This is a genomic window from Nonomuraea sp. NPDC004354 (assembly GCF_053602555.1).
In genome coordinates this window covers 417793-530171 of record NZ_JBSGDV010000003.1, presented here as the reverse complement: position 1 = coordinate 530171, position 112379 = coordinate 417793, and the positions used below count along the sequence as shown (strand labels likewise).

At 71.1% G+C, this 112379-nt stretch carries 102 protein-coding genes, 1 other RNA gene and 3 pseudogenes (1 of these 106 running past the window's edge); 56 read left to right on the top strand and 50 right to left on the bottom strand.

What is annotated here, in order from left to right:
* Positions 1-55 precede the first annotated feature (55 nt).
* Positions 56-453: RNase P RNA component class A (rnpB, locus tag ACWENQ_RS13195), an RNA gene on the top strand.
* A 54-nt stretch (positions 454-507) separates the two neighbouring features.
* On the opposite strand, the gene ACWENQ_RS13190 is transcribed toward rnpB, so the two are convergent.
* The 3 genes from ACWENQ_RS13190 to ACWENQ_RS13180 are packed head-to-tail and all read right to left on the bottom strand — an operon-like array spanning position 508 to position 1840.
* The gene (locus tag ACWENQ_RS13190; RefSeq protein WP_449924937.1) at positions 508-1110 is read right to left on the bottom strand and encodes a site-specific integrase; all 603 of its coding nucleotides are present in this window, start codon (positions 1108-1110) and stop codon (positions 508-510) included.
* 14 nt (positions 1111-1124) lie between these two features.
* A complete protein-coding gene (locus ACWENQ_RS13185) occupies positions 1125-1661 on the bottom strand; it encodes a tyrosine-type recombinase/integrase (protein WP_452414258.1) in 537 nt (178 codons plus the stop codon).
* The gene (locus ACWENQ_RS13180; RefSeq protein ID WP_449924561.1) at positions 1658-1840 is read right to left on the bottom strand and encodes a helix-turn-helix transcriptional regulator; all 183 of its coding nucleotides are present in this window, start codon (positions 1838-1840) and stop codon (positions 1658-1660) included. The genes ACWENQ_RS13185 and ACWENQ_RS13180 overlap by 4 nt, the downstream gene beginning before the upstream one ends.
* A gap of 115 nt (positions 1841-1955) precedes the next feature.
* On the opposite strand from ACWENQ_RS13180, the gene ACWENQ_RS13175 reads away from it, so the two are divergent.
* The 3 genes from ACWENQ_RS13175 to ACWENQ_RS13165 are packed head-to-tail and all read left to right on the top strand — an operon-like array spanning position 1956 to position 4345.
* Positions 1956-2843 carry a hypothetical protein gene (locus ACWENQ_RS13175; RefSeq protein ID WP_452414257.1) on the top strand — a complete coding sequence of 296 codons (888 nt, stop codon included), beginning with the start codon at positions 1956-1958 and terminating at the stop codon, positions 2841-2843.
* A 10-nt stretch (positions 2844-2853) separates the two neighbouring features.
* Positions 2854-3384: a GNAT family N-acetyltransferase gene (locus ACWENQ_RS13170; RefSeq protein WP_452414255.1), complete on the top strand. Its 531-nt coding sequence runs from the start codon at positions 2854-2856 to the stop codon at positions 3382-3384.
* Between the two features lie 16 nt (positions 3385-3400).
* A complete protein-coding gene (locus ACWENQ_RS13165) occupies positions 3401-4345 on the top strand; it encodes a toll/interleukin-1 receptor domain-containing protein (protein WP_452414254.1) in 945 nt (314 codons plus the stop codon).
* A 718-nt stretch (positions 4346-5063) separates the two neighbouring features.
* Here the strand turns inward: ACWENQ_RS13165 and ACWENQ_RS13160 are convergent.
* From ACWENQ_RS13160 to ACWENQ_RS13145, 4 genes are all read right to left on the bottom strand, one after another.
* Positions 5064-5204 (bottom strand): hypothetical protein, encoded by a 141-nt coding sequence (locus tag ACWENQ_RS13160; RefSeq protein ID WP_449924550.1) that lies wholly within the window; start codon positions 5202-5204, stop codon positions 5064-5066.
* 145 nt (positions 5205-5349) lie between these two features.
* Entirely contained in the window at positions 5350-5751 is a 402-nt protein-coding gene (locus ACWENQ_RS13155) for a carboxymuconolactone decarboxylase family protein (protein ID WP_449924547.1), read from the bottom strand.
* 7 nt (positions 5752-5758) lie between these two features.
* A complete protein-coding gene (locus ACWENQ_RS13150; protein WP_452414253.1) occupies positions 5759-6088 on the bottom strand; it encodes a cytochrome P450 in 330 nt (109 codons plus the stop codon).
* Positions 6089-6184: 96 nt separating this feature from the next.
* On the bottom strand, positions 6185-6463 hold the full coding sequence (locus tag ACWENQ_RS13145; protein WP_452414252.1) for a hypothetical protein: 279 nt from the start codon (positions 6461-6463) through the stop codon (positions 6185-6187).
* 53 nt (positions 6464-6516) lie between these two features.
* Here ACWENQ_RS13145 and ACWENQ_RS13140 point away from each other — a divergent pair, with 53 nt between their 5' ends.
* Complete coding sequence (locus tag ACWENQ_RS13140) at positions 6517-6900, top strand: hypothetical protein (protein WP_452414251.1); 384 nt, start codon at positions 6517-6519, stop codon at positions 6898-6900.
* A 152-nt stretch (positions 6901-7052) separates the two neighbouring features.
* Here the strand turns inward: ACWENQ_RS13140 and ACWENQ_RS13135 are convergent, their stop codons facing one another.
* Positions 7053-7586 carry a hypothetical protein gene (locus ACWENQ_RS13135; protein WP_452414250.1) on the bottom strand — a complete coding sequence of 178 codons (534 nt, stop codon included), beginning with the start codon at positions 7584-7586 and terminating at the stop codon, positions 7053-7055.
* A gap of 432 nt (positions 7587-8018) precedes the next feature.
* On the opposite strand from ACWENQ_RS13135, the gene ACWENQ_RS13130 reads away from it, so the two are divergent.
* A complete protein-coding gene (locus tag ACWENQ_RS13130; protein ID WP_452414249.1) occupies positions 8019-8762 on the top strand; it encodes a GNAT family N-acetyltransferase in 744 nt (247 codons plus the stop codon).
* 81 nt (positions 8763-8843) lie between these two features.
* On the opposite strand, the gene ACWENQ_RS13125 is transcribed toward ACWENQ_RS13130, so the two are convergent.
* The 4 genes from ACWENQ_RS13125 to ACWENQ_RS13110 form a co-directional block, all read right to left on the bottom strand.
* Complete coding sequence (locus ACWENQ_RS13125; protein ID WP_452414248.1) at positions 8844-9851, bottom strand: NAD-dependent epimerase/dehydratase family protein; 1008 nt, start codon at positions 9849-9851, stop codon at positions 8844-8846.
* A gap of 63 nt (positions 9852-9914) precedes the next feature.
* On the bottom strand, positions 9915-12086 hold the full coding sequence (locus ACWENQ_RS13120) for a bifunctional SulP family inorganic anion transporter/carbonic anhydrase (RefSeq protein WP_449924534.1): 2172 nt from the start codon (positions 12084-12086) through the stop codon (positions 9915-9917).
* 100 nt (positions 12087-12186) lie between these two features.
* Positions 12187-13656, bottom strand: a complete 1470-nt coding sequence (locus ACWENQ_RS13115) for a hypothetical protein (protein ID WP_452414246.1) — start codon at positions 13654-13656, stop codon at positions 12187-12189.
* Between the two features lie 183 nt (positions 13657-13839).
* Positions 13840-14403, bottom strand: coding sequence for a YbhB/YbcL family Raf kinase inhibitor-like protein (locus ACWENQ_RS13110; RefSeq protein WP_452414245.1), 564 nt, complete (start codon positions 14401-14403; stop codon positions 13840-13842).
* Between the two features lie 240 nt (positions 14404-14643).
* Between ACWENQ_RS13110 and ACWENQ_RS13105 the strand changes: the two genes are divergently transcribed.
* Both ACWENQ_RS13105 and ACWENQ_RS13100 read left to right on the top strand, forming a co-directional pair.
* Positions 14644-15174, top strand: coding sequence for a PH domain-containing protein (locus ACWENQ_RS13105; RefSeq protein WP_354904562.1), 531 nt, complete (start codon positions 14644-14646; stop codon positions 15172-15174).
* Positions 15171-16679 (top strand): PH domain-containing protein, encoded by a 1509-nt coding sequence (locus tag ACWENQ_RS13100; protein WP_452414243.1) that lies wholly within the window; start codon positions 15171-15173, stop codon positions 16677-16679. The genes ACWENQ_RS13105 and ACWENQ_RS13100 overlap by 4 nt, the downstream gene beginning before the upstream one ends.
* A gap of 372 nt (positions 16680-17051) precedes the next feature.
* On the opposite strand, the gene sepH is transcribed toward ACWENQ_RS13100, so the two are convergent.
* Positions 17052-19997 (bottom strand): septation protein SepH, encoded by a 2946-nt coding sequence (gene sepH / locus ACWENQ_RS13095; protein WP_452414241.1) that lies wholly within the window; start codon positions 19995-19997, stop codon positions 17052-17054.
* A 165-nt stretch (positions 19998-20162) separates the two neighbouring features.
* Positions 20163-21149, bottom strand: coding sequence for a S8 family serine peptidase (locus ACWENQ_RS13090; RefSeq protein WP_449924520.1), 987 nt, complete (start codon positions 21147-21149; stop codon positions 20163-20165).
* Between the two features lie 91 nt (positions 21150-21240).
* On the opposite strand from ACWENQ_RS13090, the gene ACWENQ_RS13085 reads away from it, so the two are divergent.
* On the top strand, positions 21241-22038 hold the full coding sequence (locus ACWENQ_RS13085) for a hypothetical protein (protein WP_452414240.1): 798 nt from the start codon (positions 21241-21243) through the stop codon (positions 22036-22038).
* Here ACWENQ_RS13085 and ACWENQ_RS13080 read toward each other — a convergent pair.
* From ACWENQ_RS13080 to ACWENQ_RS13065, 4 genes are all read right to left on the bottom strand, one after another.
* Entirely contained in the window at positions 22035-22193 is a 159-nt protein-coding gene (locus tag ACWENQ_RS13080) for a hypothetical protein (RefSeq protein WP_452414239.1), read from the bottom strand. The two genes, ACWENQ_RS13085 and ACWENQ_RS13080, sit on opposite strands and share 4 nt — an antisense overlap.
* Positions 22194-22264: 71 nt before the next feature.
* Positions 22265-23557 (bottom strand): D-arabinono-1,4-lactone oxidase, encoded by a 1293-nt coding sequence (locus tag ACWENQ_RS13075; RefSeq protein WP_452414237.1) that lies wholly within the window; start codon positions 23555-23557, stop codon positions 22265-22267.
* A gap of 43 nt (positions 23558-23600) precedes the next feature.
* Entirely contained in the window at positions 23601-24320 is a 720-nt protein-coding gene (locus ACWENQ_RS13070; protein ID WP_354904546.1) for a polysaccharide deacetylase family protein, read from the bottom strand.
* Between the two features lie 55 nt (positions 24321-24375).
* Positions 24376-25599 (bottom strand): MFS transporter, encoded by a 1224-nt coding sequence (locus ACWENQ_RS13065; protein ID WP_452414236.1) that lies wholly within the window; start codon positions 25597-25599, stop codon positions 24376-24378.
* A 101-nt stretch (positions 25600-25700) separates the two neighbouring features.
* Here ACWENQ_RS13065 and ACWENQ_RS13060 point away from each other — a divergent pair, with 101 nt between their 5' ends.
* Positions 25701-26798 (top strand): lytic murein transglycosylase, encoded by a 1098-nt coding sequence (locus ACWENQ_RS13060; RefSeq protein WP_452414234.1) that lies wholly within the window; start codon positions 25701-25703, stop codon positions 26796-26798.
* Between the two features lie 31 nt (positions 26799-26829).
* Here the strand turns inward: ACWENQ_RS13060 and ACWENQ_RS13055 are convergent, their stop codons facing one another.
* Complete coding sequence (locus ACWENQ_RS13055; protein WP_449924501.1) at positions 26830-27777, bottom strand: ferrochelatase; 948 nt, start codon at positions 27775-27777, stop codon at positions 26830-26832.
* A 39-nt stretch (positions 27778-27816) separates the two neighbouring features.
* On the opposite strand from ACWENQ_RS13055, the gene ACWENQ_RS13050 reads away from it, so the two are divergent.
* Positions 27817-29796: a prolyl oligopeptidase family serine peptidase gene (locus tag ACWENQ_RS13050; RefSeq protein WP_452414233.1), complete on the top strand. Its 1980-nt coding sequence runs from the start codon at positions 27817-27819 to the stop codon at positions 29794-29796.
* The gene (locus ACWENQ_RS13045) at positions 29797-30600 is read left to right on the top strand and encodes an inositol monophosphatase family protein (protein ID WP_452414231.1); all 804 of its coding nucleotides are present in this window, start codon (positions 29797-29799) and stop codon (positions 30598-30600) included.
* A gap of 78 nt (positions 30601-30678) precedes the next feature.
* On the opposite strand, the gene ACWENQ_RS13040 is transcribed toward ACWENQ_RS13045, so the two are convergent.
* On the bottom strand, positions 30679-30843 hold the full coding sequence (locus ACWENQ_RS13040; protein WP_354904533.1) for a hypothetical protein: 165 nt from the start codon (positions 30841-30843) through the stop codon (positions 30679-30681).
* A 228-nt stretch (positions 30844-31071) separates the two neighbouring features.
* On the opposite strand from ACWENQ_RS13040, the gene ACWENQ_RS13035 reads away from it, so the two are divergent.
* The 4 genes from ACWENQ_RS13035 (at position 31072) to ACWENQ_RS13020 (ending at position 34540) form a co-directional block, all read left to right on the top strand.
* On the top strand, positions 31072-31725 hold the full coding sequence (locus ACWENQ_RS13035) for a response regulator transcription factor (RefSeq protein ID WP_354904531.1): 654 nt from the start codon (positions 31072-31074) through the stop codon (positions 31723-31725).
* Complete coding sequence (locus tag ACWENQ_RS13030; RefSeq protein WP_452414229.1) at positions 31722-33071, top strand: sensor histidine kinase; 1350 nt, start codon at positions 31722-31724, stop codon at positions 33069-33071. The genes ACWENQ_RS13035 and ACWENQ_RS13030 overlap by 4 nt, the downstream gene beginning before the upstream one ends.
* Positions 33072-33355: 284 nt before the next feature.
* Positions 33356-33655 (top strand): DUF4193 domain-containing protein, encoded by a 300-nt coding sequence (locus ACWENQ_RS13025; protein WP_354904527.1) that lies wholly within the window; start codon positions 33356-33358, stop codon positions 33653-33655.
* A 51-nt stretch (positions 33656-33706) separates the two neighbouring features.
* Complete coding sequence (locus tag ACWENQ_RS13020; RefSeq protein WP_449924488.1) at positions 33707-34540, top strand: hypothetical protein; 834 nt, start codon at positions 33707-33709, stop codon at positions 34538-34540.
* A 51-nt stretch (positions 34541-34591) separates the two neighbouring features.
* Here the strand turns inward: ACWENQ_RS13020 and ACWENQ_RS13015 are convergent, their stop codons facing one another.
* On the bottom strand, positions 34592-35188 hold the full coding sequence (locus tag ACWENQ_RS13015; protein WP_449924485.1) for a TetR/AcrR family transcriptional regulator: 597 nt from the start codon (positions 35186-35188) through the stop codon (positions 34592-34594).
* Between the two features lie 3 nt (positions 35189-35191).
* Positions 35192-36421, bottom strand: coding sequence for a phenylacetate--CoA ligase PaaK (gene paaK, locus ACWENQ_RS13010; RefSeq protein WP_449924484.1), 1230 nt, complete (start codon positions 36419-36421; stop codon positions 35192-35194).
* A 118-nt stretch (positions 36422-36539) separates the two neighbouring features.
* Between paaK and paaN the strand changes: the two genes are divergently transcribed.
* From paaN to ACWENQ_RS12995, 3 genes are all read left to right on the top strand, one after another.
* On the top strand, positions 36540-38186 hold the full coding sequence (gene paaN / locus ACWENQ_RS13005) for a phenylacetic acid degradation protein PaaN (RefSeq protein ID WP_452414228.1): 1647 nt from the start codon (positions 36540-36542) through the stop codon (positions 38184-38186).
* A 14-nt stretch (positions 38187-38200) separates the two neighbouring features.
* Positions 38201-39034, top strand: coding sequence for a 3-hydroxyacyl-CoA dehydrogenase family protein (locus tag ACWENQ_RS13000; RefSeq protein ID WP_452414226.1), 834 nt, complete (start codon positions 38201-38203; stop codon positions 39032-39034).
* Positions 39035-39103: 69 nt separating this feature from the next.
* Positions 39104-40489, top strand: a complete 1386-nt coding sequence (locus ACWENQ_RS12995) for an alpha,alpha-trehalose-phosphate synthase (UDP-forming) (protein WP_354904514.1) — start codon at positions 39104-39106, stop codon at positions 40487-40489.
* Here ACWENQ_RS12995 and ACWENQ_RS12990 read toward each other — a convergent pair.
* Positions 40470-40751 (bottom strand): DUF4235 domain-containing protein, encoded by a 282-nt coding sequence (locus tag ACWENQ_RS12990; RefSeq protein ID WP_449924475.1) that lies wholly within the window; start codon positions 40749-40751, stop codon positions 40470-40472. The two genes, ACWENQ_RS12995 and ACWENQ_RS12990, sit on opposite strands and share 20 nt — an antisense overlap.
* 69 nt (positions 40752-40820) lie before the next feature.
* On the opposite strand from ACWENQ_RS12990, the gene valS reads away from it, so the two are divergent.
* The 6 genes from valS to ACWENQ_RS12960 all read left to right on the top strand — a co-directional run bounded on the left by valS (position 40821) and on the right by ACWENQ_RS12960 (position 46772).
* On the top strand, positions 40821-43277 hold the full coding sequence (gene valS, locus ACWENQ_RS12985) for a valine--tRNA ligase (RefSeq protein WP_452414224.1): 2457 nt from the start codon (positions 40821-40823) through the stop codon (positions 43275-43277).
* 94 nt (positions 43278-43371) lie between these two features.
* Positions 43372-44523, top strand: a complete 1152-nt coding sequence (locus tag ACWENQ_RS12980) for an AI-2E family transporter (protein WP_452414223.1) — start codon at positions 43372-43374, stop codon at positions 44521-44523.
* A 46-nt stretch (positions 44524-44569) separates the two neighbouring features.
* Positions 44570-45007 (top strand): dUTP diphosphatase, encoded by a 438-nt coding sequence (dut, locus tag ACWENQ_RS12975; protein ID WP_449924466.1) that lies wholly within the window; start codon positions 44570-44572, stop codon positions 45005-45007.
* Positions 45008-45020: 13 nt separating this feature from the next.
* On the top strand, positions 45021-45680 hold the full coding sequence (locus ACWENQ_RS12970) for a DUF3710 domain-containing protein (RefSeq protein ID WP_449924464.1): 660 nt from the start codon (positions 45021-45023) through the stop codon (positions 45678-45680).
* 27 nt (positions 45681-45707) lie between these two features.
* Positions 45708-46097: an OB-fold nucleic acid binding domain-containing protein gene (locus tag ACWENQ_RS12965; RefSeq protein ID WP_354904501.1), complete on the top strand. Its 390-nt coding sequence runs from the start codon at positions 45708-45710 to the stop codon at positions 46095-46097.
* An 18-nt stretch (positions 46098-46115) separates the two neighbouring features.
* Entirely contained in the window at positions 46116-46772 is a 657-nt protein-coding gene (locus tag ACWENQ_RS12960) for a DUF3159 domain-containing protein (RefSeq protein WP_452414221.1), read from the top strand.
* Positions 46773-46962: 190 nt separating this feature from the next.
* On the opposite strand, the gene ACWENQ_RS12955 is transcribed toward ACWENQ_RS12960, so the two are convergent.
* Positions 46963-47325, bottom strand: coding sequence for a DoxX family protein (locus ACWENQ_RS12955; RefSeq protein ID WP_354904496.1), 363 nt, complete (start codon positions 47323-47325; stop codon positions 46963-46965).
* A gap of 153 nt (positions 47326-47478) precedes the next feature.
* On the opposite strand from ACWENQ_RS12955, the gene ACWENQ_RS12950 reads away from it, so the two are divergent.
* Complete coding sequence (locus tag ACWENQ_RS12950) at positions 47479-48366, top strand: LysR family transcriptional regulator (protein WP_452414219.1); 888 nt, start codon at positions 47479-47481, stop codon at positions 48364-48366.
* A 415-nt stretch (positions 48367-48781) separates the two neighbouring features.
* Positions 48782-49435 (top strand): annotated as a pseudogene (locus tag ACWENQ_RS12945) (serine/threonine-protein kinase); the annotation flags it as partial.
* Between the two features lie 176 nt (positions 49436-49611).
* Here ACWENQ_RS12945 and ACWENQ_RS12940 read toward each other — a convergent pair.
* On the bottom strand, positions 49612-50001 hold the full coding sequence (locus ACWENQ_RS12940; protein ID WP_452414533.1) for a hypothetical protein: 390 nt from the start codon (positions 49999-50001) through the stop codon (positions 49612-49614).
* 640 nt (positions 50002-50641) lie between these two features.
* Between ACWENQ_RS12940 and ACWENQ_RS12935 the strand changes: the two genes are divergently transcribed.
* A complete protein-coding gene (locus ACWENQ_RS12935) occupies positions 50642-51388 on the top strand; it encodes a hypothetical protein (RefSeq protein ID WP_452414531.1) in 747 nt (248 codons plus the stop codon).
* Here the strand turns inward: ACWENQ_RS12935 and ACWENQ_RS12930 are convergent, their stop codons facing one another.
* Positions 51389-52048 carry a potassium channel family protein gene (locus tag ACWENQ_RS12930; RefSeq protein ID WP_354904480.1) on the bottom strand — a complete coding sequence of 220 codons (660 nt, stop codon included), beginning with the start codon at positions 52046-52048 and terminating at the stop codon, positions 51389-51391.
* Positions 52048-52713 (bottom strand): potassium channel family protein, encoded by a 666-nt coding sequence (locus ACWENQ_RS12925; protein WP_452414218.1) that lies wholly within the window; start codon positions 52711-52713, stop codon positions 52048-52050. The genes ACWENQ_RS12930 and ACWENQ_RS12925 overlap by 1 nt, the downstream gene beginning before the upstream one ends.
* An 89-nt stretch (positions 52714-52802) precedes the next feature.
* Between ACWENQ_RS12925 and ACWENQ_RS12920 the strand changes: the two genes are divergently transcribed.
* From ACWENQ_RS12920 to ACWENQ_RS12910, 3 genes and pseudogenes are all read left to right on the top strand, one after another.
* Entirely contained in the window at positions 52803-54845 is a 2043-nt protein-coding gene (locus ACWENQ_RS12920; protein WP_449924446.1) for an APC family permease, read from the top strand.
* A 7-nt stretch (positions 54846-54852) separates the two neighbouring features.
* Positions 54853-56091, top strand: a complete 1239-nt coding sequence (locus tag ACWENQ_RS12915; RefSeq protein WP_449924443.1) for a class I SAM-dependent RNA methyltransferase — start codon at positions 54853-54855, stop codon at positions 56089-56091.
* A gap of 243 nt (positions 56092-56334) precedes the next feature.
* A pseudogene (locus ACWENQ_RS12910) lies at positions 56335-56508 on the top strand (WhiB family transcriptional regulator); the annotation flags it as partial.
* A gap of 39 nt (positions 56509-56547) precedes the next feature.
* Here ACWENQ_RS12910 and ACWENQ_RS12905 read toward each other — a convergent pair.
* The 3 genes and pseudogenes from ACWENQ_RS12905 to ACWENQ_RS12895 all read right to left on the bottom strand — a co-directional run.
* Positions 56548-57252 carry an endonuclease domain-containing protein gene (locus ACWENQ_RS12905; RefSeq protein ID WP_449924440.1) on the bottom strand — a complete coding sequence of 235 codons (705 nt, stop codon included), beginning with the start codon at positions 57250-57252 and terminating at the stop codon, positions 56548-56550.
* 275 nt (positions 57253-57527) lie between these two features.
* Positions 57528-57851 carry a hypothetical protein gene (locus ACWENQ_RS12900; protein ID WP_452414530.1) on the bottom strand — a complete coding sequence of 108 codons (324 nt, stop codon included), beginning with the start codon at positions 57849-57851 and terminating at the stop codon, positions 57528-57530.
* Between the two features lie 24 nt (positions 57852-57875).
* A pseudogene (locus ACWENQ_RS12895) lies at positions 57876-58007 on the bottom strand (hypothetical protein); the annotation flags it as partial.
* A 314-nt stretch (positions 58008-58321) separates the two neighbouring features.
* Between ACWENQ_RS12895 and ACWENQ_RS12890 the strand changes: the two are divergent.
* A complete protein-coding gene (locus ACWENQ_RS12890) occupies positions 58322-58858 on the top strand; it encodes a hypothetical protein (RefSeq protein WP_452414217.1) in 537 nt (178 codons plus the stop codon).
* Between the two features lie 148 nt (positions 58859-59006).
* Here ACWENQ_RS12890 and ACWENQ_RS12885 read toward each other — a convergent pair whose 3' ends face one another.
* From ACWENQ_RS12885 to ACWENQ_RS12865, 5 genes are all read right to left on the bottom strand, one after another.
* On the bottom strand, positions 59007-60053 hold the full coding sequence (locus ACWENQ_RS12885; RefSeq protein ID WP_449924434.1) for a protein-L-isoaspartate O-methyltransferase family protein: 1047 nt from the start codon (positions 60051-60053) through the stop codon (positions 59007-59009).
* On the bottom strand, positions 60050-60529 hold the full coding sequence (locus ACWENQ_RS12880) for a lasso peptide biosynthesis B2 protein (RefSeq protein WP_452414215.1): 480 nt from the start codon (positions 60527-60529) through the stop codon (positions 60050-60052). The genes ACWENQ_RS12885 and ACWENQ_RS12880 overlap by 4 nt, the downstream gene beginning before the upstream one ends.
* Positions 60520-60816, bottom strand: a complete 297-nt coding sequence (locus ACWENQ_RS12875) for a PqqD family peptide modification chaperone (RefSeq protein WP_449924429.1) — start codon at positions 60814-60816, stop codon at positions 60520-60522. The genes ACWENQ_RS12880 and ACWENQ_RS12875 overlap by 10 nt, the downstream gene beginning before the upstream one ends.
* Positions 60813-62612 (bottom strand): albusnodin/ikarugamycin family macrolactam cyclase, encoded by a 1800-nt coding sequence (locus ACWENQ_RS12870; protein ID WP_449924426.1) that lies wholly within the window; start codon positions 62610-62612, stop codon positions 60813-60815. The genes ACWENQ_RS12875 and ACWENQ_RS12870 overlap by 4 nt, the downstream gene beginning before the upstream one ends.
* 74 nt (positions 62613-62686) lie before the next feature.
* Complete coding sequence (locus tag ACWENQ_RS12865; protein ID WP_449924424.1) at positions 62687-62806, bottom strand: lasso RiPP family leader peptide-containing protein; 120 nt, start codon at positions 62804-62806, stop codon at positions 62687-62689.
* A gap of 347 nt (positions 62807-63153) precedes the next feature.
* Here ACWENQ_RS12865 and ACWENQ_RS12860 point away from each other — a divergent pair, with 347 nt between their 5' ends.
* Both ACWENQ_RS12860 and ACWENQ_RS12855 read left to right on the top strand, forming a co-directional pair.
* Positions 63154-64506 carry a helix-turn-helix domain-containing protein gene (locus ACWENQ_RS12860; RefSeq protein ID WP_449924422.1) on the top strand — a complete coding sequence of 451 codons (1353 nt, stop codon included), beginning with the start codon at positions 63154-63156 and terminating at the stop codon, positions 64504-64506.
* Positions 64507-64805: 299 nt separating this feature from the next.
* Positions 64806-65105: a hypothetical protein gene (locus tag ACWENQ_RS12855; RefSeq protein WP_449924419.1), complete on the top strand. Its 300-nt coding sequence runs from the start codon at positions 64806-64808 to the stop codon at positions 65103-65105.
* A gap of 71 nt (positions 65106-65176) precedes the next feature.
* Here ACWENQ_RS12855 and ACWENQ_RS12850 read toward each other — a convergent pair whose 3' ends face one another.
* Positions 65177-67240 carry a phosphocholine-specific phospholipase C gene (locus tag ACWENQ_RS12850; RefSeq protein ID WP_452414214.1) on the bottom strand — a complete coding sequence of 688 codons (2064 nt, stop codon included), beginning with the start codon at positions 67238-67240 and terminating at the stop codon, positions 65177-65179.
* Positions 67241-67372: 132 nt separating this feature from the next.
* Positions 67373-68389 carry a hypothetical protein gene (locus tag ACWENQ_RS12845; RefSeq protein WP_452414212.1) on the bottom strand — a complete coding sequence of 339 codons (1017 nt, stop codon included), beginning with the start codon at positions 68387-68389 and terminating at the stop codon, positions 67373-67375.
* Positions 68390-68467: 78 nt separating this feature from the next.
* Between ACWENQ_RS12845 and ACWENQ_RS12840 the strand changes: the two genes are divergently transcribed.
* The 5 genes from ACWENQ_RS12840 (at position 68468) to ACWENQ_RS12820 (ending at position 75581) form a co-directional block, all read left to right on the top strand.
* Positions 68468-69373: an LLM class F420-dependent oxidoreductase gene (locus ACWENQ_RS12840; protein WP_449924411.1), complete on the top strand. Its 906-nt coding sequence runs from the start codon at positions 68468-68470 to the stop codon at positions 69371-69373.
* An 85-nt stretch (positions 69374-69458) separates the two neighbouring features.
* Complete coding sequence (locus ACWENQ_RS12835) at positions 69459-70862, top strand: 3' terminal RNA ribose 2'-O-methyltransferase Hen1 (RefSeq protein WP_452414210.1); 1404 nt, start codon at positions 69459-69461, stop codon at positions 70860-70862.
* The gene (locus ACWENQ_RS12830) at positions 70852-73350 is read left to right on the top strand and encodes a polynucleotide kinase-phosphatase (RefSeq protein WP_452414209.1); all 2499 of its coding nucleotides are present in this window, start codon (positions 70852-70854) and stop codon (positions 73348-73350) included. The genes ACWENQ_RS12835 and ACWENQ_RS12830 overlap by 11 nt, the downstream gene beginning before the upstream one ends.
* Before the next feature lie 80 nt (positions 73351-73430).
* A complete protein-coding gene (locus tag ACWENQ_RS12825; protein ID WP_449924402.1) occupies positions 73431-74834 on the top strand; it encodes a sugar porter family MFS transporter in 1404 nt (467 codons plus the stop codon).
* A gap of 171 nt (positions 74835-75005) precedes the next feature.
* Positions 75006-75581 carry a histidine phosphatase family protein gene (locus ACWENQ_RS12820; protein ID WP_449924399.1) on the top strand — a complete coding sequence of 192 codons (576 nt, stop codon included), beginning with the start codon at positions 75006-75008 and terminating at the stop codon, positions 75579-75581.
* Between the two features lie 16 nt (positions 75582-75597).
* Here the strand turns inward: ACWENQ_RS12820 and ACWENQ_RS12815 are convergent, their stop codons facing one another.
* A complete protein-coding gene (locus tag ACWENQ_RS12815; RefSeq protein ID WP_452414207.1) occupies positions 75598-75813 on the bottom strand; it encodes a hypothetical protein in 216 nt (71 codons plus the stop codon).
* A gap of 366 nt (positions 75814-76179) precedes the next feature.
* Entirely contained in the window at positions 76180-76527 is a 348-nt protein-coding gene (locus tag ACWENQ_RS12810; protein ID WP_449924394.1) for a hypothetical protein, read from the bottom strand.
* A 730-nt stretch (positions 76528-77257) separates the two neighbouring features.
* Here ACWENQ_RS12810 and ACWENQ_RS12805 point away from each other — a divergent pair.
* Together ACWENQ_RS12805 and ACWENQ_RS12800 are read left to right on the top strand one after the other, a co-directional pair.
* Positions 77258-78232 carry a GlxA family transcriptional regulator gene (locus ACWENQ_RS12805; RefSeq protein ID WP_452414206.1) on the top strand — a complete coding sequence of 325 codons (975 nt, stop codon included), beginning with the start codon at positions 77258-77260 and terminating at the stop codon, positions 78230-78232.
* A 2-nt stretch (positions 78233-78234) separates the two neighbouring features.
* Positions 78235-78858 carry a DJ-1/PfpI family protein gene (locus tag ACWENQ_RS12800; protein ID WP_449924385.1) on the top strand — a complete coding sequence of 208 codons (624 nt, stop codon included), beginning with the start codon at positions 78235-78237 and terminating at the stop codon, positions 78856-78858.
* 247 nt (positions 78859-79105) lie between these two features.
* Here ACWENQ_RS12800 and ACWENQ_RS12795 read toward each other — a convergent pair whose 3' ends face one another.
* From ACWENQ_RS12795 to ACWENQ_RS12785, 3 genes are all read right to left on the bottom strand, one after another.
* The gene (locus tag ACWENQ_RS12795; RefSeq protein ID WP_452414204.1) at positions 79106-80302 is read right to left on the bottom strand and encodes a cytochrome P450; all 1197 of its coding nucleotides are present in this window, start codon (positions 80300-80302) and stop codon (positions 79106-79108) included.
* A gap of 192 nt (positions 80303-80494) precedes the next feature.
* Positions 80495-81094 carry a DUF1707 domain-containing protein gene (locus tag ACWENQ_RS12790; RefSeq protein WP_452414202.1) on the bottom strand — a complete coding sequence of 200 codons (600 nt, stop codon included), beginning with the start codon at positions 81092-81094 and terminating at the stop codon, positions 80495-80497.
* 279 nt (positions 81095-81373) lie between these two features.
* Complete coding sequence (locus tag ACWENQ_RS12785; RefSeq protein WP_449924378.1) at positions 81374-82108, bottom strand: PadR family transcriptional regulator; 735 nt, start codon at positions 82106-82108, stop codon at positions 81374-81376.
* Between the two features lie 400 nt (positions 82109-82508).
* Between ACWENQ_RS12785 and ACWENQ_RS12780 the strand changes: the two genes are divergently transcribed.
* Both ACWENQ_RS12780 and acnA read left to right on the top strand, forming a co-directional pair.
* On the top strand, positions 82509-83234 hold the full coding sequence (locus tag ACWENQ_RS12780; RefSeq protein WP_449924375.1) for a metal-dependent hydrolase: 726 nt from the start codon (positions 82509-82511) through the stop codon (positions 83232-83234).
* 146 nt (positions 83235-83380) lie between these two features.
* Positions 83381-86158 carry an aconitate hydratase AcnA gene (acnA, locus tag ACWENQ_RS12775; RefSeq protein ID WP_452414527.1) on the top strand — a complete coding sequence of 926 codons (2778 nt, stop codon included), beginning with the start codon at positions 83381-83383 and terminating at the stop codon, positions 86156-86158.
* 440 nt (positions 86159-86598) lie between these two features.
* Here the strand turns inward: acnA and ACWENQ_RS12770 are convergent, their stop codons facing one another.
* Positions 86599-87312, bottom strand: coding sequence for a neutral zinc metallopeptidase (locus ACWENQ_RS12770; RefSeq protein WP_452414200.1), 714 nt, complete (start codon positions 87310-87312; stop codon positions 86599-86601).
* 410 nt (positions 87313-87722) lie between these two features.
* Between ACWENQ_RS12770 and ACWENQ_RS12765 the strand changes: the two genes are divergently transcribed.
* From ACWENQ_RS12765 to ACWENQ_RS12745, 5 genes are all read left to right on the top strand, one after another.
* Positions 87723-88448, top strand: coding sequence for a TSUP family transporter (locus ACWENQ_RS12765; protein ID WP_449924369.1), 726 nt, complete (start codon positions 87723-87725; stop codon positions 88446-88448).
* 177 nt (positions 88449-88625) lie between these two features.
* The gene (locus ACWENQ_RS12760; protein ID WP_354904423.1) at positions 88626-89753 is read left to right on the top strand and encodes a sugar ABC transporter substrate-binding protein; all 1128 of its coding nucleotides are present in this window, start codon (positions 88626-88628) and stop codon (positions 89751-89753) included.
* A gap of 71 nt (positions 89754-89824) precedes the next feature.
* Positions 89825-90589: an ATP-binding cassette domain-containing protein gene (locus ACWENQ_RS12755; RefSeq protein ID WP_354904420.1), complete on the top strand. Its 765-nt coding sequence runs from the start codon at positions 89825-89827 to the stop codon at positions 90587-90589.
* Complete coding sequence (locus ACWENQ_RS12750; protein ID WP_452414199.1) at positions 90586-91860, top strand: sugar ABC transporter permease; 1275 nt, start codon at positions 90586-90588, stop codon at positions 91858-91860. Before ACWENQ_RS12755 ends, ACWENQ_RS12750 begins: the two co-directional genes overlap by 4 nt.
* A 35-nt stretch (positions 91861-91895) precedes the next feature.
* On the top strand, positions 91896-93113 hold the full coding sequence (locus tag ACWENQ_RS12745) for an ROK family transcriptional regulator (RefSeq protein ID WP_449924361.1): 1218 nt from the start codon (positions 91896-91898) through the stop codon (positions 93111-93113).
* 112 nt (positions 93114-93225) lie between these two features.
* Here the strand turns inward: ACWENQ_RS12745 and ACWENQ_RS12740 are convergent, their stop codons facing one another.
* Positions 93226-93996 (bottom strand): neutral zinc metallopeptidase, encoded by a 771-nt coding sequence (locus ACWENQ_RS12740; RefSeq protein ID WP_354904413.1) that lies wholly within the window; start codon positions 93994-93996, stop codon positions 93226-93228.
* Between the two features lie 69 nt (positions 93997-94065).
* Positions 94066-94872 carry a neutral zinc metallopeptidase gene (locus tag ACWENQ_RS12735; RefSeq protein WP_449924357.1) on the bottom strand — a complete coding sequence of 269 codons (807 nt, stop codon included), beginning with the start codon at positions 94870-94872 and terminating at the stop codon, positions 94066-94068.
* 154 nt (positions 94873-95026) lie between these two features.
* Here ACWENQ_RS12735 and dxs point away from each other — a divergent pair, with 154 nt between their 5' ends.
* Positions 95027-96916 (top strand): 1-deoxy-D-xylulose-5-phosphate synthase, encoded by a 1890-nt coding sequence (gene dxs, locus ACWENQ_RS12730; RefSeq protein ID WP_449924354.1) that lies wholly within the window; start codon positions 95027-95029, stop codon positions 96914-96916.
* Here the strand turns inward: dxs and ACWENQ_RS12725 are convergent.
* Positions 96858-97499: a DedA family protein gene (locus ACWENQ_RS12725; protein ID WP_452414197.1), complete on the bottom strand. Its 642-nt coding sequence runs from the start codon at positions 97497-97499 to the stop codon at positions 96858-96860. The genes dxs and ACWENQ_RS12725 overlap by 59 nt on opposite strands.
* Positions 97500-97704: 205 nt before the next feature.
* On the opposite strand from ACWENQ_RS12725, the gene ACWENQ_RS12720 reads away from it, so the two are divergent.
* The 3 genes from ACWENQ_RS12720 to ACWENQ_RS12710 all read left to right on the top strand — a co-directional run bounded on the left by ACWENQ_RS12720 (position 97705) and on the right by ACWENQ_RS12710 (position 103721).
* Positions 97705-99174: an amino acid permease gene (locus tag ACWENQ_RS12720; RefSeq protein WP_452414195.1), complete on the top strand. Its 1470-nt coding sequence runs from the start codon at positions 97705-97707 to the stop codon at positions 99172-99174.
* Between the two features lie 129 nt (positions 99175-99303).
* The gene (locus ACWENQ_RS12715) at positions 99304-102915 is read left to right on the top strand and encodes an NPCBM/NEW2 domain-containing protein (protein WP_452414194.1); all 3612 of its coding nucleotides are present in this window, start codon (positions 99304-99306) and stop codon (positions 102913-102915) included.
* A gap of 101 nt (positions 102916-103016) precedes the next feature.
* Positions 103017-103721, top strand: coding sequence for a hypothetical protein (locus ACWENQ_RS12710; protein ID WP_452414192.1), 705 nt, complete (start codon positions 103017-103019; stop codon positions 103719-103721).
* A 24-nt stretch (positions 103722-103745) separates the two neighbouring features.
* Here the strand turns inward: ACWENQ_RS12710 and ACWENQ_RS12705 are convergent, their stop codons facing one another.
* The 4 genes from ACWENQ_RS12705 to ACWENQ_RS12690 are packed head-to-tail and all read right to left on the bottom strand — an operon-like array spanning position 103746 to position 108094.
* Positions 103746-105806, bottom strand: coding sequence for a 3-hydroxyacyl-CoA dehydrogenase NAD-binding domain-containing protein (locus ACWENQ_RS12705; protein WP_452414190.1), 2061 nt, complete (start codon positions 105804-105806; stop codon positions 103746-103748).
* Positions 105803-107026 carry a thiolase family protein gene (locus tag ACWENQ_RS12700; RefSeq protein WP_452414188.1) on the bottom strand — a complete coding sequence of 408 codons (1224 nt, stop codon included), beginning with the start codon at positions 107024-107026 and terminating at the stop codon, positions 105803-105805. Before ACWENQ_RS12700 ends, ACWENQ_RS12705 begins: the two co-directional genes overlap by 4 nt.
* A gap of 1 nt (position 107027) precedes the next feature.
* A complete protein-coding gene (locus tag ACWENQ_RS12695; protein ID WP_452414186.1) occupies positions 107028-107744 on the bottom strand; it encodes a hypothetical protein in 717 nt (238 codons plus the stop codon).
* A 35-nt stretch (positions 107745-107779) separates the two neighbouring features.
* Positions 107780-108094, bottom strand: a complete 315-nt coding sequence (locus ACWENQ_RS12690; protein ID WP_354904395.1) for an ArsR/SmtB family transcription factor — start codon at positions 108092-108094, stop codon at positions 107780-107782.
* Between the two features lie 157 nt (positions 108095-108251).
* Here ACWENQ_RS12690 and ACWENQ_RS12685 point away from each other — a divergent pair, with 157 nt between their 5' ends.
* From ACWENQ_RS12685 to ACWENQ_RS12670, 4 genes are all read left to right on the top strand, one after another.
* Positions 108252-109637, top strand: coding sequence for an FAD-dependent monooxygenase (locus tag ACWENQ_RS12685; RefSeq protein WP_452414184.1), 1386 nt, complete (start codon positions 108252-108254; stop codon positions 109635-109637).
* Between the two features lie 72 nt (positions 109638-109709).
* Positions 109710-110630, top strand: a complete 921-nt coding sequence (locus tag ACWENQ_RS12680) for a hypothetical protein (RefSeq protein ID WP_452414182.1) — start codon at positions 109710-109712, stop codon at positions 110628-110630.
* Positions 110631-110743: 113 nt separating this feature from the next.
* Positions 110744-111736, top strand: coding sequence for a LacI family DNA-binding transcriptional regulator (locus ACWENQ_RS12675; protein ID WP_452414181.1), 993 nt, complete (start codon positions 110744-110746; stop codon positions 111734-111736).
* Positions 111733-112379, top strand: partial view of a sugar phosphate isomerase/epimerase family protein gene (locus tag ACWENQ_RS12670; RefSeq protein WP_452414179.1) — the 5' portion only. 142 nt of this gene lie beyond the right edge of the window; the window shows 647 of its 789 coding nt (coding positions 1-647); it begins with the start codon at positions 111733-111735; the stop codon falls past the right edge of the window. Before ACWENQ_RS12675 ends, ACWENQ_RS12670 begins: the two co-directional genes overlap by 4 nt.

Genomic DNA, 112379 nt, shown 5'->3' with positions numbered 1-112379 from the left:
GGGACTCTTGCGGATGGATTGGAGGTGGCTGGGAGTTTGATAACCTCCCTGCAGACGAGCCGGCCGGGCGACCGCGTCGAGCCCCTTCGCGGGGCTCGCCGAGGAAGGTCCGGGCTCCGCAGGGCAGGGTGGTCGGTAACCCCGACCCGGGGTGACCCGCGGGACAGTGCCACAGAGAGCAGACCGCCTCCCGGACATCCGGGAGGTAAGGGTGAAAGGGTGGTGTAAGAGACCACCAGCGCTCGCGGTGACGTGAGCGGCTAGGTAAACCCCACCCGGAGCAAGGTCAAGAAGGGACGCCCCAGCAGGAGCGTCCCGCGCGCGGCGTTCGAGGACTGCCCGTCCGAGTCGCGCGGGTAGACCGCTTGAGACCGCCGGCAACGGCGGTCCTAGATGGATGGTCGCCCCTTCGTTCGCGAAGGACAGAACCCGGCCTACAGGCCGGCTCGTCTCTCTCCGCTTCTCTGACCAGGGGCGGAGCTGTGTCTAGACCCTGCCAGTGCACATTCAGTGCACACGGAACGCAGACCGGAAGGCCATGTCCAGCGCCGTCCGGGCCCGCCCGGAAGCTTCCGGAACGAGATGGCCGTAGAGATCCACAGTCGTTGTGATCGACTCGTGGCCGAGCCACTTGGAGACCTCGGAGATCGGAACGCCAGCGGCGAGGGCAGTGCTCGCGTAGGTGTGGCGGAGGTCATGAAACGTGGTGTCGGGCATCAGGCCCGCCAACTTGATCGCGGGCTTCCAGATCTTGGCATTGAAGTAGTCGCGGCGAATCAGGTTGTCCCGCAGCGCAGTACGAAACACGATGTCGGACGGGTCGTATGTCGCGATGTGCTTGGCTAGTGCCTCGGCCACGAAGTCGGGCATGGGCACGTCTCGAACCGACGCCGGGCTCTTCGGAGTGCCCAGCACGGCGCGACTCTTGATCACGACGACCTGTTGATCGACTCGGATCATGCCCGCCTCGAAGTCGATCCGATCCTTGGCCAGCCCGAACGCCTCGCCCTGACGGAGACCGGCACCGGCGCCGACAAGAACCAGGGCGGCGTACTCCTTGGCCATGGCCTCATAGAGGGAGACCACCTGATCAGGGGAGAGGAGGTGGATCGTGGTCTTGCTGGCTACGGCAAGCGGATGTCAATGCAGGGAGACTTGCGGATCAGCTCATCTCGTACGGCTCCGCGCATGATGCTCGCGAAAATCGTGTAAATGGTCTCGATCGTCCGAGGAGCGAGACCGGTCTGTTGGAGGACCTTCACCCAGTGCTGAACGGCGGTCGGGCGAATCGAGACCAGCCCGAGTGCGCCGAAGGTCGGGTAGATGTGGTTGCGAAGCGCATGCTCGTAACGCTCGATGGTCCCGGCCTTATGCAGCCGCGCAGCCATCCAGTTGGGGGCGTACTGATCGAATCGAGTCTGGCCGAGCCGGGGATCGATCCAGTCACCCCGCGACTGGTCCGCCTTCCTGGTCGCCTCGAAGCGGTCAGCATCGGCCTTGCGCTCGAAGCTCCGGGCGCGTTGCTCGCCACCCTCATCTCGATAGCGAACCAGCCATCGGTCACCCTTGCCATGCTCCTTGGTCGGCACTTTGCGATGTTCTGAACACCTCGGCTCGCCGGGCTCGGGCCGAGACTTGTGCCATCGGTCAGTGACCGTCATGACTGCTCCCGGACCCAGGCGAGCACGTCAGCGGGGAGATAGCGGAGATGCTTGCCGATACGGCGGCCAGGGGGCCCGAGCCCGCGTGTGCGCCATTGGTAGAGCGTGCCGAGGGGGACACCTAAGAACTCGGCGACCTCCCTCGAAGTCCACAGGCGATCTTCAGTGTGTACGGCCATGCGGATACCTCTTTCTGCCTGGATCAGGCCGTGCAGGCGATCTCTTCTCGGGCCACGTGGGCGTACTCGCGAGCCTTGGCCGCAGCAGATCCACGAGGATGTTCACGAACTGGCGATGGCCTATCCACAGCGCCCGCTTTCCGAGATCCTCGGCGACCTGGTCAGCGTCCAAGACGTGATCTTCACTCTGTTGGAGCAGCGTCAGCGTCCCGACCAGGCCAAGCACCTCTACTTCCTGGCAGGGGTGAACGGCGGGCTGCTGGCCAAGGCATCACACGACCTTGCCGACCCACACGCGGCCATGACCCAGGCGCGGACGGCGTTCATGTGCGCCGACCACTCCGATCACGACGGTTTGCGAGCCTGGATTCGCGGCCTACAGTCGTTCGTGGCGTACTGGGCCAAGCGGCACAACGAGGCGATCCGGTACGCGCAGCAGGGCACGGAGTTCGCGGCACGCTCGCGGAACACCTCGATGGTCTGGCTCGCGATGAACGAGGCCCGGAGTTGGGCCGCGCTCGGCAACCCGATCAACACCACGGCAGCTATCCAACGGGCCGAGGACGCTTGGGACCAGGTCCAGCCGGACGAGATGGACGAGCTCGGAGGCATCGCCACTTTCAGCCGGGCGCGTCAGCTCTACTACGCGGCCGATGCTCTCGCCTGGCTTCCATCAGAGGCCGAGCAAGCCGAGAGCTACTCGACTCAGGCCGTAGCCGAATACAGCGACGCCAGCCGACCTGAGTGGGCGTTCGGCGACCAGGCCGGTTCGCATTCCGACCTTGCCATCGCACGCATCCAACGTGGTGAGGTCGAAGGAGCCGCCGAGGCCCTCACACCAGTCCTGGATCTTCCACCTGAGCAGCGCATCAATGGCATCATCAAGTCCGTTGAGCACGTCCACCAGGTGCTGTCCAAGGCGCCGGCCAGCGGCGAAGCTCGGGAGTTGCAAGAGCGCATCGAGTTCTTCACGCGCTCCCCGATGAAGGCTCTGCCGATGTAGCCTCCGGATCATGCATCCGGTTCGCTTGGTCGGCAAGAAGGTCATCCTCCGCGAGTTCCGCCCTGACGACGTTGACGGCGCGTTCCGCATCGTTGGCGATCCTCGCGTGACTGACTGGCTCTCATTCGATACCCGCACCCGTGATCAGGCTGCTGACATGGTGGCGGGTATCGTCACGCGTGCCAAGGAAGAGCCACGCACTGAGTACTATCTCGCGGTCACCAAGCACGACGCGGAAGAGTTGATCGGCTTTGCGCGCCTCGGGCTAAGCGGTGTCCAAGCGGCAAAGCTCGGCTTCGCCATCGTGGCTGAGGAATGGGGCTGTGGCTTTGCCACAGACGCAGCACGAACTTTGATCGCCTTCGGTTTTGAAAGCCTTAACTTGCATCGGATCAGCGCAGCAATCGGTCCCAAAAACTCGACGTCGATGCTTCTTGTCACGAAACTCGGTTTCGTACCCGAGGGGCGAATTCGTGATCACGTATTTACCAATGGCCAGTGGCGGGACAGCATCCTCTACAGCATGCTTAACCCGCTATAGAAGAAGGTGAGGCCTTATGGCATCAAACCCGAAGCCTTCATACGATGAGCCTCAGCGAGAGTTTGCTCTAGAGCTGTTCATCTCTCACGCTTCCGAGGATAAAGAGCTCCTTGTTCGCCCCCTTGCCGAATTCCTGCGACGCTTAGGCGTTAGTGTTTGGTATGACGAGTTTACCCTCAAGTTGGGGGACAGTCTATATGACTCCATCAATCGAGGAATCGCCACTTCGAAATATGGTTTGGTGGTAATCAGTCCCCACTTCCTTGAGAAGGGGTGGACGGATTTCGAGTTAAAAGGATTGAATGTTCGTCAAGTAAGTGAGCGTAGCAAGGTAATCCTGCCTCTTTGGCATGGGGTTACAGGAGATCAGATCAGGGCCAAGTCTCCCACGCTTGCTGATACGGTGGCGATCACAACCGGCGGCAAGTCGATTCAGGATATCGCCGAATCTATTATCGTCGCAATTCGGCCAGACCTCGAAAATCGTCTTTCTCTGTATCGGGCCTTGAGGCGCTCGGAGGGTGAGAGGATTAATGTTCCATTGAGTGCCCTCGCCCCCGCTCCGCTGCCCAAAATAATCACTACCGAGGGAGATGTTATAGTTCGCTGTGCTCTGGTGGTTAATGCGCTTAGTGATGCGGCTAGAGAGTTGGTCGAGGACCTGCCAACTTTCATTGGTGATCTTTATAGGGATGCTAATCCGGAAACGGAGCTGCGAATCTGGGAGGCAATTGCTGCAGCATACTTGCAGGTGGCCAACTGGGCTCGTTTGGATAGCGCCCAGCGTAACTCCTTGGCTCGCATGCTACTACAGGAATCCATGGGGCTTTCCTCGGAAGAAAGTCGTTCTCCGCTTTCGGTAAGAGTGATTTCTTTCGCGCTGGATAGACTTGGATTCTATATGGATATGCAGCGTCGTGGCACTGTCCAGCTGGATTCTAGGCCTCAATCGGAAGAATAATGTTCGGCGGACCTCTGTAGGCTCAAAACGGAGAAATCGCGCATGCGATATCTCTGGGACATCTCCCGCTGTGAGTACTTTCTTTACTGCTTCAAGGGCGCGCTACCGCGCGCCGCCGAGCTGATCGCCATGTGTGGGTAGGCGCGTCCTCGTGCGAACGGGCTGACCATCGGAGCGCACGCGCGCCATGCGGAAGACCGGGCAAGCGCGGCAGCTGTGGCCAAGTGGGGCGCGGTCGCCGGCCCCCGCTTACGCCTTGACGGCGACGCGGCGCCGGCACCGCGCGAGGCCGCACCCGCGCATCGGTCCACACGGGCCGCGCGCCGTAACGCCGTTCGGTGGCTGGGCGCTGTACGCCGGGGGCCGACCCGCTCCGGGCTCGCCGCCTCACCGAATTGTTGCGGAGCCGGATCAGATGGGGAAGATCTCCCAGGGGATCAGGGCCACGCTCCGCGCGGTGAGGCCAGCGGCCTCACCGATGATCAAGTTTAACGATCCCCTGGAAGATCTTCCCCATCAGATCCTGCGCCACCGCAACAATTCGTCAACCCGGCGCACCCTCCACGGGATCGACCCTGCGTAGGTGCCCCTGGAAGAGTGCACAATCCGTGCACATCGCATCCGAAGATCTTGTGAATCACTGACAAGCAACGGCAGCGTCTTGCCTGGTCAACACCCCGGTCCGGCGCAAACCAGCAGGTCACGATCACGGCGAATTTCAACCCGGCCTACAGGCCCGCTCGTCACACACCCCTCTGACCGGGGCGTCGTAGGCCTGCGCGGTGGCCCGCAGGCAGGAGGGGAACAGGCAGGAGGAGAACAGGTAGGAGGGGAACAGGTAGGAGGGGGAATCGGTCACGGTGGACGATGGCGGCGCGCGCCGGCGGCCCGCGATGAGCGGGCCGCCGCCTTCCCGCCGCGTCATCCCGGCGCGTCACCGCGTTGGGTCTCCCCGTCGGGTCTCGGGGATCACCCCGTCGGGGCCCCGTTGGCCCTGGGCGGGCTTACGGCCCGGCCGGGGGGACGGGCAGCAGGCCGCGCTCGGCGAAGACCTGCTTGGCGATCGAGGTGGCGACCAGCGCCCGCGGCATCCCGCAGTAGACGGCCGCCTGCAGCAGGGCCTCGGTGATCTGGTCCGGGGTCAGTCCCGCGTTGAGCGCGATCCTGAGGTGCATCTTGAGCTGCGGCTCGCAGTTCCCCAGCGTGGTGAGGATGCCCAGGATGACGAGCTGGCGGTCGCGCGGCGGCAGCGCGGGCCGGTCGTAGATCTCGCCGAAGGCCCAGGAGATCACCTGGTCGGCGAGGTCAGGCGAGATGTCGTCGAGGGCGGCGGTGAGGTGCGCGCGGGCGGTGCCGTCCAGGCGGTCCAGGATGGCTTCGCCGTGCTTGCGGCGTTCTGTCGTCATGTCTTCCTCACCAGCGGACGTGGAGGCTGTCGGGGTGCCGGTAGCGCCAGCCGTGGAAGGCGGGCGGCCGGTCCGCGTCGGCCCGCAGGCCGGGCAGGCGTTCCAGCAGTACCTCCAGGCTGATGCGGACGATCTCGGGCACGAAGTCGATGGCCAGGCAGCGGTGCCGGGCGTAGCCCAGCGAGACGTGCGGGTGCAGCGGCCGGTAGAGGTCGAAGCGGTCGGGGTCGTCGAACACGCTCTCGTCGCGGTTGGCGGAGGCGACGATGGCCGCGACCGGCGCGCCCGCCGGCAGCGTCACCCCGGCCAGCGTGACCTCGCCGGGCGCCGAGCGCATGAGTTTTGCAAGGGGACGGTGACCGTCCGTGATGACGGAACGTCCCCGTGACCTGGCTCGTGTGTCAGGGCGGACGGCATGCGCCGAGCAGAGACCTCAGGCGGTGAGACCCACCTCCTCCCGGCCGAACTCGATCACGATGTACCTGCCGTTGGCGTAGCTGACCACAGGGCGCTGGAGCAGGTCACCAATCCTGCGGGCGACCCCCTGGAACAGCTCCACCAGCTCCGGAGTGTCGGCGCTCACCCGGAACCGGCCGCCGGCGGCGAGCTGCTCGGCGACGAGGGGCACGAAGTTCGCCTCGGCGCGGACCTTCTCCTCCGCGCTGAGAGGGGTGCGCCGGGGCGCGGGCTGCGTGCCGGGAGGGTGGGCCATCACTGATCTCTGATCAGGCAGGGCAGGCATACGCTGCGCGGCATACTGGGGCTGTGCATCCGGACGAGGCAGAGGTCTTGGCCAAGACCAACTGGAGGCTCATGCGTGAGGCGCTGGGCCATCTCAGCCTGTCAGCCTCGGAGCAGATCGAATGGATTGAAGCGGTGGGGTGTTGCTCGGATGAGCTCGCCCTTGATTTTGATGCCGCCTCCCTACCGTCGTGGTTGTCGCGGGAGGCCGGATGGGTCAGCGACGAGCTGGCCGAGCGCTTCGATGCAATCGACCGGCGTCTATCCGATCTATCAGATGAGGGGCCACATCCTTGGAGTGCTGAGGGGTTGCGGAGCCATCCGACCTGGGAGCGGGTACGGAGTCTGGCCCGAGACTCCCTGGATCGCATGCCTCCCGAACCGTGGATCAGCAGCTCAGCCACATGATCGCCGTGCCATTAGCGTGCCATTAACCCCGGTGTCGAGGGGTCAGCCACGGTCACTCACGACCGGCCGGGGAGTGGCGCTGACCAGGTAACCCAGGGTCCAGAGCACGTCATAGCCGCAATTCCCAAGCTGACGGCGTGGGTCCGATCGCGTCAGGCTTCAGGCCTCAGAAGGTGCTGGAAGGCTCCATCTGTATTTTTCAGCACGGCCGGGTCGTGTAGTGGCGCTGGCCATATCTGAAGGTAGTGATCATCTACCCAGCAGCGCTCTTCCTCGATTCCTCTGATGTGATACCGCAAGCGGTACGTACCGGGGCCAGAAAGCAGCAGGGAAAGGTCGTGTGCCTTTTCATCGTCCCAGTCCATGAGCCATCCCACCAGGAAGACTTCGCCCGACGGGGCCTCAAAACTGATCTCCACGATGTCCTCATAGCCATCGAGGTCAGCACCTGGATCCCGGTCGGCTGCGGTCACCGTAAACGGAATCTCCCCCCACTGCGTGGCGATGTTCAGACTCACGAGGCCTCTCTCCTCTAATTTCATGAGCCCAATGGAGTGAGCCCGTGAGTCGTTTGACCCGTCTGTGGCTTTATAGTCCCCTCGATCCATGAGATAGACCTGACCACAGTCCTCCACCTCCACGTCCATCCGCCTCGTACGCACGACAGAAGATCCGTCTCTACTCATGGGCGGGAAGCATAGAGTCCGTCCACGACAATTTCAGCTGCCGGAGCAGCGCAACCAGCCTGCCCATGAGCGATGGACAACAGCAGCTTCCGTGCCAGATGCGTGCCAGAAACGAGCGGGTGTCTCACGGGGACTCACGGTCAATCGGTCTTCCCTGACCTGCGTCTCGGTATCCCAGCTCAGCACAGCAAGATCAGTAGCCGGTTCCCAAGCTGATGATGCGGCTACGCCAGGTCACGCCTGGCCATGGTGAGTCTCCTCGGTGATGTTTCCAATCCAGGAACGTAGCTGATGGAGAACCCGTGATCGCGGGCCTCTCAGGATGCCACAAGGGCGCCGAGGGGCGGCATGTCACCCAGATCCCGGAGGCGGCCGTCGGGCCGGCCGATCCGGTCGCCGTAGGTCAGTGCACGCTCTTGTAGGGTCCCTTCCATGACCATCACCGACCTGGCCGAGCTCCGCCTGGCCACCACGAACGCCACGGCGTTGTGGAAGGCGCTGGCCGGCGCGCGTGGCCACGACGTGGTCGAGCGGCCCGGCTTCGTCGCCGTGGCCGGCGACGAGCGGGCGGGGTTGCGGATCATCCTGCAGTCCTCCTCGCCCGACGCGTCCGACGTCGCCGAGCTGACCGCGCTGGCCGAGGGCTGGACCCGCGGCCCCGCGCTGGTCGAGGACTCCTACGGCGTCGTCGACATGACCGCGATCGGGCTGACCCCGCGCCGGATGCCCGTCATGATCCGCAGACCCGGTACGGCCCTGCCGCCCCCGGCCGTCGAGATCGTCAGGGTGGAGCGTGCGGAGCAGCTGGAGACGGCCGAGCGGATCGTCGTCGAGGGCTTCCCGCTGTCCCGTTTCCAGCCGCACCTCGCCGGCCAGGCCTTCCCGGCGGCGCTGCTGGGCCACGAGGGCGTCGATCTTTTCGTCGCGGAGAAGGACGGCGAGCCCGCGGGGGCGTGCGTGACGGTCGCCGACGGCACGGTGGGCGGGCTGTACTGGGTGACCACCCTGCCCGGCTTCCGCTCGCTCGGCATCGGGCGGGCGCTGATGCACGCGGTGCTCGGCGGCCTGCTGAAGGACCTGCCGGTCACGCTGACGGCGGCCAGCGCGGGCAAGCCGCTCTACGACTCGCTCGGCTTCACCACCGTCACGCAGTCGACCTGGTGGTCGTCCCCTTGACCCGCACCCGCTGACCAGCCCCGCGACCGCCCGGCCGGGCCGGGATGTCCCCCGGCCCGGGGCGCGGCGTGCGGTCGTCCGCTAGCGTGCCGCCCAGGCGGCCAGGATCGCCGCCTCCTTCTCGGGCGCGATGCCGTGGACGTTCCTCCGGCCGAACACCCGCTCGGCGACCGGGATCTCCCGCAGCCACTCCCAGGTGTCGCGGACCGTCTCGGCCACGCTACGGCAGCGCAGCCCCGCCGCCTCCGCCTTCGCCGTGGAGATCGTCCAGAAGTTGGCCGTCTCGGGAGTGCGCGGCGCCCAGAGCGGCAGCTCCATCCAGGCACCGGCCTCGTGGTCGAGGAGGAACTGGTCGTCCACCCACACGAACTCCGCGTCGGAGCCGGTGGCCTGCCTGCACAGCTCCAGCCACTCGCCGTAGGTGGTGTTGCCCGCCGGCCCGGTGACCATGAAGCGGTCGCGGACGCCCTTCTCCGCCTGGTCGAGGGTGAAGATCGCGATGTCGCGGGCGTCGATGAGCTGCATGGCCACCGAGGGGTCGCCGGGAGCCAGCACCTGGCCCCCGCGCTCGATCCTGGTCAGCCACCACGGCAGCCGGGCGACGTTCTCGTGCGGGCCGAGGATGAGCCCGGGCTGGATGATCAGTGTGTTGCCGTCGAAGCCCTGCTCGACCGCGCGCTCGCAGCCCGCCTTGAGCACGCCGTAGTCGCCGTCGTCGGGACCGGCGTCGGGCGCGCAGTCCAACAGCCCTGACTCGTCGGTCGCCGGCTCGGCCGGGAAGCCGCGCACGGCCGACACCGTCGAGACGAAGGCGTAGGTGCCGGCGTGGCCGGACAGCAGCCGCGCCGACTGCCCGGCCACGCGCGGCACGAACGCCGAGGTGTCCACGACGATGTCCCACTGCCGCCCGTCCACCAGGCGTTCGAGGTCCGCCGCCGACTCCCTGTCGCCGCGGACGGCCTCCACGCCAGGCACGTCAGGGTAGCTCTGCCCCCTGTTGAAGGTCGTGACCTCGTGACCGCGCCCGAGCGCCTCGGACACGATCGCGCGGCCGAGGAACGCTGAACCTCCGATGACCAGAACTCTCATACGAGCATTCTTCGGGTACGGCACGCGATTCACGCCGCGGCTTCACCGAGAGCGTAGGCGGGCTCACGAGACGGCTTCCTCCTCACCGGCCGGCACGGGCACCTCGGGGGAGGGCAGGATGTGCACCCTGGCCGAGGCGATGTCGAAGTAGAGCCCCACCAGCTCCAGCGACCCGGCGGCCACCTGCTCGGCGACCTTCCGGTGCGTGCGCAGGTTCTCCAGCTGCTGCGTCACGTTCACCCTGCACAGCCGGTCCAGCGGCCCGCTGTCGCTGCCGTCGCTGTCGCCGAGGATGAACCGGGCCAGGCTGTGGTTGCCGTGCCGCAGCCACCGCCGCAGCCCGGGCAGGCTGCCCGCCTTCTCCCCGCCCGACAGCAGCCCGGCCATCGCCCCGCACCCCGAATGGCCGCACACCGTGATCGTCCGCACGCCCAGCACCTGCGTCGCGTACTCGATCGCCGCCGCCATCGAGTCGTCGTGCGGCTCGGCGCCGTACCGGGGGACCATGTTGCCGATGTTGCGCACCACGAACAGGTCGCCTGGACCGCTGGCGGTGATGAGCGTGGGCACGATGCGGGAGTCGGCGCAGGTGATGAACAGGTGCGTCGGCTGCTGCCGGCGCGCCAGCTCGGTGAAGATGGGCCGCATCTGCGGCGCCGCCCGCCGGTGGAACTCGCGCGCCCCCACGGTCAGCTCGCACTCGGCCGGACCGCCCTGCTCGGGCACCGTCGCACTCTTGCGCCTGCGGCGGTGCGCCCACGGCAGCCACCCGTGCTCGTGCGCCTTGGCCGGCGTCTTGGCAGGGAACATGCGGTGGCCGGCGGCGGCCAGGCTGTACCACTCGTCGTGCAGCTCGTCGATGTCGACGCTGCCGCCGGAGCGCTCGTGCATGAGCCGCCACGAGTGCAGCGCCTCGAAGGCGGCGTTGTCCATGAAGTCGATGTTGAGGTCGAGGTCGACGGGCACGCCCGGCGGGATGGCGCGCAGCTCGTCGGTGAGGCGCGGCACGCCGAGGAAGGTGAGCGATCCCGAGATCGTCACGTGCCGGCGCCCGTCCTGCTCCTGCCGTACGTGCGCCGAGATCCACGTCAGCCGCCGCAACGCGAGCAGGACGGCCAGCGCCAGCCCGAACAGCACCCCCTCGGCCAGGCCGAGGACGACCACGCCCGCCAGCGTGACGAGGTAGACGGGCACCTCGCCGTGGCCGTGGACCTTGCGCACATGACCCAGGTTGAACATCTGCAGGCCGATGAAGGCCAGCAGCGCCGCCAGCGCCTCCAGCGGGATCAGCCGGATGGCCCAGCCGAAGCACAGGACGAAGACCAGCACCCACACGCCGTGCAGCACGGTCGACCAGCGGCTGCGGGCGCCCGCCTGGACGTTGGTGGTGCTGCGCACGATCACGCCGGCCGTCGGCAGCCCGCCGAGCGCGCCCGAGACGATGTTGGCGATGCCCTGCCCGCGCAGCTCCCTGTCCAGGTCGGTGCGCGGGCCGTCGTGCTGGCTGTCGACGGCCACCGAGCACAGCAGCGACTCCACGCCCGCCAGCAGCGCCACCAGCAGCACCGCGGCGAGGATGCCGTGCCAGTCGCCCGCGGGCAGCACGGGGGGCACCCACTGCAGGAGGTTCTCCGGCAGGTCCACCCGGGTGACGTCCAGGCTGAACGCCGCCGCCGCGACCGAGGCGATCAGCAGCGCCGCCAGCGGTCCGGGGACCAGGCGGACCCGGCGGGGCAGCCACTTCCACACCAGCAGCACGCCGATCGTGATCAGCCCGACCGCGGCCGCGTGGTCGTGCAGGTCGGCGACCTGCGCGGGCAGCTCCAGCAGGTTGTCGACGGCCGAGGACTGCGGGCTGCCGCCCAGCACCACGTGCAGCTGCGACAGCGCGATCACCACGCCCACGCCCGCCAGCATGCCGTGGATGACGGCGGGGGAGACGGCCAGCGCCGCACGGGCCGCCTTGAACACGCCGAGCAGCAGCTGCACCACACCGGCCAGCAGCGTGATCATGCAGGTGGCCCGCCAGCCATAGGTGTGCACGAGCTCGGCCACGACCAGCGACAGGCCGGCGGCGGGCCCGCTCACCTGGACGGCCGAGCCGCCGAACAGCCCCGCCACCACGCCGCCCACGACCGCGGCGGTCAGCCCGGCGGCCAGCGGGGCGTCGGAGGCGACGGCGATGCCGAGCGACAGCGGGACCGCGACGAGGAACACCACCAGCGACGCGGGCACATCGTGTCTAAGGGCAGTCAGGCGATTACTCTGAGTGTCCACCGACAGACTGTAACTGCTGGCGGCCCGGTGAAACGCCTGTTACGAGGGGCCTTTACGATCAGCGGTAATAGTCGGGATAGTCCTGGTCTGGGGCGCGGTGGTGGTTGCCCCGGCGCCCCTGCCTGGCCGACTCGGGCTCCTCCTGGCCGTACATCTCGCCGTAGGAGGGCCAGCTGCCGCCCGCGGCGGGCTGCTCGGGCCAGGCGGCGGGCGTGGCCGGCGGCGCGTACGGGGTGGCCTGCGTCTGCGCCTGCGGCTCGTAACCGGAGGCGCGCTGCGCGCCGCCGCCCAGCACGTCGTCGTACGGCGAGACCGCGCGGCCCGGCGCGGTGGGCGTGGTGGCCGCGGGCGTCGGCCCGGTGACCAGCGCGTCGTCGTCGGGTGCGGCCCAGCCGGAGCGCACCTCGTAGGAGTTGGGGAAGGCGGCGGCGGGCTGGGTGTAGGTCTCGAACGCGGGCCACGACGAGGCGGGGGCGGCGGCGTCGAGCACGTCATGGGCGGGGGGAGCCGGCCACGAGCCGGAGTTCTGCCCCGCGGCGGGCTGCTGCCGTGCCGGCTGCTGCGCCGACTGCCAGGTCGTCTCGGCGTCGGCCGCGCCGTAGGCGGGGAACGGGTCGCTCGTCGGCGCCCCGTGAACCGGAGCGGGCGGCACCGAGGGGAAGGAGCCGCTGTTGACGGCGGGGAACGAGTTGCTGCCGAACGCGGAGAAGGAGCCGCTGTTCGGCTGCGGCTCGGGCTGCGGCGGCGGCACCGGCTTGGCGCCCGCGCCCAGGATGCTCATCACGTCGGGCGTCGGGGCGGCGAACGTCACCGTGCGCTGGTCGGCCAGGTCGGAAGTGGAGACGGCGGGGCGCGGCTCGGCCGCCGGCGCCGGCTCGACCAGGTCGGCCAGCGGCCGCTCGGCGGCGGCGGCCGCCGCGGCGGCGCGGGCAGCGGCCCTGCTCGACCGGGTGGAGCGGGCCGGCCTGGCGGCGGGCGCGGGCGGTGCGGAGGCGGCCGGAGCGGCGGGAGCGGCCGCGGCGGGCGCCGGGGGGGCGGCCGCGGCGGCGGCGGGCCGCGGCGGCAGGGGAAGCTGGACGGTCCGCTCGCCCGAGGGGTCGGCCCCCGGGCGCTCCGGCTCGACGGGCCTGCTGGCCGCCATGCGCGCCTTCACCGTGCCGCCCGCGCCGAAGCCGCCCTCGGTGGCCTCGTTGCGGATGTTGGCCCAGAACTCCTCGTCGTCGTCCTCGGCCGCGCCGTTGCCCCACTCGTCGACACCACGCCTGCCGCGCTGGCCCGTACGTACGGGTTTGGGCTGCTTCGCCTGGTCGATGGGGCTGAAGTCGGGGCTGAAGTTGGACATGCGCGGCTCGTGGGCGGCGAACTCGTCCGTCGACCGAGCCTGGGTCATCTCCTCTTTCTCGGCCATCGCCTTCAGCCGCTCCGGAGGGAGCGAGCTCTCACGCTTGTTCATCGAACGCATGCCCAGTGCCACGACTACGAGCACGAGGAGCACGACGGCGACGAGAACCAGTACGACCGCGGTCATTGCACCACCCTCAAGGCCATGGCCTGCCAGCAGCGCCGGTGAGATCGCGCGGCCATCGACGCGATCTGCCCCCTTTGATCACCAACGCACAGCGAACGGATCTGATTGTGTCGGACCACTATGAGCGTTGTCACACCCAAAGTGAAGAATTGGTAACCATCACTACCGGCAGCGTTTAGGTCATCACTCGATGTGCACCGCCGTCAGGCGCCCGCGCGCGATGGTGTGGTCGGCGATCATCTTCAGGATCTCGGGGAGGGAGGCGCCCACCGGGTCCTGCAGCCGCCCGCTCAACGCGTAGACGCTGAATCGATAGCTTCCGGTCTTCTCGCAGGGCGGCTCGTAGCCGACCTTCGTGCTGGTCACCGCCGCTTGGGCGGCCTCCTTCGGCAGGTCGGAGGCGGCGTCCTCGCCGAGCTCGGTCGTGCGGGGGTCGATGTTGTAGACCACCCAGTGCACGGCGGGGCTGGGGGAGGTGGTTTCGTCGACCACGATCGCGATCGACTTGGCACGGGAGAGCACATCGCTCGACCAGCGCAGCGGCGGGCTCTTCCGGGTGCCGTGACAGGAATATTCCGACGGCAGGGGAGTGCGGTCACGCAGTCGCGAACTGCTGACGTTGATCTCCCTGATCTCCCTCGCGGGACCGTTCAGGATGCCGCAGCCGGACACGCCGAGCGTCAGCGCGGCCACCATCCCCAAGACGGTGACGCGCCGTACGCGCGTGGACGTGTTCGCCTGCCCCATGCCGGAAGATGCTACGCGCCTGCCGGTGGTGCGCCGACCGGTTCGGGAGGTTCGGTCGCGAGGAAAGCCACGGAAATCCACCATAATCAGGGCATCGAAGGGTGACCTTGGACACAACCCTGACCGTCGCGGTCAGTTCCGCGCCGCGCCGGCCAGCCGTTTCAGCCGTCCGGTGACCCTTGATCGATCGATACGGCCGAGACGGAGGGAAACCGGGTGGGCCCTTCTAAGCTGGGCAGTGTGAGTGAGCAGCCCGACCCCGTCGCGGGTCCCCTGCGCGACCCCGAGCATCGCGTCTCGCCCAAGGCCGTGCGCCTGTGGCTGCTGGAGGCCGTGGTCGCCTTCGTGATCTTCGCGGGGGGCTCGTTCGGGCTCGCCGCCTGGATCCCGAGCTGGTCATGGCTGCCGGAGTGGCTGTCGGGCAACTCCTGGCTGGTGCCCGTGCTGGTGCTGGTGCCCGGCACGCCGCTGCTCCTGCTGGAGCCTTTCGTGCGCTATGCCGTCCATCGCTGGGAACTGTCCGGCGACGTCGTCTACGCCAGGTCCGGCTTCCTGACCAGGGAGTGGGTGTTCGTGCCCGTCAGCCGCATCCAGACGGTCGACAAGGCGCAAGGGTGGTTCGAGCGGATGCTGGGGCTGGCCACGCTCGAGATCCGCACCGCCTCACACGCCGGGTCGTCCAGCATCCAGGGTCTCGACCAGGCGGTCGCCGCCGGCCTCGCCGAACGGCTGGCGCGAAGGGCCGAGGAGCTCAGGGACGACGCGACATGAGCGAGGAGGCCCCCGGCACGAAGCTGAGCCCCAAGGTGCTGCTCATCGATCCCGTCCGCATGCTGCCCTCGCTGCTCGTGCCGCTGGTGGGCGTGCTGTTCGTGGGCGGCTTCTCGCCGCGCTCGTTCGGGTGGGCCGCCGTCGGCGTGGTCGGCGCCGTCGTCTTCGCCGTCGTGCGCTGGGCGACGTTCAGCTACCGCGTCGCCGGCGACCGGCTGGAGATCAGGCGGTCGCTCATCAGCAGGTCGGTGCGGACGATCCCGCTGGAACGCATCAGGGGCGTGGACGTCAGCACCCCGCCCATGCACCGGCTGCTGGGGCTGGCCGTCGTCAAGATCGACACGGGCGCCAGCGGAGGCGGCGAGCAGGAGGGCGAGCTCGACGGGGTGACCGTCGCGGAGGCCGAGAGGCTCAAGAGCGTCCTGCTGCGCCGCGCCAGAGCGGTCAGGGCCGAGGAGGCGCGACAGCCGGGAGACACCCTCACCGAGGCGCCCCCGCCGCCGCCCGAGGAGCGGGTGATCGTCAAGGTGCCCCGCGCGTGGCTGCTGTACGGCCCGCTGTCGGGCGCCTACCTGCTCACCCCCTTCGCCCTTGCCGGCGGCGCCATCGGCCTGGTCCTCCAGTGGGGCAACGACCTCGGCCTGCGCGACGTCGCCTGGTACGCGGGCGAGTGGCTGTGGCGGCACCCCCTGCTCATCGTGGCCGCCGTCGTGCTGCTGGTGCTGGCCATGCCGTTCGTCGCGACGGTCATGTACGCCGTCTTCAACTGGGACTTCACGCTGACCGAGCGCGAGGGCTACCTGGTCGCCGAACGCGGCCTGATCACCAGGCGCAGCGTCTCCCTCGAGGCCCGCCGTACCAGGGGCTACGAGATCGTCGACGCCCTGGCCGAGCGCAAGGCGGGCGTCGTCAGGATGTGGGCGATCGTCACCGGCCTCGGCGACTCCGAGACCCGGGGGCAGTTGCTGCCCGACGTCCCCCGCCCCATGGCGCTGGAGGTCGCCGCCCGGGCCGTGGGGCCGTTCACCGCGCCGCTGCGCCCGCACCCGCCCATCGCCCGCAACCGCCGCCTGTTCAGGGCGATCGCCCCCTGGCTCGCCGTGGCGGCCGCCTTCGCCGTCCTGGCCCTGGCGACCGGGACGGGGCTGTGGTGGCTCGTGGCCGGCGTGGCGCTGGTGCTGGCCGGTCTCGGCCTTCCCCTCGGCGACGACCGCTACCGGTCGCTCGGCCACGGCTACGACGGGCGGCTGCTATCCGTCCGCTCGGGTTCGCTGCGGCGCGCCCAGGCGGTCGTCGAACGGCGGGCGGTCGTCGGGTGGCGGCTGCGGCAGACGTGGTTCCAGCGGCGGGCCGGAGTGTTCACCCTCATCGCGGGGGTGGGCGCGGGCAAGGGCGGCTACGAGGCGGTCGACGTCTCCGCCGCGCAGGCGGTCGGATTCCCCGCCGAGGTCACGCCCGAATGGATGACCCCGTTCCTGCGCACCCCGGACAGCCGCCACCCCTGACGGCTCCCCCCGCCCGACCGCTCCTGGCCGCCTGTCCGGGATCCGCCTGAGCGCTCGGTGGTCTGCTTGGGGGTTCGCCGGAGCGCTCCCCGGCCGGGCCCGCCCTTTTGGTCGGGCCTGCTCTCTCGGGCGGGCCTGCTATTCGGGTTCGGGCCGGGTCTGCACGTCCGAGGTGGGTCCGCTCGCACGGCTCAGGCGTGGTTGGTTCGCGCCGGGGTTGCTCGCGGGGCTCAGGCCGGGGTGGCTGGCGCTGTTGGGTCGGGTCGCGCGCTCCGCGTGCGGGTGCGGGGACGGCGCCGGGCGGCGCGTGTGCCCCCGATGACGCGAACGAGGGGCGGTCCCGTGGACCACCCCTCGTGTCGGCTGCTCGCGTCAGTCCTGGCGGCGGGCGCCGAACATGATCTCGTCCCAGGTGGGCACCGAGGCGCGGCGGCCCCTGGAGCCCTTCTTGGGCTGGCGCGCGGCGGGCGCCGGCGGCGGCGACGGCACGGGCCCCGCGTCCCCCGGCTTCTTGGGGACGGGCGGCTTGGGCACCGGCGGCTTGTCCGGGACCGGCCTGCTCTCCTTGGCGCCCTCGTCGGTGCTCGGGCGCGCGGCGGGCACCTGGGCCTTCTCCTCGGGTACGGCCTGCCCCGCCGCCTTCACCGCCTCGGCACCCTGCCCAGCCTCGGTGCTCTGCCCGGCCACGGCTGCCGCCGGGTTCTGGACGGCTTCCTCGGCCTGGGGCGCCTTGGGTGTCTCCGCGTCCCTGTCGGCCCGGGCCGCCTCCACGGCGTCGGCGCTCTGCCCGGACTCGGCGACCTTGAGGTCCTCGGCGCCTCGCTCGGCCTCCGCCCCCTTCGAGACCTCGCCGACCTGGTGACCCGGTCCGCCCTGGGCGCCCTGCCCGGGCTGCGCTGTCTGGTGAGCCTGTCCTGCCTGGGGAACCTGCCCGGCCTGGTCAGCTTGCCCGGTCGGGTCGGCCTGCCTGGTCTGGTCAGCTTGCCCGGTCGGGTCGGCCTGCCTGGTCTGGTCGGTCTGTCCGGCCGGGTTGGCCTGTCCGGCCGAGTCGGCCTGCCTGGTCTGGTCGGCCGCGTTCGCCGCCGGACTACCAGCGCCCGGGTCGGTCGCTGCCGCTGTCGCGGTCGGTGTGCCGGTGTTCTGCTCGGTCACGTCGGCCTTCGGCGCCTCGGTGGTCTGGGCGGTCACATCGGGCTTGGGCGCTTCGGCGCTCACGTCAGTCTTCGGCGTCTCGGTGGCTGGCGCGGTCGTGGCGGGCTTGGGAGCCTCGGTGGCCTCGGCGCTTACCGCTGGCTTCGGCGCCTCGGCGGCCTGCCGCGTGGCGGCTTCGGAAGTTCCTGCGGCCTGCTGCGTCGCGGCTGCCTCGGAAGTTCCTGCGGCCTGCTGCGTCGCGGCTGCCCCGGGGGTGTCCGCGGCCTGCGGGGTTGCGGCTGCCTCGAGAGTCTCGACCGCCTGCTGAGTCGCGGCCCCGGGAGTTTCGGCGGCTTGCGGCGACTCGACGGCCTTCTGCTCCCGCACGGACGCGTCAGCTGCCTCCGACGGCCCTTCGGCCGCCTGCGGCTGCTCAGCGAGGTCCGCGTCGACCCCCTGGGAAGCCCCGGCTGGAGTGGTCGCGTGCTGAGCGGCCTCCGGCTCGGCGGTAGCCACCTGCGCGGCCGCAGGGACGACCTCCGGCCCGGCAGGGGCGACCTGCGCGGCACCAGGGCCATCCTGCGCAGCGGTCGAAGCATCCTGCGCAGTGGCAGGGCTGTCCTGCACGGTGGCCGCAGTGTCCTGCGCGGTGGTCTCCGGGGTCGTGGGGACGGCTTGCGCGGTCTCGACGGCGCCGTCGACAGGCGGGGACACCTCCCCGGCCTCCTTCACCGCGGCGGATCCCTGAACAGCGGCCACGTCGGCGGCTGCCGGTGCGGTCGCGGCGTCAGAAGCAGGCTGCGCGGTGCCGGAAGAGGGCAGCTCGGCGTCGGAAGCGGGCCGTGCGGTGTCAGCGGCTCCTGGTGACTCCACGGCGGTGGCGGCCTGCGCGGTCGGGGTGGCCTCCGGAGAAGCGGTGGCCTTCGGAGAAGCGGTGGCCTCCGAAGAAGTAGGTGCCTCCGGAGAAGCAGTGGCGACGGCGGCAGGCGCGGGCGCGACGGCCCCAACCGTGTCCTCGACCAGCGGAGCGGCCGTGACTGGCGCCTCACCGGGCGCGGCGTCGCCCGTGGCGGCGGGAGCCGGGACGGCCTCGGCTCCGTCAAGCAGGGGCCGACCGGCGGCGGAACCCGCAGAGCCGTGCGCGGGGCCTGCGGGCGCTTCGGGCGACGGCGACGGTGCGGGCTCGCGCACCGCGGGTGCGTAGATCGACTCCGGCTCCCGGGCGGCGCCGCGCCCCCCGGCCTCGGCCGTACGCGAAAGGCTCGGTGTCCACGCCGCGGGCGGCTCGGCAACGGCGGGATGCGCCACCGGCGGCGGGAAGGCCGTCGGATCCTGGCGTGCCACCGGCGGCGGGAAGCTCGTCGGGTCCTGGAACGCCGCCGGAGCGGGCGGCTCCTGCCTGGCCGCCGGCGCGGGCGCGTCGTGGTGGATCAAGGCGGCCGGCGGCTCGTGGCGGACAACCGGAGCGGGTGGTTCGTGGCGGGCCACCGTCGGGAACGGCACGGGCGGCTGCATCAGCGGCTCGGCGGCCAGCGGCGGCACCGGCTGCAGCTTGGCCACACGCGGCGCGAAGGGCGTGACGGTGGTGTCCTCGACCTGCGGGTTCGGGTCGAAGTCGGCCGACGACAGCCGCATGGCCTCGTCGTCGTGCGGGGTGACGTGGCGGCGGCGCGGGTCGAACAGCCACTCGGCGTGCCGGGTGTGACCGTTCCACACGTAGCCGAGCTTGACCCGCCACATGCCGTCGTCGCGCTTGGCGGAGTCCCAGTCGATCTCGTCGGACGGCACGCCACGCCGGGTGAGCCGCTCGGCGACCAGGTCACCGAGCGTGGGGCCGGGGGCCGACTCCCCAGGCATGCGCACGGACACGCGCTGCGCCTGCTGGGCGACGTACTCCCTCTCCTGGAGCACGGGGCCCTCGAACCAGCGGACCCGCTCGACGGGGATTCCCGCGGTCGCGGCGATCTCCTCCGCGGTCTCCCCGGCTCGGATGCGGGCCTGGATCTCCTTGGGGCGCAACGGACTCTCCACTTCGATCTCGTACTGGCCGAGACGGGAGAAGTTTCCGCGGACGGCAGCGCGGAGCCGGTCGTCCACGGGAAGCGTGAAGCGGGTCCCTCTCCCGGCCGTCGCCAGCACGAGATAGGTGCCGTCCTCGCTCACCGCGACGAGTCGGAGCTCCTGCATGCGAGTCCCTTCGTCAGCGTCGTGCTCAATCTTCCCCCGGACCCTTGAGTCTCTCGCGTGTGCCGGTTGCCTGCCAGCACCGTACCCGGCATGTCCGAACATCGCCTTCATGGGACGGGCCCTGTTCGATGTGACGCCGGTCACATTTGATGTTTCCATCCGGAATTACAGCCCGCCACCGTGCAGCAGGAGGTTAGGCGTCCCCGAGGGATTCTGGCGAATCGCGTCACGCGTCGCCGTGAACTTCGGCCAAGTGGCCTGATCTGGCGGGTCGCCGGACGGTCGGGGCTCCAGGTGGCGGGCGAGGACGCCCGCCGCGCGTGGGGAGGTGACCACGGCCACTCCGGCCTCGCTGAGCCGACGTACGGCGGTGGCGAGGGCGGGGGAGTCGCCGGAGTCGACGGGCAGGGTGGCCACGGCGGGGCGGTGGGCGTGCCTGCGCACCCAGTCGAGTCCCGCGATCACGTCGGACAGGCGGCCGGAGCCGTCGCAGCCGAGCACCTTGACCGAGCCGACGTGGGCGCCGGGCGCCCTGCCGTACGGGCTGCCGGCCGCGATGGCGGCGGCGCGGGTGCCGTGCGAGCCGCAGAAGCGGCCGCGCGCGCCCGTGGCGTCGAAGGCGTGCCAGGCCCGGCCGCCGAAGTCGGGACGGGTGACGTCGACGCCGGTGCCGAGCACGTAGACGGTGACGCCCCTGCCGGTCGACGGCGAGCGGGACGGCCCGGCCGACGCCAGGCCGAGCGCGTGGCCCGGCCCCGGCTCGCCCACGCGGCCCCCGAGATCACCCGCGCGGCCGCCGAGCTGGAGCGCCCGGACCCTGCTGTCGGGTTCCACCGCGCTCACCCTGGGGTCGGCGCGCAGCTCGGCCGCCTCCGCCGGAGTCAGCACGGTGGCGAAGCCGGGCAGCGCGGCGGCGTAGTAGCGGCGTACCCGCCAGCGCGCGTCGCCGACCAGTGCCCGGGCCTCGGCTCTGCCGACGGCGGTGACGATGGAGGGGCGGGGCGGCTCGTCGGGCACGGTGAGCGTGGCGGCGGGTGTCACGACAGAGGCCACCACGGGGGCCGCTGTGGTGACCGCCGTCGCCACGGCCGCGGCGGCGTAGACGGAGGGCAGTCCGAATCGGCGGGGCACGAGGGTCCAATCTGCTGTCACGCAGGTCACAGGAACAACAGGACACGCGGTCGCGTCTAGTTACGAAGAAGCTCTTTACCGAACGCGTGACAAGAGGGGACTGATCCGGGGGATGAGCGGCGAGCAGCAGAAGTTCGAGCTGAGCGTGCCGCAGATCGCAGGGGGAGCGCTGGCCGCGGTGACCGCGGCTGTCGCGGCGTCGTACCTCGGGGTGGCGGGGACCTTCGTCGGCGCGGCCGTGGCGAGCGTCGCCAGCACGATCGGCGGCGCGGTCTACACGCACTACCTGAAACGCGCCAACGAGCAGATCAAGCAGCATACCGTCGTCGCCTGGCGCGACCGGTCCGAGCCGCCGGCCCGCGTCGAGGGGGCGGGGGAGCTGGCCACGGCGGTGCAGGCCACCGTGCGGGAGGAGGGCGAGTCCGCGCCCACGCTGGTGATGGCCCCGGTGGTGCCGAAGCGACGGCTGCCGTGGCCCAAGCTGCTGGCGGCCGCGGCGCTGGTGTTCGCGATCAGCACCGGGGTCATCCTCGCCTACCAGGCGCTGGCCCACGAGACCGTGCACGAGACGGTGACCGGCAGGTCCAGCGCCGTCCAGCAGAAGAAGGAGCCGAAGCGCGAGCGGGAGGAGCCGGTGGCGCCGCCGTCGTCCGAGGCGCCGCGGTCGCGGGAGCCGGCGACCACGCCCACCCCGTCTCCCACGCCGACGCCGACCCCCAGCCCGACGCCCACCCGGACGCCCGCGGCGACGCCCACGCCCACGCCACCCGCGACCGAGCCCACGCCGGAGCCCACCGGCTCGGCCACCGAGGCGCCCACGCCCGCCGAGACGCAGAGCGACAGGGGCACCGAGCCGGACCAGGACGCGCCCGCCGAAGACCGTCTCGAGCAACTGCCCGGCCAGTCCTAGCGCTTTCCGGCCTCACCGCGACGCAGGAAGCCCCGGATGTCGTCGAGGCCGTCGAGCGCCCGGTCGTCCTCGTTCAACGCGGTACCGACCAGAGCGTCCGCCGCGGCGGCCTCCTGCGAGCGGTCGCTCAGAGCCCGCTCCAGCGTCTCGAGCACCACCTCATGGGGCAGTGCTGAAGGGTTTCCGAAGCGCCGGTGCGCATCCACCTGGAGCGCGGCCCCGGCCCTCAGGCGCCCAGGACGGTGTCCAGGTAGGGGTTGGCGAACACCCTGCCGGGGTCGAGCCGGTCGCGCAGCGCCACGAAGTCGGCGAACCGCGGATACACCCCGCGCAGGTAGGCGGCGTCCCTGGTGTGGAGCTTGCCCCAGTGCGGCCGCCCGTCGAGGCGCGTCATGATCTCCTCGACGCCCTCGAAGTAGGCGGGGTTCGGGGTCGGCCGGTAGATGTGGCAGGCGATGTAGGCCGACGGCCTGCCGTACGCGGTGGACAGCCAGGCGTCGCTCGGCGGCGTGACGCGCACCTCGATCGGGAAGGTGATCTTCCAGTCCATCCGCTCGACCAGGTCCCTGGTCTCGCGCAGCGCCTGGCCGAGCCGTTCGCGGGGGACGGCGTACTCCATCTCCAGGAAGCGCACGTCACGCACGGAGGTGAAGACCTTGTAACTGGTGTTCACCGATTCGGAGTCGCCGAGGAAGGCCGCTGACAGCGCGTTGAGCCGGGGGATCGCGGCGGGGAAGCGTCCGCCGATGCCGCACAGCGCCCCGAAGAGGGTGTTCTCCAGGAACACGTTGTCCAGCCAGTGCTTGACGGCGCCGGGCGGGCTGGCCGGGCCCGGGTGCCGGTTGTTGGTCTTGACCAGGCAGGCGTCGGTGTGCGGGAGCCAGAAGAAGTCGAGGTGCTCGTTGTCGGCCGTCATCGCGTCGAGGCCGTCCAGGATGTCGCTCAGCGGCATCGCCCTGCGCCGGTTGTGCAGCAGGAAGGAGGGCTCGACCCGGAAGGTGACGGCGGTGAGCACGCCCAGCGCGCCGAGCCCGACCCTGGCGGCGTCGAACAGGTCGTCACCGGGGACGGCCGTCGCCACGGAGCCGTCGGCCAGCACCATCTCGAGCTTGACCACCTGGTCGGCCAGGCCGCCGGTGTCGCGTCCGGTGCCGTGGGTGCTGGTCTGGATGGCGCCGGCGACCGTCTGCGCGGTGATGTCGCCCATGTTGGCCAGCGCCAGGTCGCGCTTGGCGAGCTCCTCGTTGAGCACGCTGAGCGGGGTGCCCGCCAGCACGCACACCGAGCTGGAGCCGTTGTCCCTGGTGACCGAGCGGATGCCGGTCAGCTTGTGCGGCCTGAGCATGATGCCGTCGGTGAGGGCCACCCCGGTGAAGGAGTGGCCCGTGCCGACCATGCGGACGCGGCGCCCGCTCGTGGCGGCGTCCTGGACGGCCCGCGCCACGTCCTGCACGGAGGATGGGGTGCGCACCTCGGCGGGCGTGGCTGACTGGTTGCCGGCCCAGTTCGTGAAGACCATGCGCACCCCTCCGGAGCAACGTTCGGTTAAACGCGAACGATACTCACTTTTCCCATCCTTCGGGAACGGGGAAGATGTCGCCCGGCTGCAGGTTCTGGCTCTTGACGACCTCGGAGACCGTCACGAGATGGTAGCCCTTGCCCTGCAACGTCTTGATGAGCGCGGGCATCGAGTCCACGGTCTGCTTCACCCAGTCGTGCATGAGGATGATGCCGTCCTGCTTGGCCACCGCGAGCGTCTGCTTCTTGATGGCCGCCTCGTTCTTGGACTCCCAGTCGCGCGAGCCGCCGGTCCACAGGATCATCGGCATCCCGAACTCCGCCGCGATCTCGGAGACCTGCAGGTCGGCCAGGCCGTACGGCGGGCGCAGCAGCTTGGGCTCCACGCCGGCGGCCTGCTTGACGGCGTCCTGGGTCTTCTTGATCTCGTTCCGGATGGCCCCCGGCTCGAGCGTGGTGAAGTTGGGGTGCTTGTAGCTGTGGTTGCCCAGCTCGTGCCCTTCGGCGGCCATGCGCTTGACGAAGGCCGGACGGCTCGTCACGTACTGGCCTTCGAGGAAGAACGTGGCCTTGGCGTTGTACTTCTTCAACGTGTCGAGCAACTGGCCCGCGTACTGGCCGGGGCCGTCGTCGAAGGTCAGCGCCAGGCACTTGACCTGGGTGCAGTCGACCTCTTTGGGGGCGGGTGCGGCTGTCGCGGCGGCGGGGGTCGATGCGACCGTTACCGCGGCGATGGCCAGAAGTGAAAGGAGATGTCGGGACATAGCAGACTTTCGTAGGTTGAGGGGGTGTCTGAGGGGATCTCCCGACCGTAGCGGATCATCCTTTGGCGGGTGAAGGAGCCTCAGGAAGTCTCAGCAAACCCGAACCTCCGATGCCGACGACGGCCGCCAGCAGCGCACACGTCAGCGAGAAGCCGTAGGCGTTGGAGGCGCCGAACGCCTCGGTGAGCCGCCCGCCCGCCCACGCGCCGACCGCCACGCCGAACCCGATCGAGGTGGAGATCCACGCCATGCCCTCGGTGAGCAGCGACGGCGGCACCAGCCGCTCGGTGAGCGAGAAGCCGGTGATGAGCGTCGGCGAGATCGCCAGGCCCGCGATGAACAACGCGATCGCCATGACCGGCGCGCTGCCGATGAAGGCGATCGGCAGCAGGCCGACCGCGAAGACCGCCAGCGCCCTGACGAACCTGGCCCGCAGCGACACCTTCCACGCCCGCGAGCCGAACCACAGGCCCGACACCATCGAGCCGCCCGCGAAGGCCGCCAGCAGGAAGCCGGCCATGCCCTTGACGCCGTGCTCGTCGGCGAAGGCCACCGTGATCAGGTCGACCGAGCCGAAGACCGCCCCCAGCGCGAGGTAGACGCACGACAGCAGGGCGATGCCGGGGATGGTGATCGGGCTGCCGCCGACGTGCCGTACCAGGGCGACGGGAGGCTCGGTACGGCGCTGCATCGCGAACGCGAGCGTGCCCACCAGCATGAGCACCAGCGCCACGATCAGCCCCGCGAACGGGTTGACCATGGTCGCCAGGACGGTCACCGTCGCGGGCCCGGTAACGAAGATCACCTCGTCGGCCACCGACTCGAACGCGAAGGCGGTGTGCAGCCGTGCCGAGCCGCCCAGCAGGTGGGACCAGCGCGCCCTGACCAGCGACCCGAGGGAGACCGAGCTGGCGCCGACCACGAAGCCGGAGACGTAGAGCGTCCAGCCGGGCAGGCCGAGTCCCGCGCACAGCATGAGCGCCGCCATGGCCGCGCCGTTGACCAGGGCGAGCGGTGTGATGATCCGGCCCTGGCCGAACCTGTCGACCAGGCGGCCCGACAGCGGGGCGGCGATGGCGTAGGAGAGGTTGGTGACGGCGGCGACGGCGCCTGCCGTGGCGTACGAGCCGGTGATGAAGGAGATGAGCAGGACGATGCCGATTCCCAGCATCGACATCGGCATCCTGCCGATGAATCCCGCGACGACGAAACCCTTCACGCCGGGCATGTTGAACAGCCCCCGGTACGGCCCGACCACTTGTGTCCCCCTACTCTTCAAGCGTTCAACCTTTGCGCACCGTGTGTCCGGACAGCAAGTGATTTTTCGCCTGATCGTCTAACGTGGCGCAGGTGTCTGCTCTTCCCTCTGTCCGGGGACTCATGATCGTTCTCGCCGTCGTGGTGTCGGTGGGCGCCGCGGGCGCGTTCGCGTTCACGATGAGCGAGGAGAAGAAGAAGGGCGCCGATCCCGCCCCGCCCGTCGTCCTCAAGGAGGAGACCCCGCGGCTCGACCAGCTGGTGCCGGTCAAGGAGTTCGGGCAGGGCGGCCCGGGGGTCTCGGTCACGCCGCCGCGCATGCTGGGCATCGCCCGGGCCACGGTGCCCAAGGACACCCGCCTGGCCCTCGGCGGCCTCAAGCACGTGCAGAAGGTGATCGTGGTGGACGCGGGCTCGGTCAGGATCTCCGGCACCGGCGTCAACCTCCTGGCCGTCGACCCCACCGAGTACCGCTCGTGGACCCCGCAGGCGGTCGCCGACCAGCCGGAGGTGTGGAGCGCGCTGGCCAGGGGCGAGCTGGTCGCCGACAACTCCGCCGCCCGCAGGTTCGGCCTGGTCCTCGGTGCCACCTACCAGATCGACGGCGGCCCGAGACTGCGCGTGGCCGCCTCCGCCACGCTCGGCCTGCCCGGCGTGGACGGCGTCGTCAGCACCGAGGTCGGCCGCAGCCTCGGCCTCATGCAGGGCGTGGCCGTCCTCCTGCACGGCAAGGAGGGCAAGATCCGCGAGGCGGGCGTGCGCCGGCTGCTGGGCAAGGACACCCAGGTGGTCACCATCGGCCGCGCCCCCGCCCGGCCCCGGCCGCAGAAGCAGGTGGTACGGCAGGGCAGCTACCTGGACCTCTACAAGTCGGCCGCCACCCGCTGCCCCGGCCTGTCGTGGACCGTGCTGGCCGCCATCGGCCAGGTGGAGAGCTCCCACGGGCGCAACAACGGCCCGTCGAGCGCCGGCGCCCTCGGCCCGATGCAGTTCATGCCCGCCACCTGGAAGGCCTACGGCGTCGACGGCGACGGCGACGGCCGCAGGGACATCTGGAGCCCCTACGACGCGGTGCCGGGCGCGGCCAACTACCTGTGCGCCAACGGCGCCGGCCAGGGCGGGCAGAAGCTGCGCAAGGCGGTGTGGTTCTACAACCACTCCTGGGACTACGTGAACAAGGTCCTCGGCCTGGCCGACGCCTACGCCCGCGCCTACACCTGACCCCGCCCCGCCTGACCCCGCCGGCCCCGGTCTACGAGGGGCGTCGCACGGGCGCCGGGCAGCAGGTCAGCGGGCACGCCACCGGCTCCGGCTCGTCCATCAGCTCGCGCACCATGCGCACGAAACGCGGATGCGTGCCCGCCGTCGCCGCCCGCTCCAGCGGCAGCCCCAGTTCGGCGGCCAGCTGCCGGGCCTCGACGTCGAGGTCGAAGACGACCTCCATGTGGTCGGAGACGAAACCGATCGGCACCAGCACCACGGCGGGCGCGTTCGTCTTGCGCAGGTGGTCGAGCACGTCCGGCTCCAGCCACGGCACCTGCGGAGGGCCGCTGCGCGACTGCCACACCAGATCCCACGGCTCGTCGCGGCCGAGCGCCTGGTTGACCAGCTCGGCCGACCTGCGCAGCTGCGCCTCGTAGAGCCCGCCGGAGGGGCCCGCCGTCTCGGCCATGGAGACGGGGATGCTGTGCGCGGTGAACACCAGCCTGGCGTCGTCGCGGCCCAGCCGGTCGAGCGCCTGCCTGGTGTGGTCGGCCAGCGCGGCCACGAACCCCGGATGGTCGCCGAAGTGGCGCATCTTGACCAGCTCGGGCCCGCCATCGAGGGAGATGCGCCGGATGTCCTCGTAGTACTGCCGGCAGCTGGAGTAGCCGGCGAAGGCCGAGGTGGCGAAGACCGCCGCCTTCCTGACCCCGTCGGCCTTCATCTGCTTGACCGTGTCCTCGCCGAACGGCCGCCAGTTGCGGTTGCCCCAGTAGACCGGCACGTCCAGCTCCGGGCGCAGGGCCGCCATCAGGTCGCGGTTCTGCTGGTTGATCGGGCTGACCCCGCCGAAGGACTGGTAGTGCTCGGCCACCTCGAGCAGCCGCTCGCGCGGCACCCCCCGGCCCCGCACGACGTTCTCCAGGAACGGCATGACGTCGTCGGGCCCCTCGGGACCGCCGAAGGACAGCAGCAGCAGCGCGTCGTAGTTCCCCACGCCGGTAAGCCTAGGCGGACCACGATGTAGGTTCGTGACGTGAGCTCATTCAAGGATATTCGAGACTACGTTGCCATCCCCCGAGTTCTCTCGCTGAAGCTGTCGCCGGACGGATCCCGGCTCGTCAGCGCCGTCCAGTCGCTCAATCCCGACGGCAAGTCGTTCGGCACCGCGCTGTGGGCCATCCCCGTGGACGGCGAGCCGTACCGTCTCACCAGGAGCGCCAAGGGAGAGACCGGCACCGAGTTCACCTCGGCGGGTGACGTGCTGTTCGCCTCACGCCGTCCCGATCCGACCGTCAAGGACGCCGACGAGGAGGTGCCCGCCCTCTGGCTGCTGCCGCGCGCCGGCGGCGAGGCCCGCCAGGTGGCCGCCCGCCCCGGCGGCATCGCCGCGGCCAGGACGGCGGGCGACGTGGTCGTCTTCGCCTCCGACGTGCTGCCCGGCGACGAGGCCGCCGACGAGGAGCGGCGCAAGGCCCGCAAGGACGCAGGGATCAGCGCGATCCTGCACGAGGGGTACCCCGTCCGCTACTGGGACCACGACCTCGGGCCCGGCCGTACCCGCCTGTTCGCCGGCAGGCTCGGCGCCGACCGGCTGGAGGACGTGCGGGATCTGACCCCCGACTCCGGCAGTTCCCTCGGCGACCACCTGGACTTCGCCCTCACCCCCGACGGCGCCACGGTCCTGAGCACCTGGGCGGTGCCGACCGGCGCGGGCCAGCAGCGGATCGAGGTGGTCGCCATCGACGTGGCCACCGGCGAGCGGCGCACCCTGTTCGCCGCCGACGACCACGACTTCGAGGGGCCGCTGCGGATCTCGCCCGACGGCGCCCGCGTGGCCTGCTCGCGCAGCCGCCACACCGCGTTCGACGTCTCGGCCCGCTCCGAGCTGTGGATCGGCGAGATCGCCACCGGCGAGGGCAGGGTCCACGCCGACGATCTGTTCCCCACCGACCTGGCATGGGCGGCCGACTCCACGGCCGTCTACCTCGCGGCCGACCACCAGGGCCGCCGCCCGGTCTTCCGCGTCTCCCTCGACGGCGCCGTCACGCGGCTCACCGCCGACGACGCCGCCTACCTGGCGCTCAACGCCTCCGCGGACGGCCGCTTCCTGTACGTCCTGCGCAGCGGCTACCACGCCCCCGCCACCCCGGCCAGGATCGACACCGCCACCGGCGAGGTCGTCGAGCTGCCCTCGCCCGCCCCCGCGCTGGAGCTGCCCGGCACGCTCACCGAGCTGACGGCCGTGGCCGACGACGGGCAGGAGATCCGCGGCTGGCTGGTGCTGCCCAGGGACGCCTCGGCCGAGAACCCGGCCCCGTTCCTGCTGTGGATCCACGGCGGCCCGGTCGCCTCCTGGAACGACTGGTCGTGGCGGTGGAACCCGTGGATCATGGCCGAGCACGGCTACGCCGTCCTCATGCCCGACCCCGCCCTGTCCACCGGCTACGGCCAGCACATGATCGACCGCGGCTGGGGCGACTGGGGCCCGCGCACGCTGGCCGACCTCGACTCCATCGTCGACGAGGCGCTCAAGCTGCCCGAGATCGACGAGACCCGCCTGGGCGCGATGGGCGGCTCCTTCGGCGGCTACATGGCCAACTGGGTGGCCGGGCACTCCGACCGCTACCGCGCGATCGTCACCCACGCCTCGCTGTGGAACCTCGACCAGTTCGCCGGCACCACCGACGCCTCCATGTACTGGCAGCGGGAGTTCGGCGCGCCCGGCTCCGAGCGGTACGGCAAGCTGTCCCCGCACGTGGCCCTCGACCGGATCAGCACGCCGATGCTGGTCGTCCACGGCGACAGGGACTACCGGGTGCCGATCGGCGAGGCGCTGCGCCTGTGGTGGGACCTGCAGCGCAGCGACGTCGAGTCGAAGTTCCTCTACTTCCCCGACGAGAACCACTGGATCCTCAAGCCGGGCAACGCCGTCGCCTGGTACGAGACGGTGCTCGCCTTCCTCGCTCAGCACGTGCTCGGCCAGGAGTGGAAGCGCCCCGAGTCGGTGGCGTAGATGACCGACTTCGCGGCACTGGCCACGGACATCGCCCGCGAGGCGGGCGACATGCTGCTGGCCAAGCGGCCGAGCAACCCCGAGGTCGTGCAGACCAAGTCGAGCCCCACCGACGTGGTCACCGCGCTCGACCGGGCCTCGGAGGAGCTCATCAGGGCCAGGATCAGGCAGGCCAGGCCCGACGACATGATCCTCGGGGAGGAGGGCGGCGACACCCCGGGCTCCAGCGGCGTGCGGTGGGTCGTCGATCCCATCGACGGCACCGTCAACTTCCTGTACGGCCTGCCCGAGTGGGCGGTCTCCATCGCCGTCGAGGTGGACGGCAGGGTCGTCGCGGGGGCCGTCAACGTGGCGCCGCGCGGCGAGCTGTTCAGCGCCTCCCTCGGCGGCGGGGCCGTCCTGCACAAGGACGGGCTCGCGCAGGAGCGGCTGCGCTGCAACAGCGGGGTGCCGCTGGCGCGGGCGCTGGTGGCGACCGGGTTCGGCTACGACGCCGCACGGCGCAGGGTGCAGGGGCAGATCGTGGCGGCCGTGCTGCCCGCCGTACGCGACATCAGGCGGGGCGGTTCGTGCGCGATCGACCTGTGCTCGGTGGCGGCGGGCCGGGTGGACGCCTACTACGAGCGCGGGATCAACTACTGGGACCACGCCGCGGCCGGGCTGGTCGCCACCGAGGCGGGGGCCAGGGTCGGCGGCCTGCACGGCAGGCCGGCCGGCGGCGAGCTCACCATCTGCGCCGCGCAGGGGCTGTTCGAGGAACTGCACGACCTGCTCGTGCCGCTCGATCCCGAGCGCGACGCCTGACCGGTGGGGTGCGGCGCACCCCGGACACGACGACGGCCGGAGCCTTCAGGCTCCGGCCGTCACGCGTGCGGGTGCGGTTCAGCGCGGCAAGGGGACGCCGTGGTCGTCGGCCAGGCGGCGCAGGTCCTCGATCTCCGCGGTGAGGGTGTCGGCGAGGTAGTCGTCGCCGACGGACCTCGCCTCGTCGAGACCCTTGTAGGCCTGGCAGAGGCGGCGTTCGATCGTGATCGTGAACTCGCCCATCTCACCTTCTCTCTCACATGCATCTCGGGGGCGGCGCGTGCGGTCATGGGGGTTCCACGGCACGCGGCGATGAGTGTCTGCCGGGTGTACCCACCCCGGCCGCGGTCCGAAACCTCCGATCGCGTGTGCCCTGCGTCACGCTGCCGCCGAACATGGCTTACCGTGCGTTTATCGGGGATGTGGGGACAATGAAGCCACATCGAGGAGCAGGGAGAGGGGCCGGCAGCCGTGCGGGTGCTTGTGGTGGAGGATGAGCGGGTGCTCGCCGACGCGATCGCGACGGGGTTGCGTCGTGAGGCCATGGCCGTGGACGTGGCCTACGACGGCGGAACGGCGCTGGAGAAGACCTCCTACATCGACTACGACGTGATCGTGCTGGACAGGGACCTGCCGGTGGTCCACGGCGACGAGGTGGCCCGCCGGCTGGTCGCCGACCGCAGCGCCTCCCGCATCCTCATGCTGACCGCCGCGGGCGACGTCGACGACAAGGTGGAGGGCCTCGGCCTCGGCGCCGACGACTACCTGGCCAAGCCGTTCGTGTTCATCGAGCTGGTGGCCCGGGTGCGCGCCCTCGGCCGCAGGTCGGCGCCCGCCCTGCCGCCGGTGCTGGAACGTTCGGGGGTACGGCTGGACCCCGGCAAGCGCCTGGTGGAGCGCGACGGCAGGGAGATCCAGCTGACGAAGAAGGAGTTCGCGGTCCTGGAGGAGCTGCTGCGCGCCGACGGCGCCGTGGTCAGCCAGGAGGACCTGCTGGACAAGGCATGGGACGAGAACATCGACCCGTTCACCAACGTCGTGCGCGTCACCATGATGACGCTGCGCAAGAAGCTCGGTGAGCCCCAGGTGATCGAGACCGTCCCGGGAGTGGGATACAAGTTGTGAGCGACGAGCAGGACCGCCCGGCGGTCCCCACCCATCCGATGATCAGCCCGCACTCGGAGCGGGCGAGCATGACACGGACGCGGATGGAGCAGCTGGGCCAGGGGGACGGGGACAAGGGCGGGCAGCGGCCGCCGCAGGAGGAGACGTGGGACGGCCCGCCGCCCATCCAGCCGGCGGCCGAGGAGACGATGGCCGAGCGCATCAGGGTGATGCGCGACAGGGTGAGCATCCGCTGGCGGCTCACCCTCACCTACAGCGCGCTGTTCTTCGCCGCGGGCGCCTTCCTGCTCGCGGTGATGTACCTGATCGTCAGCGCGGTGCTGCACCAGGGCTTCTCCTTCACCCTGAAGCTGCCGCAGTGGGCGCCGGAAGGGCTGGCCGAGTCCCTGAACGACCAGTCCCAGCTGTTGATGAACAACAACATCAACCTGATCCTCGAGAACCTGATCAGGCAGTCGATCATGGTGTTGATCGGGGTCGGCATCCTGGCGCTGATCCTCGGCTACTTCGTGGCCGACCGGGCGCTGCGTCCCGTGACGCAGATGACCGCGACGGCCAAGAAGCTGTCCGAGAGCAACCTCGCCCACCAGCGCATCGACCTCAAGGGTCCGCAGGACGAGCTGAAGGAGCTGGCCGACACCTTCGACGCGATGCTGACCAGGCTCAACATCGCCTTCGACACCCAGCGCAGGTTCGTGGCCAACGCCTCGCACGAGCTGCGCACACCGCTGACCATCAACAGGACGGTGCTGGAGATCGCGCTGTCCGACCCCGAGGCGTCCGAGGACCTCAAGGCGCTGGGCCGTACCCTCCTGGAGGTCAACGCCCGCAACGAGAAGCTGATCGAGGGCCTGCTGCTGCTGGCCAGGAGCGAACGCGAGCTGCGCGTGCGCAAGCCGGTCGACGTCAAGGAGGTTGCGACGACGGCCGTGGAGCAGCTGGCGCCCTTCGCGGCCGAGCACGGCGTCACCGTCACCACCGAGCTGTCGGCCGCGCCGACGCTGGGCGACCCCGTCCTGCTAGAACGCTCCATCAGCAACCTGCTCGAGAACGCCGTCAAATACAACATCCCAGAAAACGGAAAAGTCTGGATCCGGACGGGAATGGTGGACGGGGCACTGGTTGTTCAGGTGGCCAACACGGGACAGCATGTCCCGGCGTACGAGGTCAACAGCCTGTTCGAGCCCTTCAGACGGCTCCACGCCGACCGCGTGGACTCGGCGAAAGGCTCGGGTCTCGGCCTGTCCATCGTCCGCGCGGTCGTGCAGGCGCACGGCGGAAACGTGGCCGCGGTGCCGCGCGACGGCGGAGGACTTGTCGTGACCATTCGACTTCCCGGGCGCTAGTCCGGCGTGTTGATCTGACGGGGGAGTCTCGTTCGCGCCGTACATGTGGTTGGATGTGCCGTCGAACACGGTGGTGCATGCCGCCAATGCTGTGTGTTTCGCCATATTTGGCTAACCACGGGCCGTTGGTAGCACGCCCCAACGTGTCGGGAGGTTCAGCAGCCGTTCCTTCGGGGTACCGATGCACAAATCTCCCGGAGGAATCGGGCACAAGATGGGCCTCTCGGACGTTAGACACGCGCGACGAGCGCGAGACCATAGATGAGGGGGATGGAGCGAGCACAATGGCAACCGACTACGACAGCCCGCGCAAGACCGACGACGACCTGGGGGAGGACAGCCTCCAGGAACTCCAGGCGCGGCGCACTGACAAGTCGTCCGGCAGCATCGACATCGACGAGACCGACCTCGCCGAGTCGCTGGAGCTGCCCGGTGCTGACCTGTCGAACGAGGAGCTGTCCCTGCGGGTGATCCCTCGCCAGGCCGACGAGTTCACCTGCTCGCGGTGCTTCCTTGTGCACCACCGCAGCCAGCTGGCCTCCGAGAGGAACGGGCAGCAGGTCTGCAAGGAGTGCGCCGCCTGACGGAGAGGGCACCTCATCGTGTCATCCAGGAATGAGGAGCGGGACGACCCTGTGAACGACCCGACGGTCGCAGAGTCGTCCGCTGCCTCCACCGCGGACGAGGATCGCGAACACGAGGCCGCGGACCTCGACAACGAGGTAGGCGAGCTCGTCGGCCGCCTGGTGCGGCCCGGTGAGCTGAAGAGCGCCGAGCGGCGCAGGCTGCTCGGCCGCCTCGGCGCGGCACTGTCCGAGGGAGCCAGGAAGGCGCAGGCCTCGGGCGTCGGCCGGGGCAGGTGGCTGGCCGAGGTCTTCCTGAAGATCGCACCGCGCATCCCCATCCGAGACCTCGCGACCCTGTCCGACCACCACCACGGCCTCACCGGCGAGCAACTGGCCGACGATCTCGTCCGCACCGCGCAGAAGGCGACGATGACGATCGGCGCGATCGGCGGGGCACTGGCCGCCGCCGAGTTCGCCGCGCCCCCGCTGCTGCTGTCGGCGCCCGCCCAGCTGGTCGCCGAGACCATCCTGGTGGCCGCGATCGAGGTCAAGCTGCTGGCCGAGCTCCACCAGGTCTACGGCGTCGAGGTGCCGGGCACGGGCACCCAGCGGGCCGTCGCCTTCACCGTGGCGTGGTCCAAGCAACGCGGCATCGACCCCCTCGCCCCCGCCTCGGTCACGCTCGCGCTGGGCGGGGCCGCGAAGACGGCGCTCCGCAACAGGCTGATGCGGACCCTCGGACGGCACCTGACGACGCTCGGCCCGTTCCTGACCGGAGCCGTGGCCGGTGGCGCGCTCAACCGGGCCGCGACCAGGCGACTCGGCGCGGCGATCCGCGCCGACCTGCGCATCAAGGGGTCCGCTCTGCCGCGGCCCGCCGACGCCGCCGAGCTCGAGAGCTGATCCGCGCCCAGGTGGCGTGGCCCTTCCCCCGTCGCGCCCCTGGGGTCCGCGTCAACGGGTGCGCAACCCGTCGAAGGCGATCGTCAGGATCGCCTCGGCCAGCTCGTCGGCCGATCCGCCGCGTGACGGCTGGTACCACTCGGTGATCGAGTTGACCGTGCCGAACAGCAACCGTGTCACCAGCGCGGGATCCACGTCCGGTCTGATGTGCCCCTCGGCCGCGGCCTCCTTCACCAGGTGGCTGACGAACCTGTCGAACTCCCTCCGCCGCTCGAGCGCCTGCTGCTCGGTGGCGCTGTTGCCGCGCACCCTCAGCAACAGTGTCACGTACGGCAGCCGTTCGACGAGGATCGACACGCTGCGCCGGACCACCCACTCCAGCCGCGCGATCGCGGGGCCCGAGGTGGCCATGGGGTCGGCGATCATCGTGAACAGGCCGTCCAGCGCCCGGTCGAGGGCCCGGGCGAGCAGCTGCTCCTTGCCCGGCACGTGGTAGTAGATCGCCGACTTGGTCATCCCGAGGGCGCGGGCGAGGTCCTCCATGCTGGTGCCGTCGTAGCCGCGCTCGTTGAACACCGTCACGGCCGTGTGCAGGACGGACTCGGGGTCGTGCCCGCGCCCGCGCTGACGGGTCGGAGTGGTGGTCATGGGCTAATTATCCCGAAGGTCCACTACGCGCTGGAGCTTTCCCGCCGACCTGGCCAGCGTCCCCTGCGCCACGAGCTCGACCGCGATCGTCACGCCGACGGTGTCCTTGACCGTCCTGGCGAGCGCCTCGCCGGCGCCTTCGGCCCCCGGGGCGGCCTCCACCCGGACCGTCATCACGTCGAGGCGCCCGGGCCTGCTCAGCTCGATCAGGAAGTGCGGCGACAGGCCCGGCGTGCGCAGCACGATCTCCTCGATCTGCGTGGGGAAGACGTTGACGCCGCGCAGGATGATCATGTCGTCGGTACGGCCCCGCACCTTCTCCATCCGCCGGAAGGCGGGCATCGCCGTACCGGGCAGCAGGCGGGTCAGGTCGTGGGTGCGGTAGCGGATGACGGGCATGGCCTCCTTCGTGAGCGAGGTGAAGACCAGCTCGCCCCTGCCGGAGGCGTCCGCGTCGACGATCTCGGGATAGAAGTGGTCCTCCCAGATGTGCAGGCCGTCCTTCGTCTCGACGCACTCCTGGGCCACGCCGGGGCCGATGACCTCCGACAGGCCGTAGATGTCGACGGCGTCCAGGCCGAAGGCGTCCTCGATCTCGGCGCGCATCTCCTCCGTCCACGGCTCGGCGCCGAACAGGCCGACCCGCAGCGAGGTCGCGCGCGGGTCGAGCCCCTGCGCCTCGAACTCCTCCAGCAGCGCCAGCATGTACGACGGCGTCACCATGATGACGTCGGGGCGGAAGTCGGTGATGAGCTGGACCTGGCGGGGCGTCATGCCGCCGGAGACCGGCACCACCGTGCAGCCGAGCCGCTCGGCGCCGTAGTGCGCGCCGAGCCCGCCGGTGAACAGCCCGTAGCCGTAGGCGACGTGCACGATGTCGCCGGGCCTGCCGCCGGCCGCCCTGAGCGACCTGGCCATGACGTCGGCCCAGGTGTCGATGTCGCGCCTGGTGTAGCCCACCACGGTGGGCCTGCCGGTCGTGCCGCTGGAGGCGTGGATGCGCACCACCTGCTCGCGCGGCACCGCGAACATGCCGAACGGGTAGCGGGACCGCAGGTCGTCCTTGGTGGTGAAGGGGAACATGGCCAGGTCGTCCAGCTTCTTGCAGTCAGCCGGATGGACCCCCGCCGCGTCGAACTTCTCCCGGTACAGCGCGACGTTGCGGTAGGCGTGGTCGAGGGTCCACCGCAGCCGCTCCAGCTGCAGCGCGGCCAGCTCGTCCGACGAGATCATGGCTCCTCCTCCCGCAGGCGCGGACACGCCGGCGCGACACGGATGTCTCCCTTGTCAGCTGACCGAATGTTCGGTAAACACATCATCGTCCGCAGGTCCTGTCAAGGGAGGGGCGACCATGTTCGACCAGCACAGGCAGACGCTCAGCCGGGCCATGGAGGCCATCGCCGAGCGGGGCTACTGGAGCGCCTACCCCGAGTCGCCGAGCCCCCGGGTCTACGGCGAGGGCGCGGCCGAGCGGGGCAAGGAGGCCTTCGAGTCCTACCTGGGCAAGCCCTTCCCGCTCGACCAGCCGGGCACCGGCCTGTGGATCGGCGCCGAGCGCTCGCCGTACGGGATGGAGCTGGGGGTGACCTATCCGGAGCCGTCGCCCGAGCAGCTCGTCGACGTCGCCGGAGCCGCGATGCCCGCCTGGCGCGACGCGGGCCCGCAGGTGCGCGCGCAGGTCTGCGCCGAGATCCTGCACCGGATCAACCAGCGCAGCTTCGAGATCGCCAACGCCGTCCAGCACACCACCGGGCAGGCGTTCGTCATGGCCTTCCAGGCCGGCGGGCCCCACGCGCAGGATCGCGGGCTCGAGGCCGTCGCCTACGGCCTGGCCGCCATGACCGCCGCCCGGCCCCACGCGCGGTGGGAGAAGCCCGGCAAGGGTGACCCGCTGGTCATGGACAAGACGTTCACCGTCGTGCCGCGCGGCGTCAGCCTGGTCATCGGCTGCAACACCTTCCCCACCTGGAACGCCTACCCGGGGCTGTTCGCCTCGCTGGTCACCGGCAACCCGGTCATCGTCAAGCCGCACCCGGGCGCGATCCTGCCGCTGGCCATCACCGTGGCCGTCGCCAGGCAGGTGCTGGAGGAGGCCGGCTTCGACCCCAACCTCGTCACGCTCGCCGCCGAGGAGGGCCAGGGCCTGGCCACCCAGCTCGCCACTCATCCCGACGTGCGGATCGTCGACTTCACCGGCTCCACCGAGTACGGCGACTGGCTGGAGCGCAACGCCACCCAGGCGCTCGTGCACACCGAGAAGGCCGGGGTCAACCCGATCGTCGTCGACTCCACCGACTCCTACCGGGGCATGCTCGGCAACATCGCCTTCTCGCTGTCGCTCTACAGCGGCCAGATGTGCACGGCGCCGCAGAACATCCTCATCCCCTCCGGCGGCATCGAGACCGACGCGGGTCACAAGAGCTTCGCCGAGGTGGCCACCGACCTGGCCGGCGCCGTCACGCGGCTGCTCGGCGACGACACCAGGGCCGTCGAGTTCACCGGCGCGATCGTCAACGCGGGCGTGCTGGGCCGGCTGGAGGCGGCGCCCTCCCTCGGCGAGGTCGTCCTGGAGTCCAGGGCGGTGGCCCACCCCTCCTTCCCCGAGGCGACCGTGCGCACCCCGGTGATCGTCAAGCTCTCCCAGGCCGACGAGGAGATCTACGGGCGCGAGCACTTCGGCCCGATCGCCTTCGTCATCGCCACGGGGTCCACCGAGGAGTCCCTGGCCGTGCTGCGGCGGACGATCTCGGCCCGCGGCGCGCTGACCGCCTCGGTCTACTCCACCTCCGCTCAGGTGCTCGAGGCGGCCGAGCGGGCGGCGCTCGACGCGGGGGTCAACCTGTCGTGCAACCTGACCGGCGGGGTGTTCGTCAACCAGTCGGCGGCCTTCAGCGACTACCACGGCACCGGGGCCAATCCGGCCGCCACCGCCTCGCTCACCGATCCGGGGTACGTGGCGAGCCGGTTCTTCGTCGTCCAGTCGCGTCGCCACGCCTGACCCGGCGGCGTGAGATGAGTGTGCGGGTCGCGGTGATCGGCGGCGGTCGCATGGGCGCCGGCATCGCCCAGGTCTTCCTCGCCACCGGCGCGCTGGTGACCGTCCAGGAGGCCGACGACCGCGCGGCCGGGGCGGCCGCCGAGCGCATCGCCAAGGGTCTGCGGACGGCCGAGTCCCGGCAGCCGGACGTGCGCGCCGCCGAGGCGCTGCGGCGGCTGTCTCTCGGCCCGGTGCCCGAGACGGCCGACCTGGTGATCGAGGCGGTGCCGGAGGACCCGAAGCTCAAGGCCGAGGTCCTGGCCGAGGCCGAGGCGCGCGTCGGGCCGCAGGCGCTGCTGGCCACCAACACCAGCTCGCTGTCCGTCAGCGAGCTGTCGGCCGCGCTGCGCGGCCCGCACCGGCTGATCGGCCTGCACTTCTTCAACCCCGTCCCGGTCCAGCGCCTGGTCGAGATCGTCGTCACCCCGCACACGCCGCCCGCGGTGCTGGCCGCGGCCCGGCGGCACGTCGAGGCGCTGGGCAAGACGGGCGTGGTGGTCAACGACTCGCCCGGCTTCGCCACCAGCCGCCTCGGCGTGCTCCTCGGCCTGGAGGCCATCCGCATGGTCGAGGAGGGCGTGGCCGGCGCCGAGGACATCGACACCGCCATGACCCTCGGCTACAACCACCCCATGGGCCCGCTCCGGCTCGGCGACCTGGTCGGCCTCGACGTACGGCTGGCCATCGCCGAGTACCTGCACGCCAGGCTCGGTGCCCGCTTCGAGCCGCCCGCCCTGCTGCGGGCGATGGTGGCCAGAGGGGAGCTGGGCCGCAAGACGGGGAAAGGATTTTACATCTGGGACAGTTGACCGATTTGTGTTTCTTTGTGCACGTCCGGGGTATGGGTCTGCGGACCCTCGACTCCCAGGAGGACATGCGTGACCGGCCGCAGCTCGTTTCTGATCGTCGCCAACCGGTTGCCGGTGGACAGGACGACGGAACCCGACGGCACGGCCTCATGGCGCAGGAGCCCCGGCGGGCTCGTCACGGCCATCGCGCCCGTCATGCAGCGCCGCCAGGGCGCCTGGCTCGGCTGGCACGGCGCGCCGGACGAGCACCTGCGGCCGTTCGAACACGAAGGCATGAGCCTGATCCCGGTCCCGCTGTCGGCCGAGGAGGTCGAGCTCTACTACGAGGGCTTCTCCAACGCCACCCTCTGGCCCCTCTACCACGACGTGGTCGCCACACCCGTCTTCGAGCGCCCCATGTGGGAGGCCTACCGGCGAGTCAACGAGCGCTTCGCCGACGCGGCCGCCGCGACCGCGGCGGAGGGGGCGGTCGTCTGGATCCAGGACTACCAGCTGCAGCTCGTGCCCGCCATGCTCCGTGAGCGCCGGCCCGACCTGCGCATCGGCTTCTTCCTGCACATCCCCTTCCCGCCGGTCGAGCTGTTCTGGCGCCTGCCGTGGCGTACCGAGCTGCTGGAGGGCCTGCTCGGCGCCGACCTGGTCGGCTTCCAGCTGCCGGGCGGCGCCTCCAACTTCATCAGGCTGTGCCGCCGCCTGCTCGGGCTGTCGTACAAGAGCAACGAGGTCTACGTCGGCGACCGCGTCGTCACCGCGCAGGCCTTCCCCATCTCGGTCGACTTCTCCGAACTCGACGTCCTGGTCCGCGAGCAGCACATCGTGCAGCGCGCCAAGGAGATCCGCGCCGAACTCGGCGACCCCGAACACGTGCTGCTGGGCGTCGACCGGCTCGACTACACCAAAGGCATCGGCCAGCGCCTGGAGGCCTTCGGCGAGCTGCTGGGCGAGGGCCAGGTCAGCCCGGGCGAGGCGGTGTTCGTCCAGATCGCCACACCGAGCAGGGAACGCGTCGAGGAGTACCGCAGGCTCCGCGACGACATCGAGCTGCAGGTGGGCAGGATCAACGGCGAGCACTCCCTGCTCGGCCACCAGCCGATCCAGTACTTCCACCAGTCGCACGACCGCGACGAGCTGGCCGCCCTCTACCTGGCGGCCGACGTGATGGTCGTGACGCCGCTGCGCGACGGGATGAACCTGGTGGCCAAGGAGTACGTCTCCTGCCACCACGACCTGCGCGGGGCGCTGGTGCTGAGCGAGTTCGCCGGCGCCGCCGACGAGCTGCGGCAGGCCTACCTGGTCAACCCCTACGACGTCGAGGGGCTCAAGCGGACGATGATGACCGCCATGCGGGCCACCCCGCACGAGGTGGCCCGGCGGATGCGCGCGCTGCGCCGGCGGGTGTCTACCTACGACGTCGACCGCTGGGCGAGCGAGTTCCTCACTGCTCTGGAGTCTTGAGCGACTTCCAGGCCAGGTAGCGCTTCTTCGCGGTCTTGTTGACCACGATCTGGGCCACCTGCATGCCCACGCCCATCACCACCGCGTAGCCGATCGCCTCGGCCATGCCGACCTCGTCGGACTCGGTGTCGACGGGCGGCTGCTTGCCGGTCACCTTCAACCAGGCGTAGCCGAGCAGCTTCTTGGCCGCCCAGGCGGTGGCAAGACCCACCAGGCCGCCGATCACCCGCCACGCCAGGTCGGGCTTCTCCTCTGTCTTCATGTGTGCAACCCTATTCGCCTTCGCCGCGTACCATTTGGAGGCATGACTCAGCGATCACGCCCTGTGCCCATGCCCGAGAAACCCACTCTCGACGGCCTGGAGCAGGTATGGGTAGAGCGCTGGGACTCCGATGGCGTCTACCGCTTCGACCGGTCGAAGACGCGGGAGCAGATCTACTCCATCGACACCCCGCCGCCGACCGTCTCCGGCTCGCTCCACGTCGGACACGTCTTCTCCTACACCCACACCGACACCATCGCCCGTTACCAGCGGATGCGCGGGCGCGAGGTCTTCTACCCCATGGGGTGGGACGATAACGGCCTGCCGACCGAGCGCAGGGTGCAGAACCACTTCGGCGTGCGCTGCGACGCCTCCGTGCCCTACGACCCCTCCTTCCGGCCGCCCGACAAGCCGGGCAAGCAGCAGATCAGCATCTCCCGGCGCAACTTCGTCGAGCTGTGCGAGCGGCTCACCCTGGAGGACGAGAAGGCCTTCGAGCACCTGTGGCGGCGGCTGGGCCTGTCGGTCGACTGGAGCCTGACCTACGCCACCATCGACGGCGCCTCCCGCGCCGCCTCCCAGCGCGCCTTCCTGCGCAACCTGGCCAGGGGCGAGGCCTACCAGGCCGAGGCGCCGACGCTGTGGGACGTCACCTTCCGCACCGCCGTCGCCCAGGCCGAGCTGGAGGACAGGGAGTGGCCGGGCGCCTTCCACCGCGTCTCCTTCTACGGTGACCAGGGCCCGGTCTGGATCGAGACCACCAGGCCCGAGCTGATCCCGGCCTGCGTCGCCCTCGTCGCCCACCCCGACGACGAGCGCTACCAGCGCCTGTTCGGCACCAGCGTGCTGTCGCCGCTGTTCGGCGCCGAGGTGCCGGTCCTGGCCCACCACCTGGCCGAGCCCGACAAGGGCTCCGGCATCGCGATGATCTGCACCTTCGGCGACGTCACCGACGTCACCTGGTGGCGCGAGCTCAACCTGCCCACCAGGCCCGTCATCGGCTGGGACGGCAGGCTGCTGCCCGAGCCGCCGGACGGCGTGGAGGCCGAGCCGTACAAGGAGCTGGCGGGCAAGACCGTCCACAGCGCCCGCGAGCGGATCGTCGAGATGCTGCGCGCCTCCGGCGACCTCGCCGGCGAGCCCCGCCCCGTCAGCCGCCCGGTGAAGTTCTACGAGAAGGGCGACAAGCCCCTCGAGATCGTCACCACCCGCCAGTGGTACATCCGCAACGGCGGGCGCGACGCCGAGCTGCGCGAGCGGCTGCTGGCCAGGGGCGCCGAGCTGGTCTGGCACCCGCCGCACATGCGGGTGCGCTACGACAACTGGGTCAAGGGCCTGGCGGGCGACTGGCTGATCTCCCGCCAGCGTTTCTTCGGCGTGCCGTTCCCCGTCTGGTACGAGGTCGACACCGGGGCGCTGATCCTGCCGGCCGAGGACACGCTGCCCATCGACCCCTCCTCCGACGTGCCGCCCGGCTACACCGAGGACCAGCGCGGCGTGCCGGGCGGGTTCGTCGGCGACACCGACGTCATGGACACCTGGGCCACCTCGTCGCTGTCGCCGGAGATCGTCGGCGGCTGGGAGCAGGACCCCGACCTGTTCGCGCGGGTCTTCCCGATGGACCTGCGGCCCCAGGCCCACGAGATCATCCGCACCTGGCTGTTCTCCACGGTGGTCCGCGCCCACCAGGAGTTCGACTCGCTGCCGTTCAGGAACGTGGCGATCTCGGGCTGGATCCTCGATCCCGACCGCAAGAAGATGTCGAAGTCCAAGGGCAACGCCACCACGCCCATGGCGATGCTGGAGGAGTACGGCTCCGACGCCGTCCGCTACTGGGCGGCGGGCGGCCGTCCCGGCACCGACACCGCCTTCGACACCGGCCAGATGAAGATCGGCCGCCGGCTGGCGATCAAGATCCTCAACGCGTCGAAGTTCGTGCTCGGCTTCCCCGAGGGAGACCGGGTCACCGAGCCGCTCGACCTGTCGATGCTGGCCGCGCTGGCGCAGACGGTGCGTGAGGCCACCGACGCCTTCGAGGGCTACGACTACGCGCGGGCCCTGGAGGTGGCCGAGCGCTTCTTCTGGTCCTTCTGCGACGACTACCTCGAGCTGGTCAAGGCCCGCGCCTACGACGGCGACGCGGCGGCCTCCTCCGCGCACGCCGCGCTCAGGCAGGCGCTCGACGTGCAGCTGCGGCTGTTCGCGCCGTTCCTGCCGTTCGTCACCGAAGAGGTGTGGTCGTGGTGGCGTGACGGGTCGGTCCACCGCGCCTCGTGGCCCGTGGCCGAGCCAGGCCAGGGCGACCCCGCGCTGCTGGCGGAGGTGTCGGAGGTGCTGCGGCAGGTCCGCAAGGCCAAGTCCGAGGCCAAGGTGTCGATGCGCGCCGAGATCGCCAGGCTCACCGTCGGCACGCCGCAGGCCGGGCTGGTCCGCCAGGGCGCCGACGACCTGTGCGGCTCCGGCAACGTCGACGAGTTCGTGCTGGAGCCGGCCGAGGAGCTGACCGTCTCCGTCGAACTGGCGTGATTTGCGGGGGTACGGCCCGCGCCGTACCCCCGTATCTTTCGTCGACGGCGATAACCGCGCGCGTTCGGGCCGGTGACATGCCAGTCTTGAACATGTGTTCTCCGACCGCCCAACCCAGCTGGTACCTCCCGTCGTGGCCAAGATGGCCGCCTGGAGTGCGTGCCTGATCGTCGTCGGCGTGGTCGTCTACGTCTTCGCCTCGATAGTGGCCAGGCTCAGCTTCGTGGCCCTGCCGGTGGCGATCGCGCTGTTGCTGACCGCGCTGCTCTTTCCGCTGACCAGCAGGCTGACCCGTGCGGGTCTGCGGCCCATCTACGCCACCTGGATCACGCTGCTGATCGCGCTCGCCGTCCTGGTCGGCGCGGGCTGGCTCATCGGGGCCAGAGCCAGCGACGAGTTCCCGACCGTGGTCGACCAGGTGCAGAAATCGATCAACGAGCTGCGCGACTGGCTGGTGACCGGACCCATCCACCTCGACACCAAGCAGCTCGACGACTGGGTCCAGACCATCACCAACCAGCTGAAGACCTCGCAGGCCGCCCTCACCAACACCGTGCTGACCGCGGGGCAGGTCGCCATCGAGGTGCTCGCCTCGATCGTGCTCATGCTGTTCGTGACCTTCTTCCTGCTCAAGGACGGCGACCGGATCTGGTCGTGGTTCCTCAAGGGCTTCGGCGGGATGTCCTCGCGCGTCGACCGGGCGGGCCGGGCCGCGTGGACCACCGTCTCCCACTACGTGCAGGGCACGGTGGCCGTCGCCGCCGTCCACGGCCTGCTCATGGGCATCGTGCTGGCCGGGCTCGGCGTGCCGCTGTGGGCGCCGCTGGCCATCCTCATCTTCCTGGCCAGCTTCATCCCCATCATCGGCATCTTCATCGCCGGCACGGTGGCCACGCTGGTCACGCTCGGCACCACCAGCCCGCTCAAGGCGCTGATCTTCCTGGCGGTGCTCATCGTCGAGCAGCAGCTGGAAAACCACGTGCTGCAGCCGCTCATCGTGGGGCGGGCGCTCAACTTCCACCCTCTGGCGATCATCATCGTGCTGGCCGTGGGCGGCATCCTCGGCGGCATCGCGGGGGCGGCCGTGGCCGTACCCGTCGCGGCGGTCATCTACCGGGCGCTCCCCGAGCTCCGGCACGAGACCCCCGCGTTGCCACCGGCGGAGAAGCCGCCGCCCCCGACGGCGGAGACGCCACCATCGCCGCAGCCGCCCGCGGAGAAGGAATCCGAGCAGTCCAAGGGGTAGTCTCATGCCTCATGACGCGTACGTTGGGGTGTAGCGAGGAGACCGCATGACCGTAGAGGTGCTCATTCACCGCCTCGACCCCGACCTGCCGGCGCCGAGCTACGCCCACCCGGGCGACGCGGGGGCGGATCTGGTGGCCGCGGCGGACGTCGAGCTGCTGCCGGGCGAGCGGGCACTGGTCGGCACCGGCGTGGCGATCGCGCTGCCCGACGGCTACGCCGCCTTCGTGCACCCACGGTCCGGTCTGGCCGCCAGGCACGGCGTCACGCTCGTCAACGCGCCGGGCACCGTCGACGCCGGCTACCGGGGCGAGATCAAGGTGACGCTTCTCAACACCGACACCAAGGAGCCGGTCCGGCTGCGCCGCGGCGACCGCATCGCCCAGCTGGTCGTCCAGCGGGTCGAGCGGGCCACCTTCTACGAGGTCGAGCGGCTGCCCGGCTCCGTGCGCGGGAACAACGGCTTCGGTTCCACGGGCAGATAGGGAGTGATCGACAGTGTTCCGACGTCGCAGGCGTGAGCAGCCCGAGCAGGCTGCCGCCGAGGCGGCCGTCCAGCAGCCGCAGGACATACGCGAATCGGGCCCGTGGGACGCCGACGAGCCGCACCCCGAGGCCGACCGCGTCGATCTCGGCGGCATGCGCGTCAACATCGGCTCTGGCTTCGACGTGCAGATCGCGGTGGCCGGCGACCAGCCGATCGGCGTGGTGGTCATCCAGGGCGACAGCGCCCTGCAACTGCACGCCTTCGCCGCGCCCAAGCGGGGAGGGCTGTGGGAGGAGGTCAGGACCAAGCTGGCCGCCAGCGTGAAGGAGGCGGGCGGCACGGTCGAGACGACCGAGGGCCCGTTCGGCCCCGAGCTCGTCGGCACCATCCCCGCCGAAGGCGGCGCCCAGCCGGTCCGCTACGTGGGCATCGACGGCCCGCGCTGGTTCCTGCGCGCGGTGATCAACGGCAAGGCCGCCGTCGACGCCGCCGCGGCCGGGCCGTTCGAGGCCGTCATCCGCGACGTCGTCGTGGTCCGCGGCGAGGAGCCCATGGCTCCCGAAGAGCCCATCCTGCTGCGCATTCCCGGCGACCGGCACGCCGCGCCTGGCGCCCCGGAAGCCGGTCTCGACCCGTTCACGAGAGGGCCGGAAATCACCGAGACCCGTTGAGCGCCGCATCGCATAAGCTGGGTCATCATGACTAGTACGGCAGAGCCCTCCAAACGCGGGGGATTGCGCGGATTCTTCAGCAGACTGGCCTCCACGCAGGCCGAGCTGGAGGCCGAGGAGCTGCGGGAAGACGCCGACCAGGCGGGCGCCACGCCGATCGTCTCCTGCGGAGGCAGGCGGCGCTTCTGCGTAGCGGGTACGCTACGAACGGTGACGTTGCGGCCCCGGGGCGGCGCCCCCGCGCTGGAGGCCGAGCTCTACGACGGCTCCGACGTGATCGACCTGGTGTGGCTGGGCCGACGCAAGATCGCGGGCATCGAGCCGGGCCGCGCCGTCAAAGCCGAGGGCCTGGTCAGCATGCAAGACGGGCGCAAGGTGATGTTCAACCCGCGCTACGAACTGCGCCCAGGCGCCTGACAGGGAGCTAGCGAACACGTGACAGAGCAGGCTACGGCACACCAGACCGTTGAGGCGGCCATCAGGGCGCAGCTGTCGAAGGCGCTCGGCGGCATCCGCGGCATCGTGGAGGCCGCGGTGCCGACCATCGCCTTCACCGTGTCGTGGCTGGTGACCGGGCAGCTCAACAAGTCGCTCATCATCAGCGCGTCCATCGCGGGCGTGCTGCTGGTGGCGCGCCTCGTGCAGCGCTCCACGCCACAGTTCGTGATCAACAGCCTGATCGGCATCGGCATCGGCTGGTTCTTCGCCTCCCGCACCGGTGACGCGCGCGACGTCTACCTGCCGGGCATCCTGTACAACGCCGGATACGCCGCGGCCATGCTGGTCTCCATCCTGGCCCGGTGGCCGGTCGTCGGCTTCATCATCGGCTCGGTCACCGGCGATCCCACCGGGTGGCACAAGGAGCCGAGCGTCGTGAAGCTGTGCACCAGGCTGACGTGGCTGCTCATGCTGCCGTGTGTGGTGCGGGTGGCGGTGCAACTGCCGATCTACCTGTTCGGCGGCGGCGACGAGGCGATCGCCGCGCTGGGCATCGCCAAGGTGCTGATGGGCTGGCCGCTACAGGTCGCGAGCCTGGCCGCGATGGCCTGGATCCTCAGCCGCGGCCGCACCCCCATCGCCGCCGCGGTCTGAGCGCTTCGCCGGTACGGCAGGGACAGAAGAGGCCACCGGGGTCACGGTGGCCTTTCGTCATTTCCGACGCCCTGAGAACCCGCGGTCACGTCTTTCCGGCGCCCTGAGAGCCCGCGGTCACGTCTTTCCGGCGCCCCGAGAGCCTGCGGTCACGTCGTGATCGCCGGCGGGCCGGTGGGCGAACCCCTGGTCAGGCGGTGGCGCCCGACGCGGTGGACAGGACGAGTGACGCGACGGCCAGCGCGAGGAAACCGCCGGGGAAAGCGATGTTGTGGAACACCCGCGTGCGCACGTGGAGGGCGACGGCGCCGACGAAGAACAGGACGAGTCCGATCGCGGCGGCGATCCCGATGAACGGAACACCCAGGAGCCCGAGCAGGAGCCCGGCGGCGCCGGCGGCTTTCAGGGCGGCCAGCAGCGGGATCCACGAGTGCGAGATGCCCAGCTCAGCCGAGTTGGCCAGGACGAACCGGGCCCGAGCGAAGTCGGCGGAAGCGGCCCCGGCGTTCACCACGATCGTGACGAGGGTGACCAGGACATAGGCGATGGACATGCGGAGGGCCTCCGTTCGGCCGGGATGCGGCAAGTGTCGGCGAGGTCGGGTGGCCGGGGTGTCTCCACCACCGTGGACCGTCGCGGCCACCTGCACCAAGCCTCGTCGAGCGCCGGCTTGGACGTCCAATACCTGCATCTATAACCTGACGGCATGGATGTCGACACCCGCTTGCTGCGGTACTTCGTCGCCGTGGCGGAGGACGGCAGCCTCACCCGGGCCGCGGAACGGCTGTTCGTGTCGCAACCGGCGCTGACCAAGCAGATCAGGCAGCTCGAATCGCAGCTCGGCGTACGGCTGTTCACCCGTTCCCGAGCCGGAATGGCTCTCACCGAACCGGGCCGGGCCCTGGCGGAGCAGGTCCCCGCCCTGCTGGACGACTGGGACCGGGTGCTGCGGGAGACCAGGCGCGTGGCCGGCCGGGCGGCCCGCGTGCTGCGGGTCGGCTTCCTGGCCAGCGCCGCCAACGAGGCCACCCAGGACATCATCGCGGCCTTCGCCCGGTGCCGGCCGGGCTGGCGGGTCGACATGCGCCAGGCGGCATGGTCGGACCCGGCGGCCGGACTCGCCGACGGAGAGGTCGACGTCGCCCTGCTGCGCCTGCCCTTTCCCGGCCAGGACGCCCTGCGCGTCGAGGTGCTGTTCACCGAGCCCCGCTGGGTCGCGCTGCCCTCGGCGCACCCGCTCGCCACACGGGAACTGATCCCCTTCCGGGACCTGTGGGACGAGCCGTTCGTGGCGGCCCCGCCCGAACCCGGCCCCTGGCGGGACTACTGGCTGGCTGTCGACGAGCGTGACGGCCATCCGGTCCGCATCGGCGCCGTCACCGACCAGCCGGACGACTGGCTCAGTGCGATCGCCAACGGGTACGGCATCGCCCTGGCCCCCGAATCGGCCGCCCGGTTCTACGCGCGACCCGGCGTCACCTACCGGCCGGTCAGCGGTGTCGGTCCCAGCGAGGTCGGCGTCGCCTGGGCCCCGGCCGACGACGCCAACCCGATCGTCCAGGACTTCGTCGGCTGCTGTCTGGCCAGCCGGTGAGCCGGGGGCGTCGGCTCCGGCCCTGCTGATCTGATCGTTCAGAGGTCGTCGGCTGCTGCCTGGTCGGCCGGGGGCATCGGGTCCGGCCACGACGTTGCCGGTCTGATCGTTCAGGAGGTCGTCCGCTCCTTCCGGGACGGCCGGTCGCCGGGTTGTCGGCGGGCCGGGCCGGTGTGGTGGGGCGTCGGCTGACGGTGCGGGCCTTGCCGGTCAGGATGTGGGCACTGCCGTCCGGACGGCCTGCCATCCCGGTTCCGGTCCGAGCCCAGGGTTCGAGAACGGGGCATCTCATGCGAGTGTTGACGTAACGGGATGCGAACGGCGACAGGGGTGGAAGCGGAGCGTGGGTGAACCCTCCGGGATACGGCTGGTCGGCGGCAGGTACCTGCTGTCCGACGAACTGGGGCGTGGCGGGATGGGCGTCGTGTGGCGAGCCCACGACCAGGTGCTCGACCGGCCCGTGGCGCTCAAGCAGGTGCTGGTCCCCGGCTGGATGGCCGACAAGGACAGGGAGCGCGCGTTCGCCCGTGTGCTGCGCGAGGCCAGGGCGGCGGCGCGGCTGCGCAACCCCTATGTGATCACCATCCACGACGTGGTCATGGACGAGGGCCATCCGTGGATCGTCATGGAACTGCTCGCCGCCTCCTCCCTGGCACAGGCGGTGGCGCGGACCGGCCCGCTGCCGGAGCCAGTCGCCGCCGACATCGGCGTCAAGGTCCTGGACGCCCTGCGCACCGCCCACACCGCGGGAATCACCCACCGGGACGTCAAACCGGCCAACGTCCTCCTGCTCGACGACGGGGGAGTGGTGCTGACCGACTTCGGCATCGCGCACGTCGCCGACTCCCCGACGCTCACCGCGACCGGCATGCTCATGGGGTCGCCCGCGTACATGGCGCCCGAACGGCTCGAAGGCGCGCCCGCCACCGAGGCGAGCGACCTGTGGGCGCTGGGGGCGACGCTGTACACGGCGGTGGAGGGCGTCCCGCCGTACCCGATGGACAGCCCCGTCGCGATCATGGCCGCCATCCTCATGCGGGAGCCGCGGCCGATGCGGCGCGCCGACCGGCTGGAGGGGGTCGTGCTGGGGCTCATGCGCAAGGATCCCGCCGAGCGGCTGTCACACGAGCCGGCCGCCGCGGCCCTGCGCCGGGTGGCGGCGCGACCACCGGGGGAGGAGGGGCGCCGGCGGCGGGGCTCGCGGGCGCTGGCAGCGCTGGTCCGGGACCCGGACGCCGCCGGTCCTCATCCCGACGCCCCGACCACCCCCGGCCCCACCGCCCCACGCCCCGCCGCCCCCGACTCCGCTGCCTCGGGTACGCCCGTTCCGGGTTCCGCCGCGTCGGGCTCTACCGGCTCGGGCACGGTCGCCCCGGGGTCCGCCGCGTCGGGTCCCACCGCGTCGGGTCCGAGCGCGTCGGGTCCCACCGCGTCGGGTCCGAGCGCGTCGGGTCCCACCGCGTCGGGTCCGAGCGCGTCGGGTCCCAGCGCGTCGGGTCCCAGCGCGTCGGGTCCCGCCGCGTCGCATTTCGCCGCCCCGGCCGGGTCCACGGGCTCGGCGGGGGACAGCGGCTCCGCCGGGCCCGTGGGGTCAGCGGATGACGACAGCCCGAGCAGGCCCTCGGGTCCTGCCACACCCGCCGATCCCGCCGACCCCGTCGGGCCGGTCAGGTCTGCTGGTCCTTCTGGTCCTGAGGACCCTGCCGGTCCCGCTGGCTCGGCCGATGCTTCTGGGCCTGCAGGACCCGCGAGGCCTTCGGGTCCTGCGGGACCTGCCGAAGGCGCCACGTCTTCGGGGACTGCCGGTCTCGTTGGGTCTACGGGCCCGGCCGGATCCGGGTCTGACGGGTCTCTCGGGTCCGCCGGTGATGCCAGGTCTTCCGAGGCTGCCGGGGCTGCCGGCCCTGGTGGGGCTACCGGTGGCGGTCAGGCTTCCGGTCCTGTGGGTGCCGGGGCGGCTGGTGCCTCGCCGGACGAAGCGGCCAGTGGTCCCGCCGGGGTGGCAGGTCGAGGCAGGTCGGTGGGGTCGGGTGAAGCCGCCGGGTCGGGTCGCTCTGCCGGGTCGGGTCGCTCTGCTGGGTCGGGTCGCTCTGCTGGGTCGGGTCGCCCCGCCAGGCCGGATCGGTCCGGAGGGTTGGATCACGTCGCGGGGCCCGGTGGCTCTGCCGCGTCCGACCTCTCCGCCGGGTCGGATCACGTCGCGGGGCCCGGTGGCTCTGCCGTGTCCGATTTCTCCGCCGGGTCGGATCACGTCGCGGGGCCCGGTGGCTCTGCCGTGTCCGATTTCTCCGCTGAGTCAGGAGCGGGGGCGGCCGGGCGTGAGGCGAGCGCTGGTTCGGCCGAGGTGCCGGAGGAGCGTGACCAGGGCGTGGGCGGCGCGCCGCGGGACGGCGCCCCCGTACGGGCGGGCCGGCGGGTGGGACGGCAGGCGGGCTGGCGGGTGGGACGGCGGGTGGCGGCGGGGCTCAGGGTTGTGGCGATGATCGCGGCCACCGCCGGGACGGCCGCCTACGCGCTGTCCTGGACGGCCGCGTCCTTCGCCGGGCCGGGCGCCGGGCCGCCCTGGACGGCGATGTCCTTCGTGGGGCCGGCCACCGCGCTGCTGGTGCTGTTCGCCGCCTTCGCGCTGCTGGCCGCCGTGCTGCCCGGATCGCTGCTGCCCGGCGGCGCCACGGCGGCGACCGTGACCAGGGCGCTGCCGTTCGTCGCGTTCGCCGGATACCTGGGCGGCTACCAGAGCGGCGGCGGATCGGCGGTGACCATGGCCATGGTCTACGCGCTGATGTGCGCATGGACGGCCGTGACGGCGGCCCGCCCCTGGTCGCGGTCGAGACCCGCGGCGGTCGTGGCGGCCGCCGCGGTGGTCTGCTTCGCGGTCCTGGCGGTGACGCGGCTCTGGACCGACCTGGCGTCGCCGGCCGGTCCTGCGGTGCCGATCCACTCGGTGACGGACGAGGTCACGCTCGCCGCCTGGCTGGCGGCCACCCTGTGGGGGTGGTGGGCGGCCCGCCGTACCGGCTAGCTAGTGGGGGGACAGGAGCTGGGCCAGCTCCTCCTCGACCTCCTGGCTGGCGACGAACATCAGCTCGTCACCGGCCTCCAGCGGGTCGTCGGCGGAGGGCACCAGCACGCGTCCCTCGCGCAGGATCGCCACCAGCGCCGAGTCGACCGGCCACGGCACCGAGCCGGCGCGCTGGCCCACGACGGGCGCGTCCTCGGGCAGGGTCAGCTCGACCAGGTTGGCCTGCCCCTGGCGGAAGGTCATCAGGCGGACCAGGTCGCCGACGCTGACCGCCTCCTCGACCAGGGCCGACAGCAGGCGCGGGGTGGAGACCGCGACGTCGACGCCCCACGACTCGTTGAACAGCCACTCGTTGTTGGGGTGGTTGATGCGGGCGACCACGCGTGGCACGCCGTACTCGGTCTTGGCCAGCAGGGAGACCACCAGGTTGACCTTGTCGTCGCCGCTGGCGGCCACCACGACATGGCAGTTGTTGAGCCCGGCCTCGTCGAGGGAGGAGATCTCGCACGCGTCGGCGAGCAGCCATTCGGCGCGCGGCACCGCGTCGATCTTGATCGCCTTGGGGTCGCTGTCGATCAGCAGGACCTCGTGACCGTTCTCCAGGAGCTCGGCGGCGATGGAACGGCCGACCGCGCCGGCGCCGGCGATCGCGATGCGCATCAGTGCTCCCCTTCCGGTGCGGCGGCCAGCACCTTGTTGATCCGGTCCATGTCGTTCTCGGCGGCGATCACGTGCAGGATGTCGCCTTCCTGCACCACCGTGTCGTGCCGGGTGACCAGCGCCTCGCCCATCCGGTTGACGAAGGCGACCCTGATGCCGGCGACGTCCTCCAGCGTGGTGACCTTGGTGCCGATCCACGCGGGGTTGGTGGCGACCTCGGCCAGCACGACCGTGCCCGTGGGGTCGCGCCACAGCGGCTCGGCGCCCTCGGGCAGGATGCGCCGCAGGATCTGGTCGGCGGTCCACCGGACGGTGGCCACCGTGGGGATGCCGAGCCGCTGGTAGACCTCGGCTCGCCGGGAGTCGTAGATGCGCGCCACGACGTTGTCGACGCCGAACGTCTCCCGCGCCACCCGGGCGGAGATGATGTTGGAGTTGTCGCCGCTGCTGACGGCCACGTAGGCGGCCGCCGACTCGATGCCCGCCTCCTGAAGCACGTCGCGGTCGAATCCGATGCCGGTGACCCGGCGGCCCCTGAACCCGGCCCTCAGTCGCCTGAACGCCTGCGGGTCACGATCAATGATCGCGACCGAATGGCCGTTGTCCTCCAGGATGTGGGCGATGGTCGACCCGACCCGCCCGCATCCCATGATCACGATATGCATGTGCTCCCCACGGGTTGCCTTCTCCTCAGTATGGCGCGCGGGGGGAGCGCCATGTCGGTGGGGAGGGGAAGGGCGACTAGCATCTTCACGTGGCGAAGGTGACAGATCTTGTCAAGCGTCTCCTGGTAGGGCGCGCGCTCCGTAGCGGGCAGCTTCATGAACAGCTGCTGCCCAAACGGGTTGCGTTGCCCGTTTTCGCGAGCGACGCGCTCTCCTCCGTGGCATATGCGCCGCAGGAGATCCTCGTCATCCTCTCCCTTGCCGGCGTCTCGTTCTACCGCTACAGCCCGTGGGTCGCCGCCGCGGTCGTCATCGTCATGCTCACCGTGGTCGCCTCCTACCGGCAGAACGTCCACGCCTACCCCAGCGGCGGCGGCGACTACGAGGTCGCCACCGTCAACCTCGGCAAGAACGCGGGGCTCACCGTCGCCAGCGCCCTCCTCGTCGACTACGTGCTCACGGTGGCGGTGTCGGTGGCCAACGGTGTCGACTACGTGGGCGCCACGGTCCCCTTCGTCGCCGAGCACAAGCCGACCGTCGCCATCGTCATCGTCATCCTCCTCACGATCGTGAACCTGCGCGGCATCCGCGAGTCGGGCGTCGCCTTCGCCGTCCCCACCTACGCCTTCATGATCGCGGTGCTCGGCATGGTCACATGGGGCGGCTTCCGGCTGCTGGTCCTGGGCGAGGACCTGCAGGCGCCCACCGCGGGCTTCAAGGTCGTGCCCGAGATGACGGACCTGACCTCCTTCGCCGCCGCCTTCCTCGTCCTGCGCGCCTTCTCCTCCGGCTGCGCGGCGCTGACCGGTGTCGAGGCCATCAGCAACGGCGTGCCCGCCTTCCGCAAACCCAAGAGCAAGAACGCGGCGACCACGCTGCTCATGATGGGCCTGATCGCCGTCACCATGTTCTCCGGCATCATCGCCCTGGGGCTGGTCTCGGGCGTCACCGTGGCCGAGCCGCAGCACGTCGCGCAGGACCTGCTACGTCCCGACGGCACCCCGGTCGGGCCCGACTACTACCAGCAGCCGATCATCTCCCAGGTGGCCGACGCGGTCTTCGGCAGCGGCTCGCTGATGTTCGTCGTCATCTCCGCCGTCACCGCGCTCATCCTGTTCCTGGCCGCCAACACCGCCTTCAACGGCTTCCCCGTGCTCGGCTCGATCCTCGCCCAGGACCGCTACCTGCCCCGCCAGCTGCACACCCGCGGCGACCGGCTGGCCTTCTCCAACGGCATCGTCATCCTGGCGCTGGGGGCCTGCCTGCTGCTGTGGGGGTTCCAGGCGGACGTCAGCCGCCTGCTGAACCTCTACATCGTCGGCGTCTTCGTCTCCTTCACCCTCAGCCAGACCGGCATGGTCCTCCACTGGACCCGCCACCTGAAGACCGAGACCGACCCGCGCGTCCGCTTCCAGATGCAGCGCTCCAGGGTCATCAACTTCTTCGGCGGCGTCATGACCGCGCTGGTGCTGGTCGTCGTGCTGCTGACCAAGTTCCTGGTGGGCGCCTGGATCGTCTGCATCGCGATGCCGGTGCTGTTCCTGATGATGAAGGGCATCCGCCACCACTACGACAAGGTCGCCGCCGAGCTGGCCGTCACCGAGGACCTCGACGAGACCATACTGCCCGCGCGCAACCACGCGATCGTGCTCGTCTCCAAGCTCCACAAGCCCACACTGCGGGCGCTCGCCTACGCCCGCGCCACCAGGCCCTCAACCATCGAGGCCGTCACCGTGGGCGTCGAGGGCGAAGAGGCCGCCAACCTGCAGGAGGAGTGGGAGCGCAGGGGCATCCCGGTGCCGCTCAAGATGCTCGACTCGCCGTACAGGGAGATCACCCAGCCCATCCTCGACTACGTCAAGACACTGCGCCGCCGTTCGCCGCGCGACGTCGTGACCGTCTTCATCCCCGAGTACGTGGTCGGCCGCTGGTGGGAGCACCTGCTGCACAACCAGAGCGCGCTGCGGCTCAAGGCGCGGCTGCTGTTCAAGCCCGGGGTGATGGTGACCAGCGTGCCGTGGCAGCTCCACTCCTCCGACCGGCTGCGGGCCCGCCGCGAGCCGTACGCGCCGGGCGCGGTGCGCCGCCCGTGGCACGAGATCGAGGGCGACGACGAGAAGGCCAAGGCCTGAGTAACCTGTGCAGGTGGAACTCGAAGTAGGGCCGGTGGCCCATGGTGGTTGGTGTGTGGCGCGACACGAGGGGCGCGTCGTCTTCGTACGGCACGCGCTGCCAGGCGAGCGCGTCATCGCGGAGGTGACCGAGGAGACCACGCGCTTCCTGCGCGCCGACGCCGTCCAGATTCTGGAGCCCTCGCCCGACCGCGTGACGCCGCCCTGCCCTTACGCGGGGCCCGGCAGGTGCGGCGGCTGCGACTGGCAGCACGCCAGCATGGAGGCGCAGCGCGCGCTCAAGGCCGACGTCGTGGCCGAGCAACTGCGCAGGCTCGCAGGCATCACCCGCGAGGTGGTGGTCGAGGAGGTGCCGGGCGCCAAGGACGGCCTCGGCTGGCGCACCCGTGTCCAGTTCGCCGTCACCCGTGACGGGACGGTCGGCTTCCGCAGGCACCGCTCCCACGACATCGAGCCCGTCGCCGCCTGCCTCATCGCCCATCCCGAGGTCGAGGCCGTCGGCGTCGAGTCCCGCACCTGGGAGGGGGCGTCGGCGGTCGAGGTCATCGCCTCCTCGAGCGGCGACCACGCCGTCGTCATCGCCCCCAAACCGCGCCGCTCCGTCGCCGTGCCCGTGCTCGAGGCACCCGCCTCCATCCTGGTCAACCAGGGCAAGGGCCGTACCGAGCCGCGGCACGGCTCCGGCATGCTGCACGAGCGGGTCGGCGACCGCGAGTTCCAGGTGACGGGCAGCGGCTTCTGGCAGGTCCACCCCGGCGCCGCCGAGACCCTGCTCGACGCCGTGCTCAGCTACGCCGCCCCCGAGCCCGGCGAGTGGGCCCTCGACCTCTACTGCGGCGTGGGCCTGTTCGCGGCGGGGCTGGCCGAGGCCGTCGGGCCGTCCGGGGCGGTGTTCGGGGTGGAGAGCGAGGCGGCCGCCGTCCGCGACGCCCGGCTCAACCTGCGCGACCTGCCGTGGGCGCGGGTGGAGCGCGGCCGGGTGGAGGACGCGCTGGACCGCTACGAGATCGAGCGCGCCGACCTGGTCGTCGTCGACCCGCCACGGTCGGGGCTCGGCCGCCAGGTGGTCGACCGCATCGCGGCGCTGGAGGCGACGCGGGTGGTGTACGTCTCGTGCGATCCGGCGACGCTGGCGCGCGACCTGGCGTGGTTCGCGGAGCTGGGCTACAGCCTCGCGGACCTGCGCGCGTTCGACGCCTTCCCGATGACACATCACGTGGAGTGCGTCGCGCTGCTGGTCAGCTGATCGCGTGTCACGCTGACCAGCGGAAATGCAACAGATGATGTGTAGCTATGATCAGGGGCAACCTCTGTTGCTACCAAACTTTCGCGCATGAGATGCGCACGATCTTGAACGCCCCGCGACCCGCCAACGGTCGCGGGGCGTAACTTCCTCTCGCCCTCACTCCACACACCGCGCTGGAAGTCCTCGACGCCCTGTCACTGCGTCTCGCCGTCGTCATCAGGAAGCTGACCGCGGCTCGACTGGATGTCCTGGGCCCTGTGCGCGGAGACCGACCCGGAGACGTTCTTCCCCGGGAAGGGCGGCTCATCGCGAACAGGTAAGCGGGTGTGCCGCGGCTGCCCGGTGCGCGCCGAGTGCCTCAACTATGCGCTCGAGTGCGACGAACTGTCCGGCGTCTGGGGCGGGCTGTCCGAGAGAGCGCAGATACATCATGCGGAAGGTGGCCGCGTAACTCGACTATGCACTGCACTGCTCCTCTCCGTAGTGAGGGCACCAGCGGTAGTAGCTGGTGTCGAGGTTGCGGCTCGGTGCGGCTCTGCCGTGCTGAGGCTGCCACCCAGCCCAGTGGCGGGTGTTGCAGGTGTTGCACAGCGGCGCGCGGACGAATCCGTGGGTGTGGCAGTGGTCCCACACGCGCGCCCGCGCACTCATGCAGCCCGTGCACATGAACCGTGACGCTCTCGGCCAGCCATGGCGGCCGGCGCGGTCCGCGCGGTAGCGGCGACCCGCCAGCTCGCCGCCGTAGACCGTGGCGTCCGCGTCATCTTGTTTAGGTCCGTAGATGACGACGCTGCGGGTGATCTCGCCGAGGTCGGCCACCACCGCGTCTCTGACGCGCTCGAACCAGCCGCCGGAGTTCTCCCCGTGGTAAGCCCCAAGGCACGAGCAGTCGCATTCCACCCCGGTCGCCTCAAGGCATGCCGTCGTGCATCGCGACAACCTCGACATGTCCCGCCACACCGCGATGTAGCCGTACCTGTCGACCGCTGCCGTCACCAGCTTGACCAGGCAGTTCCGCGGCAGGTGCCACCGGTCGCCGTCGAGGCGGGGGGAACGGATACGGACGGCCTGGCGTAGCCACCGCCAGTTCCCCTTCCTCGCCGGGATCTTCGCGATCACCTGCCCGTCGCGCGGAAGCCATACCTGCGCAATCGGGCCCACCCCGGGCGCAGTGACCACACACCCGTCAACGATGCGAACCTCAGGTACAGGGTCCTGCATTCCTCCACGGTGGCATACGAGTCGGGCAAACCGTGGATGGGCGTAGTGGAGGTGAGCCACGAGCGAGCGCTGGCAGTGTTCGACGAATGGCGACGCCGGGCCCGGCCTGACTGAGCGCCCTCACTCCGTGGGGTGAGAGCGCTCATCGTCTTCCGGGGGCGGGTCGACGCGTCACTGACCGCTGCGAGCGTTAAAGGAGCGGTTCGCCGTGCTGGCTACCTCCATGTGTAGGTGACGGCGTCGCTCCACGGGCCGCAATCCGAGCCGAAGGTGCCGTTGTCGCAGCCTTTGAGCCAGAAAGTCATCTCGCTTCGCCGCCTGGAGTGGCTGGAGGTGAAGCCGATGTCCATGACATCCCGCGTGTTGACGGTGAACTGGCCGCTCCATGGGGTTGTCCGAGCGACGTCGCGCTGGCGGATCTTGTTGCCATCTCGCGAGGTGACCACGACCCTGACGATGTAGAAGTCCCAGTGTGTGCCCATGTGGTCCCACTTGAGCGTGACATTTTGGCCGCGAGTGTTGCGGCCGTTGTCGATCACGGCCAGCGTGGCTGCGGGCCCAACTGCCGGCGACCAGGCGATCGCGCCCCGCGCGAACTGCTGTAGTGCTCCGGACCCGTTCGGGTGTTCGTTCTCGGAGGGGCAGCCGGCGGGCCATGAGGTTCCTTTCAGGCGAGGTTCGCTTGTGCGTCTCATGTATACGGACACCCCCTTTCATCAGGGAAAACGTGACTTGATGGCGGCTTTCGTGACACCTGCCGCTCGGCTCTCGCCCACCGCGGACCTCGTGGCGACAAGCGGCATCTCTCCAGCCATGGCCCGCCCTCCAGCCGGAGGACCGGCTGCTGATCCTCCTCGGCGCCGATCGTGAGCAGACACCCGGGGAACGGGCCGAGGCGACCACAAGGGTCATGCAGCCATACAGCGAATGGATGGCCAACCCGCTACGGAGTAACGGGGTTCGCCCGCCCTGTGGAGGAGGAAGCGCTACGGTGACGACCATGTTCCAGATGCGGCCTGCACGTGTCGGGGACCAGCCCGAGATCGAGACGCTGATCCGGGCCCGCGCCGCATGGATGCGCGAGCGGGATCTGCCCGGCTGGGAGGGCTGGCACGCGAAGGCGGCCGAGCTCGCGGCCCAGGCTGGCGACCCCGCGTTCCCGGTGTGGGCCATGACCGGCGACGACGGCCAGGTAGTCGGGGTGACCAGCCTCTACGAGGAGAGTTCGCCACTGCTGTGGCCAGACCCGTCCGAGCGGTCAGAGCCGTCGCTGTTCCTGGCCACCACGATCACCGACCCGAGCCTGAACGGTCGGCGGCCCGGCAGCCTGATCGCGTGGTGGGCGCTGCACCAGGCCGCCGCCCAGGGCCGCACGTGGGTGAGACGCGGCACCGGCCCATACCCCGGCCTTGTGGCCTACTACCGCGACGTGCAGGGCTGGACCGTCGTCCGCACCGTCGAGCACCAGGGCGTGACCGCCTACGCCCTCCAGCGGCGCGCCAAACCGCAACCGCAGCTCGCCGAGCTCGGCCTGGCGCTCAGCTGAACGCCTACGCCGTCTGTTCGGCCGCCAGACCTCGAACAGCAAGCGCCGCACCGAGCCATGACCGCTGTCCAAGCCCTCGGTGAGTCAATCCGATGACGAAGAAGGAGGCCGCCCATAGGCAGCCCCCTTCTCCTGCAGCAGACGTCCTCTATGCATCCGTAGTGGGAAGCGCCGCGCGTGCCTCCCAGCCGTGGTCGCCGGGCACGAGCGTCACATCGAGGCGGTCCACCCCGGGCCGGCCAACTTCCTGCCAGACTGCCAGGTAGTCCCGAAGTTTCGCCAGCGCAGGCGAGTCGGGCCCGTTGGCGCGCATCTGCCAGGAGTCGGTCAGGACCGCGGCGTTACGGCCGCTGCTGAACCCGAAACCGCTCATCCAGTCCGGCGCGCCCGTGCCCCAGGTGGTGAGGTTGGAGGCGCCAGCCCCGTGGTCACGGGCCGCGCAGTACGCGCGGGCGTCGACCCACGCCTTGGCAGCTTCCGCCCCGTCCAGGCCCACGTCGAACGCCTCGACGTGGGCGGGGCTGTTGAGCAGGGCGAGCGCGGCTGCGGGGTCATCGCTGCCGCGCCAGGCGACCGACACATAGGAGGCGCCGTCGGTGGCGTCCACGTAGAACAAGGGCGTGCCGAGGGTGGTGTTCACCTCGCTGCCCATGTCGACATACACGGCGCTGCTGAGCGCCGCATCGGTCACCTGGTGGCGGTCGTCGACGGTGGCGCGCAGGTGCCCGACCACGCGGGCGACCGGCGCGATGTAGATCGGGGTTGAGATGATCCCGCCTGGGCGTACCTGCTTGAGCCACGCGCCGGGAAGGTGCGTCGGCGTGCACCAGCCGATGATCACGTCGAAGGGCGCCAGGTCGGGCGCTGCCGCGTGTCCGTCGCCGCACAGCACCTGAACGGGGCAGCCGCGCTCGGCGTGCAGGAGGCGGGCGCGTTCGACGAGGGCCGAGTCGATGTCGATCGACACGACATGCCCGGCCGGGCCGACGAGGGCGGCCAGCAGCGCGCCGGTGTAGCCGGTGCCGGTGCCCACCTCGAGGATCCGTTTGCCTGCGAGGTCGGTGCCGATGCGGAGGATGTCACGCTCGATCGCGGCCTGTGCGGTGGTCTGCGGCGGCCGGCCGTGCACGGGGTGGTCGGTGTAGAAGTCGCGCGGAACCGTGGCGACGGCGGCGGATAGAACGTCAGCGTTCATCGGTCTCCCAGGTTTTCGCAGTTCAACAGGTGTCCGACGGCCACGGTAGTGTGCAGTGGCCTGTCAGGCTGGATGGGTTCGCCAAGCAGACCCAAGCAGGTCTGGGTCCATGCGTGGCAGGCGGCCGGCGCGAACCGGCAGCCGATCCGCCAGCTGGCGTGGTAGCCGAGCACAGCGGCGGCCAGGTAGCTGGCGAGGCTGTTTTCCAGGCAGGCGGCACGCCCCGGCCACCGGGCCGTGGCCCAGTCACGGCCGGCGGCCAGCTGGGCGGCCGCTCCGGCGGCCGGGTGGCGGCGCATCAGCCTGGCCGCCGCGCGGGCGCAGGCCAGCACGGCGCGCAGCGGCAGAAGGCGTAGCAGCATGATGGCAGCGACCAGGCAGGCGGCCGCCAGCGCGAGATGGGCCGCTGCGCGGAAGGTGCGGGCGGTCTGCCGGTCGCCGACCGGCTGGATCATGCGGACGGTCGTCACCGCCACCACCACCTCCACCCGTGGCGGCGAGGCCGGACCAGGAGCCGGGCCGCGTCCAGCTGGCGGACGAGGCCGCCTACGTCGGCGTAAGCCTGCTTGGCCGGGATGCCCCAGCGGTGCATCAGCTCCTGGGTTGCTGCGTCGATGTCGCCGCGGGCCAGGTGGGGCCAGCAGGCCACGGCGGCCGGGGTGAGCACGTGCCAGCGACCTCGACGGCGCACGTCGAGCAGCATGCCGCCCTCCTCGGTGATGGTGGCGTGAACGTGGCTGGAAACGTGGAGGAGGCGTGTCATCGGGCCCCCTGGAGTACGGCGCTGCCGGGCGGCTGCAGCTGGTGGCGGGCGAGCCACAGCTCTGCCGACAGGAGCAGTTCGAGCGCCGCCATCCGGCCGGGCACGCCGGCGGCCAGCAGCGCCACGTCGGCGGCGGCTCGCCGGTGGTCGATCAGGCCGGCGTCGACGAGCCGGGAGGAGGCGAGCACGTCGCGGATGTTGTCGTGGTTGGTGGCCACCCCCGCGTAGGCGTTCTGGGCGAGGCTGCCTTTCGTGGCCCGGCTGAGGATCTCGGCCGGCACCATGCCGGTGAGGGCGGCGGCCAGCAGCGGCTTCGGGCTGGTGCGCGATAGCCGCTCCCAGGCGGGCCGTGCCAGCGCGGCGCGCACGACCTGGTTGTCCAGCATGGGCGCGTGCAGGTGGACGCCCGCCTGCCGTACCGCTTGAGCGTACTGGGCGTGGTAGCCGCCGTATTCGACGACGTCGCAGCGCAGCCGGTAGGCGGCCTGCGCGGCGCCGGACAGGCGCGGCGCGGCGTCGGCGGCCTGCATCAGCGCCTGGCCGACGTCGAGGGCGGCATCACGGGTGAACCAGGCAGCGATGCCAGGTGACAGCAGCCAGCCCGAATGGTGGCCCCGACGGCCGGACATCGCGTAGGAGCATTGAGCCGCGGAGACGATCGAGTGGCTGAGACGGCGCAGCGCGCCCGGGTAGCCGCAGGACGCGTCGGCCAGACCCGCCCGCACGGCAGCGGCGACGGGCCGGTGGCGGAGGCGGGCGCGGGCAGTGGTCTCGGCCAGCCACCACCGCCACTGCCCGGCTCGGGCGAGGTCGGCCAGCGCGTAGGCCGGCGGGGCGAACAGAGTGTCGCCGCCGCCGCCCGTCAGATGCGCGTCGGAGCCGTCGGCGGCGATCACCTGTAGGTATTCGGCGTGCACCGCCCAGCGGGCCGCGTCCGCGTACGGCAGGTCGGTGGCCGGCACCCGGTCCAGGTGGTCGAACCAGCGTGCGCTGCCGGGCACGACCCGGTGGAGGACGCCGGGCAGCGCGTCGACGGCGCGCTGTGCGTACATCAGGTCGTCGTTGTCGGCCAGGTACGGGTGATGGGTGAACGCGGGCAGGCGGCGCGGGCTGGCGTGCGCGGCAGCCGCCGCCACGCAGGTCGAGTCGACGCCCCCGGACAGGTCGGCGGACAGCCGCGGATGTGCGGCCGCACGGGCTTCGACGCTGCTGGTCAAGGCGTGCCGCAGCTCATACCGGGCGTCGGCGGGGTCGTGGCTGGCGCAAGTGGCCGGCTCGTAGTCGACGACCGCCCCGGTGGGAAGTTCAAGCAGCCGGCCGGCCGGCACCCGCGCCACGCCTCGGTACACGGTGGTGTGGCCGGCCAGTTCCGGCACGGTCGGCGCGGCCATCCACGCGATCACGCTGGTGAGGTCGATGTCGGCGCCGGTGTGGGCGGCGAGCAGGCCCGCCTCGGCGGCCCACACGATATCGTCGCCGCGCCGCGCGTAGTAGACGGGCCGGACGCCCGCCACATCGCCGATGACGACCGTCTTGACCCCGTCGGTCGCGGCCACCCAGTAGGAGCCGGGCCAGCCGGTCAGCTCACGCCACCGGCCCGCCCGTACCGCCACGAGCGCGGCGTCCAGCTGGCGTTGGCTGGCGTAGCAGTCGCCCGCCACCGCCAGCCACGTACGGCCCGCCTGCGCCGTACGGCACGTGCCGGGCCCATCGACCCATACCGGGTGAGGCGCCTCCCACAGCGATCGTCCCGACCCGGGCTTGTCCTGGCTGCCGCTCGTCCCGGCCAGCCCCATGTCTCCTCCTACGTCCCTCAGATAAGGGCGGGGGCGAGCTGCCCAACGACAGCCCGCCCCCTTGGGCTCGCTACCTAGGAGAAGTAGCGGTTGTTGTCCTGGCTGTCCTCGGCGTACTGGCCGAGCGTGACGGCCTGCACGTCACCGAGCTCGACGACGGCGGGCGGCTGGTAGGCCTGGTCGGTGGTCTGCATTCTGGTTCTCCCTTCGGTGTGGATCTTCCGGTGTGGCGGGGCCGGGCGAGGCTCAGCCGGTCACTTTCCGGTGTGGTTGGGGCACGGGACCTTGATCGGCTTGCCGTTCTCGTCGGTCGTGGTGATGAACCCCGAACCGTCGCAGGTCCTGCATGAAGACATGACGATCTCCACTTCTGTCGGGACATGGCGGAACGGTGATGTCGACGTGATCCGGGTGCGATCACTGACCGGCCGGTTTACGCTCCGGCTATCCGCCCGTACGGATCGTCACCTGGCGGGAGCCGGGCCGCCCAGAGGTCTGGTGTTGCCGCAACACCGCAGCAACACGGCGAGGAGCTGGTCAGATGGACGAGCACCACAGCATGACGGCACACATGTGGGGTACGGCGTTGCGGCACCTGCGCAACCAAGCCGGCCTGTCACAGCGGGAGCTGGGCAAGCTGGCGCTCTACGACCACACGCGCATCTCCCGGGCGGAGAAGGGCGAGATCCTCCCGCCGGCTGACCAGGTGCGCGCCCTCGATGCCGCGCTGGAAGCGGGAGGGATGCTATTGGCCCTCAGTGACGCCGCCCGGGGATGGCAGTGCCTCCCATTCGCCGCGAGCGCCGCTGGCATACACGACGGCGAACCGGTCATGCTGGACATGCAGACACCGGACGGAAGGAGCGTGCGGGTGACCCTCTCGCGACGCCAGTTCACCCAACTGCTCGCCAGCGGAGCGCTCGCCTCCGTTGTGCCAGGCCTCGGCGACCCTGACCAGACCCAGCGCATCGCCCGCGCGATCGAGCAGCCCGCCCGCGTCGACGGCGAGGTCATCGACTACTTCCGCCGCGTCCTCGCCGAGCACTACACCGCCGACAAGATACTCGGCCCCCGCTCACTTCTTCGGCCCGTGCTGGCCCAGATCGACGTGCTCGACGAGCTGCGCCGCGGTGCCGGCGCCCGGCACGCCGAACCGCTGCTGCAGGTCCTGGCCCAGTACGCCGAGATGGCCGGCTGGCTGCACCAGGATCTCGGAGAGCTCAACACCGCCATGGACTGGACCCGGCGGGCGGCCGAGTGGGCGCAGTGCGCTGGCGACACCCAGATGAGCGCCTACATGCTGGTCCGCCAGTCCAACATCTCCGTCCTGACCGACGACTACGCCGCCGTCGTCCACCTGGCGGCTGCCGCCCGCCGCCGCCCGGCTGAACTGGAACCCAAGTTGAACGCACTGGCCGCCCAGCAGCAGGCCCGCGGCCTGGTGATGCTCGGCGAGCACGACGACTGCTTCGCCCTGCTGGACGAGGCCGGCGAGACTCTGCGCGACCATCCACAGGTCACCCACCCGCACGTGCCCGTCTACCTGCACCACTACGACTGGGACACGCTGCAGGAGCAGTCCGCGGTCTGCTACCGGGCCGCCGGCCGCGCCGACACCGCCGTCACCATCCTCGAAGACCAGATCGGCAGGCTGCCCGCGACCCTCGCCCGCGACCGCGGTCACCTGACTGCGAAGCTGGCCGTCGCGGTCGCCCAGTCGGAGCAGGATCCGGGCCGGGCCGCGCACCTCGGGCACGAGGCGCTCGGCGTCGCCCGCCAGACCGGATCGGCGCGCATCCAGCGGGAGCTGCGCACCCTGGACGCCGAACTGCTGGAGCGGTGGCCGAACGATAGCCAGGCTGCCACCTTCCATGAGGCGCTCGTCAGCGCCTAACACCTGCGCTCCGCCGATCAGGGCGGGCGTTCCCTTCAGCAGGGAAGCCCTGAAGGCGACGAACGCCCCACCGGTCAGGGCAAGGCATTCGTATCTCAGCGCTCCAGGCATGCCCGCCGCCTCTCAGCGCAGGCTGCCACCTTCCATGAGGCGCTGGTCGGGCGGGAAACGTGGAAGGTGGCTCCCCCGTGGTACGGGTGGCACGCGAGGCGCGCGTTCCCTCGGTAAAGAGGCTGACCTGACGGAGGGTGGTCGTGTAATAACGGATGGTCAGGTTCTCCACGAAAGGATCCGCGACCATGCGCCTCATCGCCCTCGCCGCGTCCACCCTGCTCACCGCCGGCCTGCTGTGCCTTCCCGGTCCGGCGGCCGCGGCCGTCCCGTCCGGCAACGCGCCGTCCTGCGTCACCGTCTGGGAGCACGTCGGGCGCATCACCAAGACCGGCTACGCGCGCAACGACTGCCGCTCCACGCTGAACCTGAAGATCGTCTGGGCTCGGGGCACGGACGGCCCGTGCCGCAGCGTGCGCCCGGGGCAGACCATCAGCACGCAGGTGCCCCGCGGCGTCCGCTCGTTCGACGGCGCGAACCTGTGCTGACCTGACCGGCGGCACGGCAGCGGACGCCCGGCCGGGATGCCCCGGCCGGGCGTCCGCCCGCGTTCAGGGCGTCAGCCGGTGACGCTGGCGCGGCCGTTCTCGACGTGGCCCATCAGGCGGCGAGCGTAGGAGGGGTCCTCCGCGCAGCTGATCTGCACGTCGTACCAGCCGTGGGACTCCTCGACGGGCCAGACGACCTGGCGGTACTGACCCGGTCGCAACGGCACCGCCTGCTCCTTGGTGCCGTAGGCGTTGGCCCGCACCGTGAGGGTCACGCGGTGGTCGCCGAGGTTGGTGATCTCGATGCGGACCTTGCGCGGATCGACATCGATCACCTGCTGCACCTGCACGCGCGCGGCCCGGCCGCCGAGCTCGCCGGCGAACTCCCGGCGGAAGCCGTTCGGCCCGGTCAGGACCAGGTCGTAGCGGTCCTTGACCGCGACGGTCCGGGTGGCGACGCCGAGCACGTCGAGGTGGAGCGGGCGCTCGAACTCGCCGGCGTAGGGGTAGAGCGTCAGGTGCGCGCTGTCGCTGCCGGCGTTGGCCAGGGTCAGCTCCAGGTCGCCGCCCAGCAGCCGGGCCCAGGCGTTGATCTGGTACGGCAGCGGCCGCGCGGGACGGACCCCGGGCTCCTGCACCGGCATGCGCTGCTCGGCCGGGGGAGCCGGGCGCCAGCGGCCGGTGAAGGCCGGGACCTGGGCGGGCGCGGTCGGGGTCGGCCGGGGACCGGCGGAGGCGAAGTCGAAGGCCGAGGTCAGGTCGCCGGAGACGGTGCGCCGCCAGGGGGAGACGTCGGGGAAGCGCACGCCCAGCCACGTCTCCAGGAACCGCACGGTCGAGGAGTGGTCGAAGATCTGCGAGCAGGTGTAGCCGCCGACGGTCCACGGCGAGACGACCGTCATGGGGACCCGGATGCCCAGCCCGATCGGGTTGCCGTTGTAGAACTCGTCGGTCAGCTCGGCGGGCGGCAGCGGCGGCGGCATGTGGTCGAAGAAGCCGTCGTTCTCGTCGTAGGTGATGAACAGCGCGGTCGACTGCCACACCTCGGGGGTGGAGGCGATCGCGTCGAGGATGTCGTAGGTGATCCGCGCGCTCTGGGCGGGGGACGAGGCCGAGGGGTGCTCGGAGTCGGCCGCCGACGGCACGATGTAGCTCACCTCCGGCAGCCTGCCCGCCTCGACGTCGGCGCGGAAGGTCTGGGCCAGCGTCTTGGACGGCACGCGGCGCAGCGCGCGGTCGAACAGCGAGCGCTCCTGCGGCGTCAGCTGCGCCACTCCCTCCTCCAGGCGGGCCAGCAGCTGCTCCCGCTTGGCCGGGGCGGCCGACTGGACCGCGTCGTAGAAGGAGTCCATGCTCTTGTGGTCGCCGAGCAGCGCCTTGCGGGCGATCTGCCGGAAGCGGGCGAAGAACTCCAGGTTGTTGTCCTGGTAGTTGTCCCACTCGTGGTAGACCTGCCAGGACCGGCCGGCGGCCTCCAGGATCTCCCCGGCGTTGGACCAGGTGTAGCCGGCGTGGGTGTTCTCGCTGTAGGCGGAGTTGTCGATGGCCCGCTTGGTTGTGCCCGGCTCGAAGCCGGTGTGCCCGCTGACGTGGTAGTTGCGGTTCGGGCTGGTGGAGGAGAGCACCGAGCAGAAGTAGTGGTCGCAGAGGGTGAAGGTGTCGGCCAGCTCGTACTGGAGCGGGATGTCCTGGCGCTCGTAGTAGGCCATCGTGGCCGGTGACTTGGCCGGGATCCAGCCGTTGTGCCAGCCCTTGGCCGCCGCGGCCTGGCCGTCGTTCCAGCCGTGGGCCAGATCCGAGATCCACTGCAGGTCCTTGCCGACCAGGCCGGCCGCCTCGCGGACCGAGAAGGGAAGCACCCGGCCGGACGCCGAGGGCTGCTCGAAGACCGGCTTGCCGTCCGGCAGCCTGACGGCGTTGCGGTCGCCGTATCCGCGCACCCCGCGCAGCGTCCCGAAGTAGTGGTCGAACGAGCGGTTCTCCTGCATCAGGAACACGACGTGCTTGATGGCGGACAGGCCGCCTGCCGGCACCGGCATCGCCATCGCGCGGTGTACCGAAGGCGGCAGCAGCGAGCTCGCCAGGACGCCGGCGCCGACCGTGAGGAACCGGCGGCGAGAGTGGCCGTGGGACATGGATCTTTCCTTCCAAGGGGGAACGGAGGAAGGAAATCAATGGATGGGAACCATACCTTTACCGCCGGGTGTCGAACAGATGACGGCGTCGGGGTATTTGCCATGGGCTCCATCGACGGATGCCCGCCTGGCTCAGCCGCGCGGGCCGCGCAGCGCCCTGACGACGGCCGCGGACGGCGGGGCGCCACGGGCCGACAGCCAGGCCAGGTGGTGGCGGGTGGCGTACAACGACAGCTTGCGGGCGTCGAGCAGGCCGAGGTCGCCGGAGCCGGCCAGCACGGCGGTGAGCGCGATCCGCCCCCACGCCGTCGCCTCGTCGATCCTGAGCGCCTCGCGCACCTGGCCGTGCGCGGCCCGCACGGCGGCGGCCAGGCGCCGCATGCGGCCCTCCGGAGCGGTGAGCGGCTCGATCGGGGCCAGCAGGTTGACCGTGCCCAGCTCCGCCCCCGCGGCCCTGGTCTGGCGGAGCATCTCCACGTCGGACGGCGCGAGGCCGGCCGGGCCCAGCGGCAGGCTGTAGATGACCGCGAGGTCCTGGTCGCGTTGCAGGTCGGCCAGCGCGCGGGCCCTGCGCCGTACGGCCGGCAGGTCGCCGCCGTCGCGGACGTCGAACTCCACGAACGAGGCGCCGAAGGCGCCGATCATCCTGCGGTAGGCGGAGGTGAGCGCGTCCTGGGCGACGCAGGCGCCGGCCAGCTCCGTGCCCGCGGGCCCGCCGAAGGCGAGACCGGCCTGGCCGCCGGCCGCGCGCAGCGACGGGATCCGGTTGGCGACGAGATCGAGGCCGGGCTCGAGCGTGCCGCCCCACCGGGGCGCGCAGCCGCTCGGTCCCGCCGTCACCCGGCCCAGCAGGAACCACCGCACCCCGGTACGGCGGGCGGCCTCGGCCGGGTCGAAGCGCGGGTTCTCGGCGGTGTCGACGAAGGCGACATAGCCGGAAGGACTCGCGGCGGCGCTCGCCGAGGGCGTCGCCGTGGTCGAGGGGAAGGCCGCGGCCGGCGGGCTCGCGGCGGTGAGGGGTGAGGGCCACTCGGGCGTGGCCTGGGCGGGCAGGAACCAGACCGCCACGCCGGTCACCCCCACCAGGACGAGCCCGGCCAGCACCACGAGGGCGCGCGGCGGGGTGCCCGGCTCTCTGTGACGCGCCATGCTCACCTACCGTGTCATGCCGATGACCGATGGTGAACGCTAGCAGGGGCGGCGCCGGGGTGACCTGATAATGGCCGCATGAAGCTAAGGATCTTCACCGAACCCCAGCAGGGTGCCACCTATGACGATCTGCTGGCCGTGGCGAAGGCCACCGAGCGGCTCGGGTTCGACGCGTTCTTCCGCTCCGACCACTACCAGCGCATCGGGCCCGGCGACCCCGGCCCCGGCTCGACCGACGCGTGGATCACCCTGGCGGGGCTGGCGAGGGAGACTTCGGCGATCAGGCTGGGCACGCTGGTGACGCCCGCGACCTTCCGCCTGCCGGGCCCGCTGGCCATCAGCGTCGCCCAGGTCGACCAGATGAGCGGCGGCAGGGTGGAACTGGGCTTCGGCACCGGCTGGTTCGACGGCGAGCACACCGCCTACGGCATCCCCTTCCCGCCGCTCGGCGAGCGGTTCGCCAGGTGGGAGGAGCAGTTGGAGATCATCACGGGGCTGTGGACGGCCGAGGAGGGCTACTCCTTCGAGGGCGCCTACTACCGCGTGGCCGACTCGCCCGCGCTGCCCAAGCCCGCCCAGCGTCCCGGCCCGCCGATCATCATCGGCGGGATCGGGGCCAAGCGGACCCCGCGCATGGCGGCCAGGTTCGCCGACGAGTACAACGTGCCCTTCCACTCCGTGGAGGAGACGAGGGCGGCATTCGAGCGGGTCCGGCTGCTGGCCGAACGTCCGATGACCTACTCGGCCGCGCAGACCGTCTGCGTCGGCGCCGACGAGGCCGAGGTGGAGCGGCGGGCGGCGGCCATCGGCAACACCCCGGCCCGGCTGCGCCAGGAGGGCCTGGCGGGCACTCCCGCCGAGGTGCTCGACAAGATCGGCCGTTTCGCCGAGGCCGGCGCCGAGCGGATCTACCTGCAGGTCCTGGACCTGTCCGACCTGGAGCACCTGGAGCTGATCGCGGCTGAGGTACTGCCCCACGTGTGACGCGGCCCGTCCCGGCGACATCCCGGGACGGGTCCCACCGGGATATGCGATGGCATGACAAACCGGGCTACGGCACACTTGAGCCGTGCTGCTGACGATCTCGACCACCGCCGCACCGGCCACCGACCTGGGCTTTCTCCTGCACAAGCATCCCGACAGGGTGCAGGAGTTCGCCCAGTCCTTCGGGACGGCCACGGTGTTCTACCCGGAGGCGGGCGAGGAGCGGTGCACCGCGGCGCTGCTGCTCGACGTCGACCCCGTCGCGCTGGTCCGCTCCAAGGGCCGCACGTCGCCCGACTTCAGCCTGTCGCAGTACGTCAACGACCGGCCGTACGCGGCCTCCTCCCTCATGGCGGTGGCGATCGGCGACGTCTTCCGCACCGCGCGGAGCGGGCGCTGCAACGCCAGGCCCGAGCTGGCGGCGGCGCCGCTGCCGCTGGAGATCACACTGCCGGCGCTGCCCTGCAGGGGCGGCCCCGACCTGGCGCGCAGGCTGTTCGAGCCGCTCGGCTGGGTGACCGAGGCGCAGGCCGTCCCGCTGGACGAGGCCTTTCCCGCGTGGGGCGAGTCCCGGTACGTGCGGCTGCGGCTGCGCGGGCGGCTACGGCTGGCCGACGCGCTCAACCACCTCTACGTGCTGCTGCCGGTGCTCGACGACGGCAAGCACTACTGGATCGCGCCCGACGAGGTCGACAAGCTGATCCGCGCGGGCGAGGGCTGGCTGGCGCCGCATCCCGAGCGGACCCTGATCACCCGCCGCTACCTCGGACGGCGCAGAGCCCTGGAGCGTACGGCCTTCGCCAGGCTCGCCGAGCTGGGCGACGAGACCGAGGAGGCGCTCGAGCCGCGCATCGAGGAGGACAAGGGCGGACCGCTGGAGGACAAGGCCGTCCCGCTGAACACGCGGCGGCGCGAGGAGGTCGTCAGGACGCTGGAGGAACTGGGCGCCGCCTCCGTCATCGACCTGGGCTGCGGCTCCGGCCAGCTGGTCGGCGCGCTGCTGGCGCTGCCGAGGTTCGCCAGGGTCACCGGCGTGGACGTCTCGACGCTCGCGCTGGCCATCGCCGCGCGCAAGCTCAAGCTCGACCGGATGCCCGACGCCAAGCGGGCCAGGCTCACCCTGTTCCAGGGCGCGCTCACCTACACCGACCCGCGCTTCGCCGGATACGACGCCGCCGTGCTGATGGAGGTGATCGAGCACGTCGACCCGCCCCGGCTGGCGGCGCTGGAGCGGGTGGTGTTCGGCCAGGCCGCGCCCCGGCACGTGATCGTCACCACGCCCAATTCCGAGTACAACGTCAACTACGAGTTCCTGACCGGGCTGCGCCACCCCGACCACCGCTTCGAGTGGACCCGCGCCGAGTTCCAGGACTGGGCCACCCGCGTGGCAAGGGAACACCGCTACACCGTCGGCTTCAAGCCCGTCGGCGACGAGGACCCCGTCAGGGGCGCGCCGACCCAGATGGGAGTCTTCACCCGTGAGCACTGAGATCCGCATCCCCGAGCTGTCCCTCGTGGTGCTCGTCGGCGTCTCGGGCAGCGGGAAGTCGACGTTCGCCGCCCGCCACTTCAAGCCCACCCAGGTCATCTCCTCCGACTTCTGCCGCGGCCTGGTCTCCGACGACGAGAACGACCAGAGCGCCACCCACGCCGCCTTCGAGCTGCTCGACCACATCGTCGCGACCCGGCTCTCGCGCGGCCTGCTGACCGTGGTCGACGCCACCAGCGTGCAGTACGGCGCCCGCCAGAACCTCATCGCGCTGGCCAGGAAGCACGACGTGCTGTGCGACGCGATCGTGCTCGACGTGCCGGAGGAGGTGGCGATCGAGCGCAACGCGTCCCGTCCCGACCGCGACTTCGGCGCCGGTGTGGTGCTGAGGCAGCGCAAGGACCTGCGCCGCTCGCTCGGCGCGATCCACCGGGACGGCTTCCGCAAGGTCCACGTGCTGCGCGGCGTGGACGAGATCGACAACGCCACGATCGCCTACGACAGGGCCTGGAGCGACAGGAAGGACCTCACGGGGCCCTTCGACCTCATCGGCGACGTCCACGGCTGCCGGGCCGAGCTGGAGTCGCTGCTCACCGAGCTGGGCTGGGAGCTGACCCGCGTCGACGGCAAGGCGGTGGGCGCCACGCATCCTGAGGGCCGCACCGCGGTGTTCGTCGGCGACCTCGTCGACCGCGGCCCCGACTCGCCCGGCGTGGTCCGCCTGGTCATGGGCATGGTCGCGGCCGGCACCGCCCTCTGCGTGCGGGGCAACCACGAGGACAAGCTGGTCAAGGCGCTCAAGGGCCGCAAGGTGCGGGTGGCCCACGGCCTGGAGCGCTCGCTCGAGCAGTTCGCCGCCGAGAGCGAGGAGTTCACCCGCGAGGCGAGCGCGTTCCTTGACGGGCTCATCAGCCACTACCAGCTCGACGAGGGCCGCCTGGTGGTCGCGCACGCCGGGTTGAAGGAGGCCTACCACGGCCGCGCCTCCGGCAGGGTCCGCTCCTTCGCGCTGTACGGCGACACCACCGGCGAGACCGACGAGTACGGCCTGCCCGTGCGCTACCCGTGGGCGCAGCAGTACCGGGGCCGCGCCATGGTCGTCTACGGCCACACCCCCACGACCAGGCCCGAGTGGATCAACAACACGATCTGCCTCGACACCGGCTGCGTGTTCGGCGGCCGGCTGACCGCGCTGCGCTACCCCTCGCGCGAGATCGTCTCGGTGCCGGCGGAGACCGTCTGGTACGAGCCGGTCAAGCCGCTCGGCGCCCCCGGCCACCGCGACGCCGTCACCCTCGACATCGACGACGTGCGGGGCACCCGGTACGTCGAGACGCGCTTCGGCGCCAAGGTCAAGATCATGGAGGAGAACGCGGCGGCCGCCCTGGAGGTGATGAGCCGCTTCGCCGTCGACCCGCGCTGGCTGGTCTACCTGCCGCCGACGATGGCCCCGCCGGAGACCTCCCGCCTGGACGGCTACCTGGAGCACCCGCACGAGGCGTTCGAGGAGTTCGCCGCCCACGGGGTGCGCGAGGTCGTGTGCGAGGAGAAGCACATGGGCTCGCGGGCGGTCGCGGTCCTGGCCAGGACCGCCGAGGTCGCGGCCGAGCGGTTCGGCGTGAGCGACGGCACCACCGGCGTGGTCTACACCCGCACCGGCCGGCCGTTCTTCGACGACCTGGCGCCGCTGGTCGACAGGCTGCGTCGGGCGTGCGAGCCGCTGTGGAGCGCGCTCGGCTCCGACTGGGTGGTGCTCGACTGCGAGCTGCTGCCGTGGTCGGCCAAGGCCGGGGAGCTGATCCGCACGCAGTACGCCTCCGTGGGCGCGGCCGCGCGGGCCGCGCTGCCGGCAGCGGTCGGCGCCCTGAACGCGGCGGCCGAGCGCGGGCTGGATGTGGGCGAGTTGTTGGCCCGCACCCGGCGTCGCGAGGACAACGCTGCCCGTTTTCGCGACGCCTATGCGCGCTACTGCTGGCCGGTCGACGGACTCGAGGGGATACGGCTGGCGCCGTTCCAGATCCTGGCGGCCGAGGGGCGCAACACCGCGCTCGAGCCGCACGCCTGGCACCTGGAGCGGCTCGCCCTCCTCGACGACCCGATCATCACGCCCACCCGGCACCTGTTCGTCGACCTGACCTCCGCCGAGTCGCGGGAGCGGGCGGTGGAGTGGTGGCTGGCGCTGACGGCCGAGGGGGGCGAGGGCATGGTCGTCAAGCCCGCCGTCCACCCCGAGGGCCGCGTCCAGCCGGGTGTGAAGGTGCGCGGGCGCGAGTACCTGCGGATCATCTACGGGCCCGACTACACCGAGTCGCTCGACACGCTGCGCCGCCGCTTCCTCGGCAAGAAGCGCTCCATGGCGCTGCGCGAGCACGCCCTCGGATTGGAGGCGCTGGCCCGGCTGGCCGACGGCGACTCACTGTGGCGGGTGCACGAGCCTGTCTTCGCCGTGCTGGCGATGGAGTCGGAGCCGGTCGACCCGCGGTTGTGATCGCCGGATCTCGACCCAGGGCGGAGCCGTAGCCAGGCCTGTCGTGGGTAGTGGGCGCGACCGTGGGTAGTGGGCGCGACATGGTGCGCTCTGAGCATGTACGACAGGAAAACATCGGTCATGTCGTCTTCATCACGGCGGCCGCCGCCATCGGCGGCTTCCTGTTCGGCTACGACAGCTCGGTGATCAACGGCGCGGTCACCGGAATCCGGCACCACTTCCAGGTGGGCGCGGTCGAGACGGGCTTCGTCGTGGCCATCGCCCTGCTGGGGTCGGCGGCGGGCGCGTGGCTGGCCGGCGGGGTGGCCGACCGGTGGGGGCGCGTCAGGACCATGCAGCTGGCCGCGGGACTGTTCGCGGTCAGCTCGATCGGCCAGATGCTGCCCTTCGCCCTCTGGGACCTGGCCTTCTGGCGGGTGCTCGCCGGCGTGGCCATCGGCATGGCCTCCGTGATCGGCCCCGCCTACATCGCCGAGGTGGCCCCGCCCGCCTACCGCGGCCGGCTGGGCTCCTTCCAGCAGCTGGCCATCGTGCTCGGCATCGCGGTCTCCCAGCTGGTCAACTACATGATCGCGCGCCTGGCCGGCGGCAACGTCAACAACGAGCTGTGGGGTCTGCAGGCCTGGCAGTGGATGCTCGGCGCGTGCGTCGTGCCGGCCCTGCTGTACCTGCTGTTCGCCTCGGTGATCCCCGAATCGCCGCGCTTCCTGGTCGCCGTCGGCCGTACCGAGGCGGCCAAGCGGGTGCTGGCCGAGGTCGAGGGAGAGAGCGCCGACCTGGACACCCGGCTGGAGGAGATCCGCAGCGTGCTGCGGACGGAGGAACGCACGCACCTGCGCGACCTGCGCGGCCCCGCGCTGGGGCTGCTGCCGATCGTGTGGATCGGCATCGTGCTGTCGGTCTTCCAGCAGTTCGTCGGCATCAACGTGATCTTCTACTACTCCTCCGTGCTGTGGCAGTCGGTCGGCGTCACCCAGAGCAACTCGCTGCTGATCAGCTTCTCCAGCTCGGTGATCAACATCATCGGCACGTTCATCGCCATCGCCCTGGTCGACAAGCTCGGCCGCAAGCCGTTGCTGCTGATCGGCTCGGCCGGCATGGCGATCTCGCTGGGCACCGCCGCGTGGGCGTTCAGCGCCGCCAAGTACGTCGGCCAGACGGTCACGATGCCCGACCCACAGGGCGCCGTCGCGCTGATCGCGGCCCACACGTTCGTGCTGTTCTTCGCCCTGTCATGGGGTGTGGTGGTGTGGGTCCTGCTGGGCGAGATGTTCCCCAACCGCATCCGCGCCGTCGCCCTGTCGGTCGCCGCGGCCGCCCAGTGGCTGGCCAACTGGGCGATCACCGTGACGTTCCCCAGCCTGGCGGAGTGGAACCTGCCGCTCACCTACGTCATGTACGCGTGCTTCGCGGCGCTGTCGTTCGTCTTCGTCACCAGGTGGATCAAGGAGACGCGGGGCCGCAAGCTGGAGGAGATGGGCTAGCACTCCAGCCGCGCGGCGATCCCGCTGGCGTGCCGGGTTACGGCCGCGGTGGTGATGCGGTGGTGATGCGGTGGTTGGCGGCCACCGCATGATTGTCGTTTGCTGGATGATCGCGGTGGTCGCGGGTGTTCTGCCTGCCCACCACACCGCCCTTGTGAAGGAGGACGCCCCATGCGTTGGCTGGACGTGCGCCGGCACAGCCTGACCAAGAAGGGCGCGATGCGTGGCCGGGGGTCCCATCTGTCGGCTGAAGGCATCGCCCTGGCCCGTTTCATCGGTTCCGGAGCCGGCCCGTACGAGCGCGTCGTCACCAGTTCGGTCCCTCGGGCGGTCGAGACCGCCGTCGCGATGGGTTTCGCCGTCGACGACACCATGGAGATGCCGTCGGGCTACGTATCCGGAGAGATCCCCCGGCATGCCCAGTGGAACTGGGCGCAGCCGTACAGGCGACTCGCGGACGTCATCCGGAAGGGTCATGCCGCGGCGGCGGTGGCCCAGACCCATCGCGCGATCTGGGCGGACACGGTGGCTGGTGTCCCCGAGGGCGGGTCGGCTCTGCTGATCGGGCACGGAGGGGCGATCGAGCTGGCGTTGGTGGCGTGTTTGCCGGATGCCTCGCACGACACATGGGGGACGCCGTTCGCCCACTGCGATGGCGTGCGCCTCGGCTTCACCGAAGGTCACTTCGTCGGCGTCGAGTTCCACCGGGCCCCGCAGAGCCTCTCCAGCCGAACTGAAGATCGCTGAAGTACGAGACTAGAGATCAACGAGGAGTCCAGACTCTCCCGGCGCCGCCCAGGCCGAGCGACCGGCGCTCCCTCGCCCGGCGGGCGGCGGCCTCACGCAGGTCCGTGCGCAGGTCCGGCAGGTGCCGGGCGACCTCGGCGCGCCCGGCGTCGGGCAGGATGATCACGAGGTCGGCCAGACCGCGGGTGTCGCGGGCGGTGATGCGGTCGCGGACCCGCGCCCAGGCGGTCACGAGGCGGCCTTTGCGGAAGTAGATCTGGTCGCCTCCCGCCCTGGGGGCTCGTCAATCGGTGCCCGCAGGGGCTGTGCTTTCGAATGTGGGCGCGTCGGTGCCGGGTTCAATACAAAGCACGCGGGTTCGTCGCGGCCCGACGAATCACTGGGACAATTCATCGGTCGTACCGCGACGAACCCGCGCCGCACTTCACGGGAATCGGATCGACCCGCCGTCATCGGAAAGCGTTGAATAATCGATCCGCGAAAAAACTCTGTCGTTCTGACGGTTCAATTTATTGAGCGGTGATAAACCCCTTGCGGTTCGCGTTCGGCTCGCGTGAGCGCGGGCCGGCGAAGCCGGCCCGCGCCATCAGGTCAGGACTCAGGTGTTCGCACCGTCCCAGTGCCTGTCGCGCTCGACCTCGGCCTCGTTGTTGTTGTTGTTGGTGTTCGTGTTGTTGGTGTTGACGTGGTTGTTGATGTTGATCCTGAGACGGCCGTGGCCGCCCCGGTTGTGGCAGCGACGGCCCCAGCCGCCGCCCCAGCCGCCCCAGCCCCTGAAGCCGCAGCGACGGAAGCCACCGCAGCCCCAGCCGCCCCAGCCCGTCGTGACGGCCGAAGCAGTGGTGGCGGCGGATGCCGCGGTGGTGGTGGCGCCGACGGCGACGAAGCCGCCGCTCACGGCGGTGGTGAGTGCGAGGCCTGCGATGACTCGCTTGAAGCTGGTCATTGGGTTTCCTCCTGAAAGGATTGACTGCCCGTGAATGACGAATTCAGGGTGGTTGAAATGTTCTCTATGGTCACGAGCGACCATCCCTGCATTCTCTTGATTGCCGGGCCGCATGCCAGACAAACGGGACATCACCCCATTTTGCTGTACATTAACGTTGCTATTGCTCTACTTAAAGATCTATCAGTCGATATAGCCCGATTTGGGCCGTTATAACGGGGGTGAATGGCCATTTTTCCCAAACCCCCGCTAATCGGTATAAATTCGGACATATCGCCCAGGCTGGCTGTGCGTGCACCCGCCGTTCGCCGCCCGGCACGGGCCCCGACCGTGCACGGCGACCCGTGTCCTGCGAGAAGCGGGCCCTCGAAGGGGTGGGTCCTGCCCTTCCGTACGGCACGCCCCCTGGACGCCGACCGGCCGTACGTCATCAGCGAGCACGCCGACCCGCAGGACGCGGTGCGCGAGAGGGCGTCCTGGCCGGGGCCGGATCGCCCGCCACTCCGACACCCAGGACACGGTGCTGTTCGCCACGACCTTCAAGGGCCGTGACCCGGTGGCCGGGCAGCGGCACGAGTTCCGCCCGGCCGCCTTCGTCGGCCCAGGTGGCGGCGGGATGTTCAGGACCGCCGGCAGGGGCGGGCACGGGCACCTGGGCCTCGACCTCGGGCGGGCGTGGCAGGATATGCAATCTTCCTGTCATTGACGCCATCGTGTGACGCTGACCAGCATGAAAAGCATGCAGCGGCGCGTCGTGATCGTGGTCTTCGAGGGGTTCCAACTGCTCGACATGGCCGGTCCCGCCGACGTGTTCGCTCTGGCGGGCATGCTGGCCGGCGAAGGCGGTTACCAGGTGGAGGTGACCGCCGTCCGCGCCGGCGACGTGGCCGCCCTCAACGGGGTCGCGACGGTCGTGCGGACCCCGCTGGCGGACGTCGGCGGGCCGGTCGACACGCTGGTGGTCGCCGGCGGGCTGACCACCTTGGACCTCCTGCCGGACCGGGAGCTGATCGACGGCATCACGCGCCTGGCCGGGATGGCGCGCAGGGTCACCTCGGTGTGCGGCGGCGCGCTGCTCCTGGCCGAGGCGGGCCTGCTGGACGGCAGGCGGGCGACCACCCACTGGCTGGCCGCCGACGCTCTGCGCGCCAGGTACCCGCTGGTCGAGGTGGACGCCGATCCGATCTACATCAAGGACGGCACCGTGTGGACCTCGGCGGGCGTGACGGCGGGCATCGACCTCGCGCTCGCGCTGGTGGCCGAGGACCACGGGCACGCCCTGGCCAGGGACGTGGCCTGCGGGCTGGTGGTCTACCTGCAACGGCCCGGCGGGCAGAGCCAGTTCAGCACGCCGATGAGCGCGCTGACTCCGCGCAGCGAGCCGTTGCGCGAGCTCCAGACGTACATCGACGCCAATCCCGCAGGCGACCTGAGCGTGCCCGCCCTGGCCCGCCACGCGGGGATGAGCGAGCGGCACTTCTCCCGCGTCTTCACCGCGCAGGCCGGCCTGTCACCCGGCCGGTACGTCGAGCGCAGCAGGGTCGACGCCGCGCGGCGGCTGCTGGAGCTCACCGACCACCCGCTCGAGCGGGTGGCCAGGGAGGCGGGGCTGGGCACACCGGAGACCCTCCATCGCGTCTTCCACCGCCATTGGCGGATCTCACCCGGCGACTACCGTCGCCGCTTCCAGAAGAAGGAGCACTGACCATGCAGGTCGCCATCCCGCTCTACCGGCGCTTCACCGCGCTCGACGCCGTCGGCCCCTACACCGTGATGGCCTTCGCGCCCGGTTGCACCGTCACGTTCGTCGCCGCCGAGCCGGGCCCCGTCACCGACGACCGCGGCAGCCTCACCCTGCAGGCCACGGCGGGCTACGCCGACCTTCCCCGTCCCGACGTGGTCATCGTGCCCGGCGGCGCGGGGACCTTCGACGCGCTGCACGACCAGGCCCTCGTCGACTGGATCGCCGAAGCGCACGCCCACACCCGGTGGACGACGTCGGTCTGCAGCGGATCGCTCCTGCTGGGCGCCGCGGGGCTGCTGCGGGGCACGAAGGCCACCACGCACTGGGCCATCCTCGACATGCTGGCCCAGTACGGCGCCGAGCCGGTGAGCGAGCGGGTGGTCACGCAGGGCAAGATCGTGACAGCGGCGGGCGTGTCGGCCGGGATCGACATGGCGCTCACCCTGCTGGCCGGCGCCATCGACGTGGAGACCGCGCAGGCCGTACAGCTGGCCATCGAGTACGACCCGCAGCCGCCTTTCAATGCGGGCTCGCCGAAGACCGCGCCCGAGGGACTGGTGGAGCGGACGCTGGCGCTGCTCACCTAGCGGCGTACTGCCCGCGGTCGGCCTTTTCTCGCAGGTCGGCCCGGCTCCCGGGCACTACCGGCCGCTGCTCGACCACCTGGCGCGCGCTCGACGCCCGCCCGGGGGAGCGGGTGCTCGAGTTCTCCACCGTCTCCGCACCTGGTTGGCGGTATCTCCGGGGTACGGCAGGCGGAGGACCCCGGGCGTACGGCGCGGCTGACGGCGTCCGCGGAGAGGGGATCGCCGCAGGCCCGCCGCGCCTGCCCCGTCAGGTCCCGCCGGTCTTGCGGACGGGCAGCCGCACGGGGCGGTGGACCAGGTTCCCCGTGGTCCACGGCAGGGTGTCGGCGGGTTCGGTGAGCGTCAGCCCCGGCAGCCGGTCGACCAGCACGCCCAGGATCTCCTGCAGCTCCATCCTGGCCAGGTTCGCGCCGAGGCAGAAGTGCGCGCCGCGGCCGAACGTGATGTGCTGCGGCCCCTTCCTGTCCAGGACCATGGTGCGCGGCTCGGGGAAGACGGACGGGTCGTTGTTCGCGCCGACGAAGGCGGCGATGATCCCTTCCCCCTTGCCGACCGTGCCCGAGGGCAGCTCGATGTCCTCGGTGGCCACTCTGATCATCGTGCCCTCGCCCGGCGTCTCCAGCCGCAGCAGCTCCTCGACGGCCGTGGGGATCAGCTCGGGCGCGGCGACGAGCCGCTCGTAGCTCTCCCGCGGATCGAGCAGCCTGAGCATCGACCTGGCCAGCACGGAGCCCGTCGTCTCGTGCCCGGCCAGGAAGAGCCCCACGGTCATCCGGACGAGCTCGTCCTGGCTCAGCCGGTCGCCTTCGTCCCTCGCCTCGATCATCGCGGCGAGCAGGCCGTCACCCGGGTCCTCGCGGTGGGCGGCGATGAGGTCGGCGGCGTAGTAGTAGAACTCGGTGGCCGCCGCGAGCTTCTCCTCCGAGGTGAGGCTCGACGTCGACAGCATCGCGTCCGACCAGCCGCGCACGCGCTCGGTGTCGATGCCCGCCACGCCCATCACGTCGCAGATCATCTGGACCGGCAGCGGGAAGGCCAGGTCGGCGACGAGGTCGAAGCCGGCGGGCAGCCGGTCGATCAGCTCGTGCGTGAGCGCGCGCAGCCGCGGCCGCCAGGTGGAGACCTGGCGCGGGGTGAAGGTGCCCGACAGCAGCCTGCGCAGCCTGGTGTGCTCGGGCGGGTCGGTGTTCATCAGGCTGCCGGGGGAGTCGGCGATGTTGTAGCCCTCGAACATCCGCGGCGCGCCGGGGTAGTGCAGGTTCCGGCTGAAGCGGGGGTCGCTCAGCACCGCGACGACGTCGTCGTACCTGGTGGCCAGCGTGACCACGTCGCCGCTGGGCAGCCTGACCCGGCCGAGCGGATCGCTGTCGCGCCGTTGGGCGTAGCGCTCGTGCGGGCATCCACGAGGGCCGGTCAGGAAGGGAAAACTCTCGAGTTCGGCCATGGTTCGGACGGTACCCAGCGATCCGCGGGCTGCCTAGCCCTCCGTACGGCCCCGCATCCCTCACCCTGGTGCCCGGGTCTGCGGCCGTGCCTCGTGCTGGTGTCATGGGCCTGCGGGGCTGCTGCGGCCGTCCCTCGGTCCGGTGTCGCGGGTCAGCGGCTGGCCCTGGGCCGCGTGTCACCGGCCCGCGGGTCAGCGGCCGAGGCGGGCCAGGTGCGACCGGCGGTGCGCGAACCCGAACACCATCGCGGCCACCCACACGAAGAACAGCACCTTCAGCACCGAGAACCCGCTCACCGCCAGGCCGATGACCAGCGCCACGAGCAGGACGGGGGCGAGCGGGCCCGGGCCCCGGTGGCGGCGCCCCAGGTGGGCGTGGCGCATCCGGTGCGCGTGCATGCGCCGCAGGTGCCGGGCCCTTCTCGACCCGCCGTGCCCGTACTCCTCGGCCCACCGGGCCGCTCCCGCCCAGGCGGCCTCCGGCCAGCCGCCCGGCCACGCGTCCTGCCCGCGCCGGGCTTCCGGCCACGGGGCCCGCTCCCGCCAGACGTCCGGCCAGGCGCCCGGCCCGTTCCAGACGGCGGCGCCCCGTGTGGGGGAGTGGCGGTCGGGGCCCGGCAGGTCGGCGTGGACGCGGGCCAGGTCGCCGGCCGTACGGGCCGACAGCGCGAGGTCGAGCCGCTCGTCGAGCTCCTCGCGGGTCAGCCGGCCCTGCGCGAAGTGCTCGCGCAGCGCCGCCATCGTCTCGTCGCGCTCGGCGTCGCCGATGCGCAGTTGGTCGTCGGTGCTCATTGCGTGGCTCCTCTCGGGAGCCCCGTCCAGGGCTCCCGGCCTGCGCTCTGTCGTGATCGGGTCAGGGGCCGCGGCGCGCCGTGCGGCGCCCGCGTCAGGGTCGGGCACGCCATCGGGCACCCACGGGGAAAGCGGGTGGGGTACGCCATCCGGGTACCCATGGGGAAGCGGGTCGGGTACACGATCCGGGCACCCATGGGGTAGCGGGTCGGGTAGCCATCCGGGCACTCTCGGGGAGGGCGGATGGCGTGCCGCGGGGGGTGCCGGGCATGCCGGGGGTCACTCCTCCTCGGGGTCGCCGTCGGCCAGGATCTGGTAGAGCTTGCGGCGCGTCTCGATGAGCGCCTTGCGGGCCTCGCGGACCTGCGCCTCGGTGCCGCTGTGCAGGATCTGCATCATCGCGAACGCCGACTGCTTGGCGATGTCCATCAGTTCGGCCGAGTTGTCGTCGATGTCGGGACGCATCTCGTCCCAGGGCGCCCGCACCTCGTCGGCGTGCTCGGTGATGTAGGCGCGGCCGGCCTCGGTGAGGCGGAAGGTCTTGCGGCCCTCGCTCTCCTCCGAGACGACCAGGCCCTCGTCGGTGAGCTGCTGCAGCGCCGGGTAGACGGCGCCGGGGCTGGGCTTCCAGCCGCCTTCGCTGCGCTCGGCGATCTCCTGGATGATCTGGTAGCCGTTGCGCGGCTCCTCGGCGAGCAGCGCGAGGATCGCGGCGCGGACGTCGCCCCGCTTGGCCTTGCGTCCCCTGCCGCCGAACCCGTGGCGGCCGAAGGGCCCCCCGGGGCCGCCCCACGGGCCTCTGCCGAAGTCGAAGGGGAACGGCCCCGGCCGGCCCCTGCCGCGCTGCCTGTGATCGTGCGGGCCGCCCTCGGGCTGGGGGCCGCGCCTGTGGTGGTGATGCCCGCCGTGCTGCTGCCACGCCTCGGCCATCGTCCGGAACGCCTCGCGCGCGGCTCGCTTCATCTCCCTGGCGTCGGCCCACTGGCCGCCGCTCGCCGCCTGTGCGGAAGTCATGTGTCTTCTCCTTCTTGTTCACGATCGACCTTCGATCGTTCTCGATGCTTCGACGATATATCGGTAACGTGTCGATAGCAACCGATCTTTCGCGATCAATCCTGAGATGGGCGACAGAGTGAGCTAGATCACGAAAAAGTCGCGGAAATCGGGAACATGCATGGGGATGGAGGCCGTTAACTAGAGCAGACGAGGTCGTTCCGCGTCGGCAGGGCTGGGGGGTGCTGTCGCCGCGGTAACGGCCTCGTCTTCGTTTGCGGGCCCTGTCGTCCGGGCCGCAGCCCCCTGCGCTCCTGGAACCGGGCGCCGCTCGCGTGCGGATGTCCGGCGGGCGTGGCGGAACGCCCATACGAGGGCTTGGTGCGCGCTTTGCCGTACGATGACGTAGCGTGATCTTGACATGATGGGGCACACGCACGCGATGTCGGGAGCCGCCGCCTGGCTGGGCCTCGCGCCCCCGCTGGCCATGCTCCCGCTGCTGAACGAGTCGAGCAGGTTCATCGAGACCGGCATCATGGCGGGCGCGCTGACCCCCGCCGAGATCATCGCGGGAGCGCTGGTGTGCGCGGGCGCGGCGATGCTGCCCGACCTCGACCACCCGAGCGCCACGATCGCGCAGACCTTCGGGCCCGTCACCTGGCTGCTCAGCAAGGGGGTCTCATGGCTGGCGGGCGGGCACAGGGGGGCGACGCACTCCCTGGCCTTCGCGGTGGCGGCCGGGTTCGGGACGCACTGGCTGGCCGGCAGCTACCCGATCGGCAGGGACGTCGTGGTGGTGCTGCTCGTCGGGCTGGCATTACGCGCGATAGGCATCGGCATCCCCGGCAACAAGCTGGGCTCGGCGATGGTCAACATCGGCCTGACCGCCGGCCTGTACGTGGTCTTCAGATCGCTGGAGGTGGGCTACGCCTGGCTGGGCCTGGCGGTCGCGCTCGGCTGTCTCATCCACGTGGTGGGCGACTGCATGACCGAACGCGGCTGCCCGGTGCTGTGGCCGATGGCCTACAAGTTCATGCTGCCTTGGAAGATCGGCATCAAGACCGGGAAGAAGTTCGAGCAGAAGATTCTCGCGCCGGTACTTTCTGTCGCGATTATCGGCCTGCTGTACTGGAGACTTGCCTACTAGCCGGTAACTTGATGTCGAGATACTTGCCGAGATATCTTGACGTCGAGAGACCTGCCGCCACCTGCGAGTTAGGGTGACCTAACGTCGTGACAGGTGCTGAAGTGCGGCAGGATCTGTGACGGAGAACTTGTCTAACGAGGAGGCGAATCACCGTGTCCGCGAACAGCTTCGGCAGCCGTGACACGCTACGCGTCGGCGACGCGTCTTACGAGATCTTCCGGCTGGATGCAGTCGAGGGCGCTGCCCGCCTCCCGTACAGCCTGAAGATCCTGCTGGAGAACCTCCTGCGCACCGAGGACGGCGCCAACATCACCGCCGACCACATCCGCGCACTGGGCCAGTGGGACCCGAACGCCGCCCCTAGCGTCGAGATCCAGTTCACCCCCGCCCGCGTCATCATGCAGGACTTCACCGGTGTGCCGTGCGTGGTCGACCTGGCCACCATGCGCGAGGCCGTACGCGACCTCGGCGGCGACCCCGCCCGCATCAACCCGCTGGCGCCCGCCGAGATGGTCATCGACCACTCGGTCATCGTCGACTACTTCGGCCACCCCGACGCCTTCCAGCGCAACGTGGAGCGGGAGTACGAGCGCAACCGCGAGCGCTACCAGTTCCTGCGCTGGGGCCAGACGGCCTTCGACGAGTTCAAGGTGGTGCCGCCCGGCACCGGCATCGTCCACCAGGTCAACATCGAGCACCTGGCCCGCGTCGTCATGATCCGCGACGGCAAGGCCTACCCCGACACCTGCGTCGGCACCGACTCCCACACCACGATGGAGAACGGCATCGGCGTGCTCGGCTGGGGCGTCGGCGGCATCGAGGCCGAGGCCGCGATGCTCGGCCAGCCCATCTCGATGTTGATCCCGCGCGTGGTCGGCTTCAAGCTGACGGGCAAGCTCCCGGCCGGCGCGACCGCCACCGACCTGGTGCTGACCATCACCGAGATGCTGCGCAAGCACGGCGTGGTCGGCAAGTTCGTCGAGTTCTACGGCGAGGGCGTCTCCTCGGTGCCGCTGGCCAACCGGGCCACGATCGGCAACATGAGCCCCGAGTTCGGCTCCACCTGCGCGATCTTCCCGATCGACGGCCAGACCGTCGACTACCTGCGCCTGACCGGCCGCTCCGAGGAGCAGGTCGCCCTCGTCGAGGCGTACGCCAAGGAGCAGGGACTCTGGCTCGACCCGTCGGCGCCCGAGCCGGTCTTCTCCGAGTACATCGAGCTCGACCTGGCCACCGTCGTCCCGTCGATCGCCGGCCCCAAGCGCCCGCAGGACCGCATCGCGCTCAACGACGCCAAGCGGGCCTGGCGCGCCGCCGTCAAGGACTACGCCGCCGAGGAGGACTTCGGGCCGATCGACGAGGCCGGGGCCGAGTCCTTCCCCGCCTCCGACGCGCCCGCCGTCGACCACGACGGCGACCGCGACCAGCCGCACACGCCCGCGCTCAACGGCGAGCGGCCGCACAAGAAGGTGCCCGTCACCCTGGCCGACGGCACCAGCTTCGAGATCGACCACGGCGTGGTCACCATCGCCGCGATCACCTCGTGCACCAACACCTCCAACCCCTACGTCATGCTGGGCGCCGCCCTGCTGGCGCGCAACGCGGTGGAGAAGGGCCTGACCCGCAAGCCGTGGGTCAAGACGTCGCTGGCGCCCGGCTCCCAGGTCGTCACCGGCTACTTCGAGCGTTCGGGGCTCCAGCCGTACCTGGACAAGATCGGGTTCAACCTGGTCGGCTACGGCTGCACCACCTGCATCGGCAACTCGGGCCCGCTGCCCGAGGAGATCTCGGCCGCCATCCAGGAGAACGACCTGGCCGTCACCGCGGTCCTGTCCGGCAACCGCAACTTCGAGGGCCGCATCAACCCCGACGTCAAGATGAACTACCTGGCCTCGCCGCCGCTGGTGGTCGCCTACGCGCTGGCCGGCACGATGGACATCGACCTCGACACCGAGCCGCTCGGCGAGGGCGCCGACGGGCAGCCGGTGTTCCTCAAGGACATCTGGCCCTCGCCCGACGAGGTCGCCGAGGTCGTCAGCTCCTCCATCGGCCGCGAGATGTTCGAGCGCGACTACGCCGACGTCTTCAAGGGCGACGAGACCTGGCAGTCGCTGCCGATCCCGACCGGCGACACCTTCGAGTGGGACCCCGCCTCCACCTACGTGCGCAAGGCCCCCTACTTCGACGGCATGCCGGAGAAGCCGGAGCCCGTCACCGACATCGCCGGCGCCCGCGTCCTGGTCAAGGTCGGCGACTCCGTCACCACCGACCACATCTCGCCCGCCAGCTCCATCAAGGTCGGCACGCCCGCCGCTCAGTACCTGCAGGCCAACGGCGTCGAGGTCAAGGACTTCAACTCCTACGGCTCGCGGCGCGGCAACCACGAGGTGATGATCCGCGGCACGTTCGCCAACATCCGCCTGCGCAACCAGATCGCGCCGGGCACCGAAGGCGGCTACACCCGCGACTTCACCCAGCCCGACGGGCCCGTGTCGTTCATCTACGACGCCTCGGTCAACTACGCCGCGGCCGGCACGCCGCTGGTCGTCCTGGCGGGCAAGGAGTACGGCTCCGGCTCCTCGCGCGACTGGGCGGCCAAGGGCACGGCGCTGCTGGGCGTCAAGGCCGTCATCGCCGAGTCCTACGAGCGCATCCACCGCTCCAACCTGATCGGCATGGGCGTCCTGCCGCTGCAGTTCCCCGAGGGGCAGAGCGCCGCCTCGCTGGGGCTGACCGGCGAGGAGACCTTCGACATCACCGGCGTCGAGGAGCTCAACCAGGGCACCATCCCCGGCACCGTCCACGTGAAGGCGGGCGACGTCGAGTTCGACGCGGTGGTCCGCATCGACACGCCGGGCGAGGCCGACTACTACCGGCACGGCGGCATCATGCAGTACGTGCTGCGGTCGCTGCTGGCCAAGTAGTCGCCTGCCAAGCAGGCACGAACGTCCCGCACCCGCGACCCGGCCATCCGCCGGGCCGCGGGCGGCGGGAGCCCGGCCACCGGCCGGGCGGGCGCGACCCTGAACGCGCCCAACTCGGGGGAACCACCCGACCTGACCGCCGCCCGCCGCACCACCCCGCGCCGGGCGGCGGCGCCATTCCAGGGCCGCATCCATCGCATCTGCTGTGGGGTGGTGTCGCTCCTATCCCGTACGGCAAGCCGTCCCCAGGCCACCGTGGTCACCGGTGCCCGCCCGTCCATCACGCATACTCCAGCGGGACTCCGGTCCCCGCCGCTACGCCGTCCCCCAGCCCGCACACGGGATTCCACCTGCGGCCACCCCGGACGGATCCAGGCGGACGGGCGGCCTCGGAACACGCCTGAGCAGGCCGTCAGGTGGTGTTGAGGGGCGCGGGTGCCTCAGGACACCTTCGACGCCGGTGCCGACCATGTGTCGCACGCCGACGGCGACACCGCCGCGTAGCCCCGCTTGAGCCACGACACGCGGCTGGACCCCGACCCGTGGCTGCGCCGCCCGTCCGGCTCGTCCCCACTGGCTTTGACCGCGTCGAGCAGCGCCGTCCAGTGCTCCGCCGAGCGGCCGAGCGAGCGCCAGACGCTGCCCGCGAAGACCCCGGCCAGGCAGTCGGCCTGCAACTCGTAGCGGCGGCCCAGCTCCGCCTGGTCGCCCGTGCGGGCGCGCACCAGCTTCTCGTAGGCGGCCCTGATGCCTGCCTGCTGCTGGACGTGGTGACCGTACTCGTGCGCGGCGACCTTCAGCGGGTACAGGTCGGTGCGTCCCTCGATCCACTGTCCTTCGAGGGGGAAGACGAGGGTGGCCTGGCCGGTGCAGTAGAACGCCGCGGCCCCGCCCGGCCACCGCACACCGCAGATCCGCTCGGTGGGCGCGTCGACGTAGCGGACCTTCGGCTGCCGGAAAGGCAGCTTCGCCTTGGTGAAGTGCGCTGACCAGCCCCGGTTCAGGCAGGTCATGATCGCGCCCAGGTACTCCTTCGCGCGCGGAATCCCACCCGAGACGAGCGGCGGCTCCGGACAGGAGGCGACGGGCAGCCTGCCCGTCTTGTAGAGCGCCCCCGGCGTTCCCCGCACACCGGCTGCCCAGCCCCGCAGCATGCCAGAGGGTATCGACCCGGCGAAGGCCAGCCCAGGGGAGGGCGAGGCGGGGGAGGGCGGTCCGGGTGTGGGTGTGGTGGGAGAGCGCATGTCAGAGGGCGTCAACCAGGCCAAGGACGGTCCAGGAGAGGGGGAAGCGGGAGAGGTCCGCCCAGGGGAGGGCGAGGCGGCAGAGGACAGTCCGGGGGAGGGCGAGGTCGGCGAGGGCAGTCCGGGGGAGGGCGAGGTCGGCGAGGGCAGTCCGGGGGCGGGCGACGCCGACGAGTGTGACGCGAAGGAGAGCGGCCCGCGGAAGGGCGGGTCAGTGGGGGACGCCTGGGCTGCGGGCGTGGTGGCCGGGAGGAGGACGAGCGCGGCGCACGTGGGGATGGAGAGAAGGGGGAGTCGCACGGTCCTGCAGCATAGAGCCCATGACTTCCGAGGCCGTGATCGTGATATTGGCAGGTTCGGCGGTGCTGGTCGGCGCGATCGTCCAAGGCGGTGTCGGCTTCGGGCTCGGCCTGGTCGCCGCCCCGGTCGTGACGATGCTCGACCCCACTCTCATGCCCGGCGCCATCCAGGTGGTCAACGCCACCCTGCCGCTGTTCACGCTGGCCGCCGAGTGGCGCAGGATCGACTGGCGTGGTCTCGGGTTCGCAGTGGTCGGCCGGTTGCCGGGCAGCGCGGTCGGGGCTCTCGTCGTCGTCCATGTCTCCACTCAGACGCTCGGCGTTTTCGTCGGCGTCATGGTCCTGGTCGCCGTCGCGCTGACCGCCCGGGCCGTCGCCGTCCCCAGGAACGGGTGGACGACCACGACGGCGGGTTTCGCCTCCGGCATCACCGGTACTGCCACCGGCATCGGCGGTCCGCCGGTCGCGCTGGTCTACCAGAGCGCCAAGGGCCCGCAGATCCGTGCCACGCTGGCGGCCTTCTTCTTCCTCAGCGCCTCCCAGTCGCTGCTCATCCTCTGGTTCGTCGACCGCCTGCCCGCCAGGGCGCTGGCGACGGGAGGGCTGCTCGTGCCGTTCGTGATCGGGGGTTTCCTCGCCTCCGGGCCGCTGCGGCGCCATCTCGACGGCAAGGGGGTGAGGGGCGCGGTCCTCACGGTGGCCGTGTTCTCGGCGCTGGCGCTGATCACGCAGAGCGTGATCGGTTGAGCGGGGTGTTTCTGGATTGTTACCCGCCACAACAAACTCAGCCGGATGAGGGTCTTCCAAAGCAGGCCGCGGCGGAATACGTTGCCGCAGACAACATTCACCGCGTACGGCAAGGCGCCGCCGTACGACCGGTGGAACCCCCACCCCCCGTCCATCCCCCAGAAAGGACCTTGCACCATGCGCAAGGGGATCCTCAGCCTGACCGCCGTGGCAGCGGCGACGACCCTCGGTCTCACCGCGTGCGGGGGCGACAGCGGTGGCACCACCCAGGCCGGTACTGCCCAGTCCAGCGCGGCGCCCGCCTCCAGCGCGGCCGCCACGGGCAAGATCGGCGTCATCCTTCCCGACAGCAAGTCCTCGGCCAGGTGGGAGACCGCGGACCGCAAGTACCTCGAGGAGGCGTTCAAGGCCGCGGGCGTCGCCTACGACATCCAGAACGCCCAAGGCGACAAGAACGCCTTCCAGACCATCGCCGACCAGATGATCACCAACGGCGCGACCGTGCTGATGATCGTGAACCTGGACTCCGGCACCGGCAAGGCCGTGCTGAGCAAGGCCAAGTCGCAGGGCGTGGCCACGATCGACTACGACCGGCTCACGCTGGGCGGCGGCGCGGCCTACTACGTCAGCTTCGACAACACCAAGGTCGGCACCCTGCAGGGCGAGGGACTGGCCAGGTGCCTGGCCGACAAGAAGGCCGCCAAGCCCATCGTCGCCTACCTCAACGGCTCGCCGACCGACAACAACGCCACGCTGTTCAAGCAGGGCTACGACGGCGTGCTCAAGCCGAAGTTCGACTCCGGCGAGTTCGTGAAGGGCCCGGACGAGTCGGTTCCCGAGTGGGACAACGCCAAGGCCGGCACGATCTTCGAGCAGATGCTCACCGGCGAGTCGAAGATCGCCGGCGTGCTCGCGGCCAACGACGGCCTCGGCAACGCCGCCATCACCGTGCTGAAGAAGAACAACCTCAACGGCAAGGTGCCGGTCACCGGCCAGGACGCGACCGTCCAGGGCCTGCAGAACATCCTCGCCGGCGACCAGTGCATGACCGTCTACAAGGCGATCAAGAAGGAGGCCGACGCGGCCTCCGCGCTGGCGGTCGCGCTGGCCAAGGGCGAGAAGCCCGCGGCCACCGGCAGCGTCAAGGACACCGAGAGCGGCCAGGACGTGCCCGCCGTCCTGCTCGACCCCCAGGCGATCTTCTTCGACAGCGTCAAGGACGTCGTGGCCGACGGCTTCGTCGCCAAGGAAGAGCTGTGCACGGGCGAGTTCGCCGCCAAGTGCACCGAAGCCGGAATCCAGTAGGCCGGGAATCCCGTGATCGCGGCCGGGGGTACGGCTGGCGGCAGCCGTACCCCCGGTGGAGGACGCAGCATATGAACCCCGTTCTTGAAGTCCGAGGGATCGACAAGAGTTTCGGTCCCGTGCAGGTCCTGCACGACGTCGCCTTCTCCGCCTACGCGGGCGAGGTGACCGCGCTGGTCGGCGACAACGGCGCAGGAAAGTCCACCCTGGTCAAGTGCATCGGCGGCATCCACCCGATCGACGCCGGCGACTACTTCTTCGACGGCAGGCAGGTCCAGGTCAACGGGCCCCGCGACGCGGGCGAGCTGGGCATCGAGATCGTCTACCAGGACCTCGCGCTCTGCGACAACCTCGACATCGTCCAGAACATGTTCCTGGGCAGGGAGCGCAGGAGCGGCCTGGTGCTCGACGAGGCCACGATGGAGGAGATGGCCCAGCAGACGCTCTCCGGCCTGTCGGTCAGGACCGTCAAGTCCATCAGGCAGAAGGTCTCCAGCCTGTCCGGCGGCCAGCGGCAGACCGTCGCCATCGCCAAGGCCGTGCTGTGGAACAGCAAGGTCGTCATCCTCGACGAGCCCACCGCCGCGCTCGGCGTCGCGCAGACCGGTCAGGTGCTCGAACTGGTCCGCAGGCTCGCCGACAAGGGCCTCGCGGTCGTGCTGATCTCGCACAACATGAACGACGTCTTCGCCGTCTCCGACCGGATCGCGGCCCTCTACCTCGGGCGGATGGCCGCCCAGGTCAAGACCTCCGACGTGACCCACGCGCAGGTCGTCGAACTGATCACCGCGGGGCGCAGCGGAGACCTGGGTCTCAGGAACGGGGTCTCGGCATGAGCGGCAGGATTCTCACCAGCGACCCCGCCGAGGACGGGGCGATCGTCACCGCGGCCCGCCGGCCCTCGGTCGGCAACAGCGCCCGCGCCTACCTGGAGCGGGTCCGCGGCGGCGACATGGGCGCGCTGCCCGCCGTGCTCGGCCTGGTCGTCCTGTGCACGGTGTTCGCCGTGCTCAAGCCGGTGTTCCTGACCCCGGTCAACTTCGCCAACCTCTTCCAGCAGGGCGGGCAGGTCACCGTCATCGCGATGGGGCTGGTCTTCGTCCTGCTGATCGGCGAGATCGACCTGTCGGCGGGTTTCGCCAGCGGCCTGTGCGCGGCCGTGCTGGCGGTCACGCTGACCGGCATGGGCCTGCCCTGGTACGTGTGCGTCCTGGCGGCCATCCTCACCGGCGTCGTCATCGGCCTCGTGCTCGGCGTGCTGGTGGCCAAGCTCGGCATCCCCTCCTTCATCGTCACGCTCGCCGGTTTCCTCGCCTTCCAGGGCGTCCTGCTGGCGATCCTCGAGGAGGGCACCAACATCTCCATCCGCGACGAGACCATCCTCGCCATCGCCAACAAGAACCTGCCCGCCGCGCTGGGCTGGGCGCTGTGGCTGGTCGGCGTGGGCGGCTACGCGGCCGTCCAGATCACCAGGTCGGTCAAGCGGAGCGGGCGCGGCCTGGTCGCCGATCCGTTCTCGCTGATCGCCGCGAGGGTCGGCACGCTGGCCGTGCTCACGGGTGTGGCCGTCTTCGTGCTCAACCTGGAGCGCAGCCGCAACCCCGCGGTGGCGTCGCTGAGCGGCGTGCCCGTCGTCGTCCCGATCGTGCTGGCCCTGCTGGTCGTCTGGACGTTCGTGCTCGGCAGGACCCGCTTCGGCCGCCACCTCTACGCGGTCGGCGGCAACGCCGAGGCTTCGCGCCGGGCGGGCATCAACGTCGACCGGATCAAGGTGAGCGCCTTCGTCATCTGCTCGGCGATCGCCGCCGTCGGCGGGATCATCGCCGCCTCGCGCGGCGCGTCCGTCGACCCGAACACCGGCGGCAGCCAGGTCCTCCTCTACGCCGTGGGCGCGGCCGTCATCGGCGGGACGAGCCTGTTCGGCGGCAAGGGCAGGGTGCTGGACGCCGTCCTCGGCGGAGCCGTCATCGCGGTCATCGACAACGGCATGGGCCTGCTGGGCTTCGCCTCCAGCGAGAAGTTCATGGTGACCGGATCGGTGCTGCTGCTGGCGGCGGGCGTGGACGCCCTCGCCCGTCGTAGGGCAGCGGCCGCTGGTCTAAGGTGATCAGCGAATTCGGCACTTCAAAGGATCCACGAACGATGCGAGCGGGCCCGTCCCAGGAGGAGATCAGGCGCCACAACCTGGGCGCGCTGCTTCGTCACGTCCATCTCGGCGGGCCCACCTCGCGGGCCGAGCTGACCTCCAGGATGGGCCTGAACCGCAGCACGATCATGGCCCTGACCTCCGACCTGACCGCGGCGGGCCTGGTGCGCGAGGAACTTCCGCGCGAGACCGGCCGCGCGGGGCGGCCCTCCCTGGTGGTGCGGCCGGAGTCGTCGCGGGTCTACGTCTTCGCCTTCGACCTGGGCCCCGACCGGCTGGTCGTGGCCCGCGTCGGCCTCGGCGGGGTGATCCTCGACCGGCGCGAGACGGTACGGCGGCGCGGCGCCTTCGACCTGGACGAGGTCGTCGGCGCGCTGTCCGGCTTCGCCAGGCAGATGCACCGCAAGACCCGCGCCGACACCGTTTGCGTCGGCGCGGCGGCCGCGGTCGCCGGCGGGGTGCGCAGGAGCGACGGCGTCCTCAAGTACGCGCCCAACCTGCTGGCCGAGGACGTGCCGTTCGGCGAGGCGCTGAGCCGGAAGCTGGCTCTCGGCCTGCCGGTCAGCGTCGGCAACGACGCCAACCTGGGGGCGCTGGCCGAGCACACCCGTGGCGTGGGCGCCGCCGTGCGGGACCTCATCTACCTGCACGGCGACGTCGGCGTGGGCGGCGGCGTCATCGCCGGCGGCCACCTGCTCGGCGGGCACGACGGCTTCGGCGGCGAGCTCGGCCACATGGTCGTCCACCCGGGTGGCCGCCTGTGCGGGTGCGGCTCCCACGGCTGCCTCGAGGCGGAGGTGGGGGAGCGGGCGCTGCTGGAGGCGGCGGGCCGGGCGCCGGCAGGGCGCGTCGAGGGGCCGCTGGGCCGCGACGCGGTCAGGGCCGTCGTCGACGCCGCCGACCGGGGCGACATCGTCGCGCAGGACGCGCTCAGCCGCGTGGGCGACTGGCTCGGCCTGGGCGTGGCCAACCTGGTCAACATCTTCAACCCGGAGATGGTCGTGTTCGGCGGGATGCTGCGCGAGATCTACCTCGGCGCGGCCGCCCAGGTGCGCAGCCGCCTGGCCGTCGACGCGCTGCCCGCCCACCGGGAGAAGCTGCGCCTGCGCACCTCGGCGCTGGGCGACGACGCCACGCTGGTCGGCGCGGCCGAGCTGGCCTTCGCGAACGTGCTGGCCGATCCGCTGGAGGCACTGGCCCGAGCGGGCGGCTGAGGCGAACCCCGCGCCCGGCAGGCCGTCCCCCGCAAGGGGCCCGCAAGACGACGGTGTCCGCGATCGGAGCGATCGCGGACACCGTGGGGTAGTGGGGTAGCGGGACAGGACGTCAGGAGACGCGCGCCTTGGGGGCGCCGAAGGTGTTGCAGGCGTTCGGCGACTCGGCGTCGAAGCCGCGCTTGAGCCAGTAGGCGATGTTGGCGGGCTTGCCGTGGATGCCGTCGTCGAACCCGGCCTGGGCGACCTTCAGGATGTACTTGAAGTCGAAGTCACGCCGGCCGAGCGAGTGCCACACGCTGCCGATGAAGGCGCCGGAGAAGCACTCGGCCTGCAGCTCGATCCTGCGGGCCTCGTCGTAGATGCGCTTCTTGCTCTTGCCCTTGACCCGGTCGACGACGTCGATCATGCCGGTCAGCTCCTGGATGTGGTGACCGTACTCGTGGGCCACGACCTCCATCAGGAACAGCTCGGTCGGCTCGGACAGGATGGCGGGGTCCAGCAGGACCGTCATCTTGCGCTCGGGCGGGCAGTAGAGCGCCTGCGCGCCCAGGGGGAACTTGCCGCACTTGCCCACCGGCTGACCCGGCTTGCTCACGACGCCGAACTTCGGCTTGACGAAGGGGATCTTCGCCTTGGCCAGCTGGCGGCTCCACGAGTCGTTGAGACAGTCGAGCACGAACTCCAGGTAGACCTTGGCCCCGTCGAGCGAGTCACGCTGGACCGGCTGCTCCTCACACTCCTTGAGCTCCATCGCCCCGGTCTTGTAGACCCTGTTGTCGGTCAGGACCCGCGGGAAGCCGGTGGTTCCTGCGGCGGCCGTACCGGCGAACAACAGGCTCGCCAGAACGCCGGAAAGCACGGCGAATAAGGGGGAACGCATAGTCACAGGACTTTAGACCACACAACGGCCGCGCCGGAAGGCGCGGCCGTCGTGTCCGGAGATCATGAACTACGAGACGTACCTGGCGGGAGAGGTCCAGGTGTTGCACGCGGCGGGGGCCCCGTAGTCCCACCCGCGCTGCATCCAGCGGGCCTGGTTGGCGCTGGAGCCGTGGTCGTTCTGCGGCCAGATGGAGGCGCCCTTCTCACCGAACCAGTCGATGATCTGCTGGTAGTAGGCCTCGTCGACCGGCAGGGTGTCCTTCACCGACTTCATGAAGACCGCCGACATGCACTCGGCCTGCAGCTCGAGGCGGCGGGAGTAGGCGAGCTTGGCGGACTTGCTCGCGCGCCAGCTGGCCTGGGCGTACCAGGGCATGATGCCGGCGATCTGCTGCACGTGGTGGCCGTACTCGTGGGCCATCAGCCGGCCGATGCCGACCGGCGACGGGTTACGCAGCTCCGTCTTGGTGATCAGCATGTACATGGTCCTGTCGGCGGAGCAGTAGACGCCGGAGGCGCCCGTCAGCCACCTGCCACAGGCGGTGTTGCGCTTGGAGGTGATGATCCGCAACCTGGGCTTGGCGAACGGCAGCCTGGCCTGCTTGAACTCCGATGCCCACGCGCGGTTGAGACAATTGGTGAACGCCTGGAGGAAGTGCTTGTAGGCCGCCGTGCTGCCACGCTGGATCTCTCCCGGCGCGCAGTTGGAGCGGGCGAGCGTCCCGGTCTTGTACAGCGGGCTGCTCGTCGCCGCGGCCTTCCCTCTCGGAGGCGCCGCCTGGGCGGCCGCGGCCTCCTGGGTGGTCGCGGTCGACGCCTCCGCGACGCCTGCCGTACCCACGCCCATCAGGGCAAGAACCAGCCCAGCCGACACAAGTGACGAGAGTTTCCTAAGGGGGACAGTGTTCATAGTGGGTCAACCCTAGGCCAAGATCGGACAAATCAGGGTGCATTTGACTCCATGGAGTCATCTTCTGCTTCACGAACTAGACTTCGATCCGTTGGCGAGTGGATGAGGGGATGATTCCGTGAGCGGGCTGCTGGCCTCGATCAAGGGACCGCACGACGTCAAACGGCTTGCGGTGGAGGAGTTGCCGCGGCTCGCCCAGGAGGTTCGCGACCTCCTCGTCGAGTCCTGCGCGAGGAACGGCGGGCACCTCGGCCCCAACCTGGGCGTCGTCGAGTTGACCATCGCGCTTCACCGGGTGTTCGACTCGCCGAGTGATCCGATCATCTGGGACACCGGCCACCAGTCCTACGTGCACAAGATGCTCACCGGCCGGGCGGGCGGCTTCGACGCGCTCAAGCAGGAGGGCGGGCTGTCCGGCTACCCGAGCCAGGCCGAGTCCCCGCACGACTTCGTGGAGAACTCCCACGCCTCGACCGCGCTGTCCTACGCCGACGGCCTGGCCAAGGCGTTCAAGCTGCGCGGCGAGCGCGAGCGGGTGGCGGTCGCGGTCATCGGCGACGGCGCGCTGACCGGCGGCATGGCGTGGGAGGCGCTCAACAACATCGCGGCCGTCAAGGACCTGCCGTGCGTGATCGTGGTCAACGACAACGGGCGCTCCTACTCGCCGACCATCGGCGGCCTGGCCACGCACCTGGCCAAGCTCAGGGTCGACCGCCGCTACGAGGACCTGCTCGAGTTCGTCAAGAACAAGATCGGCAACGTGCCCGTCGTCTACGACGCCCTCCACGGCATCAAGAAGGGCGTCAAGGACGTCCTGGCGCCGCAGGTGATGTTCGAGGACCTCGGCCTGAAGTACGTCGGCCCCATCGACGGCCATGACGAGCAGGCCGTGGAGGAGGCCCTGCGCAAGGCGCGCGGCTTCGGCGGCCCCGTCATCGTCCACGTCCTCACCCAGAAGGGCCGCGGCTACGCGCCCGCCGAGAACCACGACGAGGACCAGTTCCACTCGCCCGGCGCCTTCGACAGGGACACCGGCGTGGAGAAGCCCAAGGGCCGCATCTGGACCAACGTGTTCAGCGAGGAGCTGGTCGAGCTCGGCAAGGAGCGCGACGACCTGGTCGCCATCACCGCGGCCATGCTGCACCCGACCGGGCTCAACGCCTTCGCCGACGCCTTCCCCGACCGCACCTACGACGTCGGCATCGCCGAGCAGCACGCGCTGACCAGCGCGGCCGGGCTCGCGCTCGGCGGGCTGCACCCCGTCGTCGCCGTCTACGCCACCTTCCTCAACCGGGCCTTCGACCAGCTGCTGATGGACGTCGCCCTGCACAAGCTGCCCGTCACCGTCGTCCTCGACCGGGCGGGCGTCACCGGTGACGACGGCGCCAGCCACAACGGCATGTGGGACCTGTCGATCCTGCAGGTCGTGCCCGAGCTGCGGATCGCGGTGCCGCGCGACGGCGAGCGGCTGACCGAGCTGCTGCGCGAGGCCGTCGCCGTCGACGACGCGCCGACCGTGCTGCGCTTCCCCAAGGGGCCCGTCGCCGAGACCGTCGAGGCGATCGGAAAGCTCGGCGAGATGGACGTGCTGCGCGCGGGCGAGCCCGACGTGCTCCTGGTCGCCGTCGGCCCCATGGCCCACGCCGCGCTGGAGGCCGCCGTGCTCCTCGACGCGCAGGGCATCTCCGCCACCGTCGTCGACCCGCGCTGGGTCAAGCCGCTCGACGAGGCGCTGGTGCTGGCCGCCGCCGCGCACAAGCTCGTGGCGGTCGTCGAGGACAACGGCAGGGTCGGCGGCGTCGGCGACGCGGTCGCCCGGCTGCTGCGCGACAACGACGTCGACGTGCCGGTGCGCACGTTCGGCATCCCGCAGCGCTTCCTCGACCACGCCAAGCGGCCCAAGATCCTCGGCTACGCGGGCCTGACCGGCCAGGACCTCGCCCGCGACATCACCGAGGCGGTCGCGAAGCGCGGCTCGGCTCTGGAGCGGCAGCCCGCCCAGCAGTGACCGCCCGGCGCACCACGGCGGACAGCGTCACGATGACGAGCGCCGCCACGGCCGCCACCGGCAGCAGCAGTTCGGCGTGCTCGCGGACGACCCCGCCCGCGAGCGCGCCGACCGTCACGTAGGCGCTCACCCACGCGGTGCCGCCGATCAGCGCCCACGGCATGAACCTCCGGTACGGCACGCCGAGCGCCCCGGCCACCGCCGGGGTGAGCGCGTGCACCACCGGCAGGAAGTAGGCCAGGGCCAGCGCCCACCCGCTGCGCTCGAACAGCTCCTCGGCGCGCTGCCAGCGTTCCTCGCCCACCCGGCGGCCCAGGCGACCGTGGCGCAGGCGGGAACCGAACGTCCTGCCCGTCCAGTGGCCGCCGGAGGCGCCCGTCACGCAGGCCAGCACGCCGGCCGCGACGAGCGTGGCGGCCTCGGCCGGTGTGTCGGCGGTCGTGCCCGCGACGATGAGCAGCGCATCGCCGGGGACGATGAGACCGACGCCGACGGAGGCGTCCAGGGTGAGGAAGGTCAGCATGAGGGGCCACACCAGGAGCAGATCCTGGGCGGCGAGCGCGTCGAGCAGGTCCCCGAACATGCCCCCAGCCTGGCGGCGGGCCGGCCGGCACCCATCGGGGCCCGACCCCGGGCCGACCCGGAGGTCGTCCGGCCACTCGGAGGAGGGGCCGCCGCCCTTCCGGCCGGGCCCCGTCGGGCCCCGCTCATCGGGGAAAACGACCGTGGCGCGGGACCGGGGTCGCTGACCTGCGAATGGTCACCGGTCGTGTGGGAAAACTCACAAAATGGAGATCTTCCGCACCAAGAGTGTCGAACAGTCGATCAGAGACACCGAGGAACCCGAGCACCAGCTCAAGAAGCGTTTGTCGGCCGTCGATCTGACCGTCTTCGGCATCGGCGTGATCGTCGGCACCGGCATCTTCGTGCTGACCGGACAGGTGGCGAGGGACACGGCGGGCCCGGCCGTCGCACTGTCGTTCGTGGTCGCGGGCGTCGTGTGCGCCCTGGCCGCACTGTGCTACGCCGAGTTCGCCTCGACGATCCCCGTCGCGGGCTCGGCCTACACCTTCTCCTTCGCCACGCTGGGCGAGTTCCCCGCCTGGATCATCGGCTGGGACCTGATGCTCGAGATGGCGCTGGCCGGGGCGGTGGTGGCGGTCGGCTGGTCAGGCTACTTCACCTCGCTGCTGAACACCGTCGGCGTGCATCTCCCCACGCTCACGGTGTTCGGCCTCGAGGTCAACTATCCGGCCATGGCGATCGTCGCGCTCCTGACCGTGATCCTGGTGCTGGGCATCAAGCTGTCGTCCCGGGTGAACCTCGTGATCGTGATCATCAAGGTGGCGGTGATCCTGCTGGTGATCGTCGCCGGCCTGTTCTACGTCACCGCCCAGAACTACACGCCGTTCATCCCGGCCCCCAAGTCCAGCCCGGCCGTCCAGGGGCTCGGCGCGCCGCTGATCCAGGTGCTGTTCGGCATCACGCCCGTCGCCTACGGCGTGATCGGCATCTTCTCCGCCGCCGCGATCGTCTTCTTCGCCTTCATCGGCTTCGACATCGTGGCCACGGCCGCGGAGGAGACCGTCAACCCGCAGCGCGACCTGCCGCGCGGCATCATCGGCTCGCTGGCCATCTGCACCTTCCTCTACGTCGCCGTCTCTCTCGTCGTGGTCGGCATGCAGCCCTACAGCCGGCTCAGCGTGGACGCCCCGCTGGCCGACGCCTTCCGCGCGGTCGGCCAGCCGTGGATCGCCGGCCTGATCAGCATCGGCGCCATCGCGGGCCTGACCACCGTGGTCATGATCCTCATGCTCGGCCAGACCCGGGTGCTGTTCGCCATGTGCCGCGACGGGCTGCTGCCGCGTGTGCTGTCCAAGGTCCACCCGAAGTACGGCACGCCCGCGCGCATCACCGTCATCGTCGGCTTCGTCACCATGGTGCTGGCGGGGCTGATCTCGCTGAGCGCGCTGGCCGAACTGGTCAACATCGGCACCCTGTTCGCCTTCGTCGTGGTGTCGGTGGGAGTGATCATCCTGCGGCGGACCCGGCCGGACCTGCACCGTGCCTTCCGCGCGCCGATGGTGCCGCTGCTGCCGATCCTGTCCGTGCTGGCCTGCTTCTACCTGATGCTGAACCTGCCGGTGGAGACGTGGCTGCGGTTCTTCGCCTGGCTGATCGTCGGTGCGGTGATCTACTTCCTGTACAGCTACCGCCACAGCATGGTCGCCCGCTCCCGCAGCGGCGCACCCAGGTAACCCCCGGGACGGCCGGGCGCGCGTCCCCGCCGGGCGCGCGGGTCCGCACGCATGAGCATCTTGTAGAAAGCTGCATAAGGAGCTTACGGTGTGCGCAGAATTGCGCAGACCCCCCGGAGGCTCATGCCCATGCGCAGCATCACGTGCTGGTTAGCGACCGCCGCGCTCGTCACCCTCGGCGTGGTGGCGACACCCGCCACGGCGCACGCCGACACCCTCGAACCGATCACCGCGCTCGCCGCCGACAACGGCGTCTACACCGCGCAGGCGGGCGCCGCCAGGCTCCGCGTCACCTTCCAGCGGGACGACGTCTTCCGCCTCGAACTCGCCCCTGACGGCACCTTCACCGACCCCGCCAACACCGGCCAGGGCGCGAAGATCGTCGTCAAGACCGACTACCCGGCGGTGCCCTCCACGTGGAAGGAGCTCGCCGACCGCTACGAGATCAGCACGGGCGCGCTGACCGTCAAGATCGGCAAGAGCCCGGCGCTGGTCAGCGTCTTCCGCGCCGACGGCAGCCAGGTGCTCGCCGAGAGCGCCCCGCTGTCCTGGGACGCCGCCGGCACCCGGCAGACCCTCGCCCCCGTCGCCAAGGAGCAGTTCTTCGGCGGCGGCATGCAGAACGGCCGCCTCAACCACACCGGCCAGGTCGTCAACGTCGCCGCCAACCACGACTGGGACGACGAGGGCTACCCCAACGCGGTGCCGTACTACGTCAGCACCGCCGGGTACGGCGTGCTGCGCGACACCTTCGCGCCCGGCAGCTACGCCTTCAAGCAGCCGCTGGTCGCCACCCACCAGGAGCAGCGCTTCGACGCCTACTACTTCGTCGGCCGGCCGTACGACCTGAAGACGCCGCTCGACCGCTACACCGAGCTGACCGGACGGCCGCTGATGCCGCCGATCTACGGCCTGGAGATGGGCGACGCCGACTGCTACAACCACTCCAGCCCGACCTACACCGGCGGCAAGAACCCGAAGAAGTGGACGACACCCAGCGCCGCCACGGTCGCGCAGGGCTACGTCGACAACGACATGCCGCGCGGCTGGATGCTGGTCAACGACGGCTACGGCTGCGAGTACACCGACCTGCCGGAGGCGGGCCGGCTGCTGCGCCAGCGCGGCGTCGAACTGGGCCTGTGGACCGAGCGCGCGCTGACCAACCAGGAGTCCGAGGTCAGGGACGCGGGCGTGCGGGTCCGCAAGCTGGACGTCGCCTGGGTCGGCGCGGGCTACCGGCACGCGCTGACCGGATGCGAGGAAGCCGCCGGCGGCATCGAGAGGTACTCCGACGCCCGCCGCTTCGTCTGGATGGTCGAGGGTTGGGCGGGTTCGCAGCGCTGCGCCGTGCAGTGGACCGGCGACCACTACGGCACGCTCGACGCCATCCGCTGGCAGGTCCCGGCCATCACCGGCGCCGGCCTTTCCGGCATGCCGTTCACGGCGGGCGACATCGACGGCATCTTCGGCGGCAGCGGCGAGTCGTACGTGCGTGACCTGCAGTGGAAGGCGTTCACGCCGGTGCTGATGTCGATGTCGGGCTGGGCCTCCCACGACAAGCAGCCGTGGACGCGCGGCGAGCCGTACACCTCCATCAACCGCAAGTACCTCAAGCTGCGCGAACGGCTGCTGCCCTACCTGTACACCCACGCCGCCGAGGCGCACCGCACCGGCGTCCCCGTCAACCGGGCGCTGGTGATGGAGTATCCGCGCGACGAGACCGCCTGGCAGGTCAAGGACGAGTTCCTGGCGGGCAGGGACTTCCTGGTCGCGCCCGTCCACACCGCGGGGGACGTCCGCACCGGCATCTACCTGCCCGAGGGCCGCTGGGTCGACTACTGGAGCGGCGAGGTGCACAACGGCCCCAAGACGCTCGGCGGCTACAGCGCGCCGCTGGACCGGCTGCCGCTGTTCGTCCGGGCCGGCGCGATCGTGCCCATGTACCGCGAGGGCGTCAACAACCACGCCGAGCACCGGCCGGCCGACCCGCTGACGCTGGACCTCTACCCGAGCGGCGAGTCGACCTTCGCCATGTACGCCGACGACGGCAGGACCCGCGCGTTCGCCACCGGCCAGTCGGCCACCCAGACCTTCACCGTCAAGGCGCCGCGGGACGGCTCGGGCGTGATCACCGTGGGGATCGGCGCGCTCGAGGGCGAGTACGCCGGCAAGCCCGCCGCCCGGCCGTACGAGCTGGTCGTGCACCTCGGCGGCGCACCCCACCAGGTGCGCTACGGCAAGCAGAAGCTGCCCGAGATCACCGCCGAGCGGTACGCGGCCGGCGAGAGCGGCTGGTACGCCGACGGCGCCACCGTCAGGGCGCGCGTCCCGGCCCTGTCCACCGCCGGGAGCGCGGAGCTCAGGCTGACCGGCGCCACCGTGCTCGGCGGCAGGCACCCCGGCGACACCGACGTCGCCGTCGCCGCCGAGCTGCCCGCCATGCTGACCCCCGGCGCGACGGTCGAGGTGCCCGTCTCCGTCACCAACACCACCGGCGGCACGATCCGCGACGTCGAGCTCGGCGTCCGCGTGCCCGAGGGCTGGAGCGCGCCGGCTCCCGTCCCGGCGGGAAGCGTCGCCGACGGCCGGCGCGTGGACAAGACCGTCGCCGTCGCCGTCCCCGCCGACGCCAAGGCCGGTACGGTCACCCTCACCGTCACCGCCGCCTACCGGGCGCACCAGGAGCGCCACACCGCCACGGCGGCGACCGCGGCCAAGGTGCCGCACGCCTCGCTCGCGGCCGCCTTCGCCAACATCGGCGTCACCGACGACGCCGACCCGGGCAAGGGCAACATCGACGGGGGCGGCGGCAGCTTCTCCTACCAGCGCCTGGCCGCGGCGGGCGTCACCCCCGGCGCGTCGCTGACCGTGCAGGGCGTGCCGTTCACCTGGCCCTCCATCCGGCCGGGGCAGCCCGACAACGTGGCGGCGGCAGCCCAGACGATCGCGCTGCAGGGGCAGGGCAACACCCTGGCCTTCCTCGGCACCGGCACCAGCACGCAGGCCAGGGGCCCGCTGACCGTCCACTACGACGACGGCACCAGCGACACCGGCACGCTCGGCTTCGCCAACTGGTGCTGCGTCGACCCGGGCTCGCACGGCTCCAAGCCCGCCTTCTCGCACAAGGGCAAGAACCTGCCCGCGGGCGCGAACCAGTTCCCGACCGTCGACTACCGCGTCTTCTACAACCAGGTCAGGGTGAACCCGGCCAAGAAGATCGTCGCGGTCACGCTGCCCGACAACGCCGCCGTCCACGTCTTCGCCGCCACGGTGGCGACCACGAAGCTGCCCGACCCGCCCAAGGGCCAGGCGTGGGCGTCGGAGGTGACCTGGCTGTCGGCCGACAACGGCTGGGGGCCGGTGGAGAAGGACCGCAGCAACGGCGAGAGCGGCGCCGGCGACGGCCGGCCGATCACGCTCGGCGGGACCGGCCACGCCAAGGGGCTCGGGGCGCACGCCCCCTCCAGGGTCTCCTACCACACGGGCGGCGCGTGCTCGGCGTTCACCGCCACGGTGGGCGTGGACGACGAGGTGCAGGCCGGGTCGGTCACCTTCGCGGTGCTGGCCGACGGGAAGGAGGTCTACCGGTCGCCCACCCTGACGGGGGCGGCGCAACCGCTGGAGATCGCGGCCGACATCAAGGGTGCCACCTACGTCGACCTGGTCGTGGGCGACGCGGGTGACGGCAACGGGGCCGACCACGCCGACTGGGCCTCGGCCGCGTTCACCTGCGCCCCCTGACAGCCTGGCCCGCGCCTGGCCGGACCCGCCACCGGAGCACACCGGTGGGGCCGGCCGGGCGCGGGCGGGAACCCCGAGGGGCGGGGCGGTGTATCGGGAGCATGAGACGCATCGTGCTGGTCCTGGCCCTCCTGCTGCCCGCCCTGGCCACCGCGGCCCCCGCGCGGGCGGGCGGCTGGGCCGCCACCTACCTCGACCCTGTCCCCGCGACCTTCGCCCCGGACGCCACCTACACCGTCGGCTTCTGGATGCTGCAGCACGGCACCCACCCCTACGAGGTGGCCAGGAAGCTCGGCACGGTGGGCCTGAAGTTCACCAGCGGTGCCAGGAGCCTCGAGTTCACCGGCGTGCCGCTGAAGGAGAAGGGCCACTACGCCGCCGCGATCGCCCTGCCCGCGGGCCACTGGCGGGTGGAGGCGATCCAGGGCTGGTTCGCGCCCTACGACGTCGGCACGCTCACGGTGCCCGGCCCCCTGGCGGTCAGGCCGCTCGACCCCGAGCTCAAGCGCATGATCGCCGGCTACCTGTCCATGAACGGCGGCAAGGACCCGTGGGGCGCGGTGCGCCCTCCGGGCTTCGTCAGGCAGGGCGCGCCGGCCACACCCGCCGCGGCGGCGCTGCCCGCCGCTTCAGCTCCCGCCGCCGCTGCCACTCCCGGTCCGGCCACCGGCCAGGGCGGCCGTCCGGGCGCTGAACCCGGCCCGGTCCCGGCCGGCGGGCCGTGGCCGTACTGGCTCGGGCTGGGCGTGGCCGCCGCGGCGGGCCTGACCCTCGTCGTGGTCAGGCGGCGGCGCGTCAGAGCGTGAAGACGGCCCCGCCCGCCGCCTTCATCAGGCCGGAACCGAGGCCACCCCAGGCTCGAGGAAGCGCGGGGCCGACACGCCCGCCCTGTCCAGGTACGGCGTGACGCCGCCGAGGTGGAAGGGCCAGCCCGCGCCGAGGATCATGCACAGGTCGATGTCCTGCGCGGCGGCCACCACGCCCTCGTCGAGCATGATGCGGATCTCCTCGGCCAGCGCCCGCAGCACCCGCTCGCGGACCTGCTCGGCCGTCGAGGGCGACGTGCCGCCCGCGAACATGGCCACGACCTCCGGGTCGAGCGAGAAGTCGGCGGCGTAGACGCCCGGCTTGCCCGAGGCGACCAGCTTGGCCATGTTGTCGGACACGCCGAAGCGCGACGGGAAGGCCGCGTGCAGGGTCTCCGACACGTGGTGGCCGACGGCCGGGCCGACGAGCTGCAGCAGCGCGAACGGCGTCATCGGCAGGCCCAGGTCGTCGAGCGCGTGCTCGGCCACCTCGAGCGGCGTGCCCTCGTCGACGGCGGCGAAGACCTCGCCCATGAACCTCGTGAGCAGCCGGTTGACCACGAACGCGGGCGCGTCCTTGACCAGCACCGCCGACTTCTTCAGCGACCTGGCCACCGTGAACGCCGTCGCCAGCGTCGCGTCGTCGGTCGAGGCGCCCTTGATGATCTCCAGCAGCGGCATCACGGCGACCGGGTTGAAGAAGTGGAAGCCGACCAGCCGCTCCGGGTGCCTCAGCTCGGCGCCCATCTCGCTGAGCGACAGCGAGGAGGTGTTGGTGGCCAGCACGCACTCGGCCGAGACGTGCTCCTCGACCTCGGCGAAGACCTTCTTCTTGACGCCCATGTCCTCGAAGACGGCCTCGATGACGAAGTCGGCGTCGGCGAAGGCGTCCTTGGTCAGCGAACCGGTGACCAGGGCCTTGAGCCGGTTGGCCTGGTCCTGGCTGACCCGGCCCTTGGACAGGAGCTTGTCCACCTCGGCGTGCACGTAGCCGACGCCCTTGTCCAGGCGCGCCTGGTCCAGGTCGGTCAGCACGACCGGCACCTCGAGCCGGCGGGCGAACAGCAGCGCCATCTGCGAGGCCATCAGGCCCGCGCCGACCACGCCGACCTTGGTGACCTTGCGGGCCAGCGCCTTGTCGGGCGCGCCCGCCGGCCGCTTGGCCCGGCGCTGCACCAGGTCGAATGCGTAGAGCCCGGCGCGCAGCTCGTCGCCCATGAGCAGGTCGGCCAGCGCCTCGTCCTCGGCGGCGAAGCCGGCGTCGCGGGTGGCGTCCTTGGCCGCGGCGATGAGATCGAGCGCCCGGTAGGGGGCCGGCGTCGCGCCGCGCAGCTTCATGTCGACCAGGAAGCGGGCATCAGCCACGGCCTTGTCCCAGTCCTCCTCGATCGCGGGCCGCTCGACCGTGACCGCGCCGGTCAGCACCTGGGCGGCCCAGCGCAGCGACTCCTCCAGGAAGTCGGCCGGCTCGAACATGGCGTCGGCGACCCCGAGCGCGAACGCGTCGCCGCCCTTGATCATGCGGTTCTGCGACAGCGGGTTCTCGATGATCAGCTTGATCGCCTTGGCCGGGCCGACGAGGCGGGGCAGCAGCTGCGTGCCGCCCCACCCCGGCACCAGGCCGAGGAAGCACTCCGGCAGCGCCACGGCGGGCACGCCCGAGGAGATCGTCCGGTAGGTGCAGTGCAGCGCGATCTCCAGGCCGCCGCCCATGGCCGCGCCGTTGACGAACGCGAAGGAGGGGATGTCCAGCTCGCCGAGGCGGCGGAAGACGTCGTGGCCGAGCCTGCCGATCTCCAGCGCCTCCTCGCGGGTGCGCACCAGGGCCGCGCCCTTGAGGTCGGCGCCGACGGCGAAGATGAACGGCTTGCCCGTGACGCCGACGGCCGCCAGGTCGCTCCGGGCCGCGATGGCGTCGACGGCCTCGTTCAGCAGGGTCAGCCCGCCGGGGCCGAAGGTGTTCGGCTTGGTGTGGTCGAACCCGTTGTCCAGGGTGATCAGCGCCATCGTGCCCGCGCCGTGCGGCAGTTCGACGTCGCGCACCAGCGCCTTGGTGACTACCTCGTCCTTGAACAGGTCGCTCATGCCAGGTTCTCCCAAATGACCGTGCCGCCCATGCCCATGCCGACGCACATGGTGGTGATGCCGTACCGAACGTCGGGCCGCTCGCCGAACTGGCGGGCCAGCTGCGTCATCAGCCGGACGCCCGAGGAGGCCAGCGGGTGGCCGAAGGCGATCGCCCCGCCGTACGGGTTGACCCTGGGGTCGTCGTCGGCGATGCCGAAGTGCTCCAGGAAGGCCAGCACCTGGACGGCGAACGCCTCGTTGATCTCGAACAGGCCGATGTCCTCGATGGACAGGCCGGCCAGGCGCAGCGCCCGCTCGGTCGACGGGATCGGGCCCACGCCCATGACCTCGGGGTCGACGCCGGCGAAGGCGTAGGAGACCAGGCGCATCTTCGGCGCGAGACCGAGCTCGGCGGCCACGTCGGCGGCGGCCACGATGCAGCCGGTCGCGCCGTCGTTGATGCCGGAGGAGTTGCCCGCGGTGACGCGGCCGTGCGCGCGGAAGGGGGTCTTCAGCCCCGCCAGGCCCTCGACGGTCGTGCCCGGTCGCGGCGCCTCATCGGTTACCGCCAGCCCCCAGCCCTTCTCGGCGGTCCTGACGGCCGTGGGCACCAGGTCGGGCTGGATCTTGCCGTCGGCGTAGGCCTTGGCGACCTTCTCCTGCGAGAGCGCGGCGTAGGAGTCGGCCCGCTCCTTGGTGATGGTGGGGTAGCGGTCGTGCAGGTTCTCGGCGGTCATGCCCATGACCAGCGCGCTGCCGTCGACCAGCTTCTCCGACAGGAACCTGGGGTTGGGGTCGACGCCCTCACCCATCGGGTGGCGGCCCATGTGCTCGACGCCGCCGGCGATGGCCACGTCGTAGGCGCCGAAGGCGATGCCGCCCGCGACGGTGGTCACCGCGGTCATCGCGCCCGCGCACATGCGGTCGATGGCGTAGCCGGGCACGCTCTTGGGCAGCCCCGCCAGCACCGCGGCCGAACGCCCGATGGTCAGGCCCTGGTCGCCGATCTGGGTGGTGGCCGCGACCGCGACCTCGTCCACCCGCTCGGGCGGCAGCGCCGGGTTGCGCCTCATCAGCTCGCGGATGACGCGGACGACCAGGTCGTCGGCTCGGGTCTCCGCGTACAGGCCCTTCGGCCCCGACTTGCCGAACGGCGTGCGAACGCCGTCGACGAAAACGACGTCACGAGAGGAAGGCACGGATTCGCTCCTCGTTGCAGGACTGGTTCGGCCCACCATGCTACTCGCGAGTAACTACAACTGAGACGAGGGCCGCCGCCATCAGCACGCACACCAGCCAGCCGGCCGGTTCCCACAGGTGGGCCCGCGCCGCGACCAGCGCCGCCGTCGTCACCGTGGCGCCCGCCCACGCGGCCGGTCTGCCCGCTCTCGCCTGACCGGGATCCCACGGGTCGTGCGGAGACCCGGTACGGCCGGCCAGCGCCTCACGCGTCCACCACAGCGCGAAGCAGACGCCCGCCGCCAGGCAGGCCGGCGCCGCGACCTCCAGCGCCCCGGCCAGCGAGTCGGCCAGGCCGTACAGCGCCGACTCCTGGAACAGCCGCGGCACCGTGAAGCCGAGCAGCAGCGTCACCGCCCAGCCGCCGGCCATGGCGAGCCGGCCTGCCGACTGGCGCGGACCGGCCGAAGGGCGTCCGTAGAGGGCGTGCTCGCGCCGCCGCACCCGCCGGGCCCGTGCCGCCCAGACCGCCTGCGTCGCCGCGAGCACGGGGACGGCCAGCGCGAAGGCCGCCAGCGCCAGCCAGGCCAGCGGCCTGGTGCCCTCCCTCGTCGGCGCCCGCTCGGCCAGCAGCTGCGTGGTGGCCAGCGCGGAGATCGCCACGGTGAGCGCGACCAGGGCGGAGCGGCGCGCCGACCTGGCGCGGCCGCGCAGGCCGGCGAGCGCGGTGGCGCCGGGAAGGGACCCCGCGGCGGGGTCGGGAAGGGGGGTGACCATGGGGCCATCTTCGTCGGCGATGGCTCCCGGTTCGCTCACATCGCGCCGGATTCCTGGGCCACCAGGTCGAGAAGGCCGGGGAAGCGGGCGTCCAGGTCGGCGCGGCGCAGCGTGATGAACAGCTTGCGGCCCTCCGGCCGCTGGCAGATCACTCCCGCCTCGCGCAGCACCCGCCAGTGGTGGGTGAGCGTGGACTTGGGCACGTCGGACAGGACGGACCCGCAGAACATCTCCTCGTCCGCCCCCCGCTCCCAGAGCCTGCGGACGATCTGGGCCCGCACGGGGTGGCCGAGCGCGGCCATGACCTCGATGAGCTGGATCTGCTCCCGCGTGGGATGAAGCGCCACCATCGGACCAGTGTACGAAACTGTCGAACTTGACGTGGTCAGACTACTGTACGAACATCTCGTACTGTTCGTTGATCCCGGACATATGAATGGACTGCCAGGCGCAACCTCCGCGCCCTCGCCGGTGTTCACCGTCCAGTCCCTACCGAAAGGTCGCCACATGTTCGATGTCGCTGTCGTCGGGGGCGGACCCGTCGGCATGCTGCTCGCCGCCGAGCTCGCCCTCCAGGAGGTCGACGTCGTGGTGGTCGAGCGGCGTGCCGTACCGCTCACCGAGTCCAAGGCGGGCACCCTGCACGCCCGCACCGCGCAGAGCCTCGACCGGCGGGGGCTGCTGACCGCGGTCGGCCACCCGACCTGGGGGAGCGTCAGGTTCCACTTCTCCGGGATGTTCGGCCTCGACCTGGGCGCGGTCACCGATGGCGGCCCGTCCATCGTCGGCAGCCCGCAGGCCTGGGCCGAGCACGTCTTCGCCGAGCGGGCGCAGGCGCTCGGCGCGACGATCATGCGCGGGCAGGAGGTCACCGGGCTGGAACAGCGCGACGACCACGTGCTGCTGTCCAACGGGGTGACGGCCCGCTACGTGGTCGGCGCCGACGGCGCCCGCAGCGCCGTCCGCAAGGCCGCGGGCATCCCGTTCGACGGCACGGGGGCGCGCGTGGCCGCCCTCATGGGCGAGGTACGGCTCCCGCCCGGCCTGCCGGGCGGCTACCACAGGACCCCTCGCGGCTGGCTCATCGTCTGGCCCGGCGGCCGGATCACCACCTACGACTTCCGGCGACCGCACGCCGACAGGGAGGCGCCCGTCACCCTGGAGGAGCTTCAGGAGGTGGCCGAGTACATCGCGGGCTTCCCGATCCCGATGTCCGACCCGCGCAGCCTGACCAGGTACGGCGACGCGGCGCTGCAGGCGCGGGACTACCGCAGCGGCCGGGTGCTGCTGGCGGGCGACGCCGCCCACGTGCACTTCCCGTGGGGCGGGCAGGGGCTCAACACCGGCCTGGAGGACGCCGTCAACCTGGGCTGGAAGCTGGCCGCGCAGGTGAAGGGCAGGGCGCCGGACGGTCTGCTCGACACCTACCACGCCGAGCGGCACCCCGTGGCGGCCAGGGTGCTGTGGAACGTCAGGGCGCAGAACGCGCTGGCCGATCCCGATCCGCGGATGGACCCGCTGCGGGAGCTGTTCGCCGAGCTGATGCGCTTCGACGAGGTCAACGCCTACCTCAGCGGCATGATCAGCGGCGTGGACACCGTCTACGACGTCGGCGTGCCCGGCGCCGGCTGGATGGCCCCCGACCTGACCATCACCACTGACCGCGGCCAGGTCACCCTTGTCGAGCTGCTGCGGGCGGCCCGCCCGCTGTTCCTCGACCTCGACGGCCGAAGCGACCTCGTTCGTGCCGTCGGGACCCGCGCGCGGGTGGTCAGCGGGAAGGCCGACAGCCCCTTCCAGGCCCTGCTTGTGCGCCCGGACGGGTACGTCGCGTGGACCTCGGAGGCGGGGGACGAGACACTGCGTGGAGCACTGGATCGCTGGTTCTTGTGAAATATCCAGACAAACTGTGGCGGCTTCTGTTAGGAAGGTGCGCGATCACGTAAGCACTAGAGAGGTTCCACCGTGGCGCGCGACGAGAACGACAGCCCTGACTTGACCGGTGACGTGCTGTCGGACCGCTGGACCCCCGAGTCGGCTGACACCGACGAGCAGCCCGCCGTCGTCGCGGAGGACAAGCCCCCCGCTCCCGCGCCTGCCGCTGCGCCGGCCCCCGCCCCCGCTCCCGCTCCCGCTCCCGCCGCGGAGGCGGATGAGGTGCCCCTGGTGACCGTCCTGGACGCGCCCCCCGTGGTCGCGATGGAGGTGCCCGAGACCGAGGCCCAGTACCTCCCCCTCGACCAGGGCTTCGACTCCGCGGGCGAGTCGTCCCCCCGTGGCTTCCTCGGCTCCGGCTGGACCGAGGACGGCGACGCGCCCGAGCGGGAGGTGCGCAGGCGCACCAGGCTCCTGCTGGCGGGGGCCGCGGCCGTCGTGGTGGTCGGCGCGGCCGGCGGCTGGATGCTGATCGGCTCCGGCGGCGAGGCCTGCGCGGGCGGGTCCTGCGCCTCCAGCCGCTCGGTGGCCCCCGCCGTCACCGTGTCGCCGGTCGAGGAGCCGGCGTCGAGCGAGCCCGCCGTCGAGCCGGTCACCGACCCCTCGCAGACGCCCGAGTCGTCCGCGACGGTCAGCGCCACCCCCGAGCCGCCCACGCGCGTACGGCAGAGCAAGGCGCCCCAGACGCCCAGGCCCACGGCCACCCGTCTCGGCACCCCCACCACCAAGCCCAGCTCCAGGCCGGTCCGCACGCTCAACGACGAGACCGTCAAGGAGCGGACGAACAAGAACGAGCCTGCCACCGAGCCGACCGCCGAGCCGACCACCCAGGCCCCGCCGGCGACCGGCACCGAGGCGCCCGCTCCCGCCACGGAGGCGCCCGCGCCCGTCCAGCAGCCGCCCTCGGACGACAGGCGTTCCGGGGGGCTCCTGGACTGGCTGTTCGGCTAGGACCCCTCGACCGCGGCCGCCTTCCCCTGGGAGGGCGGCCGCGGCGTCGTTGCCGTACCATCGCGCGAAGGCCGCCGGTCTGACAGACTGGAAATCGCTTTCCGGGAGGGGTCATGGTCACGCTCGAGGACGTCGCCAAGCAGGCGGGCGTCTCCCTCGCCACCGCCTCGCGCGTGCTGAACGGCAGCACCCGCCAGGTCGGCGCCTCCCTGCGCGCGAAGGTCGAGCGGGCCGCGGTCGAGCTGGGCTACCGCCCCAACCTGGCGGCCCAGACGCTGGCGCGCGGCGCGAGCAACGTCATCGGCATCGTCGTGCACGACCTCACCGACCCCTACTTCGCCGCGCTGGCCGACGGCGCCATGCGGGTGGCCGCCGACCAGGGACTGCTGGTCATGGTCGGCGCCACGCACCGCGACCCGGAACAGGAGATCGCCTACGTCGCCTCGCTGAACGCCCAGCGGGTGCGGGCGGTGCTGCTGGCCGGCTCGCGGGTCGACGACCCCCATGTCACCCGGCGGCTGCGCGAGGAGGTCGCCCGCTACCGTGCCGGCGGCGGCAGGGTGGCCTGCGTCGGCCAGGACCTGCTCGAGGTCGACACCGTCGCGCCCGCCAACCGGGAGGGCGCCGCCGACCTGGCCCGTTCGCTGGCGGCGCTCGGCCACAGCCGCTTCGCCGTCCTGGCCGGGCCCGCCGGGCTGCTGACGGCCGCCGACAGGTGCGCGGGCTTCACCGACGCACTGGCCGCCCTCGGTCTGCCCGCGCCCCTGGTGATCCACGGCGCCTTCGACCGCGACGGCGGCCACGCGGCCGCGCGCGAGACCGGCGACGCCACGTGCGTGTTCGCCGTCAACGACGTGATGGCGGTCGGCGCGCTCGCCTCCTACCGCGAGCGCGGGATCCGGGTGCCCGACGACGTGTCGGTGGCCGGGTTCGACGACATCACGACCCTTCGCGACCACGTCCCCGCCCTGACCACGGTACGGCTGCCGCTGGCCGACATGGGGGCGAAGGCGCTGACCCTGGCGCTGGAGGCCGGCGAGCGGACCCGCGTGGAGCGGGTCGCCGGCGAGGTGGTTCTCAGACAGAGCGTACGGAGGCACGAGTGAAGCTGGCGGTCAGCACGCTGGGAATGCCGGGAGAGGGCCTGGAGTCGGCGATCGCGGTCGCCGCCGCGGGCGGCTGTCAAGGGCTGGAGCTGCGGCTGCACCCCGACACGGGCGTGCACGCGGGGCTGCCCCCCGCCGATCGTGCCGCGGCGCGCGAGAAGATCGCCGACGCGGGCCTGTCCATCGCCGCCCTGGCGGGATATGTCGGCATCTGTGATCCCGCACCCGCCGACGACATCGTCGTCGGCGACCTGCTGGCCGACCTCCGGCTCGCCGCCGACCTGGGCGCGCCGGGCGTGCGGGTCTTCCCGCGCGGCGACGACCCCGCCGTCGGCGCCCGCCGCCTGCGGGCCGTCGCCGACACCGCCGCCGCGCTCGGCGTGCGCGTGTTCGTCGAGACGCACGACAAGATGCCGACGGGCGCCGCCGTCGCCGCGCTGCTGTCGGCCACGGGACGGCCCGACGCCGCGGTCGCGCTGTGGGACCTGCTGCATCCCTGGCGGCACGGCGAACCCCTCGACGAGACGCTCGGGGCGCTGGCGCCGTACCTGGCCTACGTCCAGGTGAAGGACGCCGTGTCCGCGACCGACACCACCCCCGTCCCGCTGTGGTCGGGCGCGGTGCCGCTCGACGCGGCGGGTGA

Excerpts from the sequence above, each read along its gene's own strand:
- ACWENQ_RS13100 (WP_452414243.1), top strand. The coding sequence starts at position 15,171 with ATGAGCGAGGAGGCCCCCGGCACGAAGCTGAGCCCCAAGGTGCTGCTC.
- ACWENQ_RS12690 (WP_354904395.1), bottom strand. The coding sequence starts at position 108,094 with ATGGTGGCGCTTCATCCCACGCGGGAGCAGATCCAGCTCATCGAGGTC.
- ACWENQ_RS12825 (WP_449924402.1), top strand. The coding sequence starts at position 73,431 with ATGGTGCGCTCTGAGCATGTACGACAGGAAAACATCGGTCATGTCGTC.
- ACWENQ_RS13145 (WP_452414252.1), bottom strand. The coding sequence starts at position 6,463 with ATGGCCCACCCTCCCGGCACGCAGCCCGCGCCCCGGCGCACCCCTCTC.
- ACWENQ_RS13000 (WP_452414226.1), top strand. The coding sequence starts at position 38,201 with ATGAGTGTGCGGGTCGCGGTGATCGGCGGCGGTCGCATGGGCGCCGGC.
- ACWENQ_RS13185 (WP_452414258.1), bottom strand. The coding sequence starts at position 1,661 with ATGACGGTCACTGACCGATGGCACAAGTCTCGGCCCGAGCCCGGCGAG.
- ACWENQ_RS13165 (WP_452414254.1), top strand. The coding sequence starts at position 3,401 with ATGGCATCAAACCCGAAGCCTTCATACGATGAGCCTCAGCGAGAGTTT.
- ACWENQ_RS12930 (WP_354904480.1), bottom strand. The coding sequence starts at position 52,048 with ATGCGCATCGCGATCGCCGGCGCCGGCGCGGTCGGCCGTTCCATCGCC.
- ACWENQ_RS12925 (WP_452414218.1), bottom strand. The coding sequence starts at position 52,713 with ATGCATATCGTGATCATGGGATGCGGGCGGGTCGGGTCGACCATCGCC.
- ACWENQ_RS12820 (WP_449924399.1), top strand. The coding sequence starts at position 75,006 with ATGCGTTGGCTGGACGTGCGCCGGCACAGCCTGACCAAGAAGGGCGCG.
- ACWENQ_RS13115 (WP_452414246.1), bottom strand. The coding sequence starts at position 13,656 with ATGACCGCGGTCGTACTGGTTCTCGTCGCCGTCGTGCTCCTCGTGCTC.
- ACWENQ_RS13125 (WP_452414248.1), bottom strand. The coding sequence starts at position 9,851 with ATGAGAGTTCTGGTCATCGGAGGTTCAGCGTTCCTCGGCCGCGCGATC.
- ACWENQ_RS12870 (WP_449924426.1), bottom strand. The coding sequence starts at position 62,612 with ATGGGGCTGGCCGGGACGAGCGGCAGCCAGGACAAGCCCGGGTCGGGA.
- paaN (WP_452414228.1), top strand. The coding sequence starts at position 36,540 with ATGTTCGACCAGCACAGGCAGACGCTCAGCCGGGCCATGGAGGCCATC.
- valS (WP_452414224.1), top strand. The coding sequence starts at position 40,821 with ATGCCCGAGAAACCCACTCTCGACGGCCTGGAGCAGGTATGGGTAGAG.
- ACWENQ_RS12700 (WP_452414188.1), bottom strand. The coding sequence starts at position 107,026 with ATGGTGGGCCGAACCAGTCCTGCAACGAGGAGCGAATCCGTGCCTTCC.
- ACWENQ_RS12710 (WP_452414192.1), top strand. The coding sequence starts at position 103,017 with ATGAGACGCATCGTGCTGGTCCTGGCCCTCCTGCTGCCCGCCCTGGCC.
- ACWENQ_RS12740 (WP_354904413.1), bottom strand. The coding sequence starts at position 93,996 with ATGCGTTCCCCCTTATTCGCCGTGCTTTCCGGCGTTCTGGCGAGCCTG.
- ACWENQ_RS12990 (WP_449924475.1), bottom strand. The coding sequence starts at position 40,751 with ATGAAGACAGAGGAGAAGCCCGACCTGGCGTGGCGGGTGATCGGCGGC.
- ACWENQ_RS13045 (WP_452414231.1), top strand. The coding sequence starts at position 29,797 with ATGACCGACTTCGCGGCACTGGCCACGGACATCGCCCGCGAGGCGGGC.
- ACWENQ_RS13085 (WP_452414240.1), top strand. The coding sequence starts at position 21,241 with ATGAGCGGCGAGCAGCAGAAGTTCGAGCTGAGCGTGCCGCAGATCGCA.
- dut (WP_449924466.1), top strand. The coding sequence starts at position 44,570 with ATGACCGTAGAGGTGCTCATTCACCGCCTCGACCCCGACCTGCCGGCG.
- ACWENQ_RS13155 (WP_449924547.1), bottom strand. The coding sequence starts at position 5,751 with ATGACGACAGAACGCCGCAAGCACGGCGAAGCCATCCTGGACCGCCTG.
- ACWENQ_RS12675 (WP_452414181.1), top strand. The coding sequence starts at position 110,744 with ATGGTCACGCTCGAGGACGTCGCCAAGCAGGCGGGCGTCTCCCTCGCC.
- ACWENQ_RS13180 (WP_449924561.1), bottom strand. The coding sequence starts at position 1,840 with ATGGCCGTACACACTGAAGATCGCCTGTGGACTTCGAGGGAGGTCGCC.
- ACWENQ_RS12780 (WP_449924375.1), top strand. The coding sequence starts at position 82,509 with ATGATGGGGCACACGCACGCGATGTCGGGAGCCGCCGCCTGGCTGGGC.
- ACWENQ_RS13110 (WP_452414245.1), bottom strand. The coding sequence starts at position 14,403 with ATGGGGCAGGCGAACACGTCCACGCGCGTACGGCGCGTCACCGTCTTG.
- ACWENQ_RS12955 (WP_354904496.1), bottom strand. The coding sequence starts at position 47,325 with ATGTCCATCGCCTATGTCCTGGTCACCCTCGTCACGATCGTGGTGAAC.
- ACWENQ_RS12850 (WP_452414214.1), bottom strand. The coding sequence starts at position 67,240 with ATGTCCCACGGCCACTCTCGCCGCCGGTTCCTCACGGTCGGCGCCGGC.
- ACWENQ_RS12875 (WP_449924429.1), bottom strand. The coding sequence starts at position 60,816 with ATGACACGCCTCCTCCACGTTTCCAGCCACGTTCACGCCACCATCACC.
- ACWENQ_RS12720 (WP_452414195.1), top strand. The coding sequence starts at position 97,705 with ATGGAGATCTTCCGCACCAAGAGTGTCGAACAGTCGATCAGAGACACC.
- ACWENQ_RS13135 (WP_452414250.1), bottom strand. The coding sequence starts at position 7,586 with ATGAGTAGAGACGGATCTTCTGTCGTGCGTACGAGGCGGATGGACGTG.
- ACWENQ_RS12950 (WP_452414219.1), top strand. The coding sequence starts at position 47,479 with ATGGATGTCGACACCCGCTTGCTGCGGTACTTCGTCGCCGTGGCGGAG.
- ACWENQ_RS12965 (WP_354904501.1), top strand. The coding sequence starts at position 45,708 with ATGACTAGTACGGCAGAGCCCTCCAAACGCGGGGGATTGCGCGGATTC.
- ACWENQ_RS12840 (WP_449924411.1), top strand. The coding sequence starts at position 68,468 with ATGAAGCTAAGGATCTTCACCGAACCCCAGCAGGGTGCCACCTATGAC.
- ACWENQ_RS12795 (WP_452414204.1), bottom strand. The coding sequence starts at position 80,302 with ATGGCCGAACTCGAGAGTTTTCCCTTCCTGACCGGCCCTCGTGGATGC.
- ACWENQ_RS12865 (WP_449924424.1), bottom strand. The coding sequence starts at position 62,806 with ATGCAGACCACCGACCAGGCCTACCAGCCGCCCGCCGTCGTCGAGCTC.
- ACWENQ_RS12715 (WP_452414194.1), top strand. The coding sequence starts at position 99,304 with ATGCGCAGCATCACGTGCTGGTTAGCGACCGCCGCGCTCGTCACCCTC.
- ACWENQ_RS12885 (WP_449924434.1), bottom strand. The coding sequence starts at position 60,053 with ATGAACGCTGACGTTCTATCCGCCGCCGTCGCCACGGTTCCGCGCGAC.
- ACWENQ_RS12810 (WP_449924394.1), bottom strand. The coding sequence starts at position 76,527 with ATGACCAGCTTCAAGCGAGTCATCGCAGGCCTCGCACTCACCACCGCC.
- ACWENQ_RS12765 (WP_449924369.1), top strand. The coding sequence starts at position 87,723 with ATGACTTCCGAGGCCGTGATCGTGATATTGGCAGGTTCGGCGGTGCTG.
- ACWENQ_RS12685 (WP_452414184.1), top strand. The coding sequence starts at position 108,252 with ATGTTCGATGTCGCTGTCGTCGGGGGCGGACCCGTCGGCATGCTGCTC.
- ACWENQ_RS12785 (WP_449924378.1), bottom strand. The coding sequence starts at position 82,108 with ATGACTTCCGCACAGGCGGCGAGCGGCGGCCAGTGGGCCGACGCCAGG.
- ACWENQ_RS13175 (WP_452414257.1), top strand. The coding sequence starts at position 1,956 with ATGGCCTATCCACAGCGCCCGCTTTCCGAGATCCTCGGCGACCTGGTC.
- ACWENQ_RS12750 (WP_452414199.1), top strand. The coding sequence starts at position 90,586 with ATGAGCGGCAGGATTCTCACCAGCGACCCCGCCGAGGACGGGGCGATC.
- ACWENQ_RS13070 (WP_354904546.1), bottom strand. The coding sequence starts at position 24,320 with ATGTCCCGACATCTCCTTTCACTTCTGGCCATCGCCGCGGTAACGGTC.
- paaK (WP_449924484.1), bottom strand. The coding sequence starts at position 36,421 with ATGATCTCGTCGGACGAGCTGGCCGCGCTGCAGCTGGAGCGGCTGCGG.
- ACWENQ_RS12860 (WP_449924422.1), top strand. The coding sequence starts at position 63,154 with ATGGACGAGCACCACAGCATGACGGCACACATGTGGGGTACGGCGTTG.
- ACWENQ_RS12705 (WP_452414190.1), bottom strand. The coding sequence starts at position 105,806 with ATGAGCGACCTGTTCAAGGACGAGGTAGTCACCAAGGCGCTGGTGCGC.
- ACWENQ_RS13150 (WP_452414253.1), bottom strand. The coding sequence starts at position 6,088 with ATGCGCTCGGCGCCCGGCGAGGTCACGCTGGCCGGGGTGACGCTGCCG.
- ACWENQ_RS13025 (WP_354904527.1), top strand. The coding sequence starts at position 33,356 with ATGGCAACCGACTACGACAGCCCGCGCAAGACCGACGACGACCTGGGG.
- ACWENQ_RS13015 (WP_449924485.1), bottom strand. The coding sequence starts at position 35,188 with ATGACCACCACTCCGACCCGTCAGCGCGGGCGCGGGCACGACCCCGAG.
- sepH (WP_452414241.1), bottom strand. The coding sequence starts at position 19,997 with ATGCAGGAGCTCCGACTCGTCGCGGTGAGCGAGGACGGCACCTATCTC.
- ACWENQ_RS12725 (WP_452414197.1), bottom strand. The coding sequence starts at position 97,499 with ATGTTCGGGGACCTGCTCGACGCGCTCGCCGCCCAGGATCTGCTCCTG.
- ACWENQ_RS12760 (WP_354904423.1), top strand. The coding sequence starts at position 88,626 with ATGCGCAAGGGGATCCTCAGCCTGACCGCCGTGGCAGCGGCGACGACC.
- ACWENQ_RS13060 (WP_452414234.1), top strand. The coding sequence starts at position 25,701 with ATGATCGTTCTCGCCGTCGTGGTGTCGGTGGGCGCCGCGGGCGCGTTC.
- ACWENQ_RS12845 (WP_452414212.1), bottom strand. The coding sequence starts at position 68,389 with ATGGCGCGTCACAGAGAGCCGGGCACCCCGCCGCGCGCCCTCGTGGTG.
- ACWENQ_RS13075 (WP_452414237.1), bottom strand. The coding sequence starts at position 23,557 with ATGGTCTTCACGAACTGGGCCGGCAACCAGTCAGCCACGCCCGCCGAG.
- ACWENQ_RS12745 (WP_449924361.1), top strand. The coding sequence starts at position 91,896 with ATGCGAGCGGGCCCGTCCCAGGAGGAGATCAGGCGCCACAACCTGGGC.
- ACWENQ_RS12800 (WP_449924385.1), top strand. The coding sequence starts at position 78,235 with ATGCAGGTCGCCATCCCGCTCTACCGGCGCTTCACCGCGCTCGACGCC.
- ACWENQ_RS12790 (WP_452414202.1), bottom strand. The coding sequence starts at position 81,094 with ATGAGCACCGACGACCAACTGCGCATCGGCGACGCCGAGCGCGACGAG.
- ACWENQ_RS13170 (WP_452414255.1), top strand. The coding sequence starts at position 2,854 with ATGCATCCGGTTCGCTTGGTCGGCAAGAAGGTCATCCTCCGCGAGTTC.
- ACWENQ_RS13130 (WP_452414249.1), top strand. The coding sequence starts at position 8,019 with ATGACCATCACCGACCTGGCCGAGCTCCGCCTGGCCACCACGAACGCC.
- ACWENQ_RS12805 (WP_452414206.1), top strand. The coding sequence starts at position 77,258 with ATGAAAAGCATGCAGCGGCGCGTCGTGATCGTGGTCTTCGAGGGGTTC.
- ACWENQ_RS12890 (WP_452414217.1), top strand. The coding sequence starts at position 58,322 with ATGCGGCCTGCACGTGTCGGGGACCAGCCCGAGATCGAGACGCTGATC.
- ACWENQ_RS12855 (WP_449924419.1), top strand. The coding sequence starts at position 64,806 with ATGCGCCTCATCGCCCTCGCCGCGTCCACCCTGCTCACCGCCGGCCTG.
- ACWENQ_RS12695 (WP_452414186.1), bottom strand. The coding sequence starts at position 107,744 with ATGGTCACCCCCCTTCCCGACCCCGCCGCGGGGTCCCTTCCCGGCGCC.
- ACWENQ_RS13040 (WP_354904533.1), bottom strand. The coding sequence starts at position 30,843 with ATGGGCGAGTTCACGATCACGATCGAACGCCGCCTCTGCCAGGCCTAC.
- ACWENQ_RS12755 (WP_354904420.1), top strand. The coding sequence starts at position 89,825 with ATGAACCCCGTTCTTGAAGTCCGAGGGATCGACAAGAGTTTCGGTCCC.
- ACWENQ_RS12770 (WP_452414200.1), bottom strand. The coding sequence starts at position 87,312 with ATGCTGCGGGGCTGGGCAGCCGGTGTGCGGGGAACGCCGGGGGCGCTC.